Source organism: Stutzerimonas sp. NM35 (genome assembly GCF_054604355.1).
This window is the reverse complement of the sequence record NZ_CM137728.1, coordinates 1078469-1193021: the sequence shown is the minus strand read 5'-3', so window position 1 is coordinate 1193021 and position 114553 is coordinate 1078469. Positions and strand designations below refer to the sequence as shown.

The 114553-nt window shown below is 61.8% G+C and carries 105 protein-coding genes and 1 pseudogene (2 of these 106 cut by a window edge); 58 read left to right on the top strand and 48 right to left on the bottom strand.

The genetic code is table 11. The features are described from left to right. The 7 genes from putA to ACYCFC_RS05700 form a co-directional block, all read left to right on the top strand. Nucleotides 1–2294, top strand: partial view of a trifunctional transcriptional regulator/proline dehydrogenase/L-glutamate gamma-semialdehyde dehydrogenase gene (gene putA, locus ACYCFC_RS05730; protein WP_459653394.1) — the 3' portion only. The gene continues 1654 nt to the left of window position 1, outside the view; 2294 of the gene's 3948 nt are visible here — the last part of the coding sequence; its start codon lies beyond the left edge, outside the window; its stop codon occupies nt 2292–2294. Nucleotides 2295–2410: 116 nt separating this feature from the next. Then, a complete protein-coding gene (locus ACYCFC_RS05725) occupies nt 2411–3628 on the top strand; it encodes an MFS transporter (protein ID WP_459653393.1) in 1218 nt (405 codons plus the stop codon). A gap of 61 nt (nt 3629–3689) precedes the next feature. Further along, nucleotides 3690–5660, top strand: a complete 1971-nt coding sequence (locus ACYCFC_RS05720; protein ID WP_459653392.1) for a TonB-dependent receptor domain-containing protein — start codon at nt 3690–3692, stop codon at nt 5658–5660. A gap of 59 nt (nt 5661–5719) precedes the next feature. Then, nucleotides 5720–6757: a FecCD family ABC transporter permease gene (locus tag ACYCFC_RS05715; RefSeq protein WP_459653391.1), complete on the top strand. Its 1038-nt coding sequence runs from the start codon at nt 5720–5722 to the stop codon at nt 6755–6757. A 2-nt stretch (nt 6758–6759) separates the two neighbouring features. Then, the gene (locus ACYCFC_RS05710) at nt 6760–7803 is read left to right on the top strand and encodes a FecCD family ABC transporter permease (protein ID WP_459653390.1); all 1044 of its coding nucleotides are present in this window, start codon (nt 6760–6762) and stop codon (nt 7801–7803) included. Continuing rightward, complete coding sequence (locus ACYCFC_RS05705) at nt 7803–8654, top strand: ABC transporter ATP-binding protein (RefSeq protein WP_459653389.1); 852 nt, start codon at nt 7803–7805, stop codon at nt 8652–8654. The genes ACYCFC_RS05710 and ACYCFC_RS05705 overlap by 1 nt, the downstream gene beginning before the upstream one ends. Then, nucleotides 8651–9598, top strand: a complete 948-nt coding sequence (locus ACYCFC_RS05700; RefSeq protein ID WP_459653388.1) for an ABC transporter substrate-binding protein — start codon at nt 8651–8653, stop codon at nt 9596–9598. Before ACYCFC_RS05705 ends, ACYCFC_RS05700 begins: the two co-directional genes overlap by 4 nt. Nucleotides 9599–9672: 74 nt before the next feature. Here ACYCFC_RS05700 and ACYCFC_RS05695 read toward each other — a convergent pair whose 3' ends face one another. Further along, nucleotides 9673–10503, bottom strand: coding sequence for an undecaprenyl-diphosphate phosphatase (locus ACYCFC_RS05695; RefSeq protein ID WP_459653387.1), 831 nt, complete (start codon nt 10501–10503; stop codon nt 9673–9675). Nucleotides 10504–10778: 275 nt separating this feature from the next. Here ACYCFC_RS05695 and ACYCFC_RS05690 point away from each other — a divergent pair, with 275 nt between their 5' ends. Then, complete coding sequence (locus tag ACYCFC_RS05690) at nt 10779–12413, top strand: methyl-accepting chemotaxis protein (protein WP_181084225.1); 1635 nt, start codon at nt 10779–10781, stop codon at nt 12411–12413. 136 nt (nt 12414–12549) lie between these two features. On the opposite strand, the gene ACYCFC_RS05685 is transcribed toward ACYCFC_RS05690, so the two are convergent. Beyond that, nucleotides 12550–12999 (bottom strand): MerR family transcriptional regulator, encoded by a 450-nt coding sequence (locus ACYCFC_RS05685; RefSeq protein ID WP_459653386.1) that lies wholly within the window; start codon nt 12997–12999, stop codon nt 12550–12552. 102 nt (nt 13000–13101) lie between these two features. Here ACYCFC_RS05685 and ACYCFC_RS05680 point away from each other — a divergent pair, with 102 nt between their 5' ends. Continuing rightward, nucleotides 13102–14037 (top strand): NAD-dependent epimerase/dehydratase family protein, encoded by a 936-nt coding sequence (locus ACYCFC_RS05680; RefSeq protein ID WP_459653385.1) that lies wholly within the window; start codon nt 13102–13104, stop codon nt 14035–14037. Nucleotides 14038–14054: 17 nt separating this feature from the next. On the opposite strand, the gene ACYCFC_RS05675 is transcribed toward ACYCFC_RS05680, so the two are convergent. Continuing rightward, on the bottom strand, nt 14055–15122 hold the full coding sequence (locus tag ACYCFC_RS05675) for a saccharopine dehydrogenase family protein (RefSeq protein ID WP_459653384.1): 1068 nt from the start codon (nt 15120–15122) through the stop codon (nt 14055–14057). Beyond that, a pseudogene (locus ACYCFC_RS05670) lies at nt 15119–15385 on the bottom strand (hypothetical protein); the annotation flags it as partial. The pseudogene ACYCFC_RS05670 and the gene ACYCFC_RS05675, both read right to left, overlap by 4 nt. 491 nt (nt 15386–15876) lie before the next feature. Between ACYCFC_RS05670 and ACYCFC_RS05665 the strand changes: the two are divergent. From ACYCFC_RS05665 to ACYCFC_RS05645, 5 genes are all read left to right on the top strand, one after another. Next, a complete protein-coding gene (locus ACYCFC_RS05665; RefSeq protein WP_181084229.1) occupies nt 15877–16146 on the top strand; it encodes a hypothetical protein in 270 nt (89 codons plus the stop codon). A 134-nt stretch (nt 16147–16280) separates the two neighbouring features. Then, the gene (locus tag ACYCFC_RS05660) at nt 16281–16562 is read left to right on the top strand and encodes a hypothetical protein (RefSeq protein WP_181084231.1); all 282 of its coding nucleotides are present in this window, start codon (nt 16281–16283) and stop codon (nt 16560–16562) included. Nucleotides 16563–16629: 67 nt separating this feature from the next. After that, on the top strand, nt 16630–17322 hold the full coding sequence (locus ACYCFC_RS05655; protein WP_459653383.1) for a DUF421 domain-containing protein: 693 nt from the start codon (nt 16630–16632) through the stop codon (nt 17320–17322). Nucleotides 17323–17400: 78 nt separating this feature from the next. Beyond that, on the top strand, nt 17401–17565 hold the full coding sequence (locus tag ACYCFC_RS05650; RefSeq protein WP_181084235.1) for a hypothetical protein: 165 nt from the start codon (nt 17401–17403) through the stop codon (nt 17563–17565). Between the two features lie 61 nt (nt 17566–17626). Continuing rightward, nucleotides 17627–18736 (top strand): DNA topoisomerase IB, encoded by a 1110-nt coding sequence (locus ACYCFC_RS05645; protein ID WP_459653382.1) that lies wholly within the window; start codon nt 17627–17629, stop codon nt 18734–18736. 41 nt (nt 18737–18777) lie between these two features. On the opposite strand, the gene ACYCFC_RS05640 is transcribed toward ACYCFC_RS05645, so the two are convergent. From ACYCFC_RS05640 to ACYCFC_RS05615, 6 genes are all read right to left on the bottom strand, one after another. After that, entirely contained in the window at nt 18778–19740 is a 963-nt protein-coding gene (locus ACYCFC_RS05640; RefSeq protein WP_181084239.1) for a sensor domain-containing diguanylate cyclase, read from the bottom strand. Between the two features lie 2 nt (nt 19741–19742). Further along, on the bottom strand, nt 19743–20726 hold the full coding sequence (locus ACYCFC_RS05635) for a response regulator (RefSeq protein WP_459653381.1): 984 nt from the start codon (nt 20724–20726) through the stop codon (nt 19743–19745). A 141-nt stretch (nt 20727–20867) separates the two neighbouring features. Then, nucleotides 20868–21452 (bottom strand): Fe-S biogenesis protein NfuA, encoded by a 585-nt coding sequence (gene nfuA, locus ACYCFC_RS05630; protein WP_181084243.1) that lies wholly within the window; start codon nt 21450–21452, stop codon nt 20868–20870. Between the two features lie 91 nt (nt 21453–21543). Then, on the bottom strand, nt 21544–22062 hold the full coding sequence (locus tag ACYCFC_RS05625; protein WP_459653380.1) for a cytochrome b: 519 nt from the start codon (nt 22060–22062) through the stop codon (nt 21544–21546). Between the two features lie 32 nt (nt 22063–22094). Further along, complete coding sequence (locus tag ACYCFC_RS05620; RefSeq protein ID WP_459653379.1) at nt 22095–22391, bottom strand: DUF2218 domain-containing protein; 297 nt, start codon at nt 22389–22391, stop codon at nt 22095–22097. A 3-nt stretch (nt 22392–22394) separates the two neighbouring features. Then, entirely contained in the window at nt 22395–23237 is an 843-nt protein-coding gene (locus ACYCFC_RS05615) for a DODA-type extradiol aromatic ring-opening family dioxygenase (RefSeq protein ID WP_459653378.1), read from the bottom strand. A 102-nt stretch (nt 23238–23339) separates the two neighbouring features. Between ACYCFC_RS05615 and ACYCFC_RS05610 the strand changes: the two genes are divergently transcribed. From ACYCFC_RS05610 to ACYCFC_RS05595, 4 genes are all read left to right on the top strand, one after another. Beyond that, nucleotides 23340–24251, top strand: coding sequence for a LysR family transcriptional regulator (locus ACYCFC_RS05610; RefSeq protein WP_459653377.1), 912 nt, complete (start codon nt 23340–23342; stop codon nt 24249–24251). Between the two features lie 135 nt (nt 24252–24386). Next, entirely contained in the window at nt 24387–25190 is an 804-nt protein-coding gene (locus ACYCFC_RS05605) for an endonuclease/exonuclease/phosphatase family protein (RefSeq protein ID WP_181084251.1), read from the top strand. Next, nucleotides 25187–26422: a cardiolipin synthase ClsB gene (gene clsB, locus ACYCFC_RS05600; protein ID WP_459653376.1), complete on the top strand. Its 1236-nt coding sequence runs from the start codon at nt 25187–25189 to the stop codon at nt 26420–26422. Before ACYCFC_RS05605 ends, clsB begins: the two co-directional genes overlap by 4 nt. After that, the gene (locus tag ACYCFC_RS05595) at nt 26419–27405 is read left to right on the top strand and encodes a lysylphosphatidylglycerol synthase domain-containing protein (RefSeq protein ID WP_459653375.1); all 987 of its coding nucleotides are present in this window, start codon (nt 26419–26421) and stop codon (nt 27403–27405) included. Before clsB ends, ACYCFC_RS05595 begins: the two co-directional genes overlap by 4 nt. Here ACYCFC_RS05595 and ACYCFC_RS05590 read toward each other — a convergent pair. The 5 genes from ACYCFC_RS05590 to ACYCFC_RS05570 form a co-directional block, all read right to left on the bottom strand. Then, complete coding sequence (locus ACYCFC_RS05590) at nt 27385–28584, bottom strand: MFS transporter (RefSeq protein WP_181084255.1); 1200 nt, start codon at nt 28582–28584, stop codon at nt 27385–27387. The genes ACYCFC_RS05595 and ACYCFC_RS05590 overlap by 21 nt on opposite strands. Nucleotides 28585–29278: 694 nt before the next feature. After that, nucleotides 29279–30751: an efflux transporter outer membrane subunit gene (locus tag ACYCFC_RS05585; RefSeq protein WP_459653374.1), complete on the bottom strand. Its 1473-nt coding sequence runs from the start codon at nt 30749–30751 to the stop codon at nt 29279–29281. Beyond that, nucleotides 30748–33852, bottom strand: coding sequence for an efflux RND transporter permease subunit (locus tag ACYCFC_RS05580; protein ID WP_459653373.1), 3105 nt, complete (start codon nt 33850–33852; stop codon nt 30748–30750). Before ACYCFC_RS05580 ends, ACYCFC_RS05585 begins: the two co-directional genes overlap by 4 nt. Nucleotides 33853–33949: 97 nt before the next feature. Continuing rightward, complete coding sequence (locus ACYCFC_RS05575) at nt 33950–37030, bottom strand: MdtB/MuxB family multidrug efflux RND transporter permease subunit (protein WP_459653372.1); 3081 nt, start codon at nt 37028–37030, stop codon at nt 33950–33952. Then, nucleotides 37027–38262, bottom strand: coding sequence for an MdtA/MuxA family multidrug efflux RND transporter periplasmic adaptor subunit (locus ACYCFC_RS05570; protein WP_459653371.1), 1236 nt, complete (start codon nt 38260–38262; stop codon nt 37027–37029). The genes ACYCFC_RS05575 and ACYCFC_RS05570 overlap by 4 nt, the downstream gene beginning before the upstream one ends. 251 nt (nt 38263–38513) lie before the next feature. On the opposite strand from ACYCFC_RS05570, the gene murJ reads away from it, so the two are divergent. Beyond that, complete coding sequence (murJ, locus tag ACYCFC_RS05565; protein WP_459653370.1) at nt 38514–39986, top strand: murein biosynthesis integral membrane protein MurJ; 1473 nt, start codon at nt 38514–38516, stop codon at nt 39984–39986. A gap of 270 nt (nt 39987–40256) precedes the next feature. Here murJ and ACYCFC_RS05560 read toward each other — a convergent pair whose 3' ends face one another. Further along, complete coding sequence (locus ACYCFC_RS05560) at nt 40257–43934, bottom strand: translocation/assembly module TamB domain-containing protein (protein ID WP_459653957.1); 3678 nt, start codon at nt 43932–43934, stop codon at nt 40257–40259. Between the two features lie 8 nt (nt 43935–43942). After that, nucleotides 43943–45664 carry an autotransporter assembly complex protein TamA gene (locus ACYCFC_RS05555; RefSeq protein ID WP_459653956.1) on the bottom strand — a complete coding sequence of 574 codons (1722 nt, stop codon included), beginning with the start codon at nt 45662–45664 and terminating at the stop codon, nt 43943–43945. 175 nt (nt 45665–45839) lie between these two features. On the opposite strand from ACYCFC_RS05555, the gene xthA reads away from it, so the two are divergent. The 4 genes from xthA (at nt 45840) to ACYCFC_RS05535 (ending at nt 49467) form a co-directional block, all read left to right on the top strand. Next, the gene (gene xthA / locus ACYCFC_RS05550) at nt 45840–46652 is read left to right on the top strand and encodes an exodeoxyribonuclease III (protein WP_459653369.1); all 813 of its coding nucleotides are present in this window, start codon (nt 45840–45842) and stop codon (nt 46650–46652) included. Nucleotides 46653–46756: 104 nt separating this feature from the next. Continuing rightward, on the top strand, nt 46757–48094 hold the full coding sequence (locus ACYCFC_RS05545; RefSeq protein ID WP_459653368.1) for a substrate-binding domain-containing protein: 1338 nt from the start codon (nt 46757–46759) through the stop codon (nt 48092–48094). A gap of 117 nt (nt 48095–48211) precedes the next feature. After that, nucleotides 48212–49129, top strand: coding sequence for a LysR family transcriptional regulator (locus tag ACYCFC_RS05540; protein WP_459653367.1), 918 nt, complete (start codon nt 48212–48214; stop codon nt 49127–49129). Between the two features lie 59 nt (nt 49130–49188). After that, nucleotides 49189–49467: a peptidylprolyl isomerase gene (locus tag ACYCFC_RS05535; RefSeq protein ID WP_181084272.1), complete on the top strand. Its 279-nt coding sequence runs from the start codon at nt 49189–49191 to the stop codon at nt 49465–49467. Here ACYCFC_RS05535 and zapE read toward each other — a convergent pair. Further along, nucleotides 49455–50579 carry a cell division protein ZapE gene (gene zapE, locus ACYCFC_RS05530; protein ID WP_181084274.1) on the bottom strand — a complete coding sequence of 375 codons (1125 nt, stop codon included), beginning with the start codon at nt 50577–50579 and terminating at the stop codon, nt 49455–49457. The genes ACYCFC_RS05535 and zapE overlap by 13 nt on opposite strands. Before the next feature lie 451 nt (nt 50580–51030). On the opposite strand from zapE, the gene ACYCFC_RS05525 reads away from it, so the two are divergent. Then, nucleotides 51031–51264, top strand: coding sequence for a hypothetical protein (locus tag ACYCFC_RS05525; protein WP_459653366.1), 234 nt, complete (start codon nt 51031–51033; stop codon nt 51262–51264). Here the strand turns inward: ACYCFC_RS05525 and ACYCFC_RS05520 are convergent, their stop codons facing one another. Then, nucleotides 51265–54405, bottom strand: coding sequence for an LPD38 domain-containing protein (locus ACYCFC_RS05520; RefSeq protein ID WP_459653365.1), 3141 nt, complete (start codon nt 54403–54405; stop codon nt 51265–51267). Here ACYCFC_RS05520 and yejK point away from each other — a divergent pair. The 9 genes from yejK (at nt 54328) to ACYCFC_RS05475 (ending at nt 62765) form a co-directional block, all read left to right on the top strand. Continuing rightward, complete coding sequence (yejK, locus tag ACYCFC_RS05515) at nt 54328–55143, top strand: nucleoid-associated protein YejK (protein WP_459653364.1); 816 nt, start codon at nt 54328–54330, stop codon at nt 55141–55143. The two genes, ACYCFC_RS05520 and yejK, sit on opposite strands and share 78 nt — an antisense overlap. A 478-nt stretch (nt 55144–55621) precedes the next feature. Further along, entirely contained in the window at nt 55622–57325 is a 1704-nt protein-coding gene (locus tag ACYCFC_RS05510; RefSeq protein ID WP_459653363.1) for a DNA cytosine methyltransferase, read from the top strand. A gap of 85 nt (nt 57326–57410) precedes the next feature. Continuing rightward, nucleotides 57411–57620 carry a hypothetical protein gene (locus ACYCFC_RS05505; protein WP_459653362.1) on the top strand — a complete coding sequence of 70 codons (210 nt, stop codon included), beginning with the start codon at nt 57411–57413 and terminating at the stop codon, nt 57618–57620. Between the two features lies 1 nt (nt 57621). Next, nucleotides 57622–58851, top strand: coding sequence for a hypothetical protein (locus tag ACYCFC_RS05500; RefSeq protein ID WP_459653361.1), 1230 nt, complete (start codon nt 57622–57624; stop codon nt 58849–58851). Continuing rightward, nucleotides 58851–59117 (top strand): hypothetical protein, encoded by a 267-nt coding sequence (locus tag ACYCFC_RS05495; RefSeq protein WP_459653360.1) that lies wholly within the window; start codon nt 58851–58853, stop codon nt 59115–59117. Before ACYCFC_RS05500 ends, ACYCFC_RS05495 begins: the two co-directional genes overlap by 1 nt. Beyond that, on the top strand, nt 59104–59577 hold the full coding sequence (locus tag ACYCFC_RS05490) for a hypothetical protein (protein ID WP_459653359.1): 474 nt from the start codon (nt 59104–59106) through the stop codon (nt 59575–59577). The genes ACYCFC_RS05495 and ACYCFC_RS05490 overlap by 14 nt, the downstream gene beginning before the upstream one ends. Nucleotide 59578: 1 nt before the next feature. Further along, complete coding sequence (locus ACYCFC_RS05485; RefSeq protein WP_459653358.1) at nt 59579–59716, top strand: hypothetical protein; 138 nt, start codon at nt 59579–59581, stop codon at nt 59714–59716. Nucleotides 59717–59974: 258 nt separating this feature from the next. After that, on the top strand, nt 59975–61147 hold the full coding sequence (locus ACYCFC_RS05480; protein ID WP_459653357.1) for a tyrosine-type recombinase/integrase: 1173 nt from the start codon (nt 59975–59977) through the stop codon (nt 61145–61147). A 28-nt stretch (nt 61148–61175) separates the two neighbouring features. Continuing rightward, nucleotides 61176–62765, top strand: coding sequence for an ABC-F family ATPase (locus ACYCFC_RS05475; RefSeq protein ID WP_181084276.1), 1590 nt, complete (start codon nt 61176–61178; stop codon nt 62763–62765). A gap of 24 nt (nt 62766–62789) precedes the next feature. Here the strand turns inward: ACYCFC_RS05475 and ACYCFC_RS05470 are convergent, their stop codons facing one another. Continuing rightward, a complete protein-coding gene (locus tag ACYCFC_RS05470) occupies nt 62790–63167 on the bottom strand; it encodes a DUF6746 family protein (protein ID WP_181084278.1) in 378 nt (125 codons plus the stop codon). Between the two features lie 188 nt (nt 63168–63355). Here ACYCFC_RS05470 and ACYCFC_RS05465 point away from each other — a divergent pair, with 188 nt between their 5' ends. The 4 genes from ACYCFC_RS05465 (at nt 63356) to ACYCFC_RS05450 (ending at nt 67345) form a co-directional block, all read left to right on the top strand. Beyond that, nucleotides 63356–64198, top strand: a complete 843-nt coding sequence (locus ACYCFC_RS05465) for a TlpA family protein disulfide reductase (protein WP_459653356.1) — start codon at nt 63356–63358, stop codon at nt 64196–64198. Between the two features lie 102 nt (nt 64199–64300). Then, nucleotides 64301–65164 (top strand): MBL fold metallo-hydrolase, encoded by an 864-nt coding sequence (locus tag ACYCFC_RS05460; protein WP_459653355.1) that lies wholly within the window; start codon nt 64301–64303, stop codon nt 65162–65164. Nucleotides 65165–65189: 25 nt separating this feature from the next. After that, complete coding sequence (locus ACYCFC_RS05455; protein WP_459653354.1) at nt 65190–66968, top strand: SulP family inorganic anion transporter; 1779 nt, start codon at nt 65190–65192, stop codon at nt 66966–66968. Then, nucleotides 66965–67345: a rhodanese-like domain-containing protein gene (locus ACYCFC_RS05450; RefSeq protein ID WP_181084286.1), complete on the top strand. Its 381-nt coding sequence runs from the start codon at nt 66965–66967 to the stop codon at nt 67343–67345. Before ACYCFC_RS05455 ends, ACYCFC_RS05450 begins: the two co-directional genes overlap by 4 nt. A gap of 45 nt (nt 67346–67390) precedes the next feature. Here ACYCFC_RS05450 and ACYCFC_RS05445 read toward each other — a convergent pair whose 3' ends face one another. From ACYCFC_RS05445 to ACYCFC_RS05430, 4 genes are read right to left on the bottom strand one after another with little or no spacing between them, the layout of a single operon-like run. Beyond that, nucleotides 67391–67582 carry a YgaP family membrane protein gene (locus tag ACYCFC_RS05445; RefSeq protein ID WP_459653353.1) on the bottom strand — a complete coding sequence of 64 codons (192 nt, stop codon included), beginning with the start codon at nt 67580–67582 and terminating at the stop codon, nt 67391–67393. A gap of 16 nt (nt 67583–67598) precedes the next feature. Further along, nucleotides 67599–68018 carry a DUF6691 family protein gene (locus tag ACYCFC_RS05440; RefSeq protein ID WP_459653352.1) on the bottom strand — a complete coding sequence of 140 codons (420 nt, stop codon included), beginning with the start codon at nt 68016–68018 and terminating at the stop codon, nt 67599–67601. A 4-nt stretch (nt 68019–68022) separates the two neighbouring features. Continuing rightward, entirely contained in the window at nt 68023–68457 is a 435-nt protein-coding gene (locus tag ACYCFC_RS05435) for a YeeE/YedE family protein (protein ID WP_459653351.1), read from the bottom strand. After that, entirely contained in the window at nt 68457–68783 is a 327-nt protein-coding gene (locus tag ACYCFC_RS05430) for an ArsR/SmtB family transcription factor (RefSeq protein ID WP_181084294.1), read from the bottom strand. The genes ACYCFC_RS05435 and ACYCFC_RS05430 overlap by 1 nt, the downstream gene beginning before the upstream one ends. Nucleotides 68784–69018: 235 nt before the next feature. On the opposite strand from ACYCFC_RS05430, the gene ACYCFC_RS05425 reads away from it, so the two are divergent. Then, a complete protein-coding gene (locus ACYCFC_RS05425) occupies nt 69019–69357 on the top strand; it encodes an HU family DNA-binding protein (RefSeq protein WP_219852647.1) in 339 nt (112 codons plus the stop codon). A 68-nt stretch (nt 69358–69425) separates the two neighbouring features. On the opposite strand, the gene ACYCFC_RS05420 is transcribed toward ACYCFC_RS05425, so the two are convergent. After that, a complete protein-coding gene (locus ACYCFC_RS05420) occupies nt 69426–70193 on the bottom strand; it encodes an SDR family NAD(P)-dependent oxidoreductase (protein ID WP_181084298.1) in 768 nt (255 codons plus the stop codon). A gap of 196 nt (nt 70194–70389) precedes the next feature. Here ACYCFC_RS05420 and mmsB point away from each other — a divergent pair, with 196 nt between their 5' ends. The 3 genes from mmsB to ACYCFC_RS05405 are packed head-to-tail and all read left to right on the top strand — an operon-like array spanning nt 70390 to nt 73547. Continuing rightward, complete coding sequence (gene mmsB / locus ACYCFC_RS05415; protein WP_459653350.1) at nt 70390–71280, top strand: 3-hydroxyisobutyrate dehydrogenase; 891 nt, start codon at nt 70390–70392, stop codon at nt 71278–71280. A 2-nt stretch (nt 71281–71282) separates the two neighbouring features. Next, on the top strand, nt 71283–72338 hold the full coding sequence (locus ACYCFC_RS05410; protein ID WP_459653349.1) for an enoyl-CoA hydratase/isomerase family protein: 1056 nt from the start codon (nt 71283–71285) through the stop codon (nt 72336–72338). 57 nt (nt 72339–72395) lie between these two features. Then, nucleotides 72396–73547, top strand: a complete 1152-nt coding sequence (locus ACYCFC_RS05405; protein WP_459653348.1) for an acyl-CoA dehydrogenase family protein — start codon at nt 72396–72398, stop codon at nt 73545–73547. An 81-nt stretch (nt 73548–73628) separates the two neighbouring features. Here ACYCFC_RS05405 and ACYCFC_RS05400 read toward each other — a convergent pair whose 3' ends face one another. From ACYCFC_RS05400 to ACYCFC_RS05390, 3 genes are all read right to left on the bottom strand, one after another. After that, the gene (locus ACYCFC_RS05400; protein WP_459653347.1) at nt 73629–75290 is read right to left on the bottom strand and encodes a DEAD/DEAH box helicase; all 1662 of its coding nucleotides are present in this window, start codon (nt 75288–75290) and stop codon (nt 73629–73631) included. Nucleotides 75291–75619: 329 nt separating this feature from the next. Beyond that, nucleotides 75620–77782: a methyl-accepting chemotaxis protein gene (locus ACYCFC_RS05395; protein WP_459653346.1), complete on the bottom strand. Its 2163-nt coding sequence runs from the start codon at nt 77780–77782 to the stop codon at nt 75620–75622. A gap of 149 nt (nt 77783–77931) precedes the next feature. Beyond that, nucleotides 77932–78687, bottom strand: coding sequence for a spermidine synthase (locus ACYCFC_RS05390; RefSeq protein ID WP_181084310.1), 756 nt, complete (start codon nt 78685–78687; stop codon nt 77932–77934). Between the two features lie 224 nt (nt 78688–78911). On the opposite strand from ACYCFC_RS05390, the gene ACYCFC_RS05385 reads away from it, so the two are divergent. Together ACYCFC_RS05385 and ACYCFC_RS05380 are read left to right on the top strand one after the other, a co-directional pair. Continuing rightward, a complete protein-coding gene (locus tag ACYCFC_RS05385; RefSeq protein WP_181084312.1) occupies nt 78912–79334 on the top strand; it encodes a hypothetical protein in 423 nt (140 codons plus the stop codon). A 195-nt stretch (nt 79335–79529) separates the two neighbouring features. Continuing rightward, the gene (locus ACYCFC_RS05380; protein WP_459653345.1) at nt 79530–80882 is read left to right on the top strand and encodes a class II 3-deoxy-7-phosphoheptulonate synthase; all 1353 of its coding nucleotides are present in this window, start codon (nt 79530–79532) and stop codon (nt 80880–80882) included. 11 nt (nt 80883–80893) lie between these two features. Here the strand turns inward: ACYCFC_RS05380 and ACYCFC_RS05375 are convergent, their stop codons facing one another. Both ACYCFC_RS05375 and ttcA read right to left on the bottom strand, forming a co-directional pair. Continuing rightward, entirely contained in the window at nt 80894–81991 is a 1098-nt protein-coding gene (locus ACYCFC_RS05375; protein ID WP_459653344.1) for a 3-deoxy-7-phosphoheptulonate synthase, read from the bottom strand. Nucleotides 81992–82617: 626 nt separating this feature from the next. Beyond that, nucleotides 82618–83442 (bottom strand): tRNA 2-thiocytidine(32) synthetase TtcA, encoded by an 825-nt coding sequence (gene ttcA, locus ACYCFC_RS05370; RefSeq protein WP_181084318.1) that lies wholly within the window; start codon nt 83440–83442, stop codon nt 82618–82620. Nucleotides 83443–83538: 96 nt separating this feature from the next. On the opposite strand from ttcA, the gene ACYCFC_RS05365 reads away from it, so the two are divergent. From ACYCFC_RS05365 to ACYCFC_RS05350, 4 genes are all read left to right on the top strand, one after another. Beyond that, nucleotides 83539–84168, top strand: a complete 630-nt coding sequence (locus ACYCFC_RS05365; RefSeq protein WP_181084320.1) for a DNA-J related domain-containing protein — start codon at nt 83539–83541, stop codon at nt 84166–84168. A gap of 227 nt (nt 84169–84395) precedes the next feature. Then, nucleotides 84396–84995 carry a Yip1 family protein gene (locus tag ACYCFC_RS05360; RefSeq protein ID WP_181084322.1) on the top strand — a complete coding sequence of 200 codons (600 nt, stop codon included), beginning with the start codon at nt 84396–84398 and terminating at the stop codon, nt 84993–84995. Nucleotides 84996–85160: 165 nt separating this feature from the next. After that, on the top strand, nt 85161–85862 hold the full coding sequence (locus ACYCFC_RS05355) for a Yip1 family protein (protein WP_181084324.1): 702 nt from the start codon (nt 85161–85163) through the stop codon (nt 85860–85862). 61 nt (nt 85863–85923) lie between these two features. Continuing rightward, the gene (locus ACYCFC_RS05350) at nt 85924–86418 is read left to right on the top strand and encodes a SprT family zinc-dependent metalloprotease (RefSeq protein WP_181084325.1); all 495 of its coding nucleotides are present in this window, start codon (nt 85924–85926) and stop codon (nt 86416–86418) included. Nucleotides 86419–86714: 296 nt separating this feature from the next. Here the strand turns inward: ACYCFC_RS05350 and ACYCFC_RS05345 are convergent, their stop codons facing one another. Further along, entirely contained in the window at nt 86715–87902 is a 1188-nt protein-coding gene (locus ACYCFC_RS05345) for an MFS transporter (RefSeq protein WP_459653343.1), read from the bottom strand. Between the two features lie 304 nt (nt 87903–88206). Here ACYCFC_RS05345 and ACYCFC_RS05340 point away from each other — a divergent pair, with 304 nt between their 5' ends. The 8 genes from ACYCFC_RS05340 (at nt 88207) to ACYCFC_RS05305 (ending at nt 95099) form a co-directional block, all read left to right on the top strand. Then, nucleotides 88207–88377 (top strand): periplasmic nitrate reductase, NapE protein, encoded by a 171-nt coding sequence (locus ACYCFC_RS05340; protein WP_423835654.1) that lies wholly within the window; start codon nt 88207–88209, stop codon nt 88375–88377. Nucleotides 88378–88438: 61 nt separating this feature from the next. Next, entirely contained in the window at nt 88439–88708 is a 270-nt protein-coding gene (locus ACYCFC_RS05335; protein ID WP_181084331.1) for a chaperone NapD, read from the top strand. Then, complete coding sequence (gene napA, locus ACYCFC_RS05330) at nt 88709–91213, top strand: nitrate reductase catalytic subunit NapA (RefSeq protein WP_181084333.1); 2505 nt, start codon at nt 88709–88711, stop codon at nt 91211–91213. 11 nt (nt 91214–91224) lie between these two features. Continuing rightward, entirely contained in the window at nt 91225–91707 is a 483-nt protein-coding gene (locus tag ACYCFC_RS05325) for a nitrate reductase cytochrome c-type subunit (protein WP_459653342.1), read from the top strand. A gap of 10 nt (nt 91708–91717) precedes the next feature. Further along, the gene (locus ACYCFC_RS05320) at nt 91718–92314 is read left to right on the top strand and encodes a cytochrome c3 family protein (protein ID WP_181084337.1); all 597 of its coding nucleotides are present in this window, start codon (nt 91718–91720) and stop codon (nt 92312–92314) included. Nucleotides 92315–92599: 285 nt separating this feature from the next. Next, on the top strand, nt 92600–93394 hold the full coding sequence (locus ACYCFC_RS05315; RefSeq protein WP_459653341.1) for a dienelactone hydrolase family protein: 795 nt from the start codon (nt 92600–92602) through the stop codon (nt 93392–93394). Nucleotides 93395–94263: 869 nt separating this feature from the next. Next, nucleotides 94264–94701 carry a hypothetical protein gene (locus tag ACYCFC_RS05310; protein ID WP_459653340.1) on the top strand — a complete coding sequence of 146 codons (438 nt, stop codon included), beginning with the start codon at nt 94264–94266 and terminating at the stop codon, nt 94699–94701. Next, a complete protein-coding gene (locus tag ACYCFC_RS05305; RefSeq protein WP_459653339.1) occupies nt 94698–95099 on the top strand; it encodes an META domain-containing protein in 402 nt (133 codons plus the stop codon). Before ACYCFC_RS05310 ends, ACYCFC_RS05305 begins: the two co-directional genes overlap by 4 nt. A 158-nt stretch (nt 95100–95257) precedes the next feature. Here the strand turns inward: ACYCFC_RS05305 and ligD are convergent, their stop codons facing one another. The 3 genes from ligD to ACYCFC_RS05290 all read right to left on the bottom strand — a co-directional run bounded on the left by ligD (nt 95258) and on the right by ACYCFC_RS05290 (nt 99515). After that, nucleotides 95258–97780 (bottom strand): DNA ligase D, encoded by a 2523-nt coding sequence (ligD, locus tag ACYCFC_RS05300; protein WP_459653338.1) that lies wholly within the window; start codon nt 97778–97780, stop codon nt 95258–95260. Nucleotides 97781–97795: 15 nt separating this feature from the next. Then, nucleotides 97796–98659, bottom strand: coding sequence for a non-homologous end joining protein Ku (gene ku, locus ACYCFC_RS05295; RefSeq protein ID WP_181084346.1), 864 nt, complete (start codon nt 98657–98659; stop codon nt 97796–97798). A gap of 307 nt (nt 98660–98966) precedes the next feature. After that, complete coding sequence (locus ACYCFC_RS05290) at nt 98967–99515, bottom strand: cysteine hydrolase family protein (RefSeq protein WP_181084348.1); 549 nt, start codon at nt 99513–99515, stop codon at nt 98967–98969. 107 nt (nt 99516–99622) lie between these two features. Here ACYCFC_RS05290 and ACYCFC_RS05285 point away from each other — a divergent pair, with 107 nt between their 5' ends. The 3 genes from ACYCFC_RS05285 (at nt 99623) to ACYCFC_RS05275 (ending at nt 101376) form a co-directional block, all read left to right on the top strand. After that, nucleotides 99623–100600 (top strand): GlxA family transcriptional regulator, encoded by a 978-nt coding sequence (locus tag ACYCFC_RS05285; RefSeq protein WP_459653337.1) that lies wholly within the window; start codon nt 99623–99625, stop codon nt 100598–100600. Nucleotides 100601–100726: 126 nt separating this feature from the next. Then, nucleotides 100727–101002: a type II toxin-antitoxin system ParD family antitoxin gene (locus tag ACYCFC_RS05280; protein WP_459653336.1), complete on the top strand. Its 276-nt coding sequence runs from the start codon at nt 100727–100729 to the stop codon at nt 101000–101002. Nucleotides 101003–101004: 2 nt separating this feature from the next. Continuing rightward, nucleotides 101005–101376 carry a type II toxin-antitoxin system RelE/ParE family toxin gene (locus ACYCFC_RS05275; RefSeq protein ID WP_459653335.1) on the top strand — a complete coding sequence of 124 codons (372 nt, stop codon included), beginning with the start codon at nt 101005–101007 and terminating at the stop codon, nt 101374–101376. Nucleotides 101377–101562: 186 nt separating this feature from the next. Here ACYCFC_RS05275 and brnA read toward each other — a convergent pair whose 3' ends face one another. From brnA to ACYCFC_RS05205, 14 genes are all read right to left on the bottom strand, one after another. Further along, complete coding sequence (brnA, locus tag ACYCFC_RS05270) at nt 101563–101805, bottom strand: type II toxin-antitoxin system BrnA family antitoxin (RefSeq protein WP_459653334.1); 243 nt, start codon at nt 101803–101805, stop codon at nt 101563–101565. After that, complete coding sequence (locus tag ACYCFC_RS05265) at nt 101802–102053, bottom strand: BrnT family toxin (RefSeq protein ID WP_459653333.1); 252 nt, start codon at nt 102051–102053, stop codon at nt 101802–101804. The genes brnA and ACYCFC_RS05265 overlap by 4 nt, the downstream gene beginning before the upstream one ends. 271 nt (nt 102054–102324) lie before the next feature. Continuing rightward, complete coding sequence (locus tag ACYCFC_RS05260; protein ID WP_459653332.1) at nt 102325–105360, bottom strand: DUF6701 domain-containing protein; 3036 nt, start codon at nt 105358–105360, stop codon at nt 102325–102327. Further along, nucleotides 105357–105704 (bottom strand): pilus assembly protein MshP, encoded by a 348-nt coding sequence (locus tag ACYCFC_RS05255; RefSeq protein ID WP_459653331.1) that lies wholly within the window; start codon nt 105702–105704, stop codon nt 105357–105359. The genes ACYCFC_RS05260 and ACYCFC_RS05255 overlap by 4 nt, the downstream gene beginning before the upstream one ends. Before the next feature lie 118 nt (nt 105705–105822). Beyond that, the gene (locus ACYCFC_RS05250) at nt 105823–106656 is read right to left on the bottom strand and encodes a prepilin-type N-terminal cleavage/methylation domain-containing protein (RefSeq protein ID WP_459653330.1); all 834 of its coding nucleotides are present in this window, start codon (nt 106654–106656) and stop codon (nt 105823–105825) included. Continuing rightward, a complete protein-coding gene (locus ACYCFC_RS05245; RefSeq protein WP_459653329.1) occupies nt 106656–107084 on the bottom strand; it encodes a prepilin-type N-terminal cleavage/methylation domain-containing protein in 429 nt (142 codons plus the stop codon). The genes ACYCFC_RS05250 and ACYCFC_RS05245 overlap by 1 nt, the downstream gene beginning before the upstream one ends. A gap of 2 nt (nt 107085–107086) precedes the next feature. Then, entirely contained in the window at nt 107087–107572 is a 486-nt protein-coding gene (locus ACYCFC_RS05240; protein WP_459653328.1) for a type II secretion system protein, read from the bottom strand. 314 nt (nt 107573–107886) lie between these two features. After that, complete coding sequence (locus ACYCFC_RS05235) at nt 107887–108348, bottom strand: prepilin-type N-terminal cleavage/methylation domain-containing protein (RefSeq protein WP_459653327.1); 462 nt, start codon at nt 108346–108348, stop codon at nt 107887–107889. A 168-nt stretch (nt 108349–108516) separates the two neighbouring features. After that, nucleotides 108517–108999, bottom strand: a complete 483-nt coding sequence (locus ACYCFC_RS05230) for a type II secretion system protein (protein WP_459653326.1) — start codon at nt 108997–108999, stop codon at nt 108517–108519. A gap of 19 nt (nt 109000–109018) precedes the next feature. After that, nucleotides 109019–109567: a prepilin-type N-terminal cleavage/methylation domain-containing protein gene (locus tag ACYCFC_RS05225; RefSeq protein WP_200291522.1), complete on the bottom strand. Its 549-nt coding sequence runs from the start codon at nt 109565–109567 to the stop codon at nt 109019–109021. A 77-nt stretch (nt 109568–109644) separates the two neighbouring features. Beyond that, entirely contained in the window at nt 109645–110883 is a 1239-nt protein-coding gene (locus ACYCFC_RS05220; RefSeq protein ID WP_459653325.1) for a type II secretion system F family protein, read from the bottom strand. Nucleotides 110884–111075: 192 nt separating this feature from the next. After that, nucleotides 111076–112800 (bottom strand): GspE/PulE family protein, encoded by a 1725-nt coding sequence (locus ACYCFC_RS05215; protein ID WP_459653324.1) that lies wholly within the window; start codon nt 112798–112800, stop codon nt 111076–111078. After that, complete coding sequence (locus ACYCFC_RS05210; protein WP_459653323.1) at nt 112797–114173, bottom strand: tetratricopeptide repeat protein; 1377 nt, start codon at nt 114171–114173, stop codon at nt 112797–112799. The genes ACYCFC_RS05215 and ACYCFC_RS05210 overlap by 4 nt, the downstream gene beginning before the upstream one ends. Continuing rightward, on the bottom strand, nt 114170–114553 hold the 3' end of the coding sequence (locus tag ACYCFC_RS05205) for an ExeA family protein (protein WP_181087099.1). 549 nt of this gene lie beyond the right edge of the window; 384 of the gene's 933 nt are visible here — the last part of the coding sequence; its start codon lies off the right edge, out of view; its stop codon occupies nt 114170–114172. The genes ACYCFC_RS05210 and ACYCFC_RS05205 overlap by 4 nt, the downstream gene beginning before the upstream one ends.

Sequence of the window (114553 nt, the reverse complement as noted above, 5' to 3'; positions counted from 1 at the left end):
TGTTGGAAAACGGCGCCAACACCTCGTTCGTCAACCACATCGCCGACACGAGCATCGCGCTGGAGGAACTGGTGGCCGACCCGGTGCGCACGGTCGAACGACTGCTGGCGGAAGAAGGCACGCTCGGCCTGCCGCATCCGCGCATTCCACTGCCGCGCAATCTCTACGGGGATGCACGGCTCAACTCCTGCGGCATCGACCTGTCCAGCGAACAGCGCCTGGCTTCACTGTCCTCCGCCCTGCTCGCCAGCGCGCATCGGCTTTACAGCGCAGCACCCCTGCTGGGTTGCGCGGCCTCCATGACAGCGGTCGCCGAACCACTGCTCAACCCGGCCGACCACCGTGACCCGGTGGGCCTGCTGCAGGAAGCAACCGAGGAAGACGTGGACAACGCCCTGCGCTGCGCCCAGGAAAGCGCAGCAAGCTGGCAGGCAACCCCGCCAACCGAACGCGCCGCCGCACTGGAACGGGCCGCCGAGCTGATGGAAAGCCGTATGCAGGAACTGCTCGGCGTGCTGGTTCGCGAAGCCGGGAAATCCTTCGTCAACGCCATCGCCGAAGTGCGCGAAGCGGTGGACTTCCTGCGCTTCTATAGCGCCGAGGTGCGCAGCAATTTCGACAACGAAACGCACCTGCCGCTCGGGCCTGTGGTATGCATCAGCCCCTGGAATTTCCCGCTGGCGATCTTCACCGGCCAGGTCTGCGCCGCCCTTGGCGCGGGCAATACGGTATTGGCCAAGCCTGCCGAGCAGACCCCGCTGATCGCCACGATGGGCGTGCAGATCCTCCATGAAGCCGGGATTCCCAGAGGGGCGCTGCAGCTGTTGCCGGGCCGTGGCGAAACCGTCGGCGCACGGCTGGTGGCGGATGAGCGGGTACGCGGCGTGATGTTCACCGGCTCCACCGCCGTCGCCTCGATCCTGCAACGCAGCATCGCCGGACGCCTGGACGCCCGTGGCCGGAGCATTCCGCTGATCGCCGAAACCGGCGGACAGAACGCGATGATCGTCGACTCCTCGGCGCTGGCCGAACAGGTGGTCATGGACGTCATGGCCTCGGCCTTCGACAGCGCCGGGCAGCGCTGCTCGGCGCTGCGCGTACTCTGCCTGCAGGAAGAGGTGGCCGAGCGCATCATCGCCATGCTCAAGGGCGCCATGGCCGAAGCGCGCATGGGCAACCCGCAGCGGCTGTCGGTGGATGTCGGCCCGGTGATCGATAGCGAAGCCCGCGACGCTATCGAAAAGCATCTGCAGGCCATGCGCGACAAGGGCCGGACGGTTCAGCAGATGGCCCGTGTCGATGCAGACGAGTGTGCCCACGGCACCTTCGTGATGCCGACGCTGATCGAACTGGAACGCCTCGATGAGTTGCAGCAGGAAGTGTTCGGCCCGGTGCTGCACGTGCTGCGCTACCGTCGCGCCGAGCTGGATGCCCTGCTCGACCAGATCAATGCCGCCGGCTACGGCCTGACGCTGGGGGTGCATACTCGCATCGACGAGACGATTGCCAGGGTCGTCGAGCGCGCCAGGGTCGGCAATCTCTACGTCAACCGCAACATCGTCGGCGCGGTGGTCGGCGTACAGCCTTTCGGCGGCGAGGGCCTGTCCGGCACCGGCCCCAAGGCGGGCGGTCCGCTGTACCTGTATCGGTTGCTCTCGGCCAGGCCCGATGACGCGCTGCGCCGGGCGCTGGACTTCGGCGGTACGCAGACGGCGCCGGAGATCCACCGAGACGAAGAACAGGAAAACGCCGCCCGGCTGTTCAAACAGTGGGCGCAGGACAACGGCATGCATGAACTGGCCGCACTCTGCGAGGGCTATCGCGAACAATCCCAGAGCGGCAGCACCCGGCTGCTCAACGGCCCCACCGGCGAGCGCAACAGCTACAGCCTGCTGCCGCGTGAATATGTGCTGTGCCTGGCCGAAACCGGGCAGGACCTGCTGACCCAGCTCGCAGCCGTGCTGGCCATCGGCAGTCAGGCGGTGCTGCCGGACACTCCGCCCGGTCGCAGCCTGATCGAGCGACTGCCGCAGGAAGTCCAGGCGCGAACCCGGCTCGTCGCCGACTGGAGCCGCGATGAGGTGCGTTTCGATAGCGTGCTGCACCATGGCGATGCCGACCAGCTACGCGACCTCAGCCAGCAGCTGTCAACGCGCAGCGGGCCTATCGTCGGCGTGCAGGGGCTGGCCCCTGGCGAAACCGATATCCCGCTGGAACGCCTGCTGATCGAGCGCGCCCTGAGCATCAACACCGCCGCAGCGGGCGGCAATGCCAGCCTGATGACACTGGGCTGATGTCACGTCGCACCTGTTCAACAGACAATCCACCACCAATGATAATGATTTGCATTTGATATAGCATTAGCAATCAATTAGGATGCTGCCCGCCTCTCTACCGAGCGTGCCGCCCTATGAACGTTGCTGAACAGTCAAGAATCGCTGTCAACTTGGCGATGCTGGTCAACATGCTGTCATTGGGGTCGCTGATGATGGTCATGCCGCTGGGGCCGGACCTCGTTCGCCACCTCGGCATGGAAGCCAGCCATGTGGGTTACATCAGCGGCGGCGCGACCCTCGCCGCCGCCTTCAGTGCGGTTGTAGCCGCTCCCTGGCTGGATCGCTTCGACCGCAAGCGCGCGCTCGTTACCCTGCTGACGCTTCGCTTCGTCCTTCTGCTCTGTTGCGCGCTGGCCACCCACGCCAATCAGCTCATCGCCCTGTTCATTCTGTCGGGCCTGCTGGCAGGCCCGATGGGCGCGGTATTGATGGCGGCCATGCTGGACATGATTCCGCCTGCGCAGCGCGGCAGGCAGCTTGCCTACGTCGGCATGGGCTTTTCACTGGCGGCCATCCTGATCATTCCCCTGTCGCTGGAAAGCGCGGCCCGCTGGGGTTGGACATCGCCATTCCTGATTCTGGGTGGCGCCGGACTGCTGCTGGCATTGCTGTGCCAGTTGCTTCTGCCCTCGCCGCCTGCTGCCAAGCGGCCACGCGGCTCGATCCTGCCGCTGCTTTCCTCGCGTTTGTGCCTGGCAGCCCTGGCCATCACCGCGCTGCAGATGTTCGGCCATTTCCTGCTGGTGCCGCACTTCGCCAATTACTTCCAGTTCAACCTGGATTTTCCCCGCAGCAGCCTGGGCCTGCTCTATTTCCTCGGCGGTCTCGCCAGCCTCGCGGCGATGCGCCTCGGTGGCGGCTGGATCGATCGCGGTGGCGCGGTGACGGTCGTGCTGGTCAGCAGCGGCGGCCTCGCCTTGGTAACCGCGCTGGGTTTCGCAACATCGCTGGGCGTCTCGCTCTACATCATCTTCACCCTGTTCATGGCGCTGAGCGCCGTGCGCAGCAACAGCACCATGACCATCGCCGCCGGCATTCCGCAGCCGCATCAGCGCGCGGCCTTCATGGCGTTCCAGGGCACGGTTTCGAATGTCGCCGCCGGGATCGGCAGCCTCTGCTCCGCGCTCTACCTGACGTCCGGCGCACAGCACCAGTTGATCGGCTTCGAGCACCTGGCCGGCTTCTACGCGCTCGTCGGGCTGGTGGCTGGTCTGGGCGTCCTCTACCTGCTGCATGGCCTGCGCCAGCGCGATGCCAGCCACCAGGAGATGACAGAACAACAGGCGGGATGAACCTGCCGGGGATTCGTGATCAGTCCGCTTCAAACAACATCAAGCAGCAACGGAGCATGCTATGCCAATCGTAAGAAACCGAGGAATCAGCCGTCCTCGTCACCTATCCCTGACCATCCTGGCCAGTCTTCTGCCGTTCTGCGCACTCGCGGATGATCCGGTAGCACTGAAGAACGAAGTCATCACCGCCACCCAGACCGCCCACAGCGAACTCAGCGCACCGGCCAGTGTGTCGGTGGTGACGCGCGAAGAGCTGGAAAAGATGCCGGTCTACAACCTGGCCGACGCGGTGAAGTATTTGCCGGGCGTGCACATCAACCCGTCTTCATCCTATGGCCGCAAGGAAATCAAGCTGCGCGGGATGGATTCGGACTATACCCTGCTGCTGGTCAATGGTCGCCGCGTGAATTCCCGCGAAGCCCTGACCTCCAACTACGCCAACGACTTCGACCTGTCGTCGATTCCCATGGCCGCCATCGAGCGCATCGAGGTGATCCGTGGCCCGATGTCCTCGCTGTATGGCGCCGATGCCCTGGGCGGCGTGGTCAACGTGATCCTGCGCCAGCCAACGGAAAGAACCGCCGCCGGCCTCGCCTATACCTACGAGCACCCGACCGAAGGGGATTCCGGCGACAGCCACAAGACCAGCGGCTACATCAGCGGTGCGCTGATCGAGAACAAGCTACGCGGCAACCTGATCGTCGAAACTACCGACCAGGCGGCCTGGGGTTCCGAGCAGACCGTCTTCGCCAACACCGATGCGGTCGAGAAACGCCAGAACGGCAGCGCCTTCGGCACCCTCAGCTGGTTGCTGGACGAGCGCCAGAGCATCGACCTGGACATGAGCTACCGCAGCGATGACCGCAAGGCGATCTGGAACAATTCCGGCGTGTCCTTCCCGACCAACGTCCAGGAAATGGATCGCTGGACCCTGGGCCTGGCGCACAACGGCAACTGGGACGGCTTCAACACTCGCCTGCGCTACTACTACGAAGACGTCGACCTGATGGACGACTCCGAGCTCATGACCACCCTGCACGGCACCAAGGGTGACGTGCAGCAGAAGAACCACACCGTCGATGGTCAGGTCAGCGCCTTCCTTGGCAACCACCTGCTCACCCTGGGTGGCGAGTTCCGCCGTATCGAACTGTCGCACAACCAGAACCTGGGCGCGGATACCGAAGTCGATCAGAAGGCCATCTACCTGCAGGACGAATTCTCCATCGGCAGGCTCGACATCACCCTGGGCGGTCGCTGGGACGATCACGACAGCTTCGGTGGCGAGTTCAGCCCGCGCGCCTACGGTGTCTACAACCTGACCGACAACTGGGTGATCAAGGGCGGCGCGGGCAAATCCTTCAAGGCGCCGAGCATCTACCAGTTCGACGAGACCTACGGCGTGCTGGCCTGCCGTGGCAGGTGCACCCTGGTCGGCAACCCCGACCTGAAGCCGGAAACCGCCACCAGCTACGAGCTCGGCACGCTCTACCAGGACCAGCGTATCGAGGCCGGCATCATGTTCTTCGATAACGAGATCGAGGACATGATCTACACCGACAGCTGGCGTGCCGGTTACATGCCGAGCGTGATGACCTACACCAACGTCGACAAGGCGCGCGTCAGGGGCTACGAGCTGCAAGGCCGCTACGCTTTCAGCGATGCGATTGGCTTGCGCGCCAACTACACCTATGCGGACGCTGAGAACCGCGAGACCGACGAGCCCCTGCGCAACACGCCGCAGCACATGGCCAACATCGGTGTAGACTGGTCCGCCCTGCCGAACCTCGACCTGAACCTGGACTACCAGTACACGGGCAGCCAGTTCGTCTATGTCTCGGCCGCACAGCCCGAAGTCGAGTCCGGTGCTTTCCACACGCTCAGCGTCGGCGCCCGCTACAAGGCCACCAACGAGCTGACGCTCCGCGGCGGACTCAACAACCTGACCAATGAGAAGCGCGACGAGGTTGCGCAGTCGATCGACAACATCCTCATGGGTCGCACGCTGTTCGTGGGCTTCAGCTACGACATCTGACCCACCAACCCCCGGTGGTTTCGACCGCCGGGTTTCATCGGAGTAGTAACAGATGAACAATGGCAACGATTAACCAGTCGCTTCCCGGCCATCAGAAGACCGTCATCCTGTGTGGCGGCGGCCTGCTGCTGGGGTTGCTGGCGCTCTCGATGAGTATCGGCGCGGGTGTCTACGGCGCGGGTGACGTGCTCGGCTATCTGCTGGGCGATCCGCTCGCCGTGGCGGACGAGAAACTGGCCATGGTGGTCGATACGCTGCGTCTGCCCCGCACCCTGGCAGCGCTGGTGGTCGGTGCGAGCCTGGCGATCGCCGCCTCGTTGCTGCAAAGCGCGACACGCAACCCGCTGGCCGAACCCGGCCTGCTCGGCGTCAATGCCGGTGCGGTGCTGGGGCTGGTGATCGGCCTGATCTTCTTCGGCGTCGAGTCCACCCAGGGTTACCTGCTGTGGTCCGGCGCCGGTGCGCTGCTGGGCAACCTGGTAGTGCTGGTGATCGGGCTGATGCTCGGTCAGGCCAGCCCGCTGAAGCTGATCCTCGCCGGCGTTGCCCTGGGTGCGATCTTCAGCGGCCTGTCGAACTTCATGCTTCTGCGTACGCGCATCGCGCTGGAGCAGTTCCGTTTCTGGAACCTGGGATCGCTGTCGGCCTCCAGCCTGGATGCCCTGGCTACGGTGGCACCAGTCGCACTGTTCGGCCTGGTCCTGGCCGCCCTGCTCTGTCGGAAGCTGACGCTGATGCAGATGGGCGACAGCCAGGCGCGGGCGCTGGGCATTCATACCACCTGGGTACGCCTGGGCGTGCTGGCCGCCTCGACGCTGCTGATCGCCTGTGCGATTTCCCTCGCGGGCCCCATCGGTTTCGTCGGTTTTCTGGCCGCCTATTGCGCCCGCATGATCGAACCGGTGGCGTTGCTGCGGCAACTGCTGTTCTCCACTCTGTTCGGTATGGCATTCCTGCTGGCCGCCGACGTGCTCGCACGCTGGTTGCTGCAACCCTACGAGTTGCCGGTCGGTACCCTGCTGGCCGCGCTGGGCGCGCCGGCGCTGATCGCCATCGTGCTGCGCGGCGGTTTCCGTTCACTGCTGGCGGTGAGGTAGGCATGGCGACCGTTACCCCAACCGGCGTCTGGACCTTGCGTCTGGGCGCGATGAGCCTGTTGTTGCACCGTCGCAACTGGCTGATGTTCGCCCTCTTGTCGGTAGTGCTCGCGCTGCTGGTGGTGCTGGCGATCAGCCTGGGCTCGGGCAACATGGGCGTGCGCGACGTGCTCGCCACCCTGGCCGGCAACGGCAGCAAGCTGCACGAGATCATGGTGTTCAAGATCCGTATGCCGCGGGTCGCGGCGGCCATCGTGGCGGGCTTCGCCATGGGCATGGCCGGCTGCCTGATCCAGACCCTGGTGCGCAACCGCCTGGCCACCCCGGACATGATCGGCGTGAACGAGGGCGCGTCACTGGCGGTGGTCGGCTTCGCCCTGTACCTGACGCTGGGCAGCTGGCCCTGGTGGGCCTCCCCGCTGGGTGCGCTGCTGGCGGCAGCCGCGCTCTTCACGCTGTGCCGTCGGCCCGGCGAGCAAGGCTACCTGTTCATCATCATCGGTATTGCGCTCTCCGAGCTGCTCGGCGCCCTCGGCGATTTCGCCATGGCAACCCAGCCGTTGACCCATCTGGGCAACATCTACCTCTGGACCATGGGCCACTTCGCCGGGGTCAGCTACCAGACGGTCAATCCCATCGTGCTGGTGTTGCTGGTGCTCTGCCCCGTGATGGTGTTGCTCAACCGCCCGCTGGCACTGTTGCGCTTCGGCGATGCCACGGCGCGAAACCTTGGCGTACGGGTGCCGCTGGTACAGCTCGGTGTGCTCGGCCTGGCCATCGTGGTCGCCTCGCTGGGTACGGCCATCGGCGGGCCGGTGGTGTTCATCGCCATGGCCGCACCGATCCTCGCGTCCTGGCTGGCGCGCGGCAATCTCGCCCCCATCTGGCTGTCAGCCCTGTGCGGTGCGGTGCTGCTGCTGGGCAGCGACACCCTGGTGCGGGTATTGGCCCAGCCCGAGGAAATTCCCACCGGCATCATGACCCGGCTGCTGGGCGGCATTCTGCTGCTCGGCCTGCTGGTCAAGGACAGACGAGGAGCTGAATGATGACTGCCTTGCACGCTCGGAATCTGCATTTTGCCTACCAGGACAAGGTCATCCTGCGGGATATCTCCTTCTCGCTGCCCAAGGGCCGGCTGATCGGCATCGTCGGCCCCAACGGCAGCGGCAAGTCCACACTGCTCAAGCTGCTGGCGCGCCAACTCCCGCTGCAAGGCGGAGAGGTGGACATCCAAGGGCAGTCGCTGTCGAGCTATTCGATGAAGAGCCTGGCCCGACAACTGGCCTTTCTGCCCCAGCGTCCAGTGATGGTCGAAGGCATTCGCGTCGAACAACTGGTGCAGTACGGGCGCCATCCGCACCAAGGCTGGTTCAACCAGTGGAGCGACGAAGACGCGCGGCAGGTGGCCCGCGCGCGGGAGGCCATGCAGCTCGATGCCATCTGGCGGCGCCAGGCCTCGTCGCTCTCCGGCGGCCAGGCGCAGCGTGCGTGGCTGGGCATGATCCTGGCGCAGAACACCGACCTGATCCTGCTCGACGAGCCCACCAGCGCGCTGGATATCGGCCACCAGGCCGAGGTGATGGAGGCCGTGCACCGGATCACTCAGGAAGGCCGCACGGTGCTCATCGTCATCCATGACCTGGGTATCGCGGCGCGTTATTGCGACGAGCTGATCGCCCTCGCCGATGGCCAGATCCAGGCCATGGGGCCGGCACGCCAGGTCATGACCAAACATCTGGTGGATCGCCTCTACGACACCGACGTGGACATCCTGCCTGCGCCCGGTGACGGCGCGCCGGTGATCGTTCCAAGGCGCCGGTCGCTGGCGGCTGCCACGTCGGCCAATACCCGCACCGCACAGGTGCCCGAATTCGTTCAAGAGGATGCAACGCAATGATCGACAGGAACCTACGAAACCTCGCCGCGACACTGCTGAGCGGCCTGCTGGCACTGCCAGTACTCGCGGACACCCGGCAGGTGGAAGACGCCTTGGGCAACCCGGTGACCGTTCCGGCCGAACCGCAGCGAGTCATCACCCTCAGTGAAAGCGACCTCGACAGCGCGCTGGCCCTCGGTGTGGCGCCGGTCGGCACCGTCAATGGTCGTGGTCAGGCCGCGCCTCCCCGCTATCTCGAAGACAAGATGCCCGCCGGCATCAAGGTGGTCGGCGATCTCGACAACCCCAACCTGGAAACCCTGCTGGAACTGCAGCCCGACCTGATCCTCACCGGCCCGGTGAAACCGGAGCAGCTGGCGATCCTCAACGAGATCGCCCCTACCGTCGTCACCTACAACTGGGGAAGCCCTTGGCAGGAGAGTTTCCAGCGCACCGCCCACATCCTGAACCAGGATGCCCAGGCCAGGACCTTCATCGAAGGCTACGAAGCACGTACCGTCGAGGCGCGTGAGCGCCTGAAGGATCACCAGGGGGAGACCTTCAGCATCGCGCGCTGGAATCCCAAGGGGCCGTCCTACATGTTCAAGGAGTCCTTCGCCAGCACCATCGTCGAAGATGTCGGCCTGCGTCGCCCGGCCCACCAACAGGATGCTGGCCACACGCACTCCATGGCGCTGAGCCTGGAATCGCTGCAGCTGCTCGACGCCGACTGGCTGGTGATCGGTACCCTCGCCACCAGCGGCGAGGCCGTCGAGGCCATGCGTCAGGCCGAGGAAACCCCTGCTTTCCGGCAACTGACAGCCATCCAGGCCAAACGCTTCGGCCCCGTGGACGGCTCGCTCTGGACCTCCACCGGCGGGCCGCTGGCCGCGATGCAGGTGATCGAGGATATCGAAGCCATCGTCGTCGGCAAGGCCGATGCAGAGCCGGTGGCGAAGGACTGACCGATCCCGGCAACCCCAGACACCGGGTTGCCGACTCCGACTCAGATACTCTTGCCCTGAATTGGCTCCAGCCATCAACCCGTAGCGGTGCTCCAGTCGATCAGGCTGAATTGCCAGGTCGCCAGGATAAAGAGCCCAAAAGCGATTCGGTACCAGGCGAATGCCGCATAGCTGTGGTTACCGATGAATTTCAGCAAGGCGCGCACGGCCAGCATGGCGAAGATGAAGGAGACGACGAAGCCGATGGCGAATACCGGAAAATCACCTGGCTGGAACAGGTCCCGGTATTTGTAGCCCGAATACACTGCCGCACCGACCATGGTCGGCATGGCGAGAAAAAAGGAAAACTCGGTCGCCGCCTTGCGCGACAGGCCGAACAGCAGCCCGCCAATGATGGTCGCGCCGGAGCGCGAGGTTCCGGGAATCAGGGCCAGGCACTGGGCAAAGCCCACCTTCAGCGCATGGCTCCAACGCATGTCATCGACGGTTTCGGCCTGGATGCGATGCGGGCGCTTCTCCGCCCAGAGCATGACCACGCCACCGATGACCAACGCAGTGGCAACGGTAATCGGATTGAACAGGTATTTGTGGATCAGATCGGCAAACACCACACCCAGCACCACAGCCGGCATGAACGCGACCAGCAGATTGCCCGTGAATTTCTGTGCCTGCCTTTCCTTCGGCAATCCGGTTACCACATCAAAAATCTTGCGCCGGTACTCCCAGACAACGGCCAGGATTGCGCCCAGCTGAATGATGATATTGAAAGCCAGCGCCCGCTCACCACCGAAACCAATCAGATCGGCAACGATGATCTGGTGCCCGGTACTGGAAATTGGAAGAAACTCGGTAATGCCCTCTACCACCCCTAAAATCAATGCCTGAAAGGCAAGCCAAAGATCCATCCAATCCCCATCAGCAGTGCAGCCACCGCATTTGAATATGCAACAAAGGTATATGCCAGATAGCCAGCTCGGCGCTGTTCTGACTCACCGCGGACAAGTAAATTCACCGCCGCTGCGGTGTCATCCTCATTTTTTCAGGCGCGATGCCGAAACACTATTCACAAGCCTATGAAAATCAGGCATCGCCACCCGCTGACTGGGGCAGGATGCCACACGCCAAGGAATACCGGCGTACGGATAATAATGATCAAGCCTCGACAGGAGCTCTCAAGCCAATGAATATGCTGCGTAATTTTCCGATCAGTAAACGTCTTTGGCTGATTCCGCTGGTATCTGTTGCCATGCTCTTCTTTCTCGGCCTGTTGATGATGCAGCAGGTACGCACCGACCTGTACAAGGGCAAACAGGTCATGACTCAGAATATCGTCGAAACGTCTCTGGGCATCCTCAGCCATTACCAGCAACTTGAAGCGAGCGGCGCCATGACTACAGCCGCCGCCCAGAAGGCGGCAATGGAGCAGGTAAAAGTGCTGCGCTATGGCCAGGATGACTACTTCTGGATCAACGATATGGGTCCAACGATGCTGATGCATCCCATGCGGCCAGAGCTCGATGGCCAGGATCTGTCCAAAAGCAAGGACCCGAACGGCAAGGAGCTGTTCAACGAGATGGTCAAGGTGGCACGCCTGCAGGGCGCTGGACTGGTGGATTACGAATGGGCCAAACCCGGCGAGAAGAATCCCGTACCGAAAATTTCCTATGTCCAACTGTTCAAGCCCTGGGGCTGGATCATCGGCTCGGGCATTTATGTGGACGACGTGGAAAAGGAATTCCAGGGCTACCTGGTACGCTTCTCGCTGATCGGCTTGGCTATCGCAACGCTGTTGGCAGTCATGGTTGCCATTCTTATCCGCAGCATTACGCAGCCGCTGAGGCATTCGATGCAGGCCATGGCCAATATCGCCAGCGGCGAGGCTGACCTGACGCGCGAACTCGATGTCTCCGGCAACGATGAGCTGACCGCCCTGAGCCGCGATTTCAATGCCTTCAGCCGCAAGCTGCGCAAGCTGATCGGCCAGCTATCGGATACCGCCAGCTCGCTGGATCAGTCATCCGGCACACTGGAGAAACTTGCCGAGCAGACGCACCAGCAAAGCCAGCAGCAGCTTCAGCAAATGGAGCTGGTTGCCACTGCCGTCAACGAGGTGACCTACGCGGTGCAGGAAGTGGCGAAAAACGCCGAGCATGCCTCCAATGAGGTTGGTGAAGCGGATAAACAGGCGGGGCTTGGTCAGCAGAACATCGAAGCCAGCCTGCAACAGATCGACCAGCTTTCCAGCACCATCAGCCAGGCCGTCAACGTTATTCAATCATTGGCGGATGAAACCACCAAGATAGGCTCGGTTCTGGAAGTCATCGGCTCGATCGCGGACCAGACCAACCTGCTGGCACTCAATGCGGCCATCGAGGCGGCGCGCGCCGGTGAGCAGGGCCGTGGATTCGCTGTCGTGGCGGACGAAGTACGACTGCTGGCACAGCGCACTCAGCAATCGACGGCTGAGATCCATACGATGATCGAGCGGCTGCAAAAGAATTCCGGTGCTGCCGTCAACGTCATCATGGAAAGCAATCGCGCCACCCAGGCCACCGTCGAACAGGCCAGCCAGGCGGGCGAGAGCCTTGGTCAGATTGCCCAGGCGCTACGCAATCTTTCAGGGCTCAATGCCTCGATTGCCAGTGCCACACTGCAGCAGACTCATGTGGTCGAAGACATCAACCAGAACGTGACCCAGGCCGCCGGCCTTGCTCACGAAAGCACCAGCGCCGCGCAGCAATCGAGCATTGCCGGCAAGCAGCTGGGCGAGCTGGCAGAACAGCTGAACCGGCTGCTCAGGCAGTTCAAGGTCTAGTCATAGCGGCGCGCATAGCTCCCGCAACCCAGGAGCTATGCGCAACGCTGATGAAGGCTTACTTCCAAGACGCACCAAGCCCGGCACGCGTTGCCGGCAAGGAAGCGATAGCACATACGCACTCCAGAGAATGCTTCTAACGGCGACGGGCCTTTGGGTTGGAGGCCGGACCGCTGACCGTTTCTACCAACTGCATTTCAGACAGCACACGCCGGGCATTAGCGGCGCAATCCATGTCCTGCGGCTTGGCTTCGATCTGCTGCATAAGCTCAACCAGTTGGGCCTTGCTTTGCGTGAGCTGTGCCTGCAGCGCCTCGATGTCCTGTACCTTGCGACGCAACGTGTCGAGTAGGGTGCCATGTTCCCAGCTGGCAAGATCACTGGGCAGCAGCGCCCGCAACTCGTCCAGACTGAAGCCCGCACGCTGTCCGGCTGCAATCAGCTTGAGCGCCAATACCGCATCGTCGTGGTAACTGCGGTAACCGTTGGCCTGACGCTCGACCGCCTTGAGCAGGCCGATGCGTTCGTAGAAGCGAATGCGCGAAGGCGCCAGGCCGGTGCGTTCTGCAAGTTCTCCAATCTTCATGATCGAGGGGCTCCGAGAGACATAAAGCTTTACGTTAAATCTTGGTTCAAGGTTAGTCTTCCAACCATCACGCCACAAGTTGCGATTCAAAAGGTGGACGCCATGCAGACGATATTGGGGGCCAATGGCCAGATCGCCATGGAGCTGGCGCGAGAGCTACAGCGCCAATACACGAACGATGTGCGGCTCGTAAGCCGCAATCCGAAGGTCAACGACACCGATAGCCTGACGCCCGCCAACCTGCTCGATGCGAAGCAGACCCTGGAGGCGGTCAAGGGCAGCAGCATCGTTTACTTCACGGCCGGCCTGCCGCCGGACACGGAATTGTGGGAAGCGCAGTTCCCCACGATGCTGAAGAACGCCCTGGCCGCCTGTCGTGCGGAGGGCGCGAGCTTCGCCTATTTCGACAACACCTACATGTATGCGCAGGATGCACGATTGCTGACGGAGGAAGCACCCTTTGCCCCGGTTGGCCGCAAGGGCAAGGTGCGTGCAGCCATGGCGTCCATGGTGCTTGAAGAGATGGCGCGAGGAGAGATCCCCGTCCTCATTGGCCGGGCACCTGAGTTCTACGGCCCGGGCAAGACGCAGAGCTTCACCAATGCGCTGGTCATCGAAAAACTCCAGGCCGACAAGACGCCGCGCGTGCCGGTACGTGACGACACGCGCCGCACGCTCATCTGGACACCCGATGCGAGCCGGGCGCTGGCAGCCCTGGGCAATGCACCCGATACGTTCGGCCAGACCTGGCACCTGCCGTGCTGCGACGACCAGCCAACGTACAAGGAGTTCGTCGCGATGGCCAGCCAGGTCTTCGAACGGGAATCATCCTATACCATCATCAGCAAGTGGGCGCTGACCACACTCGGGTTTTTCTCGAAGCCGGTGCGCGAGATCAGGGAACTGCTGCCCCACTATGAACAGGACAACCTCTTCGATTCCACGAAATTCAAGCGTCGCTTCCCCGAGTTTCAGGTGACTACCTATCGGGAGGGGCTGGAGCTGATCCGCCGGGCTGACGGGGGCAGATCATCGTGATGCTGCCCCGCGGAAACCTAAACAATCTGCAGCGGCCCTGAGCCAGGCAACCGCCCTATCAGATCAGCGCCTACCAGCCTGGCCGGCGTGTACGCGCCGCCAGCGGGTTGGGTGGTCATCAGGTGTTCCACCACGACCAGTGAGCCGTTTACAGTCAGGCTATAGCCATTATCGGTACGGATGCGTGCGGTCTTCTTCTGCCCACGTGCATTGATGGCCTCGCCCCAGACGAAAGTGGGCATCTGCGCGCGCTGCTCTTCGCTGGGCCCCCTCACCGTCCTGGCTATGCGCGCCTTGATCATCTTCTGTACCCACGACAGGCCGAGGATCGGCCGGACATAGTTGGCACGTCGGGCGCTGGCGATCATGCGCGGCGACCCTGGAATGAACACCTGAACGTTCGGAATACCCGTGGTGTGGTAAGCGGTGGATACGTCCCCCCAGGGGATCGTCATCGCCTCCTTCTCACCGTCACCAAAGTCGAGGGAGCGAACCTCGTAGGCCAGCGGTACGGTGATGATCTTGCCGTCACGACGAACCTTGCCTCCTTGCGCCAGGCCCTCGACAGAGGTCTTGGCGGTGCCGGGCGAGAAACCCGAGCGCGAATCGAAACCCAGCGCGAGGTGCGTCGCATCCGGCAGCGCCTGTTTCAGCGCAGCGGCAACGCAGTCGGTGGGAATGACATCGAAGCCCACGCCAGGACAGAGTACGACACCCGCGTCCTGCGCGCGGGCATTGAGCGACTGCGCCAACTCGAACACAGCGATCTCGCCGGTGATGTCCAGATAATGCGCGCGGCCCCGAAGACAAGCCTCCATCATCGGCGCAGCCGTCGCCGAGAACGGGCCGGCGCAATTCAGCACCAGCGCCTGGCCTTCAATCTGCCCGGTCAGTGCTACCACGTCATCGAGATCGAAAGCACGTGCTTCCAGTCCCAGGGCGCACGCCAGCACCTCGACACTGTCGCGCCTGCGGCCCGCCAGCACTGGCTTGAGCCCGCGCCGTGCCGCTTCACGGGCGATCAGCTCCCCGGTATAGCCGTTGGCGCCATAGATCATCCACTGCCTAGCATTGTGCTCACTCATTGCATCGTTCCTGTTCGGGTGGTGGTTTTCCGATCTCCCTGATGGTGCTTCCCCGGTTTCCCCAGCGTGAGCGAGACCGCCATATCGGCGAGTTTGCCGAAAGGCGCATGCAGCAGGCTGGGCAGGTTCCAGCGGCCCTGCACGAAGACGCCCTTGGCATGGCTCATCGCACGGAAGCCCTCGATACCATGGTAGGCCCCCATGCCGCTCGGCCCGACGCCGCCGAAAGGCAAGTCATCCTGCGCCACATGCATCAAGGTGTTTCAGTCGCCTGCGCGAATGTGGCAGCGGCCAGCAGGCATGCGCTGAAGAGAGGGGCAAGAGAAGTGCTTTTCATGGCGTTGCCTCAGGGTTGGAGAGGAGATCGCCGCAAAGCATAAGTTTTAAGTTAACTTCAATGTCAACCACCTTGTCCGCCCCTGTCCAACGGCGCATCGCACCTCGATGCATCGCATCAAGGAGAGCGCCTCAGCAGGCAGTGGCATTTTTCATTGCATGCTGATTTCCAGCGAAGCAGCGTGCTGAGGAAGCATTGAGTTCTTTCAGATCAATGGGTTACAAATCTTTCAAAGCTCCTGCCTCGGTCTCCAAAAATCTCATACCTTTGGCTAATTGAAAAAATATTCTCCATTTCTAAATTTCGATGTGACTTAGTGGCCCCCTGATTACATCAATGCTATGTAAGTCCAGCGACGGCAGCCCGACGCCTGGACAACTTCGTTTTCCGGGTATCACACAGAGAGACATTTGCCCCATGAACAACCCCCTTCGCTTCAATGACGCTCTTTTGATCACTGACCGCGCCTTCAAGCCATTCCATTGCGTAGCCTGGACGCTGCTCGAAGGCAACGGCGAGCTCAGCATCACCGTCGTCGATGACAGCGAGTCCCGCACCCTGGGCCACTGCAAGCTGTCCAGCAGCGTCTATTCCGATCCGGTCAAGCTCGGGCAGACCCTGGAGCAGGCGCGCGCCGACCTGAGCCGTCAGGGCGCCCACCTCGCCCCATGGCAGATGCCTGAATAAGCTCACGAATACACCCAAGGCCCGGCTGCGCAAGCGCCGGGCTTTTTTGTTTCGATCGCACCTCCCCTCCCCTGCAACTGATCCATTCTTGCGTTTCATGGTCCCACCTGTAACAGGACAAACAGGAGCGATCTATGAAAGGCGCCGAGGCCTACGTCAACGACCAGTGGCAGAGCAGCGGTCTGGCAGACCTGCCGGAAGGTCCCGACAAGCATTGCATTACCCTGAAATTCATCATTCCTCGGGACGCCCAGTTCACGGGGCTGCTCACGCACGTCTGCGAAGTCGCTCGAAAAAAACTGAGCGAGCACTATCCGGGCCGCCGGGTGACACACAAACCCGTGATTGGCTCGGTGGTCGGGGATGGCAGTGGCGATGGCATCGACCTGATCTTCGAGGTGGCCCCTAAGCAGTAGTTGATCCTCTGCTCCGAGCCGTCGCTATTTCTGCTCAAGCAAAAGATCTTTCACGGAAGTGACCGACATGATCCCCTTCGACTGGCAACGCATGTGGCTGAACGATTTCCCGCTGCTGTTCGTCGCCGAGGTCGCGTTGCGCGCGCTCTTCGCCTACGTGGCGGTATTCATCTTCCTGAAAGTCAGTGGACGCCGTGGCATCCGGCAGCTGTCGCTGTTCGAACTGGTGGTGATTCTCACCCTGGGCTCGGCGGCAGGTGACGTCTCCTTCAATGAGGATGAGCCGCTGCTGCCCATCGTCACGGTGTTTGTCACGCTATTGCTGCTCTATCGTCTGACAATGCTGGCGATGGAGCATAACTCCCGGTTTGAGAACTGGATGGAGGGCAAGCCGATCACCATCATCAAGGACGGCCTGTACGAGCTCAATAGCCTGAACCAATTGAACATTTCATCCGAGGAATTTTTCATGGAGCTGCGCCAGCAAGGCGTCGAGCATCTGGGGCAGGTACGCCTGGGTATCGTGGAGACCGACGGCGATATCAGCCTCTTTTTCACTGAATCCGAAGCGGTACGACCAGGACTCTCGGTGCTGCCGGACGAGCACCGCCCGGTTTACCGGGAAGTCCCGGCCAGCGCCATCTATGCCTGTACCCGCTGCGGCTTTACCCACAGCCTCGACAACCAGCAGCACGCTACCTGCCCACGCTGCCGAAACGAGAAATGGAGCCTGGCGCTGAGCACACAGCGCACGCACTGATAGGCGGGACGAACCGACGCCGCTCGTACCTGTCCTTACAACAGACAAGGCTTCCTCAGCGAACTGGAGATTGCACCCATGATAGGCGATTACGCATCGATAAATGACCATCTGGAAACCGCGCGCAAACATGCCGACCATGCCGAAACCAGCGCAGACCCTGCCCTTTATCGCGAAGCCATCGATGAGCTGGTCGCCGCGATCAGGCTGCTGATGCGCAACAGTGAGGAGCAGGAGAGCTGAGCCAAACACGGCATGCGCTCACTACTGACGCGCTGAATACCGAAGGCGTGGAGGCGTAAGCATGCTTCTCTTACAGGACGACCTACGCGCTGCGCCTCCCAGCCAGACTCCTTCTTCCGAGTCTGGAGATGCCGCAAGTTCAGCGTCATGTCCGACCCTTCCTTCCGACCTCAGCTACGTTGATGATGGCGAGGCCGGCATCAGCCGCAAGCTTCTGCGTGGCAAATTCGCTTACTTTCTGCCGAGCGGAAAACGTATCCGCGACCCTGACGAAATTCAGCGAATCAACAAGCTGGCGATCCCTCCGGCTTATAAGGACGTGTGGATCTGCCCGGACCCGCAAGGCCATCTGCAGGCCACCGGACGCGATGCTCGCGGACGCAAACAATATCGTTACCACCCCCGCTGGCGTGAAATCCGCGACAGCAACAAGTACGAGCGCATGCTCGAATTCGGCCAGGCACTGCCACGCCTGCGCAGCCGCCTCGAAAAGCATTTGGTGCTTCCCGGCCTGCCGCGCGAGAAGGTCATGGCGTTGGTGGTGATGCTGCTCGAATCGACGCTGATTCGCATCGGCAATCCACGGTATGCGCGCACCAACCACTCCTACGGCCTGACCACCCTGCGCACCCGGCATGTGGACATTCAGGGCACCTCGATCCGCTTCCAGTTTCGTGGCAAAAGCGGTGTGGAGCACAAAGTCACTCTGCGTGATCGACGCCTGGCCAGGCTCATGCGCCGCTGCATGGAGCTGCCGGGCCAGCAGCTGTTCCAGTATCTGGACGAAGATGGCCAGCGGCGGACCGTCAGTTCCAATGACGTAAACCTGTACCTGCGTGAAATGACCGGACGCGATTTCACCGCCAAGGATTACCGCACCTGGGCCGGCAGCGCGCTGGCATTGGAACGGTTACGCCAGCTGGAGTGCTTACCCGAAACGATAGCGAAGAAGAATCTGGTCGGAACGATCAAGCAGGTCGCCCGCCAGTTGGGCAATACCCCCGCCGTTTGCCGCCAGTGCTACATCCATCCCGCGATTCTGCATGCCTTCAGCGAAGGCGCATTGAGCAATCTGCGCGCCGCACGCAAGCGTAAATGGCTGAGCGCAGAGGAAGCTGCATTGCTGAAATTTCTCCAGAAAAGCGTAGCCCCCGCTCAACAGGCCGTGTGAAAACTACTGCGCTCGGTCATGCTGCGTTTTCACACGGCCTGTCAAGCCTGAGTTTGATGCAGCGTCACGCGATTGCGTCCGGCGGTTTTGGATGCGTACAGCGCCGAGTCGGCCCACTTGATGAGTTGTGCATGGTCACTGGAAGGCTGGCCGAGGTCGGCGATGCCCAGGCTGATGGTGAAACGAATGCTGTGGCTCTCATGCCGCACTTCGTAGCCTTCGATGGACTGGCGCAGCCGCTCGGCGAACACAAGCGCGCCCTGACTGTCGGTATCGGGCAGCAACACCACGAACTCTTCGCCACCGTAGCGCCCCGCCACATCGGAGTCCCGAATGTTCTGCCGGATCAGGTTGGCGGTGTGCTGAATCACCCTGTCGCCAATCTGGTGACCGTAGGTATCGTTGATTTGCTTGAAGTGATCGATATCGCACATCACCAGCGCCGAGTTGATGGCGTAACGACGATGCCGGGCATAGTCCTGGCGCAGCATTTCCTCCCAGTGACCGCGATTGAACAGACCGGTCAGGCGATCCGTACTGGATAGCCGCTGCAACTCCTCGTTCGCGGCCTGCAACTGATGCCGGTTGGTCGCTACATCGGTCACATCGTAGATGATCAGGCAAACCTGCCCGATCGCGCCGCTGATGCTCTTCAAGGGCAGCAGCGTGGTGTTCTGGTACATGAACTCCTCCAGCCCGGTGATAGGCTGGTAGTTCTTGAAGCGCAGCAGATAGGGGCGCTGCTCCCAGACGGTAAAGGATGGCGTTCCCAGGGCCACGACATTCTCGACCTTGCGCCGGAACCACTGTTCGTCAACCTCGGGAAACAGCTCGAAGAAGGATTTTTGTCGAGCCTCGTCCGGGAGGTAACCGGAACGGTTCTCCATGAAGGTGTTCCAGACATCCACCCGGTAGTCACGGTCCAGTACCACGACGCCAACATCGATATTCTGGACAATTGCCAGTAACCAATGGAGTTCGCTCAATTCGATCGAGTCGGTCATGCTCAGCTCATCAGGTAGGCGAGTTTACGGGACAGTAGCTCAACCGAATCTTCGGTGAACAGCAGCAACAGATCGAAGTGAATGTCGTGCCCCTCGACGCTGTAGCTGATTTCCACCGCCAGCGTACTCTTCCAGCGCTGCCGGTTGAGACGAATCAGCTCGGTGATGGAGGCGTGCTGGCCCAGCACCTGTGGATGGCCCTGGGAAAACACCACGTCGATCTGTTCGGCAATGCCACTGAGACAGGCACTGATCAGCAGGCTCGACAGGTCGAGCAGCATTTCCAGTTCACGATATTCGGCGGTGCGCATCAGGCGGGCCATCTCGGATACTTCCGAATCGTGGAAGATCAACAGCGCCTCGCCGGCAATGCCGCCACCAATATACCCCTGGCAAACTGCCGTGAGTCTGTCGCTCTGGGCCGCATCGGCAAGGGCCATGTGCAGCTCGCCAACTTCGAGGATGTTCACGTTCGGCACGGGCAGTTGCACGAACACACCGAGCACTTTGGCCAATAGCGCCGCAGCCCGCCCCATCGCGATATTCACGACTTCACGAAAGGCATCGCGAAACCCCACCTCGCCTGCTTCTCGCATACCGAGCATCGACAGGTCGCCGCCCATCAACCCCAGACCTGCCAGAGTTTGCTGCAAATGCACGGGATCGGCGGGTTTGCGGATAAAGGCCAGCGCACCGAGATCCAGCACACGGCGTACCGCTTCTTCCTGGATATCCGCCGACACCACGATGACCTTGCAACCAATCGAGTCTGCACGCAGCTCGGCCAGCACCTGGTAGCCGTCTATGTCGGGCATGGTGAGATCGAGCAGAACGACATTGATGCCGCCCTGCCGAATCCGAGCCAGGGCCTCTCGCCCACCAGCCGCCTGATGAATATCCAGTGGCCAGGCAGCCGGTAGCGCACGCAGTAATTGCTTGCGCGCCAGGTTCGAATCATCGCAAATCAACAGGGAAACGGAAGACATGCAGCACTCGCTTTTCGCTTTCCAGATTGCCGAATCCGGACAGCTTATCTCAGCAAACGAGCGCTGTGGTGGTGACGCCACGAAATAGTGGCATTTTGCCAAGAAACTATCGGAATGGGCCGCAATAGCGGCCCCTCTTCATCAATAGTAGGCATTTTCCCGATTGGTATGGTCTGTCACGTCACGAACGCCCTTGAGTTCGGGAATTCGTGCCAGCAGGGTCTTCTCGATCCCTTCCTTGAGCGTCACATCCGCTTGGCCGCAGCCTTGGCAACCGCCACCGAACTGCAATACCGCAATTCCCTCGTCGACCACATCGATCAGCGTCACCTGTCCGCCATGACTGGCCAGGCCGGGGTTGATTTCAGTCTGCAGGTAATAGTTGATGCGTTCGTTCATCGGGCTGTCTTCATTGACCATGGGCACCTTGGCGTTGGGCGCCTTGATGGTCAGCTGCCCGCCCATGCGATCAGTGGCGTAATCGACCAGCGCATCTTCCAGAAATGGCTCGCTGGTGCCATCGATCCAGGCGGTAAAGCTTTTCAGGCCAAGGGCAATGTCATCGGGCTTTTCCTCTCCCGGCTTGCAATAGGCAATGCAGGTTTCCGCATAGGGCGTGCCCGGCTGAGTGATAAAAACCCGAATGCCGATGCCCTTGGTGTTCTGCTTTTCCAGCAGATCGGCCAGATAATCGTGTGCAGCGTCGGTAATGGTAATGGCGCTCATGGGAACTCCTCTCAGACATGGGCGCAGTGTACGCCAACCACTGCGCCGGATAAAGTCCTAGTGTTTTGGTCGGATAAACCCACAAGCCATCTTAGAGCATCCGCCGCAGCACATCGTCACCCTTGAAATGATGCAGGAAGGCCATGCCCGTATGGCCGATTACCAGCAGCAGCGTGATCCAGGCCACTGGCGAATGCAGGCTGCCCAGGCTCGCCGCCCATCCGATTTCCGGTCCTTTGGCTGCCAGCTGCACGCCGAATACGGTCAGGCCATAGCCATTGCCGAGCATGGTCAACACGCCGGTGATCGGCATCAACGCCATGCCTAGATACAACGCCAAGTGCCCCGCCTTGACCACGAAGGCCGTCGCCGGATCATGCTTCGGGCGTTGCTTGAGCTGGCTCGATGCCCAGACGATCCGCACGACCACCAGCACCAACAACAGCGCGCCGATGGATACATGCCAGGGCACCAGAGTCTGACCGACCCAGTGTTCGCCGTCACTGATGCGATCAAAGAACTTCAGGAACTGCCAGAGAATCAGTCCGCCCATGAGCCAGTGCAGCCATTTACTGACGCTTCCGTAGCGCTCTTTCGAGTCATTGATCATTTTATGTGCTCCTTTCGTTCATTCGGAATTCATCAGTGCCAATCGAAGCTGAGGGTTTCCCCGGTGGCCATACGCTGCAGATGATCGGTGACCACCTGTTGCAATTGCTGCAGCTGCTCGGGGTCTTCAGCCTGCAGGGAGACGTTCAGCCCCGTTTCGACCACACGAAGCCGGCAATCGCCGATGCTCAGCTGGATCTCACCCTCGCGCTCGTCATGGCGCACCGGAAACTTGTGGCCCCAGTGCTTGCAGAGCCGGTTGATCAGCCGCGAGGGGTTTTCGGTTGCGACCGTGGCGACGGCCTTCTTGCCGGATAGATCAATGTGCATTTTTCAAACTCCTCGGTTGCTGCCGAACCCGAAGGCCGACAATGTGGTTTCCATGACGCGGTCGCTGAACAGCCTGCGCCCGCTCGAATCGTTGGCCGCCCCGACTACCAGCATCAACGGCAGCAGGTGCTCCTCGCCACCCTCGGGGTGACATAACCTTGCCGAAGGCGCTTGTTCCCAGTCCGCCAGCGCCGCTTCGCGCTGCTGCGCCGGGGCCTCGATCACGCTGCCCAGCCAGGCATCGAACTCGTCCGAAATCGGCCCGAAGCGGGCGTCGCCATAGCCGCGCATATTGTGAAAGCTCATGCCGCTGCCGACGATCAGCACGCCTTCATCCCGCAGCCCGGCCAGAGCCCGGCCCGCTTCGAGCAGTACACGGGAATCGAGATCCTTGCGCAGCGATAACTGAACGACCGGGATTTGCGCATCGGGAAACATCAGCTTCAGTGGAATGAACATGCCGTGGTCGTAACCACGCGCCTCGTCCCGACACGCATCGAGCCCGGCTGCGCCCAGCAGCTCGACGATGCGCGAGGCCAGTTCGGGATGGCCCGGCGCCGGATAGCGCAGCTCATAGGTATGCGCCGGGAACCCGTAGTAATCGTAGATCAGCCCCGGCTGCGCGGCGCCGGTGACACGGAATTCGGATTCCAGCCAGTGTGCCGAAACCAGCAGGATCGCCTTCGGCTTTTCCGGCAGGCTCGCAGCCACACCCTTGAGGAAGCGGGCGGTGGCGTCCCAGGCATGGGATGGATGCCAGTCCATGAAGAAACATGGCCCGGCGCCATGGGGTACGAACAGTGTCGGCATACGGTTACCGTTCGCTAAAAGGTTGGGCGTTCGCATGGAGAAGGCCTCCTGAAAGAATATGGGGCCAGCATGAATTAACATGCATGACATTAGAACCGACCAAAAACCACTAACAGTTATCATCAGGAGTAGGAACTGTTGCTCGATCGCATCACCAGCATGCGTGTGTTCGTGCGTGCGACCAGCGCCGGCAGCCTCTCCGCCGCGGCTCGCCATCAGGGCATGTCGCCGGCCATGGCGACCAAGCACGTCGATGCCCTGGAGGCGCGCCTGGGTGTCAAGCTGTTTCACCGCAGCACACGCCGATTGACGCTGACCGAAGCCGGCAACCGCTATCTGGAAGCCTGCCAGCGGATTCTGTCCGACATCGACGAAACCGAAGCCGGCATCGCTTCGCAACGCATCGAGGCCAGCGGCCTGCTGCGCCTCAACGTGCCACTGACCTTCGGCATTCATTACATCGCGCCGCTGCTGTTCGAGTTCAGCCACCGGCATCCGGCGGTGAAGGTGGAGCTGGGCCTGACCGACAGCCAGGTCGACCTGATCGACGGCGGCTGGGACATGGCGGTGCGCATCGGGCGCCTCGGTGACAGTTCGCTGCAAGCGCGCAAGCTCGGCGACGTTCCTCTGGTGCTGTGTGCGGCCCCCGCCTATCTCGATGCGCGAGGGGTACCACGCCGGGTCGCCGATCTGGCGCAGCACAATTGCCTGACCTACAGCCTGTCCACGAGCACCAACGCTCACGAATGGGTATTCGGTCGCAACGGGGATATTCGCATCAAGGTCGATGGCGACCTGGTGGCCAATAACGGGGAAGCGCTGCTTGCTGCCGCGGTGCAGGGCCAGGGCCTGATCTACCAGCCGCTGTTCATCGCCGTGGAGGCGGTGCGCCGTGGCGAGCTGGTGGTCCTGGAGCTGGACCATCCGACGCTGACCATCGACGGCATCTACATCCTCTACCCACCGGACCGACGCCCGCCGGCAAAGGTGCGTGTGATGATCGACTTTCTTGCCCAAGCGTTTGGCAGCACTCAGCCCTGGGGTCTATAGCGACGAAAAGCTGAACTGCCGCAGGCCCGGTCAGTCGGAATAACAGACCTGCCGTGAACGGCATGACCGTTTTATCCGACGCTGCGCCGACCGAGGTTCCTAAGCCCGTGCCGGCCAGCCTGAAGGAGCCGCTGCGTGACTCTGGACAAAAATCAGCATCTGCACAGCGCCGACCTGGACAGCCACCTGGCCACTGCGGTGGAGTCGGTCCGCATCCTCACCGTCAACACCCACAAGGGCTTCACCGCGCTGAACCGGCGCTTCATCCTGCCGGAGCTGCGTGAAGCGGTGCGCTCCGTATCAGCCGACATCGTGTTTCTCCAGGAAGTGCTGGGCACCCATGAAAAGCACGCCCTGCGCTTTCAGGACTGGCCGAAGATGTCACAGTACGAATTCCTTGCCGACAGCATCTGGACCGACTTCGCCTACGGTCGCAACGCGGTCTATCCGGATGGCGATCACGGCAACGCGCTGCTGTCCAAATTCCCCATCACACGCTACGAAAACCTCGACGTGTCCATCGGCGGCCCGGAGCGGCGCGGCCTGCTGCACAGCATTCTGCAGGTGCCGGGGCACAATGACTTTCATGCGATCTGCGTGCACCTGGGCCTGCGCGAGTCGCATCGCCAGAAGCAGCTCGAACTACTCTGCCAACTGCTCGATTCGCTACCCGAAAACGCACCTGTGGTGGTTGCCGGCGACTTCAACGACTGGCGCCTGAAAGCCGCCCGGACCCTCAATCGTTGCGCCGGCATGCACGAGGTGTTCGCCCTCTCTCACGGTCAGGTGGCCAAGACCTTTCCCGCACGCTGGCCCATGCTGCGCCTGGACCGCATCTACGTGCGCAACGCCACCAGCCATGAGCCGCAAATCCTGGGCAACAAACCCTGGACGCACTTGTCCGATCATCTGCCCCTGGCGGTGGAGATAAGGCTATGAACTTTCACTGGAGAGACGGCAATCGTCTTCAGTTGCTGGAAAACGGCGAGGAATTCTTCCCGACGGTCTTCGAGGCCATTGCCGCGGCGAAAAAGGAAGTTCTGCTGGAAACCTTCATTTTCTACAAGGACAAGGTCGGCGCCCAGCTGCAGGAGGTCCTGATCGGTGCGGCTGAGCGTGGCGTCAGCGTCGAGGTGACCGTCGATGGCTACGGCTCGGCCGACCTCAACGGCGATTTTGCCTGCGCCATGGTCCAGGCCGGCGTGCGCATCCATATGTTCGATCCGGGCAAGCGCCTGCTCGGCAAGCGCATCAACGTGTTCCGCCGGATGCACCGCAAGCTCGTGATAGTGGATGGCGAACTGGCCTTTATCGGCGGGATCAACTTCTCGGCGGATCATCTGGCGGAATTCGGCCCGGAAGCCAAACAGGATTACGCCCTGCAGGTCGAAGGGCCAGTGGTCCACGACATCCATCGCTTTGCCCTGGCCAATATCGCGCCCCCTCAGGCCGGACGGCGCTGGTGGCAGCGCCGGGTCCGCGTCCAGAGCAACGGCTTCGTCGGGATCAATCGTGGCGAGGCGCGGACGCTTTTCGTCACCCGCGACAACGACGACCATCGCAACGACATCGAACAGCACTATCTGCAGGCCATACGCGACGCGCGCTCGCGCCTGCTGATCGCCAATGCCTACTTCTTTCCCGGCTACCGGGTGCTGCGCGAGATCCGCAACGCGGCGCGGCGCGGCGTGCGGGTGCGTCTGATCCTGCAGGGCCAACCCGACATGCCCATCGCCAAGTTCGGCGCGCGCATGCTCTACAACTACCTGATGAACGCCGGCGTGGAGATCCACGAATACTGCCGGCGCCCGCTGCATGGCAAGGTCGCACTGGCCGACTACGAATGGTCGACCGTGGGTTCGAGCAATCTCGACCCCCTCAGCCTGTCATTGAATCTGGAAGCGAACCTGATCATTCGTGATCACAGCTTCAACCGCAGACTGCACGAAAGCCTTGACAGGCTGCTGCAGGAGGATTGCCGCCGAATCCCGCTCGAACGGATCGTTCGCGGCTTCTGGTGGCGCGCGCCACTGGCCTTCTTGATCTTCCACTTCCTTCGCCACTTTCCGCAGCTGGTGGGCTTTTTCCCGGCACACAAACCCAGGATGCAGTTGCTCGCCCCCGAGCCGCTGGAACCCGCTCCCACGCCTTTGCAGCGAGACCATCGATGAACCGACATGCCATGAGTGATGAGCCTCGCAGTGTCTGGAAACGGCGCTGGCCGACAATAAAAAAAGTGCTCACCTATGCCTTCTTCCTCTTGGTCGCCGGCCTGCTGATCGGCCTGGCGCGGAGCCTGGACTGGGCCGAAGTCAGCGAAACCCTGCGCGGCTACAGCGCGCAAACCCTGCTGTTGGCCGGTGGCGCGGCGCTGGTCAGCTATGCCGTGTATTGCTGCTACGACGTTCTCGGCAAGGCCTATGTCGGTCATCATCTGCCGGTCAGGCAGGTCATCCCCATCACCTTCGTCTGCTACGCCTTCAACCTCAACCTGAGTGCCTGGGTCGGCGGCATCGCCTTGCGCTACCGGCTCTATTCACGTCTGGGTCTGGGCACCGCACAGATCACGCGCATCTTCACCATGAGCGTGCTGACCAACTGGGTCGGCTACCTCTGGCTGGCCGGTGCGATCTTCGTCATGGGCTGGATCAAGCCACCAACGGACTGGCAGATCGGCGCGAGCGCGCTGCGCCTGCTGGGCGTGCTCCTGATCGCGACAAGCCTGCTTTACTTGGGGCTATGCCGCTTTTCCAAACGCCGGCAGTGGTCCATTCGCGGGCACGAGATCGAACTGCCCTCCTGGCGGCTGGCATTGATCCAGATGCTGCTGGGCGCCGCCAACTGGTCGTTGATGGCCCTGGTGGTGTACTTCATGCTCTCGCGCAATGTCGAGTACCCGCTGGTACTGGGTATCCTGCTGATCAGCAGCATCGCCGGGGTGATCACTCATATCCCCGCCGGCCTGGGCGTCATCGAAGCCGTCTTCGTCGCCCTGCTCGCCGGCAACATGAGCAAGGGCAGCATCGTTGCCGGACTTATCGGCTACCGCGTGATCTACTTCCTCATCCCGCTGCTCTTCGCGACGCTGGTCTATATCCTGCTCGAAGCCCGCGCCAAGAAACTGCGCAGTTCTTCAGCCCCCACGCATCCTTGAGTGGAGGAAGAAGCACAGCGCAAGCGGCGAAGCCAAGGCGATGACCGTACCGCCGAACAGGGTGATCGCCGTGGGCAGGCCATAATGGTCGGCGATCCAGCCGACACCGAACAGCGGCGCGATGCTGCCGACGTAGCCACATACAAGGTAGGTGGAAATCAGGCCGGAACGCTGGGCCGGGCTGGCGATGCGGTTGACCATGCTGATCCCGCCCAGCAGACACAAGCCATGACCGAGCGCCGTGGAGCAGACGCCGATGATGAACATCAGGCTGGAGCCGGCGTTGAAATTGAGGATCAGCAAGGCATTGCTGAGAACGATCGCCAGCAGGCCAAGCAGGCCGCACCAGCGCACCGGAAGCCGGGCACACAGCAACTGGGTTCCCGCCGAAGCCAGCAGGATCACGCCGATGGCGGTCCCGCTCACCACCGGCCCGTGCCAGGGCAGCATCTTTTCCAGGAACAACGGTGCCATGGACGCATAGAGGCCGAACACCCCGAAGGCGAAAAACGGGCAGGCACAGGTCAGGATAAAAGGCCAGGTATCGCTCCGAGCCGTCCAGGTCAGGCGCGGAATAAAAGCCCGCCAACCAAGCCCTGTACCCGTCGTAGCTAGCGCATGGGGTTTGAGCTCGATGCGCAGCAACGCATAGCCCGCCAGCACGCAAAGCACCAGGGTCGGGATATAGGTCACGACCAGCGGATGCGGCAGCCATTGGCCGATGACCCCGCCGGTAAGCGGCCCCAGCCCGAAGCCGAAAGCCAGCAGGAAGCTGGTCATCATCGATACCCACTGCGAATTGTCGCCTTTGGATATCTGCATCAACCCTACCGTGGAGCTGGTAACGATCAGGCTGGAAGAAAGCCCTACGGCAAAGCGCCCGACATTCAGGCTCGACAGGTCCCAGGCGAGCATCGTCAGCAACGTCCCGCACCAGCCCAGCAGCAGCCCGAGCAGCATCACCGCACGGAAGCCCAAGGTGTCCGACAGACGCCCCATGAACAGCAGGCCACACAAGGCACCCAGCATGTACAGCACATAGATCAGCGAAATCTCGCTGGTGCGCAACTGCCAGGCTTCCTGATACAGAGGATAGAGAGGGGAAATGAGCGCCGTTCCCATGACGCCTACGCACATGGCGAAACAGACCCAGGGAAAGGCTGACCAGTTGTTTTTCATTGAATGCCTGCAGAGCTTGAGGCCGGACAAGCATTATGAACGATTCGTCCAGGCGGCCTCGACGAATACCGTAGAGGCCTTACATTACTTGCATTAGAAGGCCCGGACGAAGGGCCTTCCAAATGATGAAGATCCGCTATCTAATCAGGAGGTCACTACCTTGGGAGACATGCTCCGCTTTACGGCGCTGGCCATGTAGTAGTAAGTGACGACTCCGCGACGTGCGTGCTGCAGAGCAAACTCGGCGAGGTAGACCTGATGCGGGAAATTCACAATTGCCTCCATTGGCATAACACACTGGTTGCCCCGAGGGTTATGGGGCTGGTTGAAAGTCTGCCTTGCCCTGGTTTCTTGTGGAAACAGACAAAGGTCATGGGGAAGATTGAACGAATCTATCCATGCACCCCCGCCTTTGGGCTTGGCCTGTAACACCATACAGGGCAGGCGAAGCGGCTTTCCCAAGCCTGGCGTGCCCTGTATGTCTGGTGAGACTGCGCAAAACCGCAGGAGTCACATCTTCCGCCCGCTGAAAGCAGATATTTTTTGCTCTCTGGGCACATGGAGGTAAAAAGCCAGGATTGGCTGATGAATATATTCGCAACAAGACCGAACACGTTCGGCCCTGCGAGCAGCGCAGGCGGTGCATGGCCAAATACCTACAGCCAGCGACACAGCAGCAAACGCAGGGCCGAATTCATTCGGCCAGCGCTTCCTCGGCCAACTGCTCGCTATGCCAGCCACCGCCCAGTGCCGTCACCAACTGGACGCTGGAGGTCAGGCGGCTGCCCAGCAGGCTCAGGCTGGTACGTTCATTGTTCAGCGCGGTGGTCTGCACGGTGACCACGCTGAGGAAATCCACGGTGCCGGCGCGGTACTGGTTTTCAATCAGGCGCAGCGACTCCTGTGCGGCCTCCAGCGCTTCGCGCTGCACTTGCGCTTCCTCGGCCATCACCCGCAACTGCACCAGGCTGTCTTCGACTTCACGGAAACTGTCCAGCACCGTCTGCCGATAGCTGGCCACGGTCTGGTCGTAACTGGCTTCGGCCTGTTCGATCCGCGAGCGGATCAACCCACCATCGAACAGGGTCATGGCGAATTCCGGCCCGATGGACCAGAAGCGGTTGGGCGTCTGGATCCAGTCATCCAGGGTGCCGCTGCGATAACCGCCCGCCGCGCTCAGGCTGAGATTGGGAAACCAGGCGGTCTTGGCCACACCGATCTCGGCATTGGCGGCCATGACAGAACGTTCGGCAGCCGCCACATCAGGGCGCCGTTCCAGCAGTTGCGACGGCAGCAGACCGGGAATCTGCGGCAGGCGCGGAATATCCTCCGCCTCGGCCACTGACAACTCCGAAGGCGGCACACCGATCAGGACCGCGATGGCATGTTCCAGCTGGGCACGCTGGTATTGGAGATCGATGGCCTGAGCCTGGGTGCTTTTCAGCTGGGTCGTCGCCTGGCTGACATCGGATCTGGGCACGATTCCGGCACGGTACTGATTCTCGCTGATGCGCAGCGAACGCGCGTAGGCCTGCACCGTGGCGTCGAGCAGGCGCTTCTGGGCATCGAGCACCCGCAACTGCAGGTAGTTCTGCACCAGTTCCGACTGCAGGCTCAGCCGCACCGCCGCAAGGTCGGCGGAACTGGCCTGCATGCTTGCGCGACTGGACTCCAGCCCCCTGCGCAGGCGCCCCCAGAGATCCAGCTCCCAGCTGGCGGCGAAATTCAGATCGTAGCTCTGGGAAACCCCGCCGCCGCCAGCACTGGTGACCGTGGAGCCATCCGGCAGCGTTGTGGTACTGCTGCCTGTGCCCCGACCGGAACGTGTTTTGCCGACATTGCCGGACAGCGACGGGAAGAAGCCGGCCCTGGCGCCGCGCACCAGCGCCCTGGCCTGGCGATATTGCGCCTCGGCTGCGGCGAGATTCTGGTTGGAAACATTCAGGCGCTCTACCAGGGCATCCAGTTCGGCATCCTCGTACAGCTGCCACCATGGCCCGCCAAGAAACTGGTCGGCGGGCGTGGCCGGCTTCCAGCCTTCGGCCTGTTTGAACTCGCCAGCCGTCGGCAGATCCGGGCGCTGGTAGTCGGGGCCGAGGGTACAGGCTCCCAGGGACAGGCTCATGACCAGCACGGCCAGGGGGCGCAGGGGGAATAGCGAACTCATAGCGGATTATCCATTGCGGCATCGGTGCGAACACCACGCCAGCCGTTGAAACGATGGCGCAGGCGGTCCAGGTACAGGTAGACCACAGGCGTGGTGTAGAGCGTCAGAATCTGGCTCAGGATCAGTCCACCGATGATGGTCAGGCCCAGCGGCTGGCGCATCTCGGCGCCTTCCGCACCGCCCAGCAGCAGAGGCAGCGCGCCGAGGATCGCCGCCAGGGTGGTCATCAGGATCGGGCGGAAGCGCAGCAGGCAGGCACGGCGAATCGACTCTGCCGGCGGCAGCTTGTCGTTGCGCTCGAACTGCAACGCCAGGTCGATCATCAGGATGGCATTTTTCTTTACCACGCCGATCAGCAGGAACAGCCCGAGCAGCGAGATCAGGCTGAACTGCTCGCGCATCAGAATGATCGCCAGCAGGGCCCCGACCCCCGCAGAAGGCAGCGTGGAGAGGATCGTCAGCGGATGGATGTAGCTCTCATAGAGAATGCCCAGCACGATGTAGACCAGCACCAGCGCGCCGAGGATCATCAGCGGCTGCCCCTGTTGAGTGCTTTCAAAGGCGCTACCGGAGCCACCCAAACGCCCCTGCACTTCACTGGGCATGCCGATGGCGGCTACCGCGCGCTCTATCGCCCGCGTTGCCTGATCGAGGCTGACACCCGGCGCCAGATCGAAGTCGATATTCTCCGCGGCGAACTGGCCTTCATGGCTGACACGGTCTTCTTCCAGGCTGCGCTCGTAACGGGCGAACGCGGACAGCGGCACCCGCCGGCCATCGCTGGTGATGACGTTGATCTGCTCCAGCACCTCGGGATGCTGGGCATAGGCCGGATCGATCTCCATCACCACCCGGTACTGGTTGAGCGACTCATAGATGGTGGAAATCTGCCGCTGGCTGAAGGCATTGTTGAGCAACGTGGTCACCGTGCTCATGTCGATGCCCAGGCGCTTGGCCTCGTCGCGGTCGATCTTCAGGCTGATCTGTTGCGCGCCCTCGCCGTCATTGGCATCGATGCTGGTCAGCTCCGGCAAGGCCATCAGCGCCCGCGTCACCAGCGGCGTCCAGGTGCGCAGGTCGGCCAGGTCGCTGGCCAGCAGGTTGTAGGAATACTGCGAACTGCTCTGGCGGCCACCGCCGAACTGCAAATCCTGGTCGGCCATGAGGAACATGCGCCCGCCCGGCACTTTCGGCTGATTGGCACGAATCCGTTCGATGACCTTCTGTGCGGAAATCTTGCGCTCTTCCAGCGGTTTGAGCCGGACGATCATGAAGGCGTTATTGATGCCGCCGCTGCCACCGATAAAACCGGCGACGCTCTCCACCGCCGGATCGGCCAGCACGGCCTGCCGGTAGATTTCCATCTTCGGCTGCATCACCTGGAACGACAGGCCATCGTCGCCACGGATAAAGCCCGTCAGCTGGCCGGTATCCTGCTGCGGCAACAGGATCTTCGGCACCTCGATATAGAGGAAGACGTTCAGGCCGATGGTCGCCAGCAGGCTGATCAGGGTGATGCGCCGATGCCGCAGCGCCCAGCCCAGGGAGCGGTCGTAATGGCGCAGCAGCCATTGATGAGCCTCATGGCTCCAGCGATGCAGACGACCGTCATGCTCAGGGTCGTGCGGTTTCAGCCAGCGCGCGCAGAGCATCGGCGTCAGCGTCAGCGAGACCAGCAGCGACACCAGAATGGCCGCCGCCAGGGTGATGGAAAATTCGCGGAACAGGCGCTCGACGATACCGCCCATGAACAGGATGGAAATGAACACCACCACCAGCGAGAGGTTCATCGACAGCAGCGTGAAGCCCACCTCGCGGGTGCCGATATAGGCGGCGCGCATGGGCGGTACACCCTCGTCGATATGCCGCGCGATGTTCTCCAGCACCACGATGGCATCGTCCACCACCAGGCCGGCGGCGAGAATCAGCGCCATCAGCGACAGCACGTTGAGCGAGAAGCCGAACAGGTACATCACCGCGAAGGTGCCGACCAGCGACACCGGCACCGCCAGCGCCGGAATCAGCGCGGTACGCAGCTTGCCGAGGAAGAGGAACACCAGCACGATGACCAGCCCCACGGCGATCAGCAGCGTGCGCTCGGCCTCGTGCAGGGTGGCGCGGATCACTGGCGAACGATCCATCGCCACCGCCAGGTTGACGCTGGCCGGCACGATGGCCTGCAGCGCGGGCAGTTCGGCGCGGATGCCTTCGATGGTCTCGATGATATTGGCGCCGGCCTGGCGGTTGATGATCAGCAGCACGGCGCGGTCATTGTTGAAGAAGCCGTCGTTGTAGCGGTCTTCCACCGCATCGCGCACCCTGGCCACATCGCTCAGGCGCAGCGCGGCGCCCTCCTGATGGCGAATGATCAGCGGCAGGTAGTCCTCGGCCCGATGCAACTGGTCGTTGGCCTGCACCTGCCAGTGGCGATGGTCATCCTCGACCATGCCCTTGGGCCGACGCACGTTGGCGTTGGCGATGGTCTGGCGCACCTCGTCGAGGGAAACCCCGTACTGTTCCAGTTGCTGCGGCTGCAGTTCGACCCGCACCGCCGGCAGCGAACTGCCGCCCACCTGCACTTCGCCGACGCCGGGCACCTGCGAGAGCTTCTGCGCCAGGATGGTCGAGCCGATGTCGTAGAGCTGGCCCTTGTCCAGCACCGCGGAGGTCAGCGACAGCACCATGATCGGCGCCTGCGCCGGATTGACCTTGCGGTAGCTGGGCATGCTGCGCATCCCGCTGGGCAGCAGGTTGCGCGAAGCGTTGATCGCCGCCTGCACATCCCGCGCGGCGCCGTTGATGTCGCGCTCAAGGTCGAACTGGATGATGATCCGCGTCGAGCCCTGGCTGCTGCGGCTGCTCATCTGGCTGACCCCGGCGATACTGCCGAGCGAACGCTCCAGCGGCGTCGCCACGCTGGAGGCCATGATCTCCGGGCTGGCCCCCGGCAGGCTGGCCTGCACGGTGATCACCGGAAAATCCATGTTAGGCAGCGGCGACACCGGCAGCAGACCGAAACTCACCCCGCCCAGCAGCAGGATCGCCAGACTCATCAGCATGGTCGCCACGGGGCGGGCGATAAAGGGGGCGGAGAGGTTCATAGCGGGAAAGCCGCTGGAGGCTGAAGGCTGAAGGCTGGACGAATGGAGAGCCAGCTTCTTCGTTCAGCCTCCAGCCTCCAGCGCTTTTTCGAAGCGGTCATGCTTCGACCTCCCGCCCCACCCCATCCCCCCGGGCCAATCGATTGCCGAGCCGGTCGAAGAACAGGTAGATCACCGGCGTGGTGAACAGGGTCAGCAACTGGCTGAGCAACAACCCACCGACCAGCACCAGGCCCAGCGGCTGGCGCAGTTCCGCGCCGGAACCGGAGGCGAGCATCAGCGGCACCGCGCCGAACAGCGCGGCCAGGGTGGTCATCAGGATCGGGCGGAAACGCAGCAGCGCGGCACGGTAGATGGCGTCCTGCGGGCTCATGCCCTGATGACGTTCGGCCTCCAGGGCGAAGTCGATCATCATGATGGCGTTCTTCTTGACGATGCCGATCAGCAGGATGATGCCGATGATGGCGATCAGGCCCAGGTCGTTGCCGGTCAGCAGCAGCGCCAGCAGCGCGCCGACCGCCGCCGAGGGCAGTGTCGAGAGGATGGTGATGGGGTGGATATAGCTCTCGTAGAGCACGCCCAGCACGATATACATGGTCACCACCGCCGCCAGGATCAGCAGCAACGTGCTCGACAGCGACGCCTGGAAGGCCGCAGCCGCGCCCTGGAAGCGCGTCTGGATGCCGGCTGGCAGACCGATCTCGGCCTCGACTGCTTCGATGATTTCCACCGCATGGCCCAGCGACACGCCATCGGCCAGGTTGAACGACAGCATCACCGCCGGGAACTGGCCGATATGGTTGATCAGCAGAGGCGCGTTGCGCTGCTCCAGGCGCGCCAGGCTCGACAGCCGCACCGGCGTGCCGCCCTCGCTCTGCACGAACAGTTGCTCCAGCGCCTGCGGCCCGATCCGATTGCCCGCCTCGGCTTCCAGCACCACGCGATACTGGCTGGCCTGGGTGAAGATGGTAGAAATCTGCCGCTGGCCGAAGGCATCGTAGAGCGCATCGGTTATCGCCGAAATCCCGATGCCGAGCCGCGCGGCGGCGTCGCGGTCGATGTCGAGGAAGATCTGCAGGCCGTCGCTCTGCAGGTCGCTGGCGACATCGGTCAGTTCGGGACGCTCACGCAGCGCCGCCACCAGGCGCGGCGACCACTCCTGCAGCAGCGCGGTATCCGGTGATTCCAGGCTGAACTGGAACTGGGTGCGGCTGACCCGATCCTCGATGGACAGGTCCTGCACCGGCTGCATGTACAGTTCGATGCCCGGCAGCTTCGCCAGCTCCGGTCGCAGCCGGTCGATGACCTGGCTGGCGGTCACGTCGCGCTCGCCGTGGGGCTTGAGGTTGATCAGCAGCCGGCCACTGTTGAGGGTGACGTTGTCGCCGTCCACACCGATATAGGACGACAGGCTGACCACCGCCGGATCGGCCAGGATCACCCGCGCCAGCGACTGCTGACGCTCGCTCATCTCGCGGAATGAAATCGACTGCGGCGCCTCGCTGATACCCTGGATGACGCCGGTGTCCTGCACCGGGAAGAAGCCCTTGGGCACCACCAGGTAGAGCACCACGGTCAGCGCCAGGGTCCCGACCGCCACCAGCAGGGTCAGCGTCTGGTGCTTCAGCACCCAGGTCAGCCAGCGGGCGTAGCCGCCGATCAGACGCTCGACCCAGTCCGGCTTGGCCTCGTCCACAGTGGCGGGCTTGAGCAGTTTGGCGCACATCATCGGCGTCAGGGTCAGCGACACCACCAGGGAAATCAGGATGGCCACCGCCAGGGTGATGGCGAATTCGCGGAACAGCCGCCCTACCACGTCCTGCATGAACAGCAGCGGGATCAGTACGGCGATCAGCGACAGGGTCAGCGAAATCAGGGTGAAACCGATCTGCCGCGCGCCTTTCAACGCGGCCTGCAACGGCGTTTCGCCGTCTTCGACGTGACGGGCGATGTTTTCCAGCATGACGATGGCATCGTCCACCACAAAGCCGGTGGCGATGGTCAGGGCCATCAGCGTCAGGTTGTTCAGCGAGAAGCCGGCCAGGTACATCACCGCGAAGGTGCCGATCAAAGACAGCGGCACGGCGATGGAAGGAATCACGGTGGCCGAGAGGCGCTTGAGAAAGACGAAGGTGACCATCACCACCAGGAAGGTCGCCAGCAGCAGCTCATGCTGCACATCGGTGATGGCGGCGCGGATGGTCTGGGTACGGTCGGTCAGCACCACCACGTCGAGGCCCGCCGGCATGCTCGCACTGACCTCGGGCAACAACGCCTGGATGCGCTCGACCACCTCGATGACGTTGGCGCCCGGCTGGCGCTGGATATTCAGCAGCACGGCCTGGCTTTCGTTGGCCCAGGCGGCGAGGCGCTCGTTTTCAGCGCCGTCGATGATATCGGCGATGTCCTTCAGACGCAGCGTGGCCCCGTTCTCGTAGGACAGGATCAGCTCGGCGTACTCCTCGGGCGTCTTCAGCTGATCGTTGGCGTCGAGCATCGACACCCGCGTCGGGCCGTCGAAATTGCCCTTGGGCTGATTGACGTTGGAACTGGTGACCAGCGAGCGAACGTCAGCCAGCGATAAGCCATAGGCCGCCAATGCCTCGGGGTTGACCCGGATACGCACCGCCGGACGCTGACCACCGGCGATGCTGACCATGCCCACGCCGCTGATCTGCGCCAGCTTCTGCGCCATGCGCGTGTCGACCAGATCGTGCAATTTCGGCAGCGCCAGGCTCTCGGAAGTGATCGCCAGGGTCATCACCGGGGTATCCGCCGGGTTGACCTTGTTGTACACCGGCGGCGCCGGCAGATCGTTGGGCAGCAGGTTGTCGGCGGCGTTGATGGCGGCCTGCACTTCCTGTTCGGCCACATCCAGCGCCACGTCCAGGGAGAAGCGCAGGGTGATTACCGAAGCGCCACCGGAGCTGGTGGAGGACATCTGGGTCAAGCCCGGCATCTGCCCGAACTGGCGTTCCAGCGGCGCGGTGACGGCACTGGTCATCACGTCCGGACTGGCGCCGGGATACAGCGTCATGACGCGGATGGTCGGGTAGTCCACCTGCGGCAGCGCCGACACCGGCAGCATGCGGTAGGCGATCAGACCGGCCAGCAGGATGGCGACCATGCTCAGGGTGGTCGCCACAGGCCGCAGGATGAACAGCCGCGAGATATTCATCGCGCCGGACGCCCGCTGCCACCCTGGGTTTCGATCACGGGATTTTCCGCTGCCTCTTCGGCGAGCTTCCGGCGATCGACCACCTCCACTTCAGTACCGTCACGCAGACGGTCGGTGCCTTCCAGCACCACCCGCTCGCCCTCGACCAGGCCTTCGTTGATCACGGTCTGTTCGCCGTTGCTGGGTCCCACATCGAGAATGCGCAACTGGACCTTGGCATCGTCCCCGACGACATAAGCGAAGTGGCCGCGCGAACCGAACTGCAGAGCCTCGGAAGGGATCAGGGTGGCATCGTCGAGAGTTTCCACACGCAGCCGTACATTGACGAACTGGTTAGGGATCAGCAGCTCCGCCTCGTTGTCGAAGCGCGCCTTGAGCTTCAGGGTGCCGGTGGTCACGTCGATCTGGTTGTCGAGGCTCTCCAGCACACCCGCGCCGAAGAGCACCCGCTCGCCACGGTCCCAGGCCTGCACCTGGAGCTCATCGCCACGACGAAAACGGCTGATGACCGGCGGCAGCTCGCCTTCGGGCAGAGTGAAGCTGATCGCCATCGGCTGAGTCTGGGTGATGACCACCAGCGGCGTGGCGTCGTTGGCCGCCACCAGATTGCCCAAGTCCAGCTGGCGCAGGCCCACGCGACCGTCGATGGGCGCCCGGATTTCGGTAAATTTGAGGTTCAGGCGGGCTTCGTTGACCGCCGCCTGGTTGGACGCCAGAGTGCCCTGATACTGGCTGACCAGCGCCTGTTGGGTATCCAGAGTCTGCTTGGCGATGCTGTCGTCAGCGAACAGGCCCTGATAACGCTTCAGGTCGACTTCGGCATTCTGCAATAGGGCGCGGTTCTGCTGGAGGGTGCCCTCGGCCTGCTGCAGCGCGATCTGGTAGGGCCTTTGATCGATCACCGCCAGCAGATCGCCAGCCTCGACCCGCTGACCTTCATCGAAACGCACCTCCACCAGTTCACCCGCTACCCGGCTGCGCACGTTGATCGTATTCAGCGGCGTGACCGTGCCGAGCGCTTTGACGTAGACCTCGAATCGCCCTTTCTCTACAGGCGCGACACGCACCGGCGTCGGACCACCAAGCATGCCGCGTGGTCCTCTGGGCTGCTGGGGTTTTTCATCGGCGCCGGGCCATAGCCACCAGATCAGCAGCACGGCGGCTGCCACAACGAGAAGGATGACCAGCCCGCGTCGCAGGGAGCCGCTGGAAGAAGTGTTTGCCTCGGACATGAACGCTGTTCGCCTGGAAAAGAGCGTGAACCATAAGCAGTCGCGGCCCACTCGCAAAGAGGATTTACGGCATTTTTACGTATCCGGGCATGTTCTCGCTGTTCAACGGTCGGCAAAGCGCCCTCAACCCCGCTGGAACCATGCTTCGACCATCCAGTCTTAGGGTCTGTTGTGTACCTTCGCATCCATCCTCTCAACGATGCGATACGTCAATCCAGGCCAATCGATGATGGCCGGTACAGGATCAAGGAATGAACGCATCAATGATCATCCTGGCGCTGACTGTCGCCAGTTTTCTGCTCGGTTTCCTGCGTGACCTGTTCATCGCCAGGGCTTTCGGTCTGAGCTGGGAAGCGGACCTGATCTTCGTGGCGCTGATCCTGCCGGTCTTCTTCGAGAACTTCCTCGGCCTCGCCCTGCGCGATGCGATGATTCCCTATCTGCAGAAGCTGCGCAGCCAGTCCGAGGCGCTGTTCGCGTCCGTGGCCCGCTGGCTCTACTGGCGCGTGATGCTCATGGGCATCCTGGTCAGTGTCATCGCCATCGTCGCCAGCTACTGGCTGCTCGGGCTGCTGGCCCCCGGCTGGAGCACCGTGCAGCTCGAGGCCGGGCAACTGGTGTTCTGCGTCGGGGCGCTGCTGATCGCGGTACAGGCCGTGCTCTACTGCCAGGGCGCGCTGCTCAATATGGATGACATCTTCGTCCTCCCGATGACCCGCACGGTGCTGCTCAACGCCGGCGCAATAATCGCCATCGTGCTGTTCCAGCCCAGCGGCATGGTGATTTTCATCGGCATGCTGCTACCGCAACTGGGATTGATCCTGGTCCAGCATCGGCGCATCACCTGTTTGCGTGTTCCGCGCAAGCTCAGCCCCCCGACAGAGAACCATGGACGCGGTTTCGGACTGGCCTTCGCGCCGGTGCTGCTGGCGGCCGGCGCGCAGCAAGGCTGCATCCTGGCCGAACGCGTCTTCGCTTCCTATCTCGAAGAAGGCAGCATCACTATGCTCTCGTTCGCCTTCCGCATCGTCAGCATTCCACTCACGCTCTATGCCCTGGCGGTGCTGGCAGTGCTCTTTCCACGCTTCGTATCGAGCTGGAACGACGAAGACTACAATGGCCACGCCAGCGTGGTGCGCAAAGGCCTGCTGGCCACGCTGCTGTTTCTGTTCCCGGCCACGGTAGTGCTCTGCTCCTTTCCCGATACGGTGGTGTCGGTGCTGCTGGAGCGGGGCCAGTTCGGCGCCGCGCAAACCGAATCCACCGCCTCGCTGGTGGTGCTATACGCGCTGGGCCTGCCGGCGATGGGGCTGGCATTGCTGTGGGGTCGCGCCCTGCTGGCCCAGCATCAGGCACGACTGTTCCTGGTCATCACGCTGATCAGCTCGGCGATGACCATCGGCCTCGACGCCCTGCTCTATCGCTCCTATGGCGCCGAAGGGCTGGCCATTGCCTTCGCCAGCGGCGCGATCCTGCAGGCGGTCTTCATGGGGCTGTACGTCTACCGCGCCACACCCCACGGCCTGGGAATCGCCGTGCTGCTGCGCTGGCTGGTCATAGGCGCGACCATTGCCGCCGCACTGCACTGGCTGCCGGCACCACACGGGCTGCTCCAGCTGTGCCTGTATATCACGTTGGTGCTGGCCGCCTATGCCGCTGGGGTGGTTGCGCTGGGCGAGCGTGATCTGTTCAGGCCGAGTTACTGGTCGCTGAAGAAGACCTGACAAGCGGAACGTCAGGTAACGAATCATCGGATCACGCCTTCTGAAACCCGGATTACGCCTTCGGCTAATCCAGGCTACGGTCTGACGCTGTCGTAGGGTCGAACTTGTTCGACCGTTGTGCACGCAGGTGGCCGAATGAATTCGGCCCTACAGTCGAGCCAGCGAGCGGAGACAGGGGGATGAGCGTGGCGCCCGTTTGGAAGCTCGCGGACACAAAAGCAGCCATTTTCCGACACCAGGCCATGCTTCGCACGACAGGTCCCTTTTCCATCAGAAGTTGCGGCGGTAGAAGATATCCAGCGAACTGGCCAGGCCGCTGGCGGCTTCGAGGAAGATGCGCCGGGTCAGTTGGTAACGCAGTGCGACGGTGTTGGCCGGCTCGAACACGCCGACGCCGTAGCGCAGCGTCAGGCGATCCGTCAGACGTCCACTGGCGACAACGCTGGTAGCGTCACCACTGCCTTCGGTGTCGAGCTGAAAATCCTGAATACCGAGACGCTGTGCGACGTTGCCGGTGATCGAGGCGCTGCCCGCCAGCCCCAGCCCCAGCGCCGCCTGCGCCAGCATGTTGTTGTCCCCGGTATCGGCGCCCAGCGGACGTCCCAGCACCAGATAGGCCAGCGCCTGCTCCTGGCTCATGGCCGGCTCGGCGAAGACATCCACCCGTGGCTGTTCGGCGCTGCCGGTGATGCGCAGGCCGGCGGTGACGTTGTCGGCCTCGATGCGGCGGATGGCTTCGATATTCAGGAACGGCTGGGTCAGCACGCCGGTGAACAGCAGCTGCGCCCGACGGATGGTCAGACGCTGGCCATAGGCCCGGTAGCGGCCATTGTTGAGATTGAGTTCACCACGGGCGTCGAGGTCGTCACCAATGTGCAGATAGCCGGCCAGGTCGGCGCTGAGGCCGAAACCGGAAAAGCGCAGGCGCTCCTGGCCAACCTCGACGTCGATGTCCATGTGGATCGCCAGCGGCGTCTGCGCCTCTTCGGCCTCCTCACCGACGATCTGCGCATCGCTGCTCACCGTGACCGTGGACGGCGGCAGTTCGCGCACGACGATTTCACCACGGGGCACACTCAGCTTTCCGCTCACGGCGAGCTTTTCACCGGCCAGGTGCAAACGCAGATCAGGTTCGATTTCCAGTTCCGCATAGGGCTCGACGATTACCGGCAGATGGCTGCCACGCACGGCGATGTCCAGGTCCGGTGTATCGCGCCAGTCCAAGGTGCCGGCAATTTCGCCGCGCCCCTGCTCGCCGCTGCGCCAGTCGCCATCGATCCGTAGCTGTTCGCCATCGATCAGCGCGCGAATCTGCAACTGCTCGAAGCTGACCGGCAATTCGCTCCCTGCGATTTCACCGCCATCGAGGCGCAGCTCGCCGCGAACCCAGGGCTGCTGCAGGGAGCCGGACAGCTGGCCACTGCCGTTGAGTTGACCTTCGAGCCTATCGACCACGGTAACGAAGGGTCGCGCCACCGACAGGTCGAGAGCGCTCAGGCGGAAATCACCTTCTATATCCTTGGCTTCGCTGGCAGGGTCGATGGCCAGGCGCAGTTCCAGCGCGCCGAGTTCGCCGCCCTCGAAACGCAGGTGGCTGTCGATGCTCCGGGGCGACAGCTCGCTGGTCAGGGCCAGGGTGGCATAGGGGAACTCCAGCCACTGCTCGCCATCGCGCAGTTCCAGCGTACCGGGGCCGGCATCCACGCGAATATTGCCACTCGGGCCGGCAGCCGGCAGATCCAGCGAGATATCGGCATTGACCTCGCCCAGCCAGCGCAGGTTGTCAGGCAGATAGCTGGCCAGCGATTGCAGGGGGAAATCACGCAGGCGATAACGCAGCTGCGGATCGGGCAGCAGGCGCTGGTTGTCCGCACACAGGGTCGCCGGCCCGCTCGCCCAGCAGTGCGCACCGAGGGTGAAAGTGCCGCTGGCCAATCGTTCCAGCGACGCCGGCTGGCGCAGCGCCCATTGCTGCCCCTCGGCCTGCAGCTCGGCGCTGCGCAGACGCCCGCGCCAGTCATCGCCACGCAGTCCGCCATCGACAGCCAGTGACAGATCGAGCAGCCCGCCCTTGAGTTGCACTGTGGCCTGATGCGCCTGCTGTGTGCCCTCGGCAGCCAGTTGCAGATCACCCAGCTCGGTATCTCCTGCCTGCAGGTTCCCGGCGCTCAGCCGGAGCTGGCCGCGCTGCCCTTCCCCCACTGCCGCGCTCAGCTCCAGGTGCTCGACCCGGTTGTCCTGCAAGGCGATCGAGCTGCCGTCGAGCTTCAGCTCGCCCTGCGGCGCCTGCGGGGTGCCCGCCAGTGTGAGATTACCCGCCAGTCGCCCTTGCAGCCCCGGCCAGAGCTGCGCCAGACGCGGCAGAGCGAGTTGCAGGTCGGCCCGTAGCGTCTCGGCCCAGCGACCACTGCCCTGAATATGGTTGTCGCCCAGGCGCAGCTCCAGCCGAGGTACATCCCAGGCGGCATCCTTGCCGTTGGCGTCCAGTTGCAGTTGCAACGGCTGCCGGCGCAAAGTGCCCGCCAGATCCAGCCGCGCCTCCGCCTGCAAGGCTTCATCGCGCAGTGCGCCTCGGCTGGCAAGGGTGCCGCCGAGCTGTCCGGGCAATTCGGCCACCCAGTAGGAAGGATCGAACGCGCTCAGCGTCAGGGTCGTGTTCCAGTCGATGCCATCGGCGAAGCCCAGGCTGAGATTGCCGCTGGCCCGGCCCTGGCCGGCAATCAGTTGCAATTGCGGCAGATGGACGATGCCCAGATCGCCGCTGACGGGGCTTTGCAGGCTGAAGTCCCCGGCGGGGCCGGTCAGCGCCGCGTCGAAGTTGCCCAGGTAGTTGCCATCGTCGTATTGCAGTTGCGCATCCAGCCGACGCAGCGCCACGGGCGGCTCGTCCACCTCGGGATAGAGCCGGCGCCAGGGGAAGTCGCGCCAGGCCAGATCCGCTTCGCCGCGAATGCCCTCGGTCCAGCCCAGCTGCCCGTTCAGATCGATCCGTTGTTCCTCGCCGGCGACCAGCCGAAGTGTATCGACACGCACCTGGGCGGCATCGAGCAAGGCCTCCAGCACGATGGCGACCGCGCCGCCCTCGCCTTGCAGGCTGCCGTCGCCGGCAAGGCGGTAGCCATCATCCAGATTGCCCTGTGCGCTGAGTTCGAGCCGTTCCAGGCGCAAGGCATCGGGCAGTTCCGGGCTGGCCTTGAAGCCGTCCACGGTCAGTTGCAGGTTCGCCGGCAGATCGGTCTCCAGCGGACGTATCCGGCCCCTGAGCGCAGCATCCAGATAGCCCTGGCTCTGCACGGCCAGCGCCAGGTGTTCACGCAACTCGCCGTCCACGACGATCTTCAGCGTCCAGGCCGGCATTTCGGGCAGGTGAATGGCCGCATCGCCATGCAGCTCCAGCGGCCAATCGCCGTCGGGTCGCAGGCGCCCGGCAAGAGCCAGGGTGAGGTCTTCGCGGCGCAGCTGCAGGGTTCTGATATCCAGGCCGTCACGGCGCCAATCCGCGCGCAATTGCAGGCTCTGCAGCTGCTCGACCGCATTCAGCCGCACCCGCCCCACTTCGATTCGCTCGATACGCAGCTCCAGCGGCAGTTGGATGTCCGGCAGGCTGAAAGGCTCGCTGGCCGCTTCATCGCTGCCTGGCGGGAAAACCAGGTCGATATCACTGGCCTGCAGCACTTCGATACAGAGCGCCATACGCAGCAGGCAGCGCGGTGACCAGTCCAACCGGGGCGCAGTTACCTCAACCCGGTTGCCGTCCTGTTCCCAGACCAGCCGCTCGGCCTGCCAGCGACTGCCCAGCTGCCCCTGGAACTGTTCGACCTGCACACCGGGGACCTGCCCCAAGGCCCAGCGTCCGCCCGCCGTTGTGCCCAGCAGCACACCCAGCGCCAGGACCACCAGCAGCACCAGCGCAAGCGGCAGCACCAGCGTCCATGAAAGAATTCGCAGCCCTCGCCTCACAGTTCAGGCCCCATGGAAAAATGCAGGCGCACACCACCGTCGCCATCCAGCGGATGGGCCAGGTCGACCCGAATCGGCCCCACCGGCGACACCCAGCGCACGCCCAGGCCGACGCTGCTCTTGAGCGTCGGAAAATCCAGCGAATTGAAGGCGTTGCCCTGGTCGTAGAAGGTCGCCACGCGCCATTTTTCGACCACCTCGTACTGGTATTCAGCGCTGAGGGCGAGCTGGTAGCGGCCACCGATGCGGTCGCCATCGGAGTTGGTCGGCGACAGGCTCTGGTAGTCATAGCCGCGCACGCTCTGGTCGCCACCGGCGAAGTAGCGCAACGACGGCGGCACGTTGGTGTATTCGTTGGTCCAGTTGCCGCCGATCTGCGCGCGCCCGAGGAAGCGGTGCCGGTCGAACAGGGTCGTCAGGCCCTTGATCGTTGCGTTGGCATGGATCAGATCGGCATCGGAAAAAACCCCATCCTTGGCCGCGCCCAGCTCGAATTCCAACCGGTAGCCCTGGCTGGGATCGATGCGGTTGTCGCTGCGCAAAAAGCTGTAAGCGATGCCCGGCATCAGCAGCGTACTGACGCCCGAATCGTCACCCAGCTCATATTGTTCGTGACGCCATTTCAGCGACCAGACACGCTGCCAGCCGCTGGGCAGCTTGCGATGCCATTCGGGACCGACCGTCAGCAGGCGGCTGAGGCTGTCGTTGTCGCCCAGCTCTTCATATTGGTAGCCACCGGCGTAGCGCAGCTTGTCAGTGAGTGGCGGGTCCAGCGGCACGTCGTACCAGAGCCCGACATTCTGCCGTGGCGCCGACAGCTCGCTCTCCAGGCCGTAGCTGTGGCCTTGCGGGTTGACCCAGTGGCGACGGAAATCAAAGCGCATGCGCGGCCCGACGTCGGTGGAAAAGCCCAGCCCCAGGCCCAGGGTGCGGGGGTCGCGGGTGGCCAGCTGGACCACCACCGGGATGCGCTGCTGCACGGCATTGGCCGGGTTGGCATCGACCCGTACGCCTTCGAAATAGCCGCTGGACTGCATCGCCTGATTAAGCTCGGCGACCCGTTCCGAATCGTAGGGCGTGCCGGCCTCGAACGGCACCATGCGCGCCAGCAGGTCGGGATCGAACGGCGAATCGCCCTCGAAGCTCACCGCGCCCAACAGGTAACGCGGTCCACTGTCGAATACCAGCTCGACATCGGCGGCATTCTCCACCGGGTCGATGGCCAGGCGCTGGTAGGCGAAACGGCCATCGAAGAAGCCGTAGCGCGAGGCCTGGTTGAGAATGCGCTGCTTGACCTCTTCATAACGGCCATGATTGAGCACGGCCCCACTCTTGAGCGTATCGCGCGGGACTTCGAAGGCACTCAGCTGCGCCGCCGGCCCGTCCACCCGCAGGTTGATGATGCGCAGACGCACCGGCTCGCCACGCGCGATGCGTAAGATCAGGCGCGGCTCATCGCCGCCCTGCACTTCGGTTTCGATCGTGGCGTTGTAATAACCCAGGGCCTGCAAGGCCTTTTCCGCCTGCTGTCGGGCGATGCGACTGTAACGCAGCAATTCGCGCTCGTCGCGCTCCCCCAGATCGCCGATATGGTTTTCCACGTTCTCGCGCAACGCGCGGCTGGAAGGCTCGATATTCACCTCCAGCCGCGCCGCGAAAACGGATGATGCAGAAAACAGGGCAAGGCTGACCGTCACAAAACGGCCCATTAAAGAAATACGCATGGCGCGGAATGCTAGCACGGCATAAACCCAATCCCGGTAAGACAACAACGGCGCAAGCAGGCATCAGAAGGATTCATCGCTGCCATTCACCGGTTGGACTGCCTGCGGCTGAGAGAATTCTCGACCATGAGGACTGCTAGAATCACGCTTTTTTCGGGGAGCACCACTGATGAAACTTGTTTCTTTCAATATCAATGGATTGCGGGCAAGGCCTCATCAACTGGCGGCGATCATCGAAAAGCACCAGCCGGACGTCATCGGCCTGCAGGAAACCAAGGTCGACGACGAGCAGTTTCCCCTGGCCTCCATCGAGGCTCTGGGCTACCACGTGCACTATCACGGCCAGAAAGGCCACTATGGCGTTGCCCTGCTGTCGCGCCAGGCGCCGCTGGAAATCCACAAGGGTTTTCCCGGTGATGGCGAGGAGTCGCAGAAGCGCTTTATCTGGGGCCGCTTCGCCGATGCCCAGGGTCGGGCGGTGACGGTCATGAACGGCTATTTCCCCCAGGGCGAAAGCCGCGACCATCCGGTCAAGTTTCCCGCCAAGACCAGGTTCTATGCCGACCTGCAGGCCCTGCTGGAGGAGCGCTTCACGCCGGATCAGCCGGTGGCGATCATGGGCGACTTCAATATTTCGCCTCAAGACTGCGATATCGGCATTGGCGAAGCGAACGCCAAACGCTGGCTACGCACCGGCAAGTGCAGCTTCCTGCCCGAAGAGCGCGAATGGCTGCAACGCCTCAAAGGCTGGGGTCTGCAGGACAGCTTCCGCACGCTCAACCCGGAGGTCACTGACCGCTTCAGCTGGTTCGACTACCGCAGCCGTGGTTTCGAGGATGACCCACGTCGCGGCCTGCGCATCGACTACATCCTGACCACCGACAGCCTGCACCAGCGGGTAGTCGATGCCGGCGTGGATTACGACATCCGCGCGATGGAAAAACCCTCGGATCACTGCCCGGTGTGGATCGAACTGCGCTGATTCGAGCAGCTGTCACATAACAGTAAGCCAAACCACATAACCTCCCCGAAATTTTATCGGGAAGTGTCTGGATGGGGCTTTCAACGTTCTTGCGCAGCATCGGTATGCGATCGCTGTGCCTGGGATTTCTTGGAGCGTGGAGTGCCGGTTCGCTCGCGGCAAGCTCAAGCGAGTCGGCACTGAGCAAAGGCAACGAGGTGTTGCGCATCCAGGGCTCGAACACGGTCGGCGCGAAACTGGCGCCGATGCTGATCGCCGGGCTGTTCGAGGCCCGTGGCTTGCAGTCGGTGCGCATCGTGGCGACCGAGCGCGAGAACGAGCAGCGCGTGCTCGGCACCAACGCCGCCGGGCGCACCTTCCATGCGCTGGTCGCTGCCCACGGCACCGGCACCGGCTTTGCCGGACTCAAGGACGGCTCCGCCGATCTGGCTGCGGCGTCGCGCCCCATCAAGCAGAGTGAGCGCGACAGCCTGAGCGCCTTGGGCGATCTGCGCAACGCCGATGCCGAACAGGTCATTGCCATCGATGGCCTGGCGATCATCGTTCACCCTGAAAACCCTATCGCGGCGCTCAGCGTCGAACAGGTCGCCCGGCTGTTCTCCGGCGAGATCGGCAACTGGCGGGAGCTGGGTGGCAACGACCTGCGCGTGGAAGTGCATGCCCGCGACGACCAGTCCGGCACCTATGACACCTTCAAGGAACTGGTGCTCGGCGCCCAGGGCAGAACGCTGTCCACGGCGGCAGCCCGTTACGAATCCAACGATCAGCTTTCCGGCACCGTAAGCAGGCGCCCCGGCGCCATCGGCTTCGTCGGCCTCGCTTCGATTGGCAATGCCCGGGCGCTGGCGATTGCCGATGGCGAGTCACTGCCGATGCTGCCCACTAACGCCTCGGTGGCTACCGAGGACTATCCGCTGTCGCGGCGCCTGTTCTTCTATGCCAGCCCCCGCCTGCAATCACAGTGGACCCGCGACTACCTCGCCTTCGTCCACGGCCCTGCCGGCCAGGCCATCGTCGAAACCTCCGGCTACATCGCGCAGACCATCGTGCCGATCAGCCAGCCCGCGCAGCCCGACATGCCGCCCGCCTATCGACAACTGGCCAGCGAGGCGCAGCGCCTGACCGTCAATTTCCGTTTCGCCGAAGGCAGCGCGCAGCTGGACAACAAGGCCCTGCGCGATATCGGGCGACTGGTGGACTACCTGAAAGCCAACGACAAAACCATGAGTTCGGCAGTGCTGGTGGGATTCGGCGATGCCCGCGAAGACCTGGCACGGGCCGAACTGCTGTCCAAACTGCGCGCCATGGCGGTACGCCGCGAACTGGTGCGCGGCGGCATCCTGGTCAGAGACATCGATGGCCTGGGCGCGCAATTGCCCGTGGCCGCCAACACCGAGATGGGCCGTATCAAAAACAGGCGCGTGGAAGTCTGGGTGTACTGACGCTTCCACCTTCGAAAGAAAGCAGCCCATAATCCATTAAAGCTATTTTCATAGTGCAGGCTCATTCACAAGCGATATATGATCGGCGCGAATATCCCAGCCGGAGCGCCTGTGGCCATGAACCTGCACAAGGTCGACCTCAACCTGTTCATCGTCTTCGACGCCATCTACACCGAAGCCAACCTGACCCGCGCCGGGCAGATCGTCGGCATCACCCAGCCCGCCGTTTCCAACGCCCTGGCGCGCCTGCGCGATACCTTCAACGATCCGCTGTTCGTGCGCACCGCGCAGGGCATGGTGCCGACGCCGATGGCGCAGAACATCATCGGGCCGGTGCGCAATGCGCTGCAGCTGTTGCGCGTGTCGGTTCAGGAAAGCCGCACCTTCAACCCGCTGCAGGCGAACAAGACCTACCGCATCAGCATGACCGACCTCACCGAGGCGGTGGTCTTCCCGCCCCTGTTCCAGCGTCTGCGCCGCCTGGCGCCGAACGTGAAGATCGAGAGCATGCTGGCCAGGCGCCGCGAAACCACCAAGGAGCTGGCCGCTGGCCGCCTCGACTTCGCCATGGACGCCCCGCTCAACACCGACCCGCAGGTGCGTCACGTCAAGTTGCTGGAAGACCGCTATGTCTGCGCCATGCGCCGTGGTCATCCCCTGGCCAGGGACAGGCTGAGCGTCGAGGACTACCTGTCACTGTCGCACATTCACATATCCAGTCGCCGCAGCGGCCTGGGCATGGTCGACCTGGCGCTGGGCAAGATGGGCCTGCAACGCAAGATCGCCCTGCGCTCACAGCACTACATGATGGCCACCCAGGTGATCCAGCACACCGACATGGCGGTGACGGTGCCCGAGCGCTTCGCCCGCCGCCACGACCTGCATCAGGCCATTCTGCCGGTGGACATCCCGCCGCTGGAAACCCACCTCTACTGGCACGAAAGCACCGACCAGGACCCGGCCAACCGCTGGATGCGCGAGCAGATGATCGAGATCGCCCAGCAAGTCACCGCCCAGGCGCAGCCGGAGGATTAAGGCCCGGCCCGAATGGCGCGCCATTGTTTACAATGGCGGCGTACCCGAGGAGACCTGCAATGCCCAAAGCCATGGCCCGCCACATTCTGGTAAAGACCGAAGCCGAAGCCGCGCAACTGAAGAAGCGCATCACCAATGGCGAGGCCTTCGATGTGCTGGCGAAGAAATACTCGACCTGCCCTTCCGGCAAGAAAGGCGGCGACCTGGGTGAGGTACGTCCCGGCCAGATGGTGCGCAGTATCGATCAGGTCATTTTCAAGAAGCCGCTGCGTGAAGTGCACGGGCCGGTGAAAAGCCAGTTCGGCTATCACTTGGTGCAGGTCTTCTATCGCGACTGATAGCGCTCCAGCTGCATCTCTCGCAGGCGGCTCAGGGTGCGGCGAAACGGAAAGGCCAGGTAGCCGTCCGTATAGAGTTCTTCCATGGCCACCTCGGCTTCTATATAGAGCGGCACCTGCCGGTCGTAGCACTCGTCCACCAGGGCGATGAAACGGCGGACGGCATCGTCGCGCCTGGCGAGTTGCGGCAGCTGGCGGTCACCGGCCTTCACCTGCTGCGCCGCATCTTCGGTTCCGCGGGCGATACGCCCTTCCCTCTGCTCGCCGCCCAGCGCCGGCACTTCGCTGAGCAGAATCAGCGGGAAGCGGTCGCACAGCTCGATGAAATCCAGCGCCGCGAACGGTTGCTCGCACAGCTCGGCAAAGCGGCACCAGATCACCGTTTCACTGCATCGCACCACCGATAACGGGCGCCTGCCGAGGGTGACCGGCGCGGTACTGAAAACGCCGTTCGCCCGTTCATCGAATACAGCCTGCAAGGCAGAGTTGCCGCTGTCCGTATCAGCCACCCAGTAGCGTTGCAGCGCAGCACCGGGACGCAGGCGATGGTCCGCGCCGCCATCCACGTTCACCACCTGCATATGGCGCACAATGGCTTCGATGGCGGGCAGAAAACGTTCGCGATTGAAGCCGTCGGCATACAGCTGCTCTGGCGGCTGGTTGGAAGTCGCCACGATCACCACGCCCTGCTCGAACATCACCTGGAACAGCCGCCCGAGAATGATGGCATCGCCGATATCGCCGACGAACAGCTCGTCGAAGCACAGCACACGCACCTCTTCGGCCAGTTCACGGGCCAGCGCCTGCAACGGATCAGCCGTACCGCCAAGCTGAAACAGACGCATGTGCACCCAGCGCATGAAGTGATGAAAATGCTGCCGTCGTGCCGGCACTCGCAGACTGGCGTGGAACTGATCCATCAGCCAGGTCTTGCCGCGCCCGACCGGCCCCCAGAGATACACCCCAGGCACAGAGTCGTCGCTTTCGGTCCGGTGCAGGGCTTCATGACAGCGCTGCAGCGACTCGACGGCGCACAACTGCGCCGCATCGCTGACGAAGCCCTCGCGGGCGATGGCTTGCTGGTAACGCGCAAGTGGAGAGGGGTATTGCATGGCACCGGCCATCCGAAAAGACAGCCGCGATGGTAGCGCGAACGGCAGCCACTTGCCCCTCGGCCCTGTCAGTCGGCACGCAAGCGCACTACACTAGCCGCCCTTTTTCGCCCGTGTGCCTGTTCGAACGCTCCAGGCCACGCCAACGGGCCGTTTCATTCTTTTCCTGGGAAAATGCCTTGATCTCCACCGCTAACATCACCCAACGGTTCTAGACGGGTTTTTAGGGGGGTTAATCCCCCGTATTTACTGGGCTTCAGCCCACACCGAACCACCAAAAACCGCACTCTGCCCCAAGAAGTGCCCCAGGAATTGCCCCAAAAACGGCGATCACCACAGGGCTTTTCGTGAGGCTGTCTCTTGCCCGTTCTGGGCAGCTTCGATACCCCAGCAAACATAGATCACTTACAAGGGCCTCGCAGTCCTTCCATTCCACCGGTACCGTGCCTATATGGATATTCAAACGCTTATCGGCGGCATTCTCGGCCTGCTCGTTCTTGGTGGCCTTGTCATGACCCAAATGCCAAGGGAATGGCAGACCACAGGAGGCTGGCTGCTCGTCAGCCTCTTGGGCATCCCGCTGTTCGTCATGCTCATCGGCCTGCTGATCAACGTGCCGGCCCTGCTGTTTGGCGCCCTTGTGCTGACCGGCTTGTATGCCGGCCAGCCCAGACGCAGGCGCTGACTAGCGCCTCGCTCGCATATCCTCAATCCGCTTGCCGGCCATCTCGGTAAGGCGCCCTTTGATGACAAGCATGCGATCCAGCTCGCGGCGCTTGGAGTCGGCATCGAGACTACTCAGCCGAACGGCATCCATCCTGCTGTTTATAGCGGAAAGCCGGCGCTGAGCCTGGTTGAGCTGTTTGCGCATACCCAGCACGTCGCGCTTATCGGCGATCACCTTGCGCGCTTCTTCCATGCGACCAAGCTCCTGCAGCTCCTTCACGTCAGCGTAAGCCTGGCCTGCCTCGCGCAGCCCCTCATAAAAGAGCGTGCTGTAGCGGGTGTAGGCTGCCGGCGTGTCCAGGTCTCGATAGAAGCGGCGCACCGGCTGATACTCATGCCAATGTCTCGCCGGCTGAGTTTCGCCATTGGCGGAGCGCCAGATCGTATCAGCCATGCCCGCAGACCAAGCCCCGACTTGCCCCAGGTACCCGGCAATCAGGTGGTCTGCTTGGATAGGCGAGACCGCCAGCGGGAACTCATCGCCAAATGCACGGCTGGCTGCCGATACGGCTTTAGCGGGCGCAGTTGTGCTGGCCCTGGTACGCAGCCCCTTGCTCAGGCGATCCATGCCGGTCGACTCGATTGGTCTGCCGGTAAAGGCATCCACGTTTGAGTACACGTCCAGCACTGGCTGGAACATGTGCGGCACAGGGGAGAAGGAGAAGGTCTGCGTCAGGGTGTGCCCCAGACGCTGCGCGAACAGCTTTCCGGTCGCCTTGTCGTCGATGGCCTGCTGCAGAAGCCGCTCGGTCATCGTGGCAATAGCCCCCACCTCGAACGGCTTGGGAATGAAGAAGGCCTTGCCGCCCAGCCGGACGAACCAGTAGGTATCCTTCTGCCACTCTTCCAGCTTGCGGTATTCCTCATCGTCGTTATTGACCAGCATGAGCGCCATGCTGGCCAAGGACAGCGCCGTGGTGACAGTCAGGAATCGCTTGGCGGCCTGCTTGTCAGATGCATCGCCCTGGCCGAATGCGGTCAGAAGCGATGGCTTGACGCCTGCTCGATACAGCTTATCCAGACCTTGCAGTCGCGCATTGAGGAAAGGCACCACGCGAATCAGGAACCGGACTGCCGGCCATGCGCCGTGCATCGAGAAGTCCATCAGGTCGCGCGCCTCGAATGCCGCGGTCAGCTTCCCTTTGCTCTGCTCGTTCTGCCCGTATATCGCTGCGCGGTTGGTGTTCTCCGCCGTGTTGGCGAAGGCGTTCCAGGCATCCCACCCGGCCTTGATCGCCTGCGGCACCAGCTTCGGCCCGTCGATTAGCTGGGCGCTGCGCAGGTTGCGCGTCAGGTGCGCCTTCACCTCATCAGGGTCGTTGCTGTAGATATGGCCGAAGCTGAAAGCGCCGCCGCTGGCGAGCATCCGCGCCCGCTTGCGTGCGTCGGTCCAGTCCTTGCCGCCCACTGCTATATTTTTCAGGAAGTTCTTGCTCACCGGCGAGGTGGCCGTGGCCGACATCGAATCTCGCAGCAGGTTGGCAATGATGAACTGCGGCGTGATCGTGGTCATGTTGGTGAACAGGCGTTTGAAGAAGCTCATGGCGCGCACGGCTGCATTGTTCAGCCCGGCATCGCTGAGCGAACTCAGCGCCTCGAACACCAGCGGGTCATCAATGTTGTACCACTGCTTCACGCCAGCCTTGAGCACGAAGGTGCTGGCTTTCTTGTCGCGGGCCGACTCGCTCACCGGCTGCGCAATGCCAAGGTGCTCCGCGTTGCTGATCGCCTGCGCCGCCGCCTGGTTCTTCAGGCTGGCGGTCAGAAGATGGTTGAAGTTCAGCAGCGTATTCTGCAGCAGGTCGTTCAGGTTCTGCTTGCCGCCCTTCAGCTTCTTGTAGGCCTCCTGCCGGGTAAGCCCCTTCGATGCCATCGGGCCAGACGGGCCGTCTTCATCAATTACACGATAGAACGGCACATAGAACTCGTCTCGCCAGAGCGCCCGGCTTTCCGGCGTGATAACCCCGGTCTGCTCGGCGATGGCCAGCACATCGTCGCGGTACTGCTGGAACTCGGTGAACACCTCACTGTATAGAGCGCCGCGATCCTTTCCGCCCTCGGTCGTGCCGCGGTTGAGCGTGCGCAGCGCGTCGATCTCCGCGGCGTCGAAAAGGTTTTCACGGCCTTCGGCGGCCAGCTTGGCGGAGCGGTTGCCGGCGATCCAGCCAAAGAAGCGCTCGATCTCGGCTGCAGTGCCCAGGCGTGCAAGGGTGGACCCAAGCCCCATTGCGTCGCCGGGCTGGATATCGATCACCTTCTGCTGCTGGTCCAGATAGATCCGGCCATTATTGAGCATGGCATGCAGGGCGCCGCTCGCCGCAGACGACATGCGCGCCAGCACCCATGAGCTGCTGGTGATGTCCGTATTCAGGATATCTTTCCCGTGCGCGGCCTCGTCCAGTTCGCGCAAGGCGGCGAAGCGATCAACCAGACCCTGGCGGATCTTCAGCAGTGCCCGGTCAGAGTGCTGGCGGAACCAGTCGATGGCGCGCTGCTGCGGGGTCAGGGGGGCGATCTTGCTCAGCGCCTCCTTCTGCTTGGCGGTCAGGTCGCTAAAGGCCTCAGAGGTGTGTTGGCGGCTGGACCTCAAGCTGTACAGCTGATCCGTGTGGGATTCTGACCCTGCGTCGGAGTTGTTGCGGCGCAGCCACTCACGTGACTGGCCGATCAGCGCCAGCATATCTGTATAGGTCCAGGCCACCTGCGGGAAAAGCTTGCGCAGCAGCTCGCGAATCTTGGAGGCGACACGCTGCAATAGCGCCGGCCGGTCACCGTCTTCCGCCAGGTGAGCGATAATCTCTTCGGCGATCATCGTGCGCTGCTGCTCGGGCGACTTGCCCTTGAGCACCTTGGCGTAGTGCTCACGAATCTGCTCGATGCGCTTGCGGCCTGTTGCGCGCGTCATTTCGCTCGAATAGATGCGCTCCATGGTTGCGGTGATCTCGTCGCCCAGTAGGCCGCGGATGCCCCGGTGTCCGATCATTTCATGCGCGGCCGTGCGGACGGCGTCTTCAAGGCTCGAATGGTTGTCGGCAACCAGGTACTGAGCGTCAGTGCGGAACACACCGCGCACCTCGCCGGGCGCCACGCCGTTGAGCACCTGCAGCGCCTGATGGAAGAATCAAACTTGGCCACGGGCGGCCATGTGCTGATCGCTCATTACCAGCAAGGCATGACCGACTACCTGGCCATCGCCCTGCTCCACCACAGCAACGGCGTGACCGTCACCGATTCGCTGGGCGTCACGCCAATCAAGCATCTGGACTTCGGCCAGCTGCACTTGGCGGCGCGCATCAACCTCAGCGAGTGGCGCAACAACGAGAAGTCCAGGCAGTACGTGTCCTACCTGAAAGGCAAGCAAGGCCGGAAGGTCTCGGAGTACTTCCGCGACTTTATCGGTTGCCAGGAAGGCATCGACGGACCCGGCGAGACCCGCACTCTGCTTAAGGCCTTCAGCGACTACGTTGAAAGCGAAGACCTGGCGGAAGATCAAGCGCGCGCGAAAACCGCCACGCTGGTCGACTACGCCACGGCACAGGCCAAGCTGGGCGAAGCGATCACCCTTGAGGAACTGTCTGGCCTGCTCGACGAAGAGCGACCCAATGCCTTTTACGACCACATCCGCAACAAGGACTACGGTCTTTCACCTGAAATTCCGGCGGATAAGCGCACCCTCAACCAGTTCCGCCGCTTCACCGGGCGTACCGAGGGCCTGTCGATCAGCTTTGAATCGCACTTGCTGGGCTCGAAAGTCGAGTTTGACCAGGCGCGCGACATACTGACCATCCGCAACCTGCCCACCCAGCTGACCGATCAGCTAAAGCGCGCCTCGACATAGCAACGCGCTGTCACGCCCACCCGTCACGAACCGTGTTTGCCGCCGCCGCGTGAGTGGCATGGCGGCGCTTTGCCTGGAGAGAGCCATGCAAACCGTAATCTATGCCGGCCTACGCAACCCCTCGCGAGATCAGGCCATCGTTGAAGCGCTGCTGGATAAGTCAGTTAAAGAACTCGCCGCAGACCTGAAGGTTTCGCCAAGCACAGTTCGAGCAGCCGCAAAACGCATCGCATGTATGTCGACGTACCAGCTCGTCCTCACGGGGGGGGGGTAAAGACATCCCCATCGGCGCTGTCGCTGCCAAGTCGTTCAAGCGAGCAGCGCTAGGTGCATACCGGCACTTCGCCGGCACCTTCAAGAACCTTGAGCTACCTAGCTGGGCCATTAGCGATGGCGCTAGCACCATTTCAATTCAGGATCTGCGCAACCTCGATATCGGCTGCGCATCGGTCACAGAAGACGACGAGAAGCCAGCCCCATGACCTCACTGAAGAAGCCTGCCCCGCTCGACTTCCGCACCCAATACGCCCTCCCGCTTGCCGAGCAGGATGAGGAAATCAACGTCGACCTGTTTGCCGGAGGTGGCGGCGCCAGTACCGGCCTGGAGATGGGCCTGCAGCGCCCGGTGCACATCGCCATCAACCACAACCCGGCGGCGATCAGCATGCACGAAGCCAATCACCCCGGCGCCCTGCACCTGCAGACGGACGTTTGGCAGGTTGACCCGGTACAGGTGCTGGCCGGGCGCAAGATCGGCTGGTTTCACGCCTCGCCGGACTGCACCCACCACAGCCAGGCAGCCGGCGGCCAGCCGCGCAAGAAAGAGATTCGCGACCTGTCGTGGGTAGTGGTCAAGTGGGCCGGCATTGGCCAGCCGCGCTTGATCAGCCTCGAGAACGTCAAGCAGATCCGCCAGTGGGGGCCGCTGATCGCCAAGCGCTGCAAGGTGACCGGCCGCGTCATGCGCCTGGACGGCAGCGTGGCGGGGCCCGGCGAGCGCGTGCCCCGCGACGAGCAGTTCCTAGTGCCGGACCCCAAGCGCAAGGGCCGCACCTGGCACCGCTTCCTTGGGCAGCTGCAGTCGCTCGGCTACACCGTCGAGCATCGCATCCTCCGGGCCTGCGACTACGGCGCACCGACCAGTCGCGAGCGGCTGTTTCTGGTCGCCCGGCGCGACGGAGAGCCGATCGTCTGGCCGGAGCCGACCCATGCGGCCAAGCCTGCAAAGGGCCAGAAGCCCTACCGCACCGCTGCCGAGTGCATTGACTGGTCGATCCCGGGCCAGTCGATCTTCGGCCGCAAGAAGCCGCTGGCCGAGGCCACCATGCGCCGCATCGCCAAGGGCATTCAGCGTGAAGTGCTCGGCAAGGCGCAGCCCTTCATCGTGCCGATCGCCAACTGGTCGCGTGATGCGGTCCAGCCGGTGGATCAGCCGCTGAATACCGTGACGGCCTGGCCGCGTGGCGGGTCGTTTGCGGTGGCGAGCCCGATGCTGGTGGGGGTTGGCGGCAGAGCCGGGCAGACTGAGCCGCGCTCAGGCGATCAGCCGGCCTACACCATAACGGCCAAAGGCGACACTGCTCTGGCAACCGCCTTCCTCGCCCAGGCCAACGGCGGCTTCAATACCACCCACTCCAAGCCACTGACCGAGCCCATGACCACGGTGACCAACACCGGCAGCCAGCAGCAGTTGGTGACGGCCCACCTGACGGCCATGGCGCAGAACGTCACCAGCATCGATGCCGCACAACCGCTGCCGACCGTCCTGGCCGGCGCCGCCCGGTTCGGAGTTGTTGAATGCACGCTCTCGCCAGACGTGGAGCAAGGCGCGCTGCGCTGCGCGGCGTTCCTGATGAGTTACTACGGCACGGACAACCTGTCGTCACCTGGTGCGCCGCTGCCCACCATCACCACCCGCGACCGCCTGGCGCTGGTCACGGTCTGGATCGGCGGCGACCCCTACGTGATCGTCGATATCTGCCTGCGGATGCTGCAGCCCCACGAGCTCTACATGGCCCAGGGCTTCCCGCCCAACTACGTCATCACCCACGGCCACGATGGGCGCCGCTTCACCAAATCCGAACAGGTGCACATGTGCGGCAACAGCGTCAGCCCGCCGCCGATGGCCGCCATTGCCCGCGCCAATAACCCCTGGCGTGTCCGGGAGGCGCTCGCAGCATGAACCGCCCCACCTATTGCCGAACTAGCGGCCTGCTGATCGGCACATGTCCGTGCCTACGCTGCCAGCCGCCCAAGGAGAAGGACCAATGAAGACGCTGCCCTACGACATATCCCGCTGTTCAGGCCGCCTGGACCTACTGCCGGACGGCCAGTGGTGCGAGCAGCGCGATACCTGCCAGCGCTATCTGGCGTTTACGCAGTGGGACCGGGAGGCCGGCATTCCACACTATCGCGGTATTCCCGTAATGATGGGCGTGCCTGACTGCGGCCACAAGATCGAATCAGAAGGAGATTGATATGACCAAAATACACCCAGCCATTGCAGGGCATGCGATGGAAGAGAACGAAAGGCTGCGCGGGTTGTTGCGGGAGCTGCGGGAAATCACCAGCGAATACGCATGGGACGCCGATCTGGAGGCTCGGGTGGATGCCGCCCTTTCCCGGCAGGCCGATCCCGCCGACACCTTCACCGCCGTCGACATGGCCACAGCCGCAGCGCAGGGGTTCAGGGATGGGCAGGCGGCAGTAGAGCAAGCAGCGGCGCAGGATGATCAGGAGGTCGCAGCAGTTATCGGCTTCTACGAAGGTGAGCGCGAGCCTCGCCTGCTGTCGTGGAACGTGCTGCCAAACGGAGAGCATCGACTCTACACCCGCCCCGCGCAGACCGAGCAGCAGCCCATTGTCGTGCCGGAAGATTTCCAGCCGCTGGAGACCATCCGCTGGTGGATCAGTACCTATACCAATCCTGAAAACGGACCAAGCTACCAAGGCCACGGTCGGATCATGCTGTCTAGTCGCGCGCAGCAGTGGCCGACAGCGTACCCGCACGAGGCTATGGATAAGCTGGCCACCGATCGCTACCGCGTTGGCTCGGCTGGCGCCGGCACTCTGCATCGCTACGCAGTGCGAGCAGGAGACGGAGAACAGGAGCTGTACCGAGGTAGCGAATCCGACTGCCAGAACGTAGCCCGCAAATTGGCCGGCGCTTTTCTAGATGGCGGACTCACTGCCTTTGGGCTCTACGCCGCCCCCCATCGCGCAGACCGTCCCGCAGAGGTGGAAGGGGCAGTCGAGATGGGCAGCGATGCGTGGATGGCCTTGCACCTCCTGGACCGTCTCGACGTAAGCGCCGATGAGGAGCCGCGCGTGCAGCAGGTCGAGGAGATCGTGCGCCGCATGGGTGCCGCCCTGTCAGCCGTGACCGCCGAGCGGGATAGGTTGGCAGATATGCTGAGCGGAGAGATAGAGGAGAACATAAAGCTGCGCGAGCAGTGGCACCAGCTCAGCGAAGAGAACGACGATTTACGATTGCAGCGTAGCGGCATGGAGATGGAAATCGACCAGCTCCGCGCCGAGGTCGAGGGGCTGCAGGCAATGGCTCAGCGGGCGAACACCTTGCTACGCCAGATCGCGGACAGTGGTTATGACGACGGTAGCATCGATGCGCTGACGTGCTGGCTGGAAGAGCACCCAGGCGCCAAGCTGTTCGCTCGAGTGAGCACCATGGCTGCGAAGGAGGGCGTGTGATGAACGCAAAACAGATTCGCGAATTTCTCGATGCCCAGGACAAATTGTCTGAATACGTCGAGCGCATGGCGCGACTGCATGAGGCTACAAAAACGGGCGAGGGTGACCGTGTTTATGCCGACTGTGATCGTTTCGGTGTGGAGCGAGGGATCATCGTGGACGGGCTTCAGCGCAGTTTGCGAAGAAATTCCGGTGTGCTCGCAATTATTGCTGGGGATCTGCTCAGGCTTGAGCGAGAACAGGAGCCCGACAATGAGCGAGGCTAAGCGATACATCGTCGAGCTATACCGGGGTGCGCCTGAAGTACATGAGGTCGTGCTGGCGTCCGACTACGCCACCCTATCAGCCGTGACCGCCGAGCGGGATCAGAGCATCAGCCTGACCGCTGATTACATCGCCATGCTCGGCGAGGCGGGATTGCAGATTGACCAGCTGACCGCCGAGCGGGATAGGCTGCTTGTTGATCTGGAGCGTGCGCACCGAGCGACAAACAGCGAGTGCATGGACTGGGCGCGGGAATTCGAGCGACGCAATGCGGTTCAAGCCGAGCGTGACCAGCTCCGAGCCGAGGTCGAGGCGCTGCGGAAGGCGCCTGCGGGCTGGGCAAAAATGAACCCCGCGTTTGTGGTCGAGCACATTCGCGAAACCACAGTGTTCGATGCGGACATGATTGAAGCCATGCTTGAGTTTGCTATTGGCGCCGCCATGGCTGCGAAGGAGGCGTGATATGGCTGAGATCATCGCGAGCGCCATATTCACCGCGCTGGCCGTGCTGCTTTGGCCATTGCCGTTCTGGCGTTTCTTCTGCGCTCAATGGCTGATCGTCGGCTTCGCTTATGCGCTTGCACTGACCCAGATCCCCTAACCCCATCACATCACACAGCCTGCCGGCGAGAGTCGGGCGGGGAGGATTTTCTATGTCCGTAGAGAAGCGAATACGCGATCTGCCCGAATGGTTTCCTGACAAAGTGACCGAGCAACAGATGGCCCAGATATTGGGCACAACTGACCGAGCACTTGAAGGTCGCCGCGCAAGAAATCAGATCCCAGAGGGGGTCTGGAACCTTGTTGGTCGCCGCGTCTATTACAGCCGTTCGAGGTACGAGAAATGGCAAGAAAGCCTATGGCACTGCCCGCAGGAATTGAGCTACGCAACGATACACTCCGCCTTCGATTCAGCTGGAATGGAAAGCGATGCTCTGAAACCCTTACCTACCCCGCGACGCAAGCGGGCATCGCAGCTGCATCCCGTTTACGCGATAAAGTAGTTCAGCTGATCAAGCTCGGCATCTTCGACGAACTGAAGTATGCCGAGATGTTCCCCAACTCGCCGAACGCGCTTTCCAGCGTTTCCCGAGGCTTCGGCAGATACGCCCAGGTCTGGCTTGATAGCCGGACCATTTCCGAGGGCACGCGGGACAACTACAAGTCAGTCCTCAACGTCTGGTGGATGCCATACCTGGCGACGACTCCCCTATCGAACATGACCACCGCCTTCATGCGCGAGCTTGTGGTACTGATCCCCTGGACATCCGAAGGGGTCAAAGCCAACGCCATGAACAAGCTGAGCACCATTCTTGAGTCAGCCGCAGATGACAGGCTGATCACAGAAAACCCTATCAAGGCGCTCGATATACCCGAGCGCACCACCGCAAAGATCGATCCATTTACCCTAGACGAGGCGGATCGGATCATCGAACGGTTATACGCCACCACGCATTGGCCCAGCCAGATCTACGCGGCGTTCTTCGAGTTCGCCTTCTATACCGGTATGCGGCCTGGCGAGATCGCCGCGCTTCGCTGGGAAGAGGTCGATCTAAACAAGCGCGCCGTTCACGTTTGCCGCGCCGTCGCGAAAGGCGAAGTTGTCGAGCGGACCAAGACCAAGAAGGACCGATACGTGCTGCTCAATGATCGAGCTATACATGCCCTTGAGTTCGCCAAGCAGTACGCTGAGCGCCGCGCCAAGGGGTCAGGCAGGATCACAGATTTCCCCTACTGCTTCCCGCCCAGCAAAGGCCAGCAGTTCATGCAGCAGACGAGTGACCTGCATCACCAGTGGCGCCCCACCCTAAAGGCACTGGGTATTCGTTACCGCCCCCCGTACAATGCGCGCCACACTTACGCAACCATGTGCTTGATGGTCGGAATGACCCCCGCTTTCATCGCCAAACAACTCGGCCATTCGATACAGATCCTACTGTCTCGCTATGCGCGCTGGATTGATGGCGAAGGCGACTGGGCTGAGATGAGCAAACTACGTTTTGCCCCAAAAATGCCCCAAGCAAAAACATAACATTCTGAAACACGCGAGATAGAGCCTTTTGATTTCAACCGCTAACATCACCCAACAGTTTGGCGCCAAGCCGCTGTTCGAGAACGTCTCCGTCAAATTCGGCAACGGCAATCGCTACGGCCTGATCGGCGCCAACGGCTGCGGCAAGTCGACCTTCATGAAAATTCTCGGTGGGGATCTCGAGCCTTCCGCCGGTCAGGTGATGCTCGAACCCAACGTGCGCCTGGGCAAGCTGCGCCAGGACCAGTTCGCCTACGAAGACTTCAACGTCATCGATACCGTGATCATGGGTCACGAGGAGCTGTGGAAGGTCAAGGCCGAGCGCGAGCGCATCTATTCGCTGCCGGAAATGAGCGAAGAAGACGGCATGGCGGTGGCCGAACTGGAGACCGAATTCGCCGAGCTGGACGGCTACACCGCCGAATCCCGCGCCGGCGAGCTGCTGCTGGGGCTGGGCATTCCGCTGGAGCAGCACTTCGGCCCGATGAGCGAAGTCGCGCCCGGCTGGAAGCTGCGCGTGCTGCTGGCGCAGGCACTGTTCTCCGACCCGGAAGTGCTGCTGCTGGACGAGCCGACCAACCACCTGGACATCAACACCATCCGCTGGCTGGAAAGCATTCTCACGGTGCGCAACAGCACCATGATCATCATTTCCCACGACCGCCACTTCCTCAACAGCGTGTGCACGCACATGGCCGACCTGGATTACGGCGAGCTGCGCCTGTTCCCCGGCAACTACGACGAGTACATGACCGCTGCCACCCAGAGCCGCGAGCGCCTGCTCTCGGACAACGCCAAGAAGAAGGCGCAGATTGCTGAGTTGCAGACTTTCGTCAGCCGCTTCTCCGCCAACGCCTCCAAGGCCAAGCAGGCCACTTCGCGCGCCAAGCTGATCGACAAGATCCAGCTCGACGAGGTCAAGCCATCCAGCCGCGTCAGCCCCTTCATCCGCTTCGAGCAGACCAAGAAGCTGCATCGCCAGGCCGTGACAGTCGATAGCCTGGCCAAGGGTTTCGATGGCAAGCCACTGTTCAAGAACTTCAGCTTCACCGTCGAAGCCGGCGAGCGCGTGGCCATCATCGGCCCCAACGGCATCGGCAAGACCACTCTGCTGCGCACACTGGTCGGCGAGCTGAAGCCTGACGCCGGCTCGGTGAAATGGACCGAAAGCGCCGAAACCGGCTATTACGCGCAGGATCATGCGGACGACTTCGAATACGACATGACCCTGTTCGACTGGATGGGCCAGTGGACCCAGGGCGGCGAGCAGCTGGTGCGCGGCACCCTGGGCCGCATGCTGTTCTCCAACGACGAAATCCTCAAATCGGTGCGGGTGATTTCCGGTGGCGAACAAGGCCGCATGCTGTTCGGCAAGCTGATCCTGCAAAAGCCCAACGTGCTGGTGATGGACGAACCCACCAACCACCTGGACATGGAATCCATCGAGGCGCTGAACCTGGCGCTGGAGAACTATCCGGGCACGCTGATCTTCGTCAGCCATGACCGCGAATTCGTCAGCTCACTGGCCACGCGCATCATCGAATTGTCCGAGTCTGGCGTGACCGACTTCAGCGGCACCTACGATGATTACCTGCGCAGCCAGGGCGTACTGGTTTAAACCCCCTCCTCCGCGCGTTCCGGTCTATTTGACCAGCGCGCGGGCACCTTCCAGATAAGCCTTGCCGCGCGCCTTGACGACATCAGGCTTGTCCGTCTCGGATGCGATGTGCACCTCTTCCAGTAGTGCTGCGGTGGTTTCCAGATCGGCCTGGATTCTCTGCAGCGCGTTTTCCAGGGTATAGGTCAGTTGGTGGACCTCATGCATGTCCATCGCCGTCAACTCGTCCTTGGCCAGGATCGCATCGAGCTTGGGGTTGTATTCGTTCAGGTTGGCAACCGCCTGCTGCGTGGTATCTGCAGGCTCGCCCTTGTAATGAGCAGGACGGGGGCTCTCGGCCCAGCTGGCGGCACTCAGGACAAGAACAATGGCCCCGCTGAACAGGCGAAATGAAGTCTGCATGGTCGCTCTCTTGGTCATGGATAGAATGCAGAAAACATAGCGTCAATGAAAATTATTCGCAATAAACCCTGCCAATACAAAGCGCGGCCCAATGTCGCAACATCCTGCGACCCACCTACCACGGCGTCACGGCCTCTTGCAGGGTACAGTGGTGCGGCCATCCGACGAATGAAGAAGGAACAAGACCGATGCTCACCCTGAATATTGGCCCACTGGTGCTTGGCATTCCGCAGCTGTTGCTGATGGTCAGCCTGCTGCTGGCGGTGCTGACCGGCTGGTGGGTGGGCCGGCGACACCAGCGAAACCCCGAGCGCCAGGTGTTTCGTCTTCTGCTGCTGGCCCTTGTGGTGGCGCGGCTGGCCTTCGTGGTGGTGTATTTCGAGACCTTCAGCGACAACTGGTGGGGCATGCTGGATATCCGCGACGGCGGTTTTATCCCCTGGCCCGGCATTCTCGCCGCATTGCTGGCTGGCGGCTGGCTGCTCTGGCGCAACGCCGAGCTGCGCAAACCACTGGGCGCCGCGCTGGCCGTGGGCGTGCTGAGCTGGGGCTTCAGCAACCTTGGCTGGCACGCATTCGAGCAAGGCACGCGCCTGCCCGAGATGGCCTTGCGTGACATTTCAGGTGCGCCGGTCAAGCTGGAGGATTACACCGGCAAGCCGCTGGTGATCAATCTCTGGGCCACCTGGTGCCCGCCCTGTCGCCGGGAAATGCCGGTGCTGGCCGAAGCCCAGGCAAACCACGATGAAGTTGTCTTCCTGTTCGTCAACCAGGGCGAAGGTGAAGGCGAAATCACCCGCTTCCTGCAGGGCAGCGGCCTCGATCTGCGCAATCTGCTGATCGACAGCGGTGGCCGGCTCGGCCAGCACGTCGGCTCGCAGGCCCTGCCGACGACCCTGTTCTATGATGCCCAGGGTCGGCAAGTGGGCAGTCATCTGGGCGAGCTGTCCCGCGCCAGCCTGTCTCATGCCCTCAAGGCCCTGCAACCTGACTCATACGCTCAGGATCAGGCGCTGCAGGCCAATAAATAACCATAGAACCGAAATAACAACACACAGGTAGTCTTCATCGACCTGCTGGGCTAGCATTGACCAATACCCTACGGGGTATTAAAAATACAGGAGCCTAGTCAGTTGACAGCCAGCATCGAAGCCTTTTTCGACTCCGATACCTCGACCTACAGCTATGTGGTGAGCGATCCGGCAACCCGTCAGTGTGCCCTGATCGACCCGGTGCTGGACTATGATCCGGCATCCGGTCGGACTTCACTGCAAAGCGCCGAGCGTCTGCTGGCTCATGTCCACCGGCACGACCTCAAGGTGCAGTGGATTCTCGAAACCCACGTACATGCCGATCACCTCAGCGCTGCGCCCTGGCTCAAGGCACGGCTCGGCGGCACGCTGGCCATCGGCGACCACATCACCCAGGTGCAGAAGGTCTTCGGTCCACTGTTCAATGCAGGGGACGGCTTCGTCACCGACGGCAGCCAGTTCGATCAACTGTTCAGCGATGGCGAAGGCTTCCAGGTCGGCACGCTCCCGGCGCAGGCCATCCATACGCCCGGCCATACCCCGGCCTGCATGAGCTATCTGATCGGCGACGCACTATTCGTCGGCGATACCCTGTTCATGCCCGACTACGGCACTGCCCGCTGCGACTTTCCCGGCGGCGATGCTCGCACGCTCTATCGGTCGATCCACAAGCTCTTCCAGTTGCCCAGCGCAACACGCCTGTTCGTGTGCCACGATTACCTGCCACCCGGACGCGAGAAGCATCTGTACGAAACCACCGTGGGTGCCTCGCGCCGGGATAACATTCATGTCCATGACGGCATCAGTGAAGAGGAATTTGTTGCCATGCGTACCGCTCGCGATGCCACCCTGGACATGCCGACGCTGATTCTGCCCGCCGTGCAGGTCAATATGCGCGCCGGTGAACTGCCGCCAGCCGAAGCCAACGGCGTCCAATACCTGAAGATTCCACTGAACCAGCTGTAAACATGACAGCAAACGAAATCCTGTAATGAAATTCCGACTGGCACGCTACCTGCCCTGCCTGCAGTGGGCCGCGACCTATGACCGCAACGCGGCGGGCCGCGACAGCCTGGCGGCGGTGATCGTCACCCTGATGCTGATTCCGCAGAGCCTCGCCTACGCCATGCTGGCCGGGCTGCCGGCGATCAGCGGGCTGTATGCCAGCATCCTGCCGCTGATCGCCTACACCCTGTTCGGCACCAGCCGCACGCTGTCGGTTGGCCCGGTGGCGGTGATCTCGCTGATGACCGCGGCAGCGCTGGGGCCGCTGTTCATTGCTGGCAGCGCCGAATATGCCGGTGCCGCGCTGGTACTGACCTTGCTCTCCGGGGTCCTGCTGCTAGGCATGGCGCTGCTGCGTCTGGGCTTTCTGGCGAATTTTCTCAGTCACCCGGTGATTTCCGGCTTTATCAGCGCCTCGGGCATTCTCATCGCCCTGAGCCAGTTCAAGCATATCCTCGGCATCCATGTGGAAGGCGATAACGCGGTGATGCTGTTGATCAGGCTGCTGCAGGGGTTACCGCAGACACAGCTGCCGACCCTCGCCATCGGCGGCGCCAGCCTGCTGTTTCTCTATCTGTCGCGGCACCATCTGGGGAACTGGCTGGGCGCGCTGGGCCTGGCGCCACGGCTCGCCGACAGTCTTGGCAAGATCGGCCCGATCATGGCCCTGCTGGCCTCGATTCTGCTCGTCAGAGCACTGGACCTGACCACTGTCGGCGTACAGGTCGTGGGCGTCGTTCCCCAGGGCCTGCCGACGATCAACCTGCCAGAACTGGAGCTCGCGCTACTTAGGCAGCTGTTGCCCGCCGCCCTGCTGATCAGCCTGGTGGGCTTCGTCGAGTCGGTCTCGGTCGGCCAGACCCTGGCCGCCAAGCGACGCGAACGCATCGAGCCCAATCAGGAACTGGTCGCGCTGGGCAGCGCCAATATCGCGGCGGCGCTCAGCGGTGGCCTGCCGGTCACCGGGGGGTTCTCCCGTTCCGTGGTGAACTTCGATGCCGGCGCACAAACACCCATGGCCGGCGCCCTGGCGGCTGTCGGCATCGCCATTACCGCGCTGTTCTTCACGCCGCTGCTACATGACCTGCCGCACGCTGTGCTGGCCGCGACCATCATCGTCGCAGTGCTGAGCCTGGTGGATCTGGGCGCGCTCGGACGCACCTGGCGTTATTCCCGTCAGGATGGCGCGGCCATGGCGGCGAGCATGCTCGGCGTACTGCTGATCGGGGTCGAAGCGGGCATTCTGCTCGGTGCCGGGTTGTCGCTGTTGCTGTTTCTCTGGCGAACCAGCCAGCCCCATGTGGCAGTGGTCGGACAGGTGCCGGGCAGCGAGCATTTCCGCAACGTCGAGCGCTACGCCGTGATCGAGAGCAGCAAGGTGCTGTCCGTGCGGGTGGATGAAAGCCTTTACTTCCCCAACGCACGTTTTCTCGAAGACCGAATCGCCAAACTCATCGGCCAGTATCCGGATGCCGAGCATCTGGTACTGATGTGTCCCGGCATCAACCTGATCGACGCCAGTGCTCTGGAAAGCCTGAAAACCATCAGTGAGCGGCTACGGGCCGCCGGTGTCCAGCTGCATTTATCGGAGGTCAAGAGCCCGGTGATGGACAGGCTGCGCAAGTCGGATTTTCTCCAGCATTTCGGCGGCCAGGTGTTTCTCAGCCAGTTCGAAGCTCTGAAAACCCTCGCCCCCGACACCACGCGCCAGGCGCTCGATGGCGCACATTCACCCTCACCTTCAGAGAGGCAAGCGGAACCATGAAAAGCGCACACGACCTTGTCGAGCAGGCACGCTCGAAGATCACTGAAGTCCCTTCGACAAACGCATCAGCAGCCATCAGCGAGGCCGATGTAGTGATCGATGTACGCGAAGCCGACGAATATCACGCTGGCCATATCAATGGCGCCCTGAACATTCCACGCGGCCTGCTGGAATTCAAGCTCGCCGCCATGCCGGAACTCAGCCCTCGCGACACGCGCATCGTCCTTTACTGCAAGACCAGTGGCCGCGCCGCGCTGGCCGCCGTTTCACTGCAGGAAATGGGCTACTTCGCGGTCCGTTCCATTGCCGGGGGCTTCGATGCCTGGACCGAAGCCGGTCTGCCGGTCATTCACCCGGAGATGCCCAGCTTCGACTGAGCCCGCCGGCAGCCGAGCCCGAGCCCGGCTGCCGAAGCGTCCTTGCTAGCCGCGCAGCTTGCAGCTACTGATTCCCAACAGTCGATAGGCCGGGCAGAAACGGAAAATGCCGGTGGCGACGGGCAGCAGGCCGATCCAGCCCCAGAGGCCGATGACACCCGCCAGCGTCAGCCCGATCAGGACCAGGCCAACGATGATCCGAAGGGCGCGATCAAGGGTTCCGATATTGCTTTTCATCTGACTGACCTCCAGGTCATGGTGTGCGCCGGGATTCCAGCGCAGAGAACAGAAACATGCCGGCGAGCATGGCGATCACCAACAGCGGAACCTGCCAATACCCACTGAGCAGCATCGCCACGGCAGGACCGGGGCAGATGCCGGCGATACCCCAGCCGATGCCGAACAGCAATCCGCCGCCAATCAGCCGTCGATCGATATCGCGCTTTTGTGGAAGCCGCATGGGCGCATCCAGCAGCGAGCGTGACTGACGCTTCGCCCAGTTCAACGGCAGGATGGCCGCTCCTATGGCGCCGACCATCACCAGCGCCAGCGAGGGGTCCCAGGCACCGGCCAGATCGAGAAAACCCAGCACCTTGGCCGGGTTGGCCATGCCGGACAGCAGCAGGCCGATACCAAACACCAGGCCGGCCATCAACGCAGTCAGCTGACGCATCCGTTCAACCTCCCATGACGTGACGCAGGACGAACACCGTGGAAAACCCCGCCGCCATGAACGTCAAGGTGGCCACCAGCGAACGCGGCGACAGCCGCGAAAGGCCGCAAACCCCATGCCCACTGGTACAACCCGCGCCGTAGCGCGTGCCGACACCGACCAGCAAGCCGGCCAGCACCAGCGCCGGCCAGCCGCTTTCAAAAGTGACCGAAGGCAGCTCGGTAAAAACCGACCAGAGCAGCGGCGTCAGCAATATGCCCAGGATGAACAGCCCCTTTTCCAGTCGCCCTTCGGCGCCCTCTTCCACCAGACTGGCCAGCAGACCACTGATGCCGGCGATGCGGCCATTGCACGCGGCAAAGAAGCCGGCGGACAGGCCGATCAGGGCACCACCAGCCAACGCACTCCAGGGGCTGACATTCAGCCAGTCAATCGTCATCAGCGCGCTTCCCTCTCGCAAAACAGTCTGTACAGAGTGGAAATGACTGCCAAAGCCTCCGGACTGCTGATCCGGTAATGAATCTGCTTGCCGTCACGGCGGGTCGCCACCAAGCCTTCACGGCGCAGCACGGCCAGCTGCTGCGACAGGGTCGGCTGCTGAATCCCAAGCAGGGTTTCCAGCTCGCTGACATTGCGCTCGCCCTGGGACAGCTGGCAGAGCAACAACAGGCGATCGGCATTGCCCAGCGCCTTGAGCAACTGGCTCGCCTCGGCAGCATTGACCTTGAGCTGCTGAATATTCAGCGTGTGAGATTCGCTATTCATACGGCCATTCACTTAATTAAAAAACAATATATTTATTTATAGATTGTAATGCAAGTATACCCCAGCCTGTATTTGATACCACCGAAAATGGCAGGGGCAGGCTTGCCGGGATAGCTGAACCCTTGCCTACGGTGAAGGTCCAGAGCTCAAGCGCATCCGCTCTACCACGCTTCCAGCACCGTATGCGCCACCGGTATCAGGCGCCGGAGTCGTTATTTTTTGAAAAAGAGAGAATTTGCCGCAGGCGACGAAGCACGACGCTGCCTATACTGACCACCCCATCCAATCTGGAGCCATACCTGTGAACAAAGCCGAGTTGATTGAAGCGATCGCCGCCTCCGCGGACATTCCAAAATCCACCGCAACCCGCGTACTCGATGCCTTTACCGAAAGCGTCACCAACACCCTGCAGAACGGTGACAGCGTTACCCTGGTCGGCTTCGGCACCTTTGCCGTCAAGGAGCGCGCCGCCCGCGACGGTCGTAACCCGCAGACTGGCGCCACCATCAAGATTTCTGCCGCAAAGCTGCCAGGCTTCAAGCCAGGCAAGACACTCAAGGATGCAGTGAACTGATTCCGCTGGTCAGGCGTTGGCGCTCAGCTGAACACAGCGCCTGACACACCCCTCCTTTCGCAGCCGCGTCACACCTTGTCGCGATCAATCGCAAAACCCGCCCAAGCCTGCCGCGACGGCATGATTTCCAGCCGATTGATATTGATATGCGCCGGCAATGTGGCGACGTAGAAAATCTGCTCGGCGATATCTTCCGCAGTCAGCGGTGTAGTCGTGCTGTACAACGCATCGGATGCCGCCTGGTCACCCTTGTTACGCACCAGGGTGAACTCCGTCTCGGCCAGCCCTGGCGCAATATCCGTGACCCGCACGCCGGTTGCCACCAGATCGCAGCGCAGGTTGTAGCTGAACTGCTGCACGAACGCCTTGCTGGCGCCATAGACATGGCTACCCGGATAGGGCCAGGAACCTGCAACCGAGCCGATATTGATAATGCTGGCGCCCTTGCCCGTCTCGATCAGCGTCGGCAGCAGCGTGTGGGTGACATTGACCAGCCCGGTGATATTGGTATCGATCATCGTGTGCCAGTCATTCAGATCGGTCTGCTGCGCCAACTCGGGGGCCAGTGCCAGGCCGGCGTTATTGACCAGGCAAGTGACCTGACGAAACCCCTCGGGCAGTTGCGCGATCACCTCTTTCACCGCTTCGATACTGCGCACATCAAGGCTGGCGATATGCACCGGCACTTTGGCTTCCAGCTCTTCTTTCAGCATTTCCAGCCGTTCGAAACGGCGCCCCGTCAGCACCAGCGACCAGCCATCTTCGGCAAAACGGCGTGCAGTGGCACGACCGAACCCGGACGTGGCGCCGGTGATGAAAACGACCTTGCTGTTCATGCGTATCCTCTCGAATGGCGACGCCCGTAGAGACATCGCGGTTGTCTGTAGGCAGGCTATGGTCCGCCCTCGGGACGAAAATTTCGAGCGCTTTCCGCCGCCGTCGCAAATAAAGGCGCCCGCTTCGTGACGGCCCACCGCTCCAGGCCTGCTAGGCTCAAAACAACGGCACCTCGTACAAAAACAGGAAACATCCATGCATATCGGTTTTCTCGGACTCGGCAACATGGGTGGGCCCATGGCCCGCAACCTGCTCAAGGCCGGACATCGACTCAGCGTCTTCGATCCTTCCACCACGGCGCTCGCCGGCCTGGTGGAAGCCGGCGCTCAGGCAGCCGCCTCACCGGTCGCCATCGCTCAGGCGGGCGTCGAGGTCATCATCAGCATGCTGCCGGCGGCGGCGCATGTGCGGCAGGTCTATCTCGGCGATGACGGGTTGCTGGGTCATGTCCCGGCGAGCGTGCTGCTGATCGACTGCTCCACCATCGACCCCATGACTGCCCGCGAAGTCGCCGCGACGGCGGCCAGCCAGGGCAATCCGATGCTCGACGCGCCCGTATCCGGCGGCACGGTGGGCGCGGCAGCCGGCACCCTGACCTTCATGGTCGGCGGCAACGAGGCGGACTTTCAGAAGGCCGAGCCGATTCTCGCGACGATGGGCAAGAACATCGTCCACTGCGGCGACAGCGGCAACGGCCAGGTGGCCAAAGTCGCCAACAACCTGCTGCTGGGCATTTCCATGATCGGCGTGGCCGAAGCCATGTCCCTGGGCGTCACCCTCGGCATGGACGCCAAGGTGCTGGCCGGCGTGATCAATGCTTCCAGTGGCCGCTGCTGGAGTTCGGAAATCTACAATCCTTTTCCCGGCGTCGTGGAAAACAGCCCCGCCTCACGCGGCTACAGCGGCGGTTTCGGCAGCGACCTGATGCTCAAGGACCTGGGCTTGGCCAGCGAGGCGGCCAGACAGGTGCGTCAGCCGGTTATCCTCGGAGCACTCGCCCAGCAGCTCTACCAGGCCTTCAGCCTGCAGGGCGACGGCGCGCTGGATTTCTCTGCGATCATCAAACTCTACCGTCAGGAACACTGAGCATGTCCCCAACCGAAGCACCCGTACTGGTCGAAGTTCGCAACCGCGTCGGCTACCTCACCCTCAATCGTCCGGCCGGCCTGAACGCCGTGACCCTGCCGATGGTGCGTATCCTGCACCGCCAGTTGCAGCAATGGGCAGATGATCAGGAGATCCTGGCCGTGGTCCTGCGCGCCGCCGGGGAAAAGGCCTTCTGCGCTGGCGGCGATATCCGCATGCTCTACGACAGCCACAAGAATGGCGACAACCTGCGCTGGGACTTCTTCGAAGAAGAGTACGCGCTGGACCAGTACATTCACGCCTATAGCAAGCCGCTGCTGGCGCTGATGAATGGCTACGTGCTCGGCGGCGGCATGGGCCTGGTTCAGGGCGCCTCGCTGCGGGTGATTTCCGAACGCACGCGCATGGGCATGCCGGAAGTCGGCATCGGCTATTTCCCGGATGTCGGCGGCAGCTACTTTCTGCCGCGCGTGCCCGGCAATCTGGGCATTTATATGGGCGTGACCGGCAACCATGTGGACGCCGCCGATGCCCTGTACACCGGGCTCGCCGACCATTGTGTGCCCCACGAACGCTTCGCCGAGCTCCAGCAGCGCCTCGACCAGCAGGACTGGAGTGCTCCGGCCAGCGAAATCCTCGATAACCTGCTCGCCTCGGTGGCCGCCAGCGAACTGCCGGAGGCGTCGTTCAAGTCCCTGGCGCCGGCCATCGAACAGCACTTCGGCCACGACAGCATCCCGGCGATCCTCGACTCCCTGGCAGCCGAACAACGCCCCGAGTACCGCGACTGGGCTGTTGAAACCCTGAAGACCCTCGACAGCCGTTCGCCACTGGCGGTCAGCGTTACCCTGGAAATGCTCCGGCGCGGGCGCACATTATCCCTTGCCGAGTGCTTTGCCATGGAACTGCATCTGGATCGCCAGTGGTTCGACCGTGGCGACCTCATCGAAGGCGTGCGCGCGCTGATCGTGGACAAGGACAGGAATCCGCGCTGGAACCCGCCTGCGCTGGCTGAAGTCACCCCACAGCGTATCGCCGATTTTTTTAAACGTTCGTAGGAGCGGGCCATCCGCAACAGCCAGCTCAAACACCCTCTGAACGGAAGGATCGCCGCCATGCACGACATCGAACTCACCGAAGAGCAGCGCATGATCCGCGACATGGCACGCGATTTTGCCCGCGCCGAGGTCGCACCCAAGGCCCAGGCCTGGGCCAAAGCCGGCTGGATCGACGGCCAGGTCGTGACGCAGATGGGCGAACTCGGCCTGCTCGGCATGATCGTGCCCGAGCCCTGGGGCGGCAGTTATGTCGATTACGTCGCCTATGCGCTGGCCGTCGAGGAAATCTCCGCCGGCGATGGTGCCCTCGGCGCATTGATGAGCGTGCACAGTTCGGTCGGCTGCGGGCCGATCCTCAAGTACGGCACCGCCGAGCAGCAGAACCTGTGGCTGCCCGATCTTGCCGCTGGCCGCGCCATCGGCTGCTTCGCCCTGACCGAACCGCAGGCCGGCTCCGAGGCACACAACCTGCGTACCCGCGCTGTACTGGAAAATGGCGAATGGGTCATCAACGGCGCCAAGCAGTTCGTCAGCAACGGCAGGCGCGCGAAGATCGCCATCGTTTTCGCCGTCACCGACCCCGAACTGGGCAAGAAGGGACTGTCGGCCTTTCTGGTACCTACCGACAATCCCGGTTTCGTCGTCGACCGCCTGGAAAAAAAGATGGGGCTGCGCGCCTCGGACACCTGCGGCGTGACCCTGCGCGACTGCCGTGTCCCCGGGGCCAACCTGCTCGGCCCGCGTGGCAAGGGCCTGGCCATCGCCCTGTCGAATCTGGAAGGCGGTCGCATCGGCATCGCCGCCCAGGCGCTGGGCATCGCCCGTGCAGCATTCGAGGCGGCGCTGGCCTATGCGCGTGAGCGCGTCCAGTTCGACAAGCCCATCATCGAGCACCAGAGCGTGTCCAACATGCTCGCCGACATGCACACCCGGCTCAATGCGGCGCGCCTGCTGATCCTGCATGCCGCACGCCTGCGCAGCGCCGAGCTGCCGTGCCTGTCGGAGGCTTCCCAGGCCAAGCTGTTCGCCTCCGAGGCCGCCGAGTACGTCTGCTCCAAGGCCATGCAGATCCACGGCGGCTATGGCTATCTGGAGGACTATCCGGTGGAGCGCTACTACCGCGACGCACGCATCACCCAGATCTACGAAGGCACCAGCGAGATCCAGCGCCTGCTGATCGCCCGGGAGCTGAGCAATTACGATCTTTGATCCTGCAGACGCAAAAAAGGGCGGACTTTTCAGTCCACCCTTCGCTTTGACACCCTTAAAGCCTAGCCGAAACGGCTGGTTTTAATCTTCGCGATAACGACGCAGCTTGAGCTGCTTGCCACCTACGCGCGTGTCCTTGAGCTTGCCGAGCAGGCCCTCAAGGCCCTCTTCCGGCAGCTCGACCAGGCTGAAGCTGTCACGCACCTGGATACGACCGATGGCTTCGCGGGCCAGCCCGCCCTCATTGAGGATGGCGCCCAGCAGGTTACGCGCGGCGATGCCGTCACGGGCACCCAGCGGCGTGCGGCAACGAGCGCGGCCTTCACCCAGCGGGATCGGCGCACGACGCTCGCGGTCACCGCTGCGTTCCGGGCGCTCGGAACGCTCGCGCGGGCCGCTGTTCGGCACCAGCGGTTGCTCTTTCTCGACTTCAGCCAGGGTCAGTGCCTGACCATTGGTCGCCTTGCGCAACAGTGCGGCAGCCAGTGCACGCGGGCTGCAACCGATATCGGCAACCAGTTTGTCGAGCAGCTTGCCATGACTGGCTTCGGCGTCCGCGACCAGCGGCGCGAGGCCGTTGGTGAGCTTCTTGATGCGGGCATCGAGCACCTGCTGCGCATTGGGCAGACGAACTTCGGCTACCTTCTGATTGGTGACACGCTCGATGACCTGCAGCATGCGGCGCTCGCGAGGCGTCACCAGCAGCAGCGCACGGCCATCGCGACCGGCACGGCCGGTACGACCGATACGATGCACGTAGGATTCGGGATCGTAGGGCATGTCCACGTTGAATACGTGGGTGATGCGCGCCACGTCCAGACCGCGTGCGGCGACGTCGGTGGCGACCACGATATCCAGGCGGCCATCCTTGAGCGATTCGATGACGCGCTCACGCTGGTTCTGGGCGATATCGCCGTTCAGCGCGGCGGCCTTGTAGCCCTTGGCTTCCAGCGCGGCGGCCAGATCCAGGGTGGCCTGCTTGGTCCGCACGAAAGCGATCAGGGCGTCGAAATCCTCGACTTCCAGCAGACGCAGCACCGCTGAAATCTTCTGGTCGGCATGGACCATCAGATGCGCCTGCTCGATACGGGCGACGGTCTGGGTCTTGGCGGCGATCTTGATGTGCTGCGGCTCGCGCAGATGCTTCTCGGCAATGGCACGGATCGAATGCGGCAGCGTGGCGGAGAACAGCACGCTCTGGCGGCTCTCCGGCATGGCTTCGAAGATGACTTCCAGGTCATCCATGAAGCCCAGCTTGAGCATTTCGTCGGCTTCGTCGAGCACCAGGAACTGCACGGTCGACAGCAGCGCGCCGTTGCGGCTGAGGTGATCGACCAGACGCCCCGGCGTCGCCACGACGATCTGCGCGCCCTGGCGAATGGCCTTGAGCTGCGGCCCCATGGGCGCGCCACCGTAGATGGCGACGACGCCAACGCCAGGCATCTGCTTGGAATAGGTTTCGAACGCGGTGGCGACCTGCAGCGCCAGCTCACGGGTCGGCGCGAGAATCAGCGCCTGCACTTCGCGACGCGCCGGGTCGATCTTCGACAGCAATGGCAGCGCGAAGGCCGCAGTCTTGCCGGTGCCGGTCTGGGCCTGGCCGATCATGTCGTGGCCGCCGAGAATGACCGGAATGGCCTGAGTCTGGATTGCCGAAGGCTCTTCGTAGCCCACCGCGGCAACGGCAGCGAGTACAGCGGGATGAATACCGAGTGCGGCAAAGCCGCCGATTTCCTGGGTCATGGGTCTTTTCCTGATGCTCCGCAAAGACCCATGTTCCGAAGCTGCGCATGCCATGTAAAACCCGGAGACGGGTCACCCTGGCAGCCTTGGTCGGCGGGGTTTGCGAAAACGAATGAATGATGAATCGTCAAGGATAGCCGCGAAAGCGGATAGCAGCCGAAGCAGCGCTTCGTGTGTTGCAGTACCTGAACGCAGGCTGGGTTTCAGCCGGCGCGTACTATACCGGAATTTGTGCGCCTGTGCGCGTATTTTGCATAGAGCCTGCATAGCCGGCCATCACCGCCAAGGGCACGCCTGACAGGTTCGGCGTGCCCTGCCAGGCTCCCGACTCAGGCGGCCTCGCTGTTGGCGGCGCTGACGCGGAAACGCCCGACCAGTTGCTGCAGCTTACCGGCGGTATGGCGCACGCGCTCGGCGCTGTCCTGCAGCACACCGAGGGTCTGGCCCATTTCGCTGGAAGCCTGATCGACACCCCGGATGGTCTGGCCGTAATGCAGGCTGCGTTCGTTGAGCTGCTTGATGATGTCGAACATGCGCTCGACGGTCTGGTGCAGATGCACATTCTCCGATGAGGCTTCCTCGGTCAGGCGCAGGCTGCTGTCGACGTTCTGCACGCCGCCCTCCATGAACGATACCGCCTGGCGGGTTTCCTGTTGCAGGCTTTCCACCTTGGTGCGAATGTCCTCCGCAGCCTTGGCGGTGCGCTGAGCCAGCGAACGCACTTCGCCGGCCACCACGGCAAAACCGCGCCCATGCTCGCCGGCACGCGCCGCCTCGATCGCGGCGTTCAGGGCCAGCAGGTTGGTCTGGGTGGTGATGTCGCTGATCAGCCCGACGATTTCATCGATCTCGCCCATGCGGCTGTCGAGCAGTTGCACACTCTGGGCCGAGCGCTGCACCACGTCGCGAATGGATTCGGTGCCCTCACGGACGATATCGAAGCGTTCTCGGGCACGAGCCACGACCTCATCCATGGCGGCCTTCATGTCCTCGGCGGTCATCGAGGCCTGCTGGATTTCGCCAAGCTGCTCTTCCACCAGCAAGAGCAATTGATGAATCGATTCGGCGACCTCGCTGGTGGTCTGGCCTGCCTCGCCGCTGCGTTCGAGCATCAGCTCGTTGTCCTGGCGAACATGCCTGGAGACATGGATGACCTGCCCGACCACAGTGTCCAGGCTGTCAATGAAGCTGTTGATCCAGCGGCCCATGTCGCCGCTCTCGTCGCGCGGCATGCTCGCGCTGTCGATGCGCTGGCGAAGGTTGCCCTCGCCCTCCGCCAGGGTACGGATCACGTCGGTCATGGCCTGCATCCGCGCCGCCAGCCGTCGCGGACCGAAAGCGGCAAAGACCCATGCCCCCAGCAGAAGCAACAAGGCGTTGAGCACATGGAGTACCGGCTGCGACAGCCCGCTGAATGCCTGCAGCAAACCACCGAGAATGAAAAGCGTGGTCACGGTGAGCATATAGGTCTTCATCAGCCCGACGCTCAGCGAGCGGCGTCGATAGACCTCCTCCAGATCGGCCTCGCACATCATGCCCCAGCGATCCGACGAACCCTGCATCTGGAACGTCATGCCCTTGCCGACCACCGCGATATGCCGGTAGTCGGAATACCCCGGATAGGTAACGAACAGGTTGGCGCCCCTGGCAATGGTTTCGCGAACCCCCGGATGCAGCTGTCCGGTGGCCGGATCAGTGAAGCGCAGCTCCAGTTCGGTGTGCTGCTGCACCCGCACCGTGCCCCAGGCCGTGCGAATGCCACTCTTGAGATTGTCGCCGTGACTGAAGGTCGAGTCCTCGAAGCGTGAGCGCGACAGCGCCGTGCCAGGCTGGATGCTGCTGTCGAAACGCGATTCGACCATGAACAGATAGTTGTCGCCCGACTCGGGATAGATATGCCCGGCCTCGCGCTGGATCAGGTCGCCCAGCACATCGTTGGGCACGCGGGCGCAGATGCAACCGATGGTGTTCCCGGCAACCTTTACCGGCTGGTAGAACATCAGCGTCACCGCATCATGGAAACGCGAACTCGTGGACCCCAGGCGCTGCGTCAGCACATCAGAATAGGGTCCGTGCAGGAACGGTTTGCCCAACCCCTCGGCGACGGCACGCCTGTCGAGATCCTGCTGGCCAATGTGAGCAGCGCAGGTCGAGGCGATCACCCGTCCCTGCGGTTCGATCACGAACAGCTCGGAGAAATCGGCCATCTGCACACGCTTGGCTTCGAGCAATGCCGCATTCACACGCAGGACATCCGCTCCAAGGCTGCTTGCCAGATCCTCCAACTGCTCCCAGTGCGCCGCCACCCAGTTCTGCAGGATACGCGCCCGCGACTGGGCGATCCCCTCGAATATATCCTCCACAACCGGAACGCTGTGGCGATTCAGCCAGCACGACCAGCGCATGGCCAGCTTGCCCGTCCCACCCAGCCAGGGCAGCCAGTGACGTTCGCGGGAAGACAGTTGCATCAGATGACTTTGAAGGCTGCTCACGGCGGCTCCTTGCGTACAGGAATACCATGGCAAATTGCAATTAACAGACCAGCTTCCAGGCCGGTTTCATCCCCGGACGGCGGCTCATTACGCCTCGCTACAAGGCAGGCGCAGAGAATTCCGCCGCAACACGCACCAGAACAGGGCAATCAGCTCGCCGGTCGCAGCGCCCCGATCAATGAGTCGAGCGAATAGCCCAGGCGCGGCGCCAGCTCGGCGGCGCGCTGGCGCAACCCGTCCAGATCCAGCGATTGCTCCAGGACCGCCGGTACGAACAGCACCACGTTGCCTTCCTTCACCGGGCATTCCCAGTAATGTCGGTGATACAAACCCCGCAGCAGCGCCGCACCCAGCGGTTTGTCATCCTCGGTGCCCCACTGATTGATGATCAGCCAGCCGCCGGGGTTGAGCTTTTCCTGGCAGCGCTTGAGAAAGACCCAGGCCAGATGAGCCGCCGCCGGTCCGACATCGGTATACAGATCGACGAAAATCAGGTCAGCCGATTCCGCCGTTTCCAGCAGTTCCACCGCATCGCCAATACGAATGTACAGGCGCGCATCGTTCTGCAGGCCCAGATAACGCATCGCCAGCTCCGGCACCGCCGGGCGCAACTCGATGGCCTCGACGTCGTCCAGCGGCAGGAATTCGAGACACGCCTGGGTCAGCGTCCCCGCACCCAGCCCGAGAAACAGCGCAGTCTCCGGCGCTGGGTGCAACAACCCACCCATCAGCATGGCGCGCGTGTAGTCGTATTCCAGCCAGCTCGGGGCAGCCGTGAATACGCAGCTCTGCTCCACCGCCGCACCAAATTCGAGAAAACGATAATCCCCGACCTCCAGCACGCGCACCAGACCGAACTCATCGCGCACTTCGGCCAGTATTACTTCCTGCCTGCCCACTATCATTTGCTCCTGATGAGGGATGGAACCATCTTCGACGCCCCGCCCGAACGCAGTAGGAGCGGCCATGCCCGCGAACTGTCAACCCGGTGGGAACCAGCAGAGATGCCTGTTTGTGCAGGTGCTTCAGCTGTTTCCAGCATATACAAACGCAACTGCCTCAGGAGTGATAAAGAATAATGGCCACTGGCCGAAACAAAGATCACGAACAGAGAGACTGCAATCACGCCATGCGCCTGATACCCCAAGTGGCCAACATATCCGGCCTGCCAGCCAGGACAACAAGCCTGGCCAACCCTGCCCTACCGGAAAACAATCGCTCACCATCCAGCCAGGCCGATAGCGTAGATATTTCTTCCTTGGGTCGGGCGCTCTCCGCCCTGGGCCAAACCAGCCAACCCGGCGGCAGCCAAGGTGAAAGCAGCCCTTATGAACTGCCCGAAGAAATCCAGCGTCTGCTGGAGTACATCCGCGACCTTCAGCGGCAGTTGCATGAACAGCAACAACAGCTGGCCAGAGCCACGGCAGACACCAGCCTGAGCCAGGAAACCAAACAACTCGAACTGGCCGGGCTTCAAGCCAGCATCAGCGCCCTGACAAGCAGCCTGATGAGCGCCATGACACAGCTTTTCCAGGAGCTCAGCAATACCTGACTCTGCCGGCCAACACACAGCAGAAGGAGCGCCTCGCGCCCACGCTCCGCGTGGGAATCCACCCTCGACATATCAGCCAACCCAGCACTCTTTTTGGTTTGTGTACACCTTCGTCCGGCCCATAACCCGCAACTATCAGCATCCTCTCATCGCGTCAGGTAAAATCCCCGCACTTTTTGCCATGGAAATAATCCGATGAACCCGACCTGGAGCCCCGCCAGCTGGAGGAGCAAGCCCATTCAGCAGCAGCCCGTGTACCCTGATATGGCGCATTTGCAGCGTGTCGAGCAAACCCTGACGGGGCTGCCCCCGCTGGTATTCGCCGGTGAGGCGCGTGAGCTGCGGCGGCAGTTTGCCGAAGTAACCCAGGGCCGTGCCTTTCTGCTGCAGGGCGGCGATTGCGCCGAGAGTTTTGCCGAGTTCTCCGCGACGAAGATCCGCGACACCTTCAAGGTGCTGCTGCAGATGGCCATCGCCATGACCTTCGCCGCCAGTTGCCCGGTGGTGAAGGTCGGGCGCATGGCCGGTCAGTTCGCCAAGCCGCGTTCGGCGGGTGAGGAAACCATCGGTAACGTCACCCTGCCCGCCTATCGGGGCGATATCGTCAATGGCATCGACTTCAACGAGAAAAGCCGCGTACCGGACCCCGAGCGTCTGTTGCAGGCCTACCATCAGTCCACCGCCAGCCTGAACCTGCTGCGCGCCTTCGCCCAGGGCGGTTTTGCCGATCTGCATCAGGTCCACCAGTGGAATCTGGACTTCATCGCCAATTCGCAGATGGCCGAGAAGTACCATCAGCTGGGTGCGCGAATCGACCAGGCGCTGAAGTTCATGCGCGCCTGCGGCATGGACAACATGCCGCAACTGCGGGAAACCAGTTTCTTCACCGCCCATGAAGCCCTGCTGCTCAATTACGAGCAGGCATTCGTGCGTGAGGACAGCCTCAGCGGCGACTGGTACGACTGTTCGGCGCACATGCTCTGGATCGGCGACCGCACCCGCCAGTTGGACGGCGCCCATGTGGAATTCCTGCGTGGCGTGGGCAACCCCATCGGCGTGAAGGTCGGCCCGAGCATGGACAGCGAAGAGCTGATCCGCCTGATCGACATTCTCAACCCGGAAAACGATCCGGGTCGTCTGAACCTCATCGTGCGCATGGGCGCGGACCAGGTGGAAGCCGGCCTGCCCCGGCTGATCCGTGCCGTGCAGGCCGAAGGCCGCCAGGTGCTGTGGAGTTCCGACCCCATGCACGGCAATACAATGAAGGCCTCCAGCGGCTACAAGACCCGCCCATTCGAGCGGGTGCTGGCCGAGGTGCGGCAGTTCTTCGATGTGCATCGCGCCGAAGGCAGCTATCCGGGCGGCATTCATATCGAGATGACCGGGCAGAACGTCACCGAGTGCATCGGCGGTTCGCGGCCCGTCACCGAAGACGGCCTGGGTGATCGCTACCACACCCATTGTGATCCACGGCTGAATGCCGATCAGTCGCTGGAGCTGGCGTTCATGATCGCAGAAACCCTGAAGCAACTGCGCCCGAACGCATAGGTCGCAGCGGCCTATTGGCTGCGCAGTCGTTCGGCGGCGCCGCGCAGCAATTTCTCGGTGGCATCCCAGCCCAGACACCCATCGGTGATGGAGACGCCATAACGCAACGCATCACCCAGCGGCTGACAGCCATCGAACAGGTGGCTTTCCAGCATCACGCCACGCAGGCTGGGGTCGCCCGCCAGCCGCTGAGCGATGACTTCTTGCAATACCGCCGGCTGGCGCAGCGGGTTCTTGCCGCTGTTGGCGTGGCTGCAATCGACCATGATCCGTGCGGCGATGCCCTGCTTCCCCAGCGCAGCGCGAGCGGCTGCGACGCTTTCGGCATCGTGATTCGGCCCGGCGTGCCCACCGCGCAGCACCAGATGCGTGTCGGGATTGCCCGCCGTTTCCAGTAGCGCCGGATGCCCCAGCTCATCGATGCCGAAATGCCGGTGCGGGTGCGCCGCCGAACGCATGGCGTCGCAAGCGATGCCCAGGCTGCCGTCGGTGCCGTTCTTGAAACCCACCGGCAGGTCCAGTCCGCTGACCATCTCGCGATGAACCTGCGACTCGCTGGTGCGCGCACCGATGGCGGCCCAGGCGAGCAGATCGTCGAAGTAACTGGTCGCCAGTGGCTGCAGCAGTTCGCTGGCGATGGGCAGGCCGGTATCGAGAATGTCCAGCATCAGCCGGCGCGACAGGCGCAGGCCTTCGGCCATGTCACCACTGCCGTCCAGGTGCGGGTCGTAGAGCAGCCCTTTCCAGCCGACCGTGGTGCGCGGCTTTTCCACGTAGGTACGCATTACCAGCAGCAACTGGTCTTCGACCTGCGGCGCCAGTTCGGCCAGGCGCTGAGCGTATTCCAGCGCGGAAAGCGGGTCGTGCAGGGAACAGGGACCGACCACCACCAGCAGGCGCGGGTCGTGGCCATCGAGCACGGCGCGAACGGCGTTGCGGTGGTGATGGATACGTTCGGCGAGCGCGGCATTCAGCGGCAGGCGCTGGCGCAACACGGCGGGGCTGGGCAACGGCTGGGCGCTGCGGCGAGCGGGGATGGAAACGGGAGCCGAGACTTCAGCGAGATCAAGCTGGACAGCGGCGTTCTGGGTAGTGACGGAAGCATTCATGAGCTGGCGGTTCCTTCGGCCATCGCGGGCAATCCCGCGACGGCGCTAATCGTGTGTTCGTTCAGGGGGTGTCGGGGCAGCGGTGAAGCGGCTAAATCGCCAGTCGTAGCGGTAATAACGGTCGGTGCGGTAATAGGTGCTCATGCTGTATTCCTCGTTGTGCAGATTGTTTGGCCAAAAAAACAAAAACCCCGGTCGGGTAGCCGACCGGGGTTTGAAAAAACGTTTGGTGGCGACCCTGTTTGCTGGGGCGCCTGTTGGGGTATCAGACGCGCCTGCGGCTAAACCAATACCCAAAGTAATAACCCGCAGCCGCAATCATCTGCCCACGCAACTGCGCAGTGCACGTGGCACTGGCGTTGGCAATGGACTGGAAAGCGAGGCTGAGGGACATGTTCAACTCCTGATTGGCATCAACCTTAATGTTTCGAGTCGCAGGCTGCAAGTCGTCGGATACGCCTGCGGATCGTCGGATTACGCCTTCGGCTAATCCGACCTACAAATGGCTGGGGTTTTGTAGGTCGGGTTACGCTTCACCAACCCGACAAGCAGAGTCACAGTGGATGTCAAAAGCGACATCCACCCGCTTCCCTCCAGCCTCCCGCGTCTTTAATCGTCGTTTGCCTTTAAAGGCTCATCACATCGACGAAGCGCGGCGTGGCGTCGTTGTCGATGCGCAGGCTCTTGAAATCGAACAGGCTGCGGTCGGCCAGTTGCGAGGGCACCACGTTCTGCAGCGCACGGAACATGATCTCGGTGCGGCCCGGCGACTTGCGTTCCCACTCGCGCAGCATGTCCTTGACCACCTGGCGCTGCAGATTCTCCTGCGAGCCGCAGAGGTTGCACGGGATGATCGGGAATTCCTTCATCTGCGAATAGGCTTCGATGTCGCTCTCGCTGCAATAGGCCAGCGGACGGATCACCACGTTGCGGCCATCGTCGGAGAGCAGCTTGGGCGGCATGGCCTTGAGCGTGCCGCCGTAGAACATGTTGAGGAAGAAGGTTTCCAGGATGTCGTCGCGATGATGACCGAGGGCCATCTTGGTCGCACCGATCTCGTCGGCGAAGGTGTAGAGCGTGCCGCGACGCAGGCGCGAACACAGCGAGCAGGTGGTCTTGCCTTCCGGGATCTTCTCCTTGACCACCGAATAGGTATCCTTCTCGACGATGTGGTAGTCGATACCCAGGCTCTTGAGATACTCGGGCAGCACATGTTCGGGAAAGCCCGGCTGCTTCTGGTCCATGTTCACCGCGACGATCTCGAACCGGATGGGTGCGACCTTCTGCAGGTACAGCAGCACGTCGAGCATGGTGTAGCTGTCCTTGCCGCCGGACAGGCAGACCATCACCTTGTCGCCCTCCTCGATCATGTTGAAGTCGGTGACTGCCTCACCGGCCAGGCGGCGCAGGCGTTTCTGCAGTTTGTTCTGGTTGACCGAAAGGTTGCCCATGTCTGGAATCCGGTTGGAATACGAAAGGCGCGCATTTTACGCGCAAAGCGCGCATCGCCCCAGTCCATCCTTTCCGTCTTTGCTAGGCTTGCCGACATGAACGACGAACTCGCACCCGAGATGGACCTGGCCGAGCAGATTTTCGTGCTGCTGCGCGAGCAACCGGAGGGTTGCAGCGAATACCAGCTGATCCAGCAACTCAAGGCCCGCCACAGCACGCACATTTCGCATTTGCCGCTGTTCGACAAGCTGGTGCTGTTCCGTACGCATTTCCTGGTGTTCAACGCGCTTTATCAATTGCGTGACCGTCTTTGGCAGCAGGCTCGCCACAGCCTGCAGATATCCCCCCTGAGTATCCAGCTGCAGCCCTATGTCGCAGCAGCCAGCGGGATCAGCGAGCCGGACCCGCTGCGTGCGTACTACCTGGACATGGACAACCTGCGCGACACCGACGAAGAAGAAGTGGAGCGCCTGCTGGCCAGTTTCTGGTCACGCATGCGTGGCGATTACCAGGGCGAACCACAAGAGGCCTGGAGCCCCGACCAGAAGCGCGCCGCACTGGAGTTGTTCGAGCTGGAGCAGGAAGATCCGTCGCTGACCCTGCATGCCATCAAGCGACGCTATCGCCAGCTGGTCAGCATCCACCATCCTGACCGTGGCGGCAGCACGACGCGAATCCAGTCGATCAACCTGGCGATGGAAATATTGCAGCGTTATTACGACTGAAGGGATAGCTTCCAAACGCTCTAACCAGCGCAGCGCAGCCATTGTTTGCCCTCCTATACTGCGTCATAAGGTCGCACGCTTTCACGCTGGCGCAAGCCAGCAGGCCGTTGAAAAACGTAGGCGAGGCAGGCAAGACGAGGTTGTTTTTAACGATGTATTGCCAACGCAGGTAGTTTTTCGACGGTCTGACAGGCGAAGCGGCTCTCCAATACCGAGGAGGCGCAGGCATGATCAATCACGTTTGGGGACTGTTCGCTCATCCCGACCAGGAATGGCAGGAAATCACCGGGGAAGAACGGCGCGTCGGGCGCCTGCACCTTTGGGAAGTACTGGTACTGGCTGCGATCCCGCCGATTTCGGCCTTCATCGGCACCACGAAGTTCGGCTGGAGCATTGGCGGCGGTGAAACCGTGATGCTCACGCAAAGCAGCGCACTGCAACTCACCCTGCTGTCGTACCTGGCCATGCTTGCCGGTGTCGCCGTCATGGGTGCCTTCATTCACTGGATGTCCCGCACCTACGATGCCAGCCCAACCCTTACGCAATGCGTCATGTTCGCCGCCTATACCGCAACGCCCCTGTTTATCGGTGGTCTGGCTGCGATCTACCCCGTTCTATGGCTTGGCATGCTCGTCGGTACGGCAGCAATCTGCTACACGGCCTACCTGCTCTATGTCGGCCTGCCGACCTTCATGAACATCCCTTCGGATGAAGGCTTTCTGTTCTCCAGCTCAGTGCTGGCCGTGGGACTTGTGGTGCTGGTGGCGATCATCGCGCTGTCGGTGATCATGTGGGGAATGGGTGTGGGGCCGGTCTACGTACGCTAACCGCTGCACATACGCAGGCATAAGGGGCCGCCATCAGGCGGCCCACTTCGTTTCTGATACATACCGACGCAGGGGGAAACCCTTGGCGCATCTGCCGTTCTAAAGCGTAACGCCAGCCAGGGCGTTACGCCGTGGCAAAGCCACCCGAGGCAGATGGAGACTCCCATGATCCCGCATTTTTTCACCCTGATGACCCGCCCCGACCAAGCCTGGACCGAAATCCGCCGAGACGAGGAACGCAACAGCTCCAACTACCTCCTGCATCTTTTTCTCTGGGCGCTATTGCCAGCCGTCTGCATGTTCATCGGTACCCGCTACATAGGCTGGAGCCTGGTTGAGGACGAGCGGGTCTGGGTCGACACCCGAAGCGCCGCTCAACTCAGCGTGCTGATCTACCTCACCATTATCGTCGGCACCTTCATCATGGGCTTCTTCCTGCGCTGGATGTCGCGCACGTTCGAGGCTCGCCCAACCTTCAATCAGTGCGTGGGCTTCACCGCCTACGTCATCACGCCGTTCTTTCTGGCCGGACTCGGCGCGCTTTACCCGACCCGCTGGACCGCCGTCACGGTACTGGTTGCAGCAGGTGCATATTCCACTTATCTGCTGTTCGTCGGCCTGCCGACCTTCATGCGCATCGACAGTCGCAATACCTTTCTCTACGGCGCCAGCACCTGGGCTGTCGGCCTGCTGGTACTGGTCAACCTGAAAGTACCGATGATCCTGTTCTGGCTGCAGGTCCTGGATCCGACCTACGAACGCGACACCGTACAGAGCCAGAGCCATGGCTTCGAGGAGAACCGTCCGCAGGAAACGCCAGGCGGGCTGGACAACGAGCGACGCTTCAACGAGCGTCCAAACGAGTGACCATCGAACACCTCAGTCCAGTGCTTTGGCATAATACGGCGCTCTGCAACCGGAGTGCCCGATGCCCGAGCGACTCAATGCCCGTGTCGAAGCCTGCTATCAGCTGGCCGACACTTTCTTCAAGCAGCACTTCAAGCGCCCCCAGGTGAGCCTCAAGCTGCGTGGCCAGAAGGCAGGCGTAGCGCATCTCGCTCAGAATCTGCTGCGCTTCAACGAGCAACTCTACCGGGCGAACACGGAGCACTTCCTGCAGCAGACCGTGGCTCACGAAGTCGCCCATCTGGTGGCGCACCAGCTGTTCGGTCCACGCATCCAGCCCCACGGTGAGGAATGGCAACTGATCATGCGCGGCGTCTATGAGCTGCCACCTGATCGCTGCCATAACTACGAAGTCGCCCGCCGCCAGGTCAGCCGCTATATCTATCGCTGCGAGTGTCCCGAGCGGGATTTCCCCTTCACCAGCCAACGCCATGCGCTGGTACGCAAGGGTCGCCGCTACTTTTGCCGCAGCTGTCGCGCCACGCTGGTGTTCAGCGGCCAGCAACGTCTGGAATAAACTTTGGAAAGCAGATTTACAGACAACCACAAGCGCCATGACAGGTACGGCGTTTGCCATTGTGGGGTTTGATGGTGCGCTCGTCGGGTTGGTGGAGCGTAACCCGACCTACGAAGCCCCGGCCATTTGTAGGTCGAATTAGCCGAAGGCGTAATCCGACGGCTTGAAGGTGTAATCCGACGGCTCGAAGGCATGATCCAACGATCCAAGACGTAATCCAGCGAAGCAAACAGCACGTAGGGTGGATGCCGCTTTTTACATCCACCGCAACTCCGCTCGGTGGAGCGTGCCCCACCCTACAGGCTTCGCACCTTCCAGGCCGCCAACACGAACAACGCCGCCAGCACCGCCATGAGCGGCAGCCAGCCCGCATGTTCCCAGACATAACCCGCCGCGTAACCCACCACGCTCGACCCAAGATAATAGGCGCACAGATACAGCGCGGATGCCTGAGCCCTGGCGCCCCTGGCATGCTGGCCGACCTGCCCGCTGGCCACCGCATGAGCGGCGAAGAAGCCCAGGGTGAACAGCGCCAGACCGGCGATGATGGCCGTCAGCCAGGGCAGAGAACACAGCACCACACCTAGCAGCATCAGACCAATACCGCCCTGCAGCACCATTTTGGCACCGAAGCGCGGCACCAGCCGCCCGGCCCATCCAGCGCTGAAAATGCCCGCCAGATACACGGTGAACAGCAAACCGATCACCGTGGACGACAAGCCGAAAGGCGCACCTGCCAAGCGGAAGCCGATGTAATTGAAAAGCGCAACGAAACCGCCCATCAACAGGAAAGCCTGCAAGAACAGATTGCGCAGTACGGGATTGACCAGATGCTGGCGAAAATTGTCCAGCAACCCACGCAGCGACAGCGCCTGAGCCTTGAAGTGACGCGACGGCGGCAGCAGCCAGACGAACAGTCCCAGCGCCAACAGCCCCAAGCCGGCAATGCCGCCGAGCGCCATTTGCCAGCCGCCCATATCGCTCAACAGGCCAGACAGCAAGCGGCCCAGCAGACCGCCCAGAGCCGTGCCGCCGATATACAGCCCCATCGCCGCCGGCAATGACTCCGGGTCGAATTCTTCCCCCACATAAGCCATCGCCAACGCTGGCAGGCCACTGAGCGCCAGCCCTAGCAAGGCCCGCAGAACCAGCAACAGATTCCAGGATTCCACCAGCACACAAGCAAGGCCCAGCAGGCTGGCCAGCGCCAGGGCCGCGACCATCACCGGTTTGCGCCCCCAGCTTTCGGCAAGCGCCCCGGACACCAGCAGGCAGACCGCCAATGACAGAGTTGTCAGGGACAACGCCAAGCTGCTGCTGGCCGCTGATACGGAGAAATGCGACGCCAGCAGCGGCAATAGCGGCTGCACGCAATACAGCATGGCGAAGGTGGCAAAACCGGCACAGAACAGCGCCAGGGTCGCACGGCGGTAAGCACCGGTGCCGCGCTTCAGATGAGTGGATGGCTGACTATCGGTATTCATGATCAGGGGCCGAAATTCGGCACGGAGGGTCTCGGAAAAACGTAAGGATACTCCCGTAGCGTGGCAATTTCGTCACTTTGGCGGCATACGGTGGGTTGCCGGATTACGCCTTCAGCCAATATGACCTCCGAAAGCCGTCCCGGTAGCCGACGGAACGCCAGCAACCTGATCCTGTCTCTTGTCCGAGGACAATGAAATGTCCATAAACCTGCAACATCAGCTACTTAGCGGCAAATCTCTTTGCCTAAGCCAACAGCACTACCTAGACTCCTGACATGAGAGCAGAACCACCAAGGTGAACACAGTGCCGAATGACACCGATGCCATCCCTAGCAAAAGCCAGGAAACCCGCCTGTTCCTGTTCCTGCTGATCTTTCTGTTCCCGCTGCTGAGTATTGCGCTGGTCGGCGGCTACGGCTTCATCGTCTGGATCAGCCAGCTGACATTCCTTGGCCCACCCGGCCCGCTGAACTGATTTTTTCGATATGGTCCGAAAGGCAGATGCGAACGCCATTTACCGTGATAGGCGAAGCCTGATGACGAAAACAAATAATGACGCCTTGCATATAGCAAGCCTGCTGGTGCACTGCCGGCCTGAGCTGCTTGACGCTGTAAAAAGGAACCTGGCGCTTCTGCCTGGCCTTGAACTGCATCAGGAAAGCGCTGCGGGAAAAGTGGTGGTCGTCCTCGAAGCCGAGCATGAAAGCCGGATTCTGGACACCATCGACCATATCCAGCAATTGCCCGGCGTACTCAACGCCGCCCTGATCTACCACGAACTCCTCACTCTCGAAGGAGAAGCCTGAATGAGCCTTACCCGTCGCCAATTCGCCAAGGCCAACGCCGCCGCTATCGCCGCCACGGTAGCCGGTATCCCGATCGCCACCAGCGCCACCAACCTGATTACCGATCCACAGTCCACCAACCTCAAGTGGCACAAGGCGCCCTGCCGCTTCTGCGGCACCGGCTGCGGCGTCATGGTCGCCACCAGCGGTGATCGCGTCGTCGCTACCCATGGCGATGTGAAGGCCGAGGTCAACCGTGGCATCAACTGCGTCAAGGGCTACTTCCTGTCGAAGATCATGTACGGCACTGACCGCCTGACGCAGCCGCTGCTGCGCATGAAGAACGGCCAGTACGACAAGCAGGGCGAGTTCCAGCCGGTGAGCTGGGAGCAGGCCTTCGACATCATGGAAGAGAAGTACAAGGCGGCGCTCAAGGAGAGCGGCCCGAGCGCGGTGGGCATGTTCGGCTCCGGCCAGTGGACCGTCTGGGAAGGCTACGCGGCCAACAAGCTGATGAAGGCGGGCTTCCGCTCCAACAACATCGACCCCAACGCCCGCCACTGCATGGCCTCGGCGGCGGTCGGCTTCATGCGCACCTTCGGCATGGACGAACCCATGGGCTGCTACGACGACATCGAAGTCGCCGACGCCTTCGTGCTCTGGGGCTCGAACATGGCCGAGATGCACCCGGTGCTCTGGACCCGCGTGACCGATCGCCGCCTGACTGCGCCACACGTCAAGGTCGCAGTCATGTCGACGTTCGAGCACCGCAGCTACGAGCTCGCCGACATCCCGATGACCTTCACCCCGCAAACCGACCTGGTGATCCTCAACTACATCGCCAACCACATCATCCAGAGCGGCGCGGTCAACGAGGATTTCGTCAAGAACCACACCCGCTTCGCCAAGGGCGCGACAAACATCGGCTACGGCCTGCGCCCCACCGATCCGCTCGAACTGAAGGCCGAGAACGCCGGCGTGGCCGGCAGCTGGACCGACATCAGCTTCGAGGACTACGCCGAGTTCCTCAAGCCCTACACCCTGGAACACGCTGCTCAGGAATCGGGTGTACCCGCCGAACGCCTGAAGGCGCTGGCCGAGCTGTATGCCGACCCGAAGGTCAAGGTGATGTCCTTCTGGACCATGGGTTTCAACCAGCACACCCGCGGTGTCTGGGCGAACAACATGATCTACAACATCCACCTGCTCACCGGCAAGATCAGCGAGCCGGGCAACAGCCCCTTCTCGCTCACCGGCCAGCCCTCGGCGTGCGGCACCGCCCGGGAAGTCGGCACCTTCTCCCATCGCCTGCCAGCGGACATGGTGGTCAACAACCCAGAACACCGCGCCGTCTCAGAGAGGATCTGGAAGCTGCCCGAAGGCACCATTCAGGAGAAGCCGGGCTTCCACGCCGTACAGCAAAGCCGCGAGCTGAAAGATGGCGGCCTCAAGGTCTACTGGACCCAGGTCACCAACAACATGCAGGCCGGTCCCAACGTGATGCAGGAAATCCTGCCGGGCTGGCGCAACCCGGAGACCTTCATCATCGTTTCCGACGTCTACCCCACGGTGTCTGCGCAAGCTGCCGACCTGATCCTCCCCGCCGCCATGTGGGTGGAAAAGGAGGGCGCCTATGGCAACGCCGAGCGCCGCACCCACTTCTGGCACCAGCTGGTCAACGCACCGGGTGAAGCCCGCTCCGACCTGTGGCAGCTGATGGAATTCTCCAAGCGCTTCACCACCGACGAGGTCTGGCCCGCCGAACTGCTGGCCAAAAAGCCGGAACTCAAGGGCAAGACCCTGTTCGAGGTGCTGTTCAAGAACGGTCAGGTCGACCAGTTCCCCACCAGCGACATCGCCGAGGGTTACCGCAACCAGGAGTCCGAGGATTACGGTTTCTACGTGCAGAAGGGCCTCTTCGAAGAGTACGCTCAGTTCGGTCGCGGGCATGCCCATGACCTGGCCGATTTCGACGTCTATCACCAGGAGCGCGGCCTGCGCTGGCCAGTGGTCGATGGCAAGGAAACCCTCTGGCGCTACCGCGAAGGCTACGACCCCTACGTGGAAAAAGGCACCGGCGTGCAGTTCTACGGCTACCCGGACAAGAAGGCGATCATCTTCGCCCTGCCCTATGAGGTTCCTGCCGAAATGCCGGATGAGGAATACCCCTTCTGGCTCAGCACCGGACGCGTGCTGGAGCACTGGCACACCGGCAGCATGACCCAGCGGGTCGACGAGCTGCACCGTGCAGTGCCGGATGCGCTGGTGTACATGCACCCGGACGATGCGCGCGATATCAATGCCCGTCGCGGCAGCGTCGTCAAGGTCATCAGCCGTCGTGGCGAGATGCAGGCGCGGATCGAAACCCGTGGTCGCAACAAACCGCCGAAAGGCCTGGTCTTCGTGCCCTTCTTCGACGCCAACAAACTGATCAACAAGGTCACCCTCGACGCCACCGACCCGATCTCCAAGCAAACCGACTACAAAAAATGCGCCGTTAAGATCGAAGTGGTCAGCATCGCCTGAGGAGAGCCATCATGAAATTTCGTGTACTGACGTTGACCCTCCTTGCCTTGTGCGGCCTGGCCATCGCTGCCGAACCCGACTACCCGCTCGACGCGCCCGCGCCGGACGGGCGGCGGGTCGGCGGCAGCATCACCCAGGAATTCACGCCACCGCCCTTGAGGGATGAAGAGAACAAGGACCTCAAACGCGAACGCAACTACCCCGAGCAGCCGCCGACCATCCCGCATGCCATCCGTGGCTACCAGGTCGACATGAACGGCAACAGGTGCCTGGCCTGTCACAGCCGCGCCAACAGCGCACGCACCCAGGCGCCGATGATCAGCATCACCCACTTCACCGACCGTGACAGCCAGACGCTCGGGACGGTCGCTCCACGCCGGTATTTCTGTACCCAGTGCCATGTGGTGCAGCACGACGTGAAACCGCTGGTGAAGAACGACTTCGAGAACATCGACGAGTTGCTCTATCACGAAAACACACAGAACCAACAGTGAGGGCGCCAGGATGAAGTCGATACTGTCGTTTCTCAAACGATACTGGAACGTTCTGCGCCGCCCCAGCGTGCACTACAGCCTGGGTGCCCTGACGCTTGGCGGATTCATCGCGGGCATCATCTTCTGGGGCGGCTTCAACACCGCACTCGAAGTCACCAATACCGAGACCTTCTGCATCTCCTGCCATGAGATGGAAGACAACGTCTACATGGAGATCAAGGACACCATCCACTACACCAACCGCTCGGGCGTCAGGGCCACCTGCCCGGACTGCCACGTCCCGCATGAATGGACCGACAAGATCGCCCGCAAGATGCAGGCCTCCAAGGAAGTCTGGGGCAAGATCTTCGGCACCATCAACACGCGGGAAAAGTTTCTCGGCCTGCGCCGGGAAATGGCCGAGCGTGAATGGCGTCGGCTGAAGGCCAACGACTCGCTCGAATGCCGCAACTGCCACAACTTCGACTACATGGACTTCACCCGCCAGGCCCCACGCGCCGCACAGTTCCACTCCACGGCTCTGGCCAGTGGCGAAGCCACCTGTATCGACTGCCACAAGGGCATCGCCCACCGTCTGCCGGACATGCACGGCGTACCGGGTTGGTAAGGCACAAGGGACGACAAAGGCGCTGGAGGCTGGACGAAAGCGTAGGGTGGATGTCGTTTTTTACATCCACTCTACGCTCGTCGGGTCGGTGAAGCGTGACCCGACCTACGAAGCCCCGGCCATTTGTAGGTCGGATTAGCCGAAGGCGTAATCCGACGGCTTGGAGGCGTAATCCGACGCTGGCGTACCGTAGGGCCGAATTTATTTGGCCTGGCGTACTGTCCAAACAGTTACCACTACCCTTCGCCTATCCTCGTTGTCATCCAAACAAGAAGGAAAACACCGATGCGCTACCCCCTGCTCGGCCTGCTCATGGCCACTAGCCTCGTCGCCCACGCTGAAATCCAGACCCGGGAAATCCCCTACACCGCCGCCGACGGTACGGAAATGATCGGTTACTACGCCTATGACGATGCCATCGAAGGGCCACGCCCCGGCATCGTCGTGGTGCATGAATGGTGGGGCCTGAACGACTACGCCAAGCAACGCGCGCGCAACCTGGCCGAACTGGGCTACAGCGCCCTGGCCATCGACATGTACGGCGAAGGCAAAAACACCGATCACCCCAAGGACGCCATGAGCTTCATGCAGGCCGCGCTGGCCGATGCCGACGCCGCCAAGGCCCGCTTCAATGCCGGTGTTGACCTGCTCAAGCAACAGCAACAGACCGATGCCGCCAAACTCGCCGCGGTCGGCTACTGCTTCGGCGGCAAGGTCGTGCTGGACATGGCGCGCCAAGGCGTGCCGCTGGAGGGCGTGGTCAGCTTCCACGGCGCCCTCGCCACCCAGACCCGCGCCGCGCCCGGCAGCGTCAAAGCTCGCGTGCTGGTCGAACACGGCAGCGCGGACAGCATGGTCAGCATCGAAGACGTCGCCGCCCTCAACACGGAAATGGTCACTGCCGGCGCCGACTACACCTTCGTCAACCAGCCCGGCGCCAAACATGGCTTTACCAATCCCGGCGCGGACAAATTCCAGGAAAAAGGCGTAGACGTCGCCTACGACAAACAGGCCGACGAGCGCTCCTGGGCCGACATGCAACGCTTCCTCGAAGACACCTTCGCCAATCCACGGCCATAAGGGCAAAAAACCGCTGGAGGCAAGATTATCCGTCAACGTCGTATCGTCGGGTTACGCCTTCAAGCCGTCGGATTACGCCTTCGGCTAATCCGACCTACAAATGGCTGGGCTTCGTAGGTCGGGTTACGCTTCACCAACCCGACGAGCGAACAATCAAGCACCACAGAGGCAACGCCGTACCTGTCATCGTCCTGTGGTTGTCTGTGAATCTGCCGTCGGATTACGCCTTCGGCTAATCCGACCTACAAATGGCTGGGCTTCGTAGGTCGGGTTACGCTTCACCAACCCGACGAGCAGACAATCAAGCACCACAAAGGCAACGCCGTACCTGTCATCGTTCTGTGGTTGTCTGTGAATCTGCCGTCGGATTACGCCTTCGGCTAATCCGACCTACAAATGGCTGGGCTTCGTAGGTCGGGTTACGCTTCACCAACCCGACGAGCGAACAATCAAGCACCACAGAGGCAACGCCGTACCTGCCATCGTCCTGTGGTTGTCTGTGAATCTGCCGTCGGATTACGCCTTCGGCTAATCCGACCTACAAATGGCTGGGCTTCGTAGGTCGGGTTACGCTTCACCAACCCGACGAGCAGACAATCAAGCACCACAGAGGCAACGCCGGACCTGTCATCGTCCTGTGGTTGTCTGTGAATCTGCCGTCGGATTACGCCTTCGGCTAATCCGACCTACAAAAATGGCTGGGCTTCGTAGGTCGGGTTACGCTTCACCAACCCGACGAGCAGACAATCAAGCACCACAGAGGCAACGCCGTACCTGTCATCGTCCTGTGCTTACTTGCAGCTTGAAGCTGCTTTTCCTGGCCGTGCTAGCATTGCCGCCACCGCAACCTTCTCAATCGAACACGAGTCATGGCCGAACACGATTTCCGCTACACCCTGCTCAACCCCGCCCACACCCTCACCGAATGCCGCGCGCTGGCGCCGGGTCGCTATCAAGTCACCGGTAACGGCGGATCGATCCGCAGTGGAGATGTACTGATCGTTACCCTCAAGGGCAGCCGCGAGCTTTCCCAGCGTCTGACCGTGGACAAGGTTCGTCACCTCATCAACCCACCGGGCCAATGGACAGCCATGGCCAGCGGGCCGGTATTCCGCGAACTGGCGATCATCAATTGGCAGGTCGATTGCGACAGCTGCGGCAAACAGCTGGATTTCGAATTCGCCGTGGACGCAGCCAAAGGCGACGCCGCCCGTACCCCAGCTGCCGAAGCCCGCATCGCCGAACTCGGCTGGAGGAACGACGCCGGTCGCCACCTGTGCCCGGCCTGCAAGGGAACCCGGCCATGAAAAACATCCTGCTGACCGCCCTTGCCGCATTGTTCGTCAGCGGCTGCGCCGTCGAGTCACAGAAGCTGCAATATGACGTCACCTACATCACCGAGTGGATCGGCGACGAACCCGTGGTTGGCCGCAATCCTGTCTCGCTGACCTTCAGTCAGGACCGCGCCTACGGCAACGCTGGCTGCAACCACTGGTTCGCCAGCTACCAGCTCGACGGCCAGCAGATCCGCTTCAGCCAGATCGGCAGCACCCGCAAGATGTGCGCCGAACACCTCATGCAGCAGGAACAGCATTTCCTGCACCTGCTTTCGCAGATCGAGCGCTGGGATATCTCCAACATCGACCAACTGCGCTTCTGGCCCACCGAAGGCGCCCCGATTCGCGTCTGGCCGGAACAGAACTGATCATTGCGACGCAGTCGGGTTACGCCTTCGGCTAACCCGACCTACCCATGGGCATCCCCGTTCATTCGGCCATGCCCTGCAAACACAGCGCCTGGGCCACTCCCACAAAAGCGCCAACCTCGCACACACGCTGTGCCTAGGATGCCAGCCCCCTCCCGCTAAGGCGGTTCGGCGCCGAGCCGATCCCACATGGCGCGGGTGAGGCGCTGACGATTGGCGTAACCCTGCCAGGGATCCTGCTCCAGTCCATCCAGGCGCTGGTGCAGATTGCCGACAGTCCATTGCTGGGCACTGCGCAGCTCATCCAGTTCGTCGCGGGCGATGGGCACCGAGACCGGCAGCCCTGGGCGCGCGCGCACCGAGTAAGCAGCCACCGTGCTCGCGCCACGGCTATTGCGCAGGTAATCGATGAAGATCTTGCCGACCCGGTTCTTCGGCCCGGATGTCGCGGTGAAGCGCTCCGGCAGCTGACGGGTCATGAACTGCGCGACCGCCTTGGCGAAGGCCTTGACCATGTCCCAGTCGGCGCGCCGGGCCAGCGGCACGATGATGTGGATACCCTTGCCGCCGCTGGTCTTGAGGAAAGCCTGCAGACCCAGCTCGTCGAGCACGGTCAGGGTCAGGTGGGTCGCCTCCAGCATGCTACGCCAGGGCAGCGCCGGGTCCGGGTCGAGGTCGAGCACGAAGTGGTCCGGCGTCTCGATGCGATCGCTGGTGGCGCCCCAGGTGTGCAGTTCAATGCAGCCCATCTGCGCGGCGCCGACCAGTGCCGGCAGGCTGTCGATTTCCATCAACCGCGCATGGCCGGGGTCCAGCTTCGGGTCCAGATGCTTGATATTGGGAATCGCCAGGCGCTCGGCGTGCTTCTGGAAGAACTGCTCGCCGCCGACGCCATCCGGCGCACGTACCAGCGACACTGGGCGGTTGTCCAGATAGGGCAGCAGCCAGTCGGCGATATGCGCGTAGAACTCGGCCAGCTGCAGCTTGGTGGTGCCGCTCTCGGGATCGATCACCCGCTGCGGATTGCTGATGGCCACACCGGCGACCACCGGCTTGCCCGCCTTCTTAGCCGCCTTGTCAGCGCCCTGCTTGCGCTCCGTTGCCGGTATCAGGCCGGGCCGCTCGCGGACGATCTGTTCCGCTGGCTTATCGCTGCGCAGCGCGATGAAAGTGGCCTGACGCACGAGGCCTTCGCGCGTCCACTCGGCGAACTCGACCTCACCGACCAGCTCCGGCTCCACCCAGCTCACGCCACGCGCCTGGGCCGCGGTCAGCTTGCCGGCCAACGGCGAGTCGGTACGTGCCAGCGTCTGCAGGCGCTGGTGGAGTTCCTTGAGCGCCACTTCACCGAAACCGGTGCCGACCCGCCCGGCATAGCGCAGGCCGCCGTCCTCGTTCACCGCCAGCAGCAACGCGCCAAAGCCGCTGCGGCTGCCTTGCGGCCTGGTATGGCCAACGATGACGAACTCCTGGCGCAGGCGGCACTTGAGCTTGATCCAGTCCGGGCTGCGGCGGGACACATAGAAACTGCCGGAGCGTTTGCCGATCACCCCCTCCAGCGACATGGCACAGGCACTTTCCACGATGTCCCGGTGATGAGCCTTGAACGCATCGGAGAACCGCAGCGGGCTGTTGCGCGTATTGCCCAGCAACGCCTTGAGCCGTTCCCGACGCTTTTCCAGCGGCGTCTGGCGCAGGTCTTCGCCGTCGATAAACGGCGCATCGAACAGGAAGTAGACGAGGTCATGACTGCGCCCGATATCGAAGGCGTTCTGCAACTGCTGGAAGTCCGGCAGCCCCTCTTCGTTGAGTGCCACCACCTCGCCGTCCAGCCAGCTGTCGTGCAGGCCCAGCTTGGCCAGAGCCTTGGCCTGTTGCGGCAAGCGCTGCGTCCAGTCGTGGCCATTGCGGGTGAACAGCCGCACGTCACCGTCAGCGATACGCGCAAGAATGCGGTAGCCGTCGTACTTCACCTCGTACAGCCATTCCCCTTCCGGGGGTCGCTCGACCAGGCTCGCCAATTGCGGGGCCAGGCTATCGGGGAACGCCTCCAAAGCGGCGGGCACCACCTTCGGCTTGCTCGCCGCCTGGCGCGTTGGCGCCTTGCTCGGCCCGCCCACCAACGCGCCAGTGATCACGCTCTGCGGCTGCGCCTCGACGATGTCGTATTCGTCGCTGGGCCGGGCGATGTCGTCGCGCTCCTTGATCAGCAACCACTGCTGCTTGTCACTGCTGCCGCGCAGGCGGGTACGCACCAGGGTCCAATCGCCTGCGAGCTTCTCGCCGACCAGGGTGAACTTGAGCTTGCCAGCCGCGTAGGCGGCGACCGGGTCGTCGTGGGGCTGCCAGATACCCTGATCCCAGACGATCACGTCTCCGGCGCCGTAGTTGCCCTCCGGGATGCTGCCCTCGAAGCCGGCATAATCCAGCGGATGGTCCTCGACATGCACGGCCAGACGCTTGTCGCGCGGGTCCAGGCTCGGCCCCTTGGGCACCGCCCAGCTCTTCAGCGTGCCGTCCAGCTCCAGGCGGAAGTCGTAGTGCAGCCGCCGGGCATCGTGCTTCTGTATCACGAAACGCAGCGCGCCGGCCTTGCTGCGCCGTTTGCCGGGCCGCTCGGGCGGTTCGCTGGTGCGTTCGAAATTGCGCTTTCGATTGTATTCGCTCTGCCCCCTGGCCATGACCATGCTCCTGGCTTATTTGCGTGCGGTCTTGGCCGGCTTGCGGGGAGTGGAGTCCTTGCCTGAAGCCTTCTTCGGCTTGTCCGCGGGCTTGCCGCCAAGACTGCGCTTGAGCAGTTCGGTGAGATCGATGACATCGGCGCTGCGCCGCTCCTCCTCACCCTCGACCCGCTCCACTTCTTCGATCTTGCCGGCCTTGGCCTTCTGCTCCACCAGTTCGAGGATGCGGTCCTGGAAGCTGTCCTGGTATTCCTCGGGCCGCCATTCGTCGCTCATGTCCTTGATCAACCGCTTGGCCATGTCCAACTCGCTCTTGGCCAACTTGGGTTGGGCCACTGCCGGCCCCAGCTCCAGCGAATCCAGGCCGCGCACCTCGCTGGGCCAGCGCAGCATTACCAACACCAGCGCCGAATCCAGCGGCATCAACGCCGCCAGGTGCTGACGGGTGCGCAACACCACATGGGCCAAAGCTACCTTGTCCGTGCTGCTCAGCGCCTCGCGCAGCAGGGCGTAGACCTTCTCGCCCCGCTTGTCGGGAGCCAGGTAATAGGGTGTGTCGATGTTCTGCAGGGGTATCTGCTGGCTGTCGACGAAAGCGAAGATATCGATCGTCTGGGTCGATTCCGGATGTGCGGCGCGAATCTCCTCCTCGCTGAGCACCACATAGCGCCCTTTCTCGTAGGCAACGCCCTTGACGATGTTTTCCTTGGTGACTTCCTTGCCGGTGACCTTGTTCACCCGCTTGTAGCCGACCGGCTCCATGCTGCGCTTGTCCAGCCAGTCGAAATCCACTCCCTGGGAAGAAGTGGCGGAAACCAGCGCAACCGGAATGTGAACCAGACCGAAACTGATGGCGCCTTTCCAGATGGCTCGGGGCATGATGGTCAACTCCTGAGGGTTACGGAGGCATCAGGCTTGCGACACGCAACGGAAGCTGCCGCAGCACCACTCAAGCAGTCGACCATTGGCTGGTGGAAATGGTTTTATTGAAACGCTGATCGGTATGGAGAGAGGATCAAGGTACGACAACTCACACGGGCCACATCAGCGCACCGCCGGATTACGCCTTCGGCTAATGCGACCTACAAATGGCAGAGTCGTAGGTCGGATCACGCTTCACCGATCCGACGAGCGGAGTCCAGGCAATCGCCGGACTCCGCCTATACCGTCACGCAGGCCGGTGAACTCAGCCCGCCAGATACGCTTCCGTCGACAGCACATTGGCGTAGCCGAACTTCAGCGCAGCCATCATGGCCGCATGGACCTGCGCTGCCGGCACCTGCACCCCCTCGAACTCCAGATCCAGCGTCGCGCACGCATCGTGCAACACGCTCACCGCATAGCCCAGATCCGCTGCGGCACGAACGACGGCATCGACACACATATGGCTCATCGCCCCGACGATCACTACTTCTTCAACACCCCGTTCGTCGAGCAAATGCTCGAGATTCGTTTCGCGGAACGAGTTCGGGTAGTTCTTGACGATGACAGGTTCGCCATCCTGCGGGGCGACAGCCGGTTGGATCTCGACGTTTGGCGTCCCCGGAACGAAAGCCGGAACTTCCCCGTTGACGAATTCATGACGGACGTGAATGACCGGAACGCCCTTGGCGCGGGAGTCGGCGATCACTTTTGCCGCGTTGTCGACGGCTGCCTCGATACCGCTCAGAGGCAGATTGCCCGTGGGTAGGTATTCGTTTTGCAGGTCGATTACTACCAATGCACGCTTGCTCATTACTGGTTCCTTGACGATGGTGAGTGGGAAAGCGAGTCACCATCATTGGCCATCGGGAGCCCGTTGCGAAGTGGCACGATCGACATCTTCGAGGGCTGTATCGACACATGCCGGATAGAAACGTCATAGAAATCGGGATACTGCTTTATCCCGCTGCGCAGATCGCCACGGCACTCGGCCTGACTGATCTGTTCACCTTTGCACAACGCATCGCCAGTGAGCACGGGAAACCAGGCACGCCGGCCTTGCGCATCAGCCAGTGGCAAATGCAAGACCCCGGCAATGCTCCGGTGCGCGTCCAGGATTCGCTCCCCGGCATGAACACGACGCCCGCCGTGATGATCCTGCCCCCAAGTCTGGAAGAACCGATCACCCCCCACGCAGCGGCGCCTTACAGAGAATGGCTGCGGGCGCAGCACAGTGAGGGCGTCACGCTCGCATCTGTATGCGCCGGCGCCTTCCTGCTGGGCGAAACAGGCGTGCTGTCCGGTCGTACCATCACCACGCACTGGCTCTATGTGGAGAAATTCGCAGAGCGCTTTGCGGATGTGCACCTGGATGTCGATCAACTCATCATCGACGCTGACGACATCATCACCGCCGGTGGCGTCATGGCCTGGACTGACCTGGGGTTGCGTTTGGTGGATCGCTACCTGGGCGCCTCGGTGATGATCGACACCGCGCAGATGCTCCTGGTCGATCCACCGGGACGCCAGCAGCGTTATTACAGCGCCTTCGCCCCTCGCCTGGCCCACGGCGACCAGGCCGTGCTGGCCGTTCAGAACTGGCTGCAGGAAACAGGCGCCAGGCACATCGCCCTCCCCGACCTGGCCCAGCGCGCCGGCATGGAGGTACGCACCTTCCTGCGCCGCTTCCAGAAAGCCACCGGCATGACCACCACCGAATATTGCCAGCGCCTGCGCGTGGGCCGGGCGCGCGAGATGCTCCAGGCGAGCCAGTTGCCCATCGAGCGGGTCGCCTGGGAAGTCGGCTATGGCGACCCTGGCGCTTTCCGGAAGGTCTTCACCCGTGTCGTCGGCCTCACGCCCAGCGAATATCGGCGGCGTTTCAGTGGGGTTTCGTAGGCAGGATCGTGTGAAACATCTGGAATGTCGTCTCGGCTGACGCCACCAGTCCCATCGCTAACTTTGCTATTCGACAAGCCGTATGGCATAAATCGCCATGCCGACCATTCGCACGAGATCATCGCCATGGCAACCCACAACGTCGTTCTTCCCGCCCCATTGGAGCAGTCCGTGGACAATCTTGTCAGCTCTGGGCTCTACCAAAACCGCAGCGAAGTCATCCGAGCCGGCCTGCGCCTGTTACTTGAGCGCGAGGCCATGGAAGCAGCCAAGCTCGAAGCCCTGCGCAACGCCGTCGCAAGTGGTCTCATGCAGCTGGAAACCGGCGATTACGATGAAGTGCAACCTGATGAGCTGGAAGATTACCTGGAGCAACTCGGCAACTCGGCAGGAAACCACTGAGCATGCTGCCAACACGGTTCTCCCAGGCCGCACGCACCGACATCATGGATATCCTGAGCTACACCGAAAGAAAGTTCGGCAAATCAGCTCGCCAGCGATACCAAAGCCTCTTGCAGACCGCCTTCAGATCGTTATCCAACAACCCCGAACAAGCAGGCAGCGTTGCCCGCGAAGAGCTTGCACCAGGGCTTCGTAGCCTGCATCTCGTCTACTGCCGCAACAGCTCTCCTGCAGGTCGCGTTGCTCACCCCCGCCACATGGTCATATACCAGCACACCGATCAGATACTGGAGATCGTGCGTATCCTGCACGATGCAATGGAATTGCAGCACCATTTGGCTTCAGGGGCAAAAGACCCAAAAGGGAATGGGTAAAAGGCGAGGCTCATGGATCGATTACGCCCATACTTGATCACATCGATATCGATGATTGCCCAGGCGCAATACGCATAGTCTGGATTAGCTACGTGAAGGTCACTTTACTGGCCACGGCAATCTGCCCTGCCCCGTCAGTATTTCCAGATAGCCTTCGCTTGCTTCGCGGGCGAAGCGAGAGAACGATCAGAGCGGCTTGCTGGCAGACTCCACCTGAAGACGTTCGACCAACCACACCTTGATGATGGACTGACGGGTAACGCCGATGCGAGCCGCCTCACGATCCAACGACTCCACCACCCAAGCCGGAAAGTCTACGTTGATTCGTTTTTGCTCCAGATTAACGCGACGAGCCGAGGTCAGATCCAGGTCATCGACGAGGTCTTCCTCGCCTGCGTCAAATTTTTTATCGAAGTCTTTAGCCTTCATAAAACTCTACCTCCTGCTTGCGGGAGCGCCTGACTGAAATCAGGCGAATACGGCCTGTAGGTGACGACAGCCGACCAGTGCTTCGCGCCGATCTTGCCTACCAGCAAGAACCGCTGCTCATCCTCTGATTTCGCACGGATCTCCAGTAAGTACGGATCTTTCCACAGCCCTTGGGCAGCCACAAAATCAATGCCGTGCTTCTGCAGATTGGCCTGGCTTTTTGCTTCATCGAACTCGAATTCATCCATGAGTTGAAATTATTCCTTTTTTACTCATGCTGCAAGGTATGGCAGGAGTAGGCCAGCCCAGCCAATGCGGCCAGAATGGATTAGCGGAATGTTGACGAGCCAGGGATAGATGACCTTCTGCACCCTCATTGGGGCCTCATTAAATAAATCTGTCCCCTTGTCTCTTCGCATCGAGAGACTACCCGGTGGCGGACGAAGCACGCGTTATCAGGTGAGTGTGTTGCAAGGGCAATTTGATTAACCCAGCTTTTGAGGCTTTCGTCAGTACCCGTCACATTCCGCGATAAAGCTCACGACGGAAGATGAGGGGTGTGGGACCTTTGTAGATGCCGAAGGTGGCGGAGCTGCGAATCTCAGCTGGGCCAGCATCGTCCAAATAGCTACACACACCACCCAGAGGTGCTTCTTCCATCGAACGCTTCTGGCAGAGCCACGTAGTTGGCGAACTAGCTTGTTCAAGGAAACGCCTTAACCAAACGCTGCCTTCCGGCTTAAGCGGCTCAGTTACCGTCACGGTAAGCTCCTTTTTATCTGCCCAAAAACTAACACTTGCTTCAGTAACACCAGCACTGGGATATGTAATAGGAGCTTCATTCTCTGCGGGCACTATTAGCTCAGTGCATTCGTCTATTCTCGGCACCCATCCGTTACTGTACCAATGCTCCAGCACCAACGGTACTTTAGTTTGTTTCTCCGCAGGTTCGATCTTGTTTTCACTACGAACCCGACCGAGGCGGATTTCGCTGTTCGTAATAGTCCGTTCGAAGCCCTGGCAACCCGCTCCAAGGTCGTAGCAAACGTCATCCTTGTCGTCGGTCAACTCTGCCGCAGAGAAGCTCTGACGTATAGAAAAGGGAAGATCATCAACAGTTGGCAGAGAGCTACGCTCATAGCTCAGCTGCTTAGCAGTCCAAGTGTAGGTACGCTTACCATCAGAATTATTCTGACCACTTTCAATGACGGCATCATCATCCAAAAAAAGACGAGATATGTCTAGGTCACGATATTCCGCCATCCAAATTTCAGTGGGCCGATTTTTAAACCCCCAAAAGTCGTCATGGTCGTAATTTTTAGTTGGGTACTCCTCACCATTTGGTTTGCGACCATAGCCGGTGATATCCAGTGTCAGCTGATCATCAATTTCAACTAACTGATCCTGATAACTAAAATTTCCACAACCCGCAATTAACGCGCCAGCCCCCTCGACTTTCAAATGAGTCGGATAAAATCGACCGATCGGTTTCGACTCAATGGCAGGTACGGTAAAGCCAAGGTAAGAATGTTCTTTAATATGCAAACTAAACACTCCCACCTCAGAAAGTGCTACATTTTTGGTTATCGAGCCCTGCCACTCATTAGGATCGCCCGTTGCCAAATGATCGTAATTACCCCCTTCGGGCTCAAGCAAGATGCCTCTTTCACCACCTTCATCCTCACTTGGCGCCACTACATACGGCTCAATCTCCAAGCCTATTCTCCGATAGTTTTTCGTTACATCAGAGGCTGCACAAATATCACCACTCTTAAAGGCTACCGGAGTTATCGTTATCTCAAAATTCTCTCCTACAGCTCGGAAACGCTGGCAACTGCCGTCGCCCATTGAACAGAACTTCTCCGAACTAATGCAAATACCTGCTGGCGAAGAAACAAACTCTTTAAAGTCCAACACTTCATCATGTGCATCAAGCACTGCCAAGTATAGTTTACCCGCCTCCTTATACTCGATAGCCAGCTCTGCTTCTTTTTCCTCCCACTCAACATCCTTAATTTCCTCAGACTTACCCTCCTCTATATGCTTACCATTAACCTCAATTGTCACAGGATTATGGTACAGACCATCCCGCTCCTTGTAGTCGAACAGAATATTTAGACTGGAAGGCACTTCACATGAAACAGGCTCATCCAAAGCAATAACCTTAGCAATATGAGATTTACCCGCAATCATTGGCCCTACTTCTAAGGAAATATCGCACTCAACCGGATCAATCGGGCCTGGGCCACCTCCCGCCTCACATAGAGAGATAGGGTCAACCATTTTATAAGTGCAGACTCCATATATTCTACTTGACTCATCACCATTAATCGTGCCCCAGTCATCCCGGACGGTAACATTTCCATATACCTCTGAATTATTCAGATATACATGATGCAACCCGTCATGCCCCACCACCGTTGCGATATCACCTACGACTTTACTATCACTAACACTGACCTCATAGCGAGCGAGCACGTCGCCGGTTACAACCGCGTTATCATTTATAAATACCCGGTGAGCATTAGTCACATCAGCAGTAACTGTCCCACCTGTAATGGTAAGGCTATTATTGCCTGGGCTTATGGTTCCCGAAGTCATATTGACATTAACCATCACAATCGGGTTATTACCTGCCTTCAGGTCCCCTGTAACGGTGCTATCCCTGATATCAATACCGTTGTTTCCCGCAACAATTCCGTTGGATATCGTCGCACCTTGTGAAACGGTTACTTTGCAGCAGGAAACATTAACCAACCCCGTAACCAAGCCACCGAACAAAGTAACTGCGCCATTCGTGGAGGTGAGCGTGGAAGAAAATACTGTATTGGTAGCGATAAGGCCGTTAGTCATGCTGACACTGTTGCCTATCGTGAGATTGGTAAAGCTTCCGGTACCGGTACCAGTCACCTTCCCATCTACATTCGTACCGTTGAGAGTAATGTTAGTGCCGGTGATAGAACCGGAAACAGAGCCATTTTTCAGACTGATGACGGTGCTAGAGACGCTGCTAGCAAAGGTTGTATCAGAGCCGGTAAAACCATTCCCAAAGCTTACCGCTCCACTAACACTGCTGCCACTAATAATTCCCTCTCCAGTACCGCTTACATTTCCATTAATAGCAGACTGTGTAATGGTCAACTTAGCGCTGGTTTGAATATTTCCAGTCAGTGAGACTCCCGTCAAGGTTAGGGCACCACTCCCAGTACTCAGGTTGCCATAAACCACACTACTACCAACGGTGGCATTCAACGTACCGTAGGTGGTTTGCAGAGTGATAGGGCTCGTTACAGTCCCTACTTTATTACCAGACAAGGTAATACCTGCATCCGCCCGCAATGTTATGGGTGAATTCGCAACATATTCATCTCCAGCCACAAAACTGACCGAGGCGCTGCATGTATACGTGCTACCACTGATAGACCAGCTATTGTTCCAATTATTGCAAATTGGCAACTGACCCTGACTGATATTGTGGACTGCTGCATTTGCAACCTGGCATTTAAGCAAGGCTACCAATCCTATCCATACCAAGCTTTTAGCGTAGTATTTCATGGCTGCTCCACCACTGCAGTTATTTTCCGATAGGTGTAATCGGGACTACCGACCGAGGAGTATTCGGCCTTACTTTCAAGGGTATAGAAAGTTATCTCTTCAACTTCTGACAGGTCGCAGGTTACTTCAACTTTAAACTCTGCGACAAAGCCCTCTGGTGTAAAAATTGTATCTAGGAAACAATCTTTATCACTCAATGCTTTAGCTATTCCCCACTCCAATCCCGCCCTCGCCGCCTGGTAGGCGCGGGCTTGTTGCAGGGCCAGGCTGCTGGTAGCTGTTTGAGTAGTGGATATACGCCACATGGCGGCGATTGCGCCGGTGATGACGATGATAAGGAACATTGCGGCGACGAGGCCGAAGCCGTGTTGTTTGCTGCCTTGTAGGAGCGGGCCGTGCCCGCGAAGCTTTTGCGTCGTCCGGATTCGCGGGCATGGCCCGCTCCTACGGGGGGCTTTGGGGTCAGGGCGCATTGTCTACGTGGACCTGTTGCAAGAGAGAGACGGTTTCTCCCCCCTTGGTTAGCGATAAATGCAGGGTAACGAGGCCGTTTCGGGTGTTGGTGCCGGGTTGGTAGGTGAATGTGCAGGCGGATACGGAATCTACGACCAGTGCAGCGTCGGCATAGGAATATGGGCCTGCCAACGTATCGGATACCCCTCGACGGATACTTCCAGTGCCATCACCACTGGAATTCCTGCCAGGGTTCTCACAGCGGTAACCCAAGACATCGCGCACCAGGTAAAAGCGGTGTTGAGGCGAGGCATATTTAAATCGAAAATCTTGCAAGCTGGCCTCCAGCCTCCCGTTATTCCAAGTGAATTCCTTGGGTGAAATTATGGAAACTTGAGGCTCCTCTACGAGGGGACCCGTAGGGTAGATAATCAGCCAGTGCTTTTCAGTGCTAGTTGACTCCAGGGGGCTAAGTATCTCTATCTCACAATCCGCCCCCTCTTGAGTACAGGCAGGCGGGTCCATACGTGGACCATCAAGCGCTGGCTGGTTGGCCCGATAACGCCCGGCAGCAGCTATATGTAATAACCGCAGTTCATTTCCATTGGATACGACAACCGAATTCGGCACCGCCAGCCGTATATCGCGCGCCATACGATTAAGTGCCGTTGCGGCGAGATCGGTCAGTTCGGCGCGGCGGCTTTGGTCGGCGAAGCCTTGCAGGGGGCGGGACATGACGGTGGAGATCATCACCGCGACAATGCCAGCCAGCGCGATAACCATGATCAGTTCGACCAAGGTGAAACCACGTTGCCCATAACACTTGCAGGAGGAACCTTTCATCAATAGTCCGTCCTGTATCCGGTCAGGGTGAATGCTTGTCCTGTCGGGTCTTTGACGGAAACATCGATACGCGTGGCATCCACCCCGTTCAGGCTGGCGGTGTTATCCACGACTACCTCCACCGAATAGCTAGCTAATTCGCCGATAGGGTTGCCGTTCACGTCCTGCGGGGGCGCAGGCGATTGTGCCGCTGAACTCAACTGTCCATATGGAAGAGAAGTGATCGCCTCCAGATAACTCTCCGCAATCATCAGGCTCTGCTGCCGCAACATCGGGTCGGCGGAGCGGGCGGTGATGGAGGCCATGGCGGAGAAGAGTGCGGCGGCGGCGATGCCGATGATGACGATGGTGATGACCAGTTCGACGAGGGTCATGCCGTGCTGCTTGCGGGAACGGTTGGGTTGCCGGGGGGCTGCAAGCGGCGGCATGGTCAGTTCCTTCTGCAGTCGGCGGCGGTGACGGGCAGGCTGCCGCTGTTGCTCAGCGGGAGGAACTGCGGTGCATCACCTAGTTTGCTGGGAGGGATGTACCTGAACCCGCATTTCCCTCCTTCCACGCCCATATCGTCGATATGCGTGATGCCGCCTTCAGTCCCCGCCCCTCCAAAATCCGCGTCCAAACCAGCTGCCGCAAGCAGTGCAAATGGTGTAGCCGGATAACCGAACATGACTTGTATTTCCGATCCCTCAAAGAAAATGTTCGGATCGTGCTCACCAAAGCCCACACCTTTAACCTGCGCGTAGGCGTGAACGTTTGCAGCCGCAACCCTTGCGGCGCCATATGCCGCATTGACCCGCGCCGCGCGGGCGTCGGCGGAAACGTCGAAGAAGCGCGGCAGTGCGAAGGCGGAGAGTATGCCGAGGATGACGATGACCATGATCAGCTCGATCAGGGTGAAGCCGTTTTGTCTGCCCATCAGTCAATTCCTTTGTGGGCTCGTAGGGTCGTCAGGCGGATTGGCGTGGTGGTGGATGGGTGAAGCGTCATCCACCCTACGGGGCTTCCGCCCGATTAATTTTCCGCTCGGCCACGCTGCTTTCGTAGGGGCGAATTTATTCGCCTGGCCGTGTGCGATCAGCCCATGCGGAAGGTGCGACAGGCGTCGTGGTGTCAAACCACGCGGGTTGAGGCTTGGGTGTTTGTCGTCGCGCCGCAGGTGTCGGGTAGTTCGGTGCCGGGCGAATGAATTCGCCCCTACGGGAAGCGCAGTGCAGGTGATTAACCCGGTGGTCATTGCATGACCTCGATAAAGCCGGTGGCGGCGTGCACCCTGAATGAAAAGTTACCGACCGTTACGGTGTTATTTCCGCTGCTGCAATTAGCGGAGGGATTGCCCGCAATGCAACCGAGCGAATTGAACTCGATATCCATTTCACCCTGAACGGCAACATTAGCCGGAGGTTCGATTGGATAAGTTTTATCGGAAGGATCTTTGATCTGGGCACTACTGCAAGCGCCAGCTCCATAATCCAGAGCATAACCGCTGTTATTTATTTTTACATTGACCAGGCAACCACTCGCCACTGCCAATTTCTGCGCATAGCGAACAGAGGAAAGAACCTCCTCGAAATAAAAGCGCTCATCGAAGACCTGACGATCGAAAAAGCGCGGGAGGGCCACGGCGGAGATAATGCCGAGGATCACGATCACCATGATAAACTCGACGATTGTAAAACCGCGTTGCTCAACCATTGGCCGGCCCTTCTTTTACAAGCGGGTTGGAGACGAGAATCGACCCGCCTCTGGGAATTCGTGACAACCCGGCCAGTAGCCGGGTTGCGGTGCGGTGTAGAGCGGGTAAGCCCAACAGCCATGAATTACCATGAGACTTCACGGCGGGTTGCACCTGCCCTACATGGCTTATTTGCAGTGTTCAGCAGTGATAGGTAGCGCACCGTCAGCTACTGCTTTGAATTCAGCTGCATCTGTCGCGCTCGTTGCAGCCTCATAAATGAAGCCACACTTTTCTGCACTGGCAGGATTTCCTTTCTGGGTGATTTTTCCAGAAACAATATTGAAGTCCCCTTCCAAACCTGCAGCTGCAAGAATCCCTGCTGCATCTGCTGTTGGGTAACCATGAGCAACAGTAATTTCTTTACCCTCAAGCTCAACATAAGAGGGATCACTACTTGTTGCTCCTGGAGTTGCACCTTTAGCCAATACAGCGGCATGAACTATTGCCGAAGCTGATTTCGCAGCACCAAGCGCGCCGTTAATTGATGCAGCACGCGCATCACTTCCAAAATCCGCAAACCTCGGCAACGCAAACGCCGCCAAAATCCCCAAAATCACAATAACCATAATCAACTCGATCATGGTGAAGCCGCTTTGTTGCTTTTTCATGGTGTTGCTCCTTTTTGCCTTATTCAAAAGTGACGGCGACTTCGCCGGTGTTGCTGTTGTACTCGATGAAATCGTTGTTTCCATCAAGGGTGTAGCGATAGAGGCAGCGGTGGCCCTGGGCCTCGGCGCGGAAGGTGGGGTTGGTGCCGGTGACGCTGGCCGCCGAGGCTTGCAGCAGATTGGCCCAGAGGTTCATGCATTCCTGCTGGCTCATGCTGGTGATGGCACCGGGGTTGCCGCTGCGTTCGGTACCGACGGGCCAGCCGAGGGTGTTGACGTCAACGGTGCCGTTGCCATAACCGAGCACGTCGATCTGGCAGTTGCCGGCCACGCAGCTGTTGTGGCCGCCGTTACGGTTGAGTTCGTACTGGCCGCGCACCATGGAAACCGCCGAGGTGAAGGCGCCGCCGGCGCTGCGCACGGTGGAGCGGTGGGCATCCTTGGCGGAGTCTATGAAGTGCGGCAGTGCCACGGCGGCGAGAATGCCGAGGATGGCGATGACCACGACCAGCTCGATCATGGTGAAGCCTGCCTGCCCGTACTTGCCTGATTGTCGGTTTGCCGTCATGTCGCCCTCGTTTTGCCGTGCCGTTGCAAGCGCGGTGTGCAATCGCTTGATTTTGGTTGCCATTTCGTCGCCCTGTTTCATCCGCCCCTCCCCTGCGCCGCGCCGCCCAGTTCCCACATGGGCAGGAACACGCCCAGCGCGAGGACCAGCACCATCACGCCCATGCAGACGATGAGGATCGGCTCGATGGCGTCGGCCAGTTGCTTGAGGTCGTAGTCGACTTCCTGTTCGTAGAAATCGGCCACTTCGATGAAGAGGTCGTCCAGCGCGCCGGTCTCTTCGCCAACGGCCATCATCTGCAGCACCAGCGGGGTGAACAGGCCAGAGTTGTGCGCCGAGCGGGTCAGCGCTTCGCCACGTTCAACGCTTTCGCGGATCCCGAGGATGGCCTGGCCGATATGGCGATTGCCGACGCTGGCGCTGTTGATGGAAAGGGTTTGCAGCAACGGCACACCGGCGCGGTACATCATGGCGAAGGTGCGGGTGAAGCGCGCCAGGGCGATGCGCTCGAAGATGCCGCCGACGATGGGCAGGCGCAGTTTGATGCGGTCCCACTTGAGTTCGCCGCTGTCGGTCTCGCTCCATTTGAAGAAGGCGTAGAGCCCGCCGACGATGCCGAGCAACAGCAGCCACCACCAGTCGCGCATGAAGTTGGAGGTGCCGATGAGCACGCGCGTGGCCCAAGGCAGCTGGGCGTGGAACTGGGCGAAGACCTTGGCGAACGCGGGAATCACCAGCAGGTTGATCACCGCCAGAGCCACGCCCATGGCGACCATCACGAAGATCGGGTAGCGAGTGGCCTGCTTGATGCGCTTGCGGGTCTCGCGCTCCAGCTCCAGATAAGCGGAAAGCTGCTTGAAGGCCTGATCGAGCTGACCGGTGTTTTCGCCGACGCTGATCATGCTGACGAACAGGTTGCTGAAGACCTTGGGATGGGCGTTGAGCGCCACAGCCATGGACAGGCCGCTTTCCAGACTGGCGCGCACGTCCTGCAATACTTCGCGGAAATACAGGTTGCGGTTGGATTCGGCCAGGCCGCCAATGGCGCGGATGATCGGCACGCCGGCCTTGGTCAGGCTGTACATCTGGCGGGTATAGATGATCAGTTCGTCGAGATCGACGCGCTTGCGGCGCAATTTCTGTCGCAGCGTGGCCAGGGCGTCGTCGCCGCTCTGGACCTGCTCGGCTTCGATGGTGATCGGGGTGATCTGCCGCGCCAGCAGTTCGCCGGCCACGGAATCCGCCGTGGCGCCTTCGAGGGCACCGTTGACCTTGGCGCCCTGGGCGTTGCGACCGGTGTAGCGGAAGCTAGGCATCGGCCCGTGCCTCCTTGTTGCCACAGGCCAGCGCCGGATGTGGGGCATAAGTTGGCGAACGGCCCTGGCCTCGCTCGTCGGGTCGGTGAAGCGTGACCCGACCTACGGATTGCCTGTGGGCGCAGCTTTCGTAGGTTGGATTAGCCGAAGGCGTAAACCGACGATGTGGGACGGTAAGGTGCCGGGTATGCATCACGTGCTCACCTCGTCATCGGCGAGGGTGGCGCAGACTTTGAGCACTTCTTCGACGCTGGTAACGCCGGCGACGGCGTAGTCCAGCGCGCTGGCGGCCAGCGGGCGGTAATGCGGTTGCTGGCGCGCGGCTTCGGCGAAGCCCTGGGGGTCGCCACGGCGCAGGGCGGCGATCATCGGCTCGTCGAGTTCGAGCAGTTCATACACACCGATCCGCCCGCTGTAGCCGCTGTTGTGGCAATGGTGGCAACCGCTGCCACGCTTGAAACGCACCCCGGCCAGGGATTCGCCATGGAGGCTTTCGAGCCAGGCGATCTGGCGGGGATCGGGCTGATGTTCACCGACGCAGTTCTCGCACACGCGGCGAATCAGGCGCTGGGCCAGCACGGCATTCAGCGCGGTGGCCACGAGGAAGGGTTCAACGCCCATGTCGATCAGGCGCATGGCCGAGGTCAGGGCGTCATTGGTGTGCAATGTAGAGAGCACCAGGTGGCCGGTGAGCGCGGCGCGTAGGCCGATCTCGGCGGTTTCCTGGTCGCGGATCTCGCCGACCAGCACGATGTCCGGGTCCTGACGCAGGGCGGCGCGCAGCACGCGTGCAAAGGTCAGCTCGATCTTTGCGTTGACCTGCACCTGATTAATTCGCGGCAGGCGGTATTCCACCGGGTCTTCCACGGTGATGATCTTCTTCTCCGGGCTGTTCAGCTCGGAAAGCCCGGCGTAGAGCGTGGTGGTTTTACCCGAGCCGGTGGGGCCGGTGACCAGCACCATGCCATGCGGACGCTGCAACAGACGGCGGAAACGTTCGAGCATGGCCGGCGGCATGCCGGTGCCTTCGAGCTGGAACATGGCGCTGCTCTGGTCGAGCAGACGCATCACCACCGATTCGCCGAACTGCACCGGCATGGTGGAAACCCGCACGTCGAGGCTGCGGTTCTTCACGCGGATGTTGAAGCGGCCATCCTGGGGCAGGCGTTTTTCCGAGATATCCAGGCCGGACATGATCTTCAGGCGCATGACCAGCGCCGAGGCGACGCGGTGCTCCTTCATCACCTGTTCGTTGAGCACGCCGTCGATGCGCTGGCGGATGCGCACCAGGCCTTCATCCGGCTCGATATGGATGTCCGAGGCCTTCATCTGCACGGCGTCCTCGAACAGTGTCTGCAGCAGGCGCACCACCGGTGCGTCGCTGTTGCTCTCGGCGCCCAGGCGCGACAGGTCGAAGTCGCTGTCCTGCAGCTCGCCTTCCAGTTCGCCGGCCAGCGAGGCGATTTCGCTGGTGCGCCGGTAGAGCTGGTCGAGCGCGCCGAGCAGTTCGCTCTCGCGCACCACCGCCGGATAGACGCGCTTACCCAGCAGGCGCTCCATTTCATCCTGGGCGAACAGGTCGAGCGGATCGGACATGCCCACCAGCAGCCCGTCGGCGTGACGCGACAGGACGATGACGCGAAAGCGCCGCGCCACGGCCTCGGGCAGGCTCTGGGTCAGCTGGTTGTCGAACTTGTAGTGCTTGAGTTCGACGAAGGGAATCTTCAGTTGCTCGGACAATGCCGTGAGCAGCCGCACTTCGTCGATAAAGCCCAGGTCGAGAACCGTGCGCCCGAGCTTGGAGCCGGTGCGTTTCTGGTCCTGCAGGGCGAGCTGCAGCTGTTCTTCACTGATCAGCCTGGCCTGCACCAGCAGGTCACCCAGGCGCACCTTGCGCTGGCGATTGTCCTGAGTCATGGCGTTCCTCCAAGGGAAGCGGCCCGTTCACTGGCGAAACGCCGTGCATTTTCGTCAAGGCCTTGCCCCTGCAGCGCGAGCCGGTAATGGCGGGCGGCAATGGCGGATTGGTCGAGTTGCTCAAGCGCGATGGCCAGGCCCAGCTGCCATGCACCCTGAGCCGGTCGCACCGCAACCAGTTGGCGATAGCTGTCGGCACTGGCCGCCCAGTTACCGACCTGCTGGTAGAGGGCGGCAAGCAGGGCGTGATAGTCGGTGTCGCTCTGCAGGTCGGGTGCGTGCTGTTGCAGCGTGGTGACGGCTGCGGTCAGATCGCCGATCTGCAACTGGCCACGGGCGAGCAATTCACGCAGCTGTGCATCGAACGGACGCGCCTGCAGCTGCGCCGGCAACCAGGCGAGCAGCGCCGCAGTATCCCCCGCCGCCAGATAGGCGCGCGCCAGCCAGAGGCTGACCTGCGGGTTGTTCGGCTGCGCCTGGTGCAGGGCCAGCAACTGGCGGATGGCCTGCAGGTGGTCACCGCTTTCCAGCGCCCGTCGGGCCTCGGTCAGGGAATCGGGTTTGTGGCTGCCGATGCTCAGCTGTTTCGGCGCTGTCCTGACCGGCTGCTCGGCTGCTGCCTTGGGTGTCGGCGCAGCGCGGGCAGGCTCGGGAGCGCTGAAAGGCTCTGCCGGCGATGCCTCGCGGGTCACCCAGTCAGGCAATTGCGCTTCGTCCAGCTCGGCGGGTTCGGCGAACGGAAACTGAGTCGCCTGTTCGGCCACATCACGGCTTTGGCTCAGAGGCACTTCCAGCCAGAGTTGCCAGCGGTCGCCCGCCGATTCGAGGCGGTCACTCACGCTCAGCGCGTCACCGAAACCGATCAGCAGCACCTGCACGTCCTTGCCGTGCGCCTCGATGCGCCAGGACAGGCTCTGCCCCTCCTTTTCGATACGCCCCGTGCGTGCCTCACCGACAAGCTGCACGTCTTGCAGACGAAAGCTGACCGAGCCGCTGGCGTCGGTACGCTGGTAGCTGAGGGAATGGTCGAGCAAGAGTTGCAGGACGAAGCGCCGCCCATCGTTCTGCGGCAGCACTTCGAGCAGCTGTGTTGCGGGAGTCGCTTCAGCTAGCGGGGCGACTGGCTCGACCAAGGCCGCGGTATGTTCGGGCTCGGCCTCGGCGACAGAAAAATTCCGCCCGGCGAGCAGCGCCAGTGCAACCACGACCACCACGGTTGCACCCGCCAGGGCCCAGCGGCGCAGGCGCTCGTTGCGCTGGCGACGGGCCGCTCCGCCCTCGTCCACCGCATGGATGCCGCCCAGGTGCTGGCGTTCGGCGGGAGCGGCGCGACGGCTTTCGAGGTCGCGCAGCATGTCGTTGACCAGGCTCACGGCAGCACCTCCATGAACTGGCGCAACCAGGGCCAGGCACCGACAAGCAAGGCCAGTGACAGCGCACCACCGGCCAGCAGCCAGCCGTAGCGGCCCCTGGCGACACGCCAGAAAGGTCGTGCGCCTTCGGTATCGTCCAGGGCGCGGCGAACATGGCTGGCATTTACCTGACGTCGACCTTCGCCGAACGCCACCATCAGCGACTTGTTGGCCAGGATGTTGAGCAGGCGCGGAATGCCGCCGCTGCCACGCACCAGGAGGCGCACCGCCGCGGTCTTGAACAGCGGCTCGCCACGGTAGCCGGCCACGGCCAGGCGCTCCTGCAGATAGCGCGTGGCGTCGCTGATATCCAGCGGACGCAGGGAATAGGAAAAGGTGAT

Excerpts from the sequence above, each read along its gene's own strand:
- ACYCFC_RS05725 (WP_459653393.1), top strand. The coding sequence starts at position 2,411 with ATGAACGTTGCTGAACAGTCAAGAATCGCTGTCAACTTGGCGATGCTG.
- ACYCFC_RS05720 (WP_459653392.1), top strand. The coding sequence starts at position 3,690 with ATGCCAATCGTAAGAAACCGAGGAATCAGCCGTCCTCGTCACCTATCC.
- ACYCFC_RS05715 (WP_459653391.1), top strand. The coding sequence starts at position 5,720 with ATGGCAACGATTAACCAGTCGCTTCCCGGCCATCAGAAGACCGTCATC.
- ACYCFC_RS05710 (WP_459653390.1), top strand. The coding sequence starts at position 6,760 with ATGGCGACCGTTACCCCAACCGGCGTCTGGACCTTGCGTCTGGGCGCG.
- ACYCFC_RS05705 (WP_459653389.1), top strand. The coding sequence starts at position 7,803 with ATGACTGCCTTGCACGCTCGGAATCTGCATTTTGCCTACCAGGACAAG.
- ACYCFC_RS05700 (WP_459653388.1), top strand. The coding sequence starts at position 8,651 with ATGATCGACAGGAACCTACGAAACCTCGCCGCGACACTGCTGAGCGGC.
- ACYCFC_RS05695 (WP_459653387.1), bottom strand. The coding sequence starts at position 10,503 with ATGGATCTTTGGCTTGCCTTTCAGGCATTGATTTTAGGGGTGGTAGAG.
- ACYCFC_RS05690 (WP_181084225.1), top strand. The coding sequence starts at position 10,779 with ATGAATATGCTGCGTAATTTTCCGATCAGTAAACGTCTTTGGCTGATT.
- ACYCFC_RS05685 (WP_459653386.1), bottom strand. The coding sequence starts at position 12,999 with ATGAAGATTGGAGAACTTGCAGAACGCACCGGCCTGGCGCCTTCGCGC.
- ACYCFC_RS05680 (WP_459653385.1), top strand. The coding sequence starts at position 13,102 with ATGCAGACGATATTGGGGGCCAATGGCCAGATCGCCATGGAGCTGGCG.
- ACYCFC_RS05675 (WP_459653384.1), bottom strand. The coding sequence starts at position 15,122 with ATGAGTGAGCACAATGCTAGGCAGTGGATGATCTATGGCGCCAACGGC.
- ACYCFC_RS05665 (WP_181084229.1), top strand. The coding sequence starts at position 15,877 with ATGAACAACCCCCTTCGCTTCAATGACGCTCTTTTGATCACTGACCGC.
- ACYCFC_RS05660 (WP_181084231.1), top strand. The coding sequence starts at position 16,281 with ATGAAAGGCGCCGAGGCCTACGTCAACGACCAGTGGCAGAGCAGCGGT.
- ACYCFC_RS05655 (WP_459653383.1), top strand. The coding sequence starts at position 16,630 with ATGATCCCCTTCGACTGGCAACGCATGTGGCTGAACGATTTCCCGCTG.
- ACYCFC_RS05650 (WP_181084235.1), top strand. The coding sequence starts at position 17,401 with ATGATAGGCGATTACGCATCGATAAATGACCATCTGGAAACCGCGCGC.
- ACYCFC_RS05645 (WP_459653382.1), top strand. The coding sequence starts at position 17,627 with ATGCTTCTCTTACAGGACGACCTACGCGCTGCGCCTCCCAGCCAGACT.
- ACYCFC_RS05640 (WP_181084239.1), bottom strand. The coding sequence starts at position 19,740 with ATGACCGACTCGATCGAATTGAGCGAACTCCATTGGTTACTGGCAATT.
- ACYCFC_RS05635 (WP_459653381.1), bottom strand. The coding sequence starts at position 20,726 with ATGTCTTCCGTTTCCCTGTTGATTTGCGATGATTCGAACCTGGCGCGC.
- nfuA (WP_181084243.1), bottom strand. The coding sequence starts at position 21,452 with ATGAGCGCCATTACCATTACCGACGCTGCACACGATTATCTGGCCGAT.
- ACYCFC_RS05625 (WP_459653380.1), bottom strand. The coding sequence starts at position 22,062 with ATGATCAATGACTCGAAAGAGCGCTACGGAAGCGTCAGTAAATGGCTG.
- ACYCFC_RS05620 (WP_459653379.1), bottom strand. The coding sequence starts at position 22,391 with ATGCACATTGATCTATCCGGCAAGAAGGCCGTCGCCACGGTCGCAACC.
- ACYCFC_RS05615 (WP_459653378.1), bottom strand. The coding sequence starts at position 23,237 with ATGCGAACGCCCAACCTTTTAGCGAACGGTAACCGTATGCCGACACTG.
- clsB (WP_459653376.1), top strand. The coding sequence starts at position 25,187 with ATGAACTTTCACTGGAGAGACGGCAATCGTCTTCAGTTGCTGGAAAAC.
- ACYCFC_RS05595 (WP_459653375.1), top strand. The coding sequence starts at position 26,419 with ATGAACCGACATGCCATGAGTGATGAGCCTCGCAGTGTCTGGAAACGG.
- ACYCFC_RS05590 (WP_181084255.1), bottom strand. The coding sequence starts at position 28,584 with ATGAAAAACAACTGGTCAGCCTTTCCCTGGGTCTGTTTCGCCATGTGC.
- ACYCFC_RS05585 (WP_459653374.1), bottom strand. The coding sequence starts at position 30,751 with ATGAGTTCGCTATTCCCCCTGCGCCCCCTGGCCGTGCTGGTCATGAGC.
- ACYCFC_RS05580 (WP_459653373.1), bottom strand. The coding sequence starts at position 33,852 with ATGAACCTCTCCGCCCCCTTTATCGCCCGCCCCGTGGCGACCATGCTG.
- ACYCFC_RS05575 (WP_459653372.1), bottom strand. The coding sequence starts at position 37,030 with ATGAATATCTCGCGGCTGTTCATCCTGCGGCCTGTGGCGACCACCCTG.
- ACYCFC_RS05570 (WP_459653371.1), bottom strand. The coding sequence starts at position 38,262 with ATGTCCGAGGCAAACACTTCTTCCAGCGGCTCCCTGCGACGCGGGCTG.
- murJ (WP_459653370.1), top strand. The coding sequence starts at position 38,514 with ATGAACGCATCAATGATCATCCTGGCGCTGACTGTCGCCAGTTTTCTG.
- xthA (WP_459653369.1), top strand. The coding sequence starts at position 45,840 with ATGAAACTTGTTTCTTTCAATATCAATGGATTGCGGGCAAGGCCTCAT.
- ACYCFC_RS05545 (WP_459653368.1), top strand. The coding sequence starts at position 46,757 with ATGCGATCGCTGTGCCTGGGATTTCTTGGAGCGTGGAGTGCCGGTTCG.
- ACYCFC_RS05540 (WP_459653367.1), top strand. The coding sequence starts at position 48,212 with ATGAACCTGCACAAGGTCGACCTCAACCTGTTCATCGTCTTCGACGCC.
- ACYCFC_RS05535 (WP_181084272.1), top strand. The coding sequence starts at position 49,189 with ATGCCCAAAGCCATGGCCCGCCACATTCTGGTAAAGACCGAAGCCGAA.
- zapE (WP_181084274.1), bottom strand. The coding sequence starts at position 50,579 with ATGCAATACCCCTCTCCACTTGCGCGTTACCAGCAAGCCATCGCCCGC.
- ACYCFC_RS05525 (WP_459653366.1), top strand. The coding sequence starts at position 51,031 with ATGGATATTCAAACGCTTATCGGCGGCATTCTCGGCCTGCTCGTTCTT.
- yejK (WP_459653364.1), top strand. The coding sequence starts at position 54,328 with ATGGTTGTCGGCAACCAGGTACTGAGCGTCAGTGCGGAACACACCGCG.
- ACYCFC_RS05510 (WP_459653363.1), top strand. The coding sequence starts at position 55,622 with ATGACCTCACTGAAGAAGCCTGCCCCGCTCGACTTCCGCACCCAATAC.
- ACYCFC_RS05505 (WP_459653362.1), top strand. The coding sequence starts at position 57,411 with ATGAAGACGCTGCCCTACGACATATCCCGCTGTTCAGGCCGCCTGGAC.
- ACYCFC_RS05500 (WP_459653361.1), top strand. The coding sequence starts at position 57,622 with ATGACCAAAATACACCCAGCCATTGCAGGGCATGCGATGGAAGAGAAC.
- ACYCFC_RS05495 (WP_459653360.1), top strand. The coding sequence starts at position 58,851 with ATGAACGCAAAACAGATTCGCGAATTTCTCGATGCCCAGGACAAATTG.
- ACYCFC_RS05490 (WP_459653359.1), top strand. The coding sequence starts at position 59,104 with ATGAGCGAGGCTAAGCGATACATCGTCGAGCTATACCGGGGTGCGCCT.
- ACYCFC_RS05485 (WP_459653358.1), top strand. The coding sequence starts at position 59,579 with ATGGCTGAGATCATCGCGAGCGCCATATTCACCGCGCTGGCCGTGCTG.
- ACYCFC_RS05480 (WP_459653357.1), top strand. The coding sequence starts at position 59,975 with ATGGCACTGCCCGCAGGAATTGAGCTACGCAACGATACACTCCGCCTT.
- ACYCFC_RS05470 (WP_181084278.1), bottom strand. The coding sequence starts at position 63,167 with ATGCAGACTTCATTTCGCCTGTTCAGCGGGGCCATTGTTCTTGTCCTG.
- ACYCFC_RS05465 (WP_459653356.1), top strand. The coding sequence starts at position 63,356 with ATGCTCACCCTGAATATTGGCCCACTGGTGCTTGGCATTCCGCAGCTG.
- ACYCFC_RS05455 (WP_459653354.1), top strand. The coding sequence starts at position 65,190 with ATGAAATTCCGACTGGCACGCTACCTGCCCTGCCTGCAGTGGGCCGCG.
- ACYCFC_RS05450 (WP_181084286.1), top strand. The coding sequence starts at position 66,965 with ATGAAAAGCGCACACGACCTTGTCGAGCAGGCACGCTCGAAGATCACT.
- ACYCFC_RS05445 (WP_459653353.1), bottom strand. The coding sequence starts at position 67,582 with ATGAAAAGCAATATCGGAACCCTTGATCGCGCCCTTCGGATCATCGTT.
- ACYCFC_RS05440 (WP_459653352.1), bottom strand. The coding sequence starts at position 68,018 with ATGCGTCAGCTGACTGCGTTGATGGCCGGCCTGGTGTTTGGTATCGGC.
- ACYCFC_RS05435 (WP_459653351.1), bottom strand. The coding sequence starts at position 68,457 with ATGACGATTGACTGGCTGAATGTCAGCCCCTGGAGTGCGTTGGCTGGT.
- ACYCFC_RS05430 (WP_181084294.1), bottom strand. The coding sequence starts at position 68,783 with ATGAATAGCGAATCTCACACGCTGAATATTCAGCAGCTCAAGGTCAAT.
- ACYCFC_RS05420 (WP_181084298.1), bottom strand. The coding sequence starts at position 70,193 with ATGAACAGCAAGGTCGTTTTCATCACCGGCGCCACGTCCGGGTTCGGT.
- mmsB (WP_459653350.1), top strand. The coding sequence starts at position 70,390 with ATGCATATCGGTTTTCTCGGACTCGGCAACATGGGTGGGCCCATGGCC.
- ACYCFC_RS05410 (WP_459653349.1), top strand. The coding sequence starts at position 71,283 with ATGTCCCCAACCGAAGCACCCGTACTGGTCGAAGTTCGCAACCGCGTC.
- ACYCFC_RS05405 (WP_459653348.1), top strand. The coding sequence starts at position 72,396 with ATGCACGACATCGAACTCACCGAAGAGCAGCGCATGATCCGCGACATG.
- ACYCFC_RS05400 (WP_459653347.1), bottom strand. The coding sequence starts at position 75,290 with ATGACCCAGGAAATCGGCGGCTTTGCCGCACTCGGTATTCATCCCGCT.
- ACYCFC_RS05390 (WP_181084310.1), bottom strand. The coding sequence starts at position 78,687 with ATGATAGTGGGCAGGCAGGAAGTAATACTGGCCGAAGTGCGCGATGAG.
- ACYCFC_RS05385 (WP_181084312.1), top strand. The coding sequence starts at position 78,912 with ATGCGCCTGATACCCCAAGTGGCCAACATATCCGGCCTGCCAGCCAGG.
- ACYCFC_RS05380 (WP_459653345.1), top strand. The coding sequence starts at position 79,530 with ATGAACCCGACCTGGAGCCCCGCCAGCTGGAGGAGCAAGCCCATTCAG.
- ACYCFC_RS05375 (WP_459653344.1), bottom strand. The coding sequence starts at position 81,991 with ATGAATGCTTCCGTCACTACCCAGAACGCCGCTGTCCAGCTTGATCTC.
- ttcA (WP_181084318.1), bottom strand. The coding sequence starts at position 83,442 with ATGGGCAACCTTTCGGTCAACCAGAACAAACTGCAGAAACGCCTGCGC.
- ACYCFC_RS05365 (WP_181084320.1), top strand. The coding sequence starts at position 83,539 with ATGAACGACGAACTCGCACCCGAGATGGACCTGGCCGAGCAGATTTTC.
- ACYCFC_RS05360 (WP_181084322.1), top strand. The coding sequence starts at position 84,396 with ATGATCAATCACGTTTGGGGACTGTTCGCTCATCCCGACCAGGAATGG.
- ACYCFC_RS05355 (WP_181084324.1), top strand. The coding sequence starts at position 85,161 with ATGATCCCGCATTTTTTCACCCTGATGACCCGCCCCGACCAAGCCTGG.
- ACYCFC_RS05350 (WP_181084325.1), top strand. The coding sequence starts at position 85,924 with ATGCCCGAGCGACTCAATGCCCGTGTCGAAGCCTGCTATCAGCTGGCC.
- ACYCFC_RS05345 (WP_459653343.1), bottom strand. The coding sequence starts at position 87,902 with ATGAATACCGATAGTCAGCCATCCACTCATCTGAAGCGCGGCACCGGT.
- ACYCFC_RS05335 (WP_181084331.1), top strand. The coding sequence starts at position 88,439 with ATGACGAAAACAAATAATGACGCCTTGCATATAGCAAGCCTGCTGGTG.
- napA (WP_181084333.1), top strand. The coding sequence starts at position 88,709 with ATGAGCCTTACCCGTCGCCAATTCGCCAAGGCCAACGCCGCCGCTATC.
- ACYCFC_RS05325 (WP_459653342.1), top strand. The coding sequence starts at position 91,225 with ATGAAATTTCGTGTACTGACGTTGACCCTCCTTGCCTTGTGCGGCCTG.
- ACYCFC_RS05320 (WP_181084337.1), top strand. The coding sequence starts at position 91,718 with ATGAAGTCGATACTGTCGTTTCTCAAACGATACTGGAACGTTCTGCGC.
- ACYCFC_RS05315 (WP_459653341.1), top strand. The coding sequence starts at position 92,600 with ATGCGCTACCCCCTGCTCGGCCTGCTCATGGCCACTAGCCTCGTCGCC.
- ACYCFC_RS05310 (WP_459653340.1), top strand. The coding sequence starts at position 94,264 with ATGGCCGAACACGATTTCCGCTACACCCTGCTCAACCCCGCCCACACC.
- ACYCFC_RS05305 (WP_459653339.1), top strand. The coding sequence starts at position 94,698 with ATGAAAAACATCCTGCTGACCGCCCTTGCCGCATTGTTCGTCAGCGGC.
- ligD (WP_459653338.1), bottom strand. The coding sequence starts at position 97,780 with ATGGCCAGGGGGCAGAGCGAATACAATCGAAAGCGCAATTTCGAACGC.
- ku (WP_181084346.1), bottom strand. The coding sequence starts at position 98,659 with ATGCCCCGAGCCATCTGGAAAGGCGCCATCAGTTTCGGTCTGGTTCAC.
- ACYCFC_RS05290 (WP_181084348.1), bottom strand. The coding sequence starts at position 99,515 with ATGAGCAAGCGTGCATTGGTAGTAATCGACCTGCAAAACGAATACCTA.
- ACYCFC_RS05285 (WP_459653337.1), top strand. The coding sequence starts at position 99,623 with ATGCCGGATAGAAACGTCATAGAAATCGGGATACTGCTTTATCCCGCT.
- ACYCFC_RS05280 (WP_459653336.1), top strand. The coding sequence starts at position 100,727 with ATGGCAACCCACAACGTCGTTCTTCCCGCCCCATTGGAGCAGTCCGTG.
- ACYCFC_RS05275 (WP_459653335.1), top strand. The coding sequence starts at position 101,005 with ATGCTGCCAACACGGTTCTCCCAGGCCGCACGCACCGACATCATGGAT.
- brnA (WP_459653334.1), bottom strand. The coding sequence starts at position 101,805 with ATGAAGGCTAAAGACTTCGATAAAAAATTTGACGCAGGCGAGGAAGAC.
- ACYCFC_RS05265 (WP_459653333.1), bottom strand. The coding sequence starts at position 102,053 with ATGGATGAATTCGAGTTCGATGAAGCAAAAAGCCAGGCCAATCTGCAG.
- ACYCFC_RS05260 (WP_459653332.1), bottom strand. The coding sequence starts at position 105,360 with ATGAAATACTACGCTAAAAGCTTGGTATGGATAGGATTGGTAGCCTTG.
- ACYCFC_RS05255 (WP_459653331.1), bottom strand. The coding sequence starts at position 105,704 with ATGTTCCTTATCATCGTCATCACCGGCGCAATCGCCGCCATGTGGCGT.
- ACYCFC_RS05250 (WP_459653330.1), bottom strand. The coding sequence starts at position 106,656 with ATGAAAGGTTCCTCCTGCAAGTGTTATGGGCAACGTGGTTTCACCTTG.
- ACYCFC_RS05245 (WP_459653329.1), bottom strand. The coding sequence starts at position 107,084 with ATGCCGCCGCTTGCAGCCCCCCGGCAACCCAACCGTTCCCGCAAGCAG.
- ACYCFC_RS05240 (WP_459653328.1), bottom strand. The coding sequence starts at position 107,572 with ATGGGCAGACAAAACGGCTTCACCCTGATCGAGCTGATCATGGTCATC.
- ACYCFC_RS05235 (WP_459653327.1), bottom strand. The coding sequence starts at position 108,348 with ATGGTTGAGCAACGCGGTTTTACAATCGTCGAGTTTATCATGGTGATC.
- ACYCFC_RS05230 (WP_459653326.1), bottom strand. The coding sequence starts at position 108,999 with ATGAAAAAGCAACAAAGCGGCTTCACCATGATCGAGTTGATTATGGTT.
- ACYCFC_RS05225 (WP_200291522.1), bottom strand. The coding sequence starts at position 109,567 with ATGACGGCAAACCGACAATCAGGCAAGTACGGGCAGGCAGGCTTCACC.
- ACYCFC_RS05220 (WP_459653325.1), bottom strand. The coding sequence starts at position 110,883 with ATGCCTAGCTTCCGCTACACCGGTCGCAACGCCCAGGGCGCCAAGGTC.
- ACYCFC_RS05215 (WP_459653324.1), bottom strand. The coding sequence starts at position 112,800 with ATGACTCAGGACAATCGCCAGCGCAAGGTGCGCCTGGGTGACCTGCTG.